The sequence below is a fragment of the Kitasatospora sp. NPDC101108 genome (genome assembly GCF_055584725.1).
Map to the genome: position 1 here is coordinate 340,432 of NZ_JBVJLM010000003.1, position 113,957 is coordinate 454,388.

The 113,957-nt window shown below is 72.6% G+C and carries 94 protein-coding genes, 4 tRNA genes, 2 pseudogenes and 1 riboswitch (2 of these 101 only partly in view); of the genes and pseudogenes, 25 read left to right on the plus strand and 75 right to left on the minus strand.

The genetic code is table 11. The annotated features are described in order from the left end of the window. The 3 genes and pseudogenes from ACZ6Z8_RS09820 to ACZ6Z8_RS09830 all read right to left on the minus strand — a co-directional run. Positions 1-744: pseudogene (locus ACZ6Z8_RS09820) on the minus strand (thioredoxin domain-containing protein); it reaches 1,322 nt to the left of the window's first position. A gap of 65 nt (positions 745-809) precedes the next feature. Next, positions 810-1,544, minus strand: a complete 735-nt coding sequence (locus ACZ6Z8_RS09825; protein ID WP_465607955.1) for a response regulator transcription factor — start codon at positions 1,542-1,544, stop codon at positions 810-812. A 64-nt stretch (positions 1,545-1,608) separates the two neighbouring features. Beyond that, a complete protein-coding gene (locus ACZ6Z8_RS09830; protein WP_465607957.1) occupies positions 1,609-2,814 on the minus strand; it encodes a sensor histidine kinase in 1,206 nt (401 codons plus the stop codon). Positions 2,815-2,960: 146 nt separating this feature from the next. Between ACZ6Z8_RS09830 and ACZ6Z8_RS09835 the strand changes: the two genes are divergently transcribed. Next, positions 2,961-3,704: an ABC transporter ATP-binding protein gene (locus ACZ6Z8_RS09835; protein WP_465608434.1), complete on the plus strand. Its 744-nt coding sequence runs from the start codon at positions 2,961-2,963 to the stop codon at positions 3,702-3,704. 145 nt (positions 3,705-3,849) lie between these two features. Next, positions 3,850-6,201: an ABC transporter permease gene (locus tag ACZ6Z8_RS09840; protein ID WP_465607959.1), complete on the plus strand. Its 2,352-nt coding sequence runs from the start codon at positions 3,850-3,852 to the stop codon at positions 6,199-6,201. A gap of 81 nt (positions 6,202-6,282) precedes the next feature. Here the strand turns inward: ACZ6Z8_RS09840 and ACZ6Z8_RS09845 are convergent, their stop codons facing one another. Then, on the minus strand, positions 6,283-6,474 hold the full coding sequence (locus tag ACZ6Z8_RS09845) for a hypothetical protein (protein ID WP_465607961.1): 192 nt from the start codon (positions 6,472-6,474) through the stop codon (positions 6,283-6,285). A 48-nt stretch (positions 6,475-6,522) separates the two neighbouring features. Further along, the gene (gene mca, locus ACZ6Z8_RS09850) at positions 6,523-7,428 is read right to left on the minus strand and encodes a mycothiol conjugate amidase Mca (protein ID WP_465607962.1); all 906 of its coding nucleotides are present in this window, start codon (positions 7,426-7,428) and stop codon (positions 6,523-6,525) included. Positions 7,429-7,670: 242 nt separating this feature from the next. On the opposite strand from mca, the gene ACZ6Z8_RS09855 reads away from it, so the two are divergent. After that, complete coding sequence (locus ACZ6Z8_RS09855) at positions 7,671-8,084, plus strand: DUF4307 domain-containing protein (protein WP_465607964.1); 414 nt, start codon at positions 7,671-7,673, stop codon at positions 8,082-8,084. A gap of 354 nt (positions 8,085-8,438) precedes the next feature. Further along, the gene (greA, locus tag ACZ6Z8_RS09860; RefSeq protein WP_030286600.1) at positions 8,439-8,939 is read left to right on the plus strand and encodes a transcription elongation factor GreA; all 501 of its coding nucleotides are present in this window, start codon (positions 8,439-8,441) and stop codon (positions 8,937-8,939) included. Positions 8,940-9,069: 130 nt separating this feature from the next. Here greA and ACZ6Z8_RS09865 read toward each other — a convergent pair whose 3' ends face one another. The 3 genes from ACZ6Z8_RS09865 to ilvA form a co-directional block, all read right to left on the minus strand. Next, positions 9,070-9,933, minus strand: a complete 864-nt coding sequence (locus ACZ6Z8_RS09865) for an ABC transporter permease (RefSeq protein ID WP_465607967.1) — start codon at positions 9,931-9,933, stop codon at positions 9,070-9,072. A 1-nt stretch (position 9,934) separates the two neighbouring features. After that, on the minus strand, positions 9,935-11,023 hold the full coding sequence (locus ACZ6Z8_RS09870) for an ATP-binding cassette domain-containing protein (protein ID WP_465607969.1): 1,089 nt from the start codon (positions 11,021-11,023) through the stop codon (positions 9,935-9,937). A 174-nt stretch (positions 11,024-11,197) separates the two neighbouring features. After that, positions 11,198-12,409: a threonine ammonia-lyase gene (ilvA, locus tag ACZ6Z8_RS09875; RefSeq protein ID WP_465607971.1), complete on the minus strand. Its 1,212-nt coding sequence runs from the start codon at positions 12,407-12,409 to the stop codon at positions 11,198-11,200. 221 nt (positions 12,410-12,630) lie between these two features. Between ilvA and ACZ6Z8_RS09880 the strand changes: the two genes are divergently transcribed. Beyond that, entirely contained in the window at positions 12,631-13,113 is a 483-nt protein-coding gene (locus ACZ6Z8_RS09880; protein ID WP_465607973.1) for a MarR family winged helix-turn-helix transcriptional regulator, read from the plus strand. A 15-nt stretch (positions 13,114-13,128) separates the two neighbouring features. On the opposite strand, the gene ACZ6Z8_RS09885 is transcribed toward ACZ6Z8_RS09880, so the two are convergent. Then, positions 13,129-14,283 carry a cystathionine gamma-synthase gene (locus ACZ6Z8_RS09885; protein WP_465607975.1) on the minus strand — a complete coding sequence of 385 codons (1,155 nt, stop codon included), beginning with the start codon at positions 14,281-14,283 and terminating at the stop codon, positions 13,129-13,131. 116 nt (positions 14,284-14,399) lie between these two features. Here ACZ6Z8_RS09885 and msrA point away from each other — a divergent pair, with 116 nt between their 5' ends. Beyond that, on the plus strand, positions 14,400-15,065 hold the full coding sequence (gene msrA / locus ACZ6Z8_RS09890) for a peptide-methionine (S)-S-oxide reductase MsrA (RefSeq protein WP_465607977.1): 666 nt from the start codon (positions 14,400-14,402) through the stop codon (positions 15,063-15,065). Between the two features lie 19 nt (positions 15,066-15,084). Here the strand turns inward: msrA and ACZ6Z8_RS09895 are convergent, their stop codons facing one another. The 5 genes from ACZ6Z8_RS09895 to ACZ6Z8_RS09915 form a co-directional block, all read right to left on the minus strand. Then, the gene (locus ACZ6Z8_RS09895) at positions 15,085-15,888 is read right to left on the minus strand and encodes a hypothetical protein (protein WP_465607979.1); all 804 of its coding nucleotides are present in this window, start codon (positions 15,886-15,888) and stop codon (positions 15,085-15,087) included. After that, positions 15,885-16,436, minus strand: a complete 552-nt coding sequence (locus tag ACZ6Z8_RS09900) for a SigE family RNA polymerase sigma factor (protein ID WP_465607981.1) — start codon at positions 16,434-16,436, stop codon at positions 15,885-15,887. Before ACZ6Z8_RS09900 ends, ACZ6Z8_RS09895 begins: the two co-directional genes overlap by 4 nt. 74 nt (positions 16,437-16,510) lie before the next feature. After that, complete coding sequence (locus ACZ6Z8_RS09905) at positions 16,511-17,785, minus strand: L,D-transpeptidase (RefSeq protein ID WP_465607983.1); 1,275 nt, start codon at positions 17,783-17,785, stop codon at positions 16,511-16,513. A gap of 189 nt (positions 17,786-17,974) precedes the next feature. Beyond that, positions 17,975-18,307, minus strand: coding sequence for a hypothetical protein (locus ACZ6Z8_RS09910; RefSeq protein WP_465607985.1), 333 nt, complete (start codon positions 18,305-18,307; stop codon positions 17,975-17,977). A 519-nt stretch (positions 18,308-18,826) separates the two neighbouring features. Then, the gene (locus tag ACZ6Z8_RS09915) at positions 18,827-20,227 is read right to left on the minus strand and encodes a cystathionine beta-synthase (RefSeq protein WP_465607987.1); all 1,401 of its coding nucleotides are present in this window, start codon (positions 20,225-20,227) and stop codon (positions 18,827-18,829) included. A gap of 215 nt (positions 20,228-20,442) precedes the next feature. On the opposite strand from ACZ6Z8_RS09915, the gene ACZ6Z8_RS09920 reads away from it, so the two are divergent. From ACZ6Z8_RS09920 to ACZ6Z8_RS09930, 3 genes are all read left to right on the plus strand, one after another. After that, positions 20,443-21,504: an SGNH/GDSL hydrolase family protein gene (locus tag ACZ6Z8_RS09920; protein WP_465607989.1), complete on the plus strand. Its 1,062-nt coding sequence runs from the start codon at positions 20,443-20,445 to the stop codon at positions 21,502-21,504. 64 nt (positions 21,505-21,568) lie between these two features. After that, the gene (locus ACZ6Z8_RS09925) at positions 21,569-22,789 is read left to right on the plus strand and encodes an acetyl-CoA C-acetyltransferase (protein WP_465607991.1); all 1,221 of its coding nucleotides are present in this window, start codon (positions 21,569-21,571) and stop codon (positions 22,787-22,789) included. A 287-nt stretch (positions 22,790-23,076) separates the two neighbouring features. After that, on the plus strand, positions 23,077-24,006 hold the full coding sequence (locus ACZ6Z8_RS09930; RefSeq protein ID WP_465607992.1) for a hypothetical protein: 930 nt from the start codon (positions 23,077-23,079) through the stop codon (positions 24,004-24,006). A gap of 115 nt (positions 24,007-24,121) precedes the next feature. Here the strand turns inward: ACZ6Z8_RS09930 and ACZ6Z8_RS09935 are convergent, their stop codons facing one another. From ACZ6Z8_RS09935 to ACZ6Z8_RS09945, 3 genes are all read right to left on the minus strand, one after another. Beyond that, on the minus strand, positions 24,122-24,490 hold the full coding sequence (locus ACZ6Z8_RS09935) for a hypothetical protein (protein ID WP_465607993.1): 369 nt from the start codon (positions 24,488-24,490) through the stop codon (positions 24,122-24,124). An 84-nt stretch (positions 24,491-24,574) separates the two neighbouring features. Beyond that, positions 24,575-25,441: a Bax inhibitor-1/YccA family protein gene (locus ACZ6Z8_RS09940; protein WP_465607995.1), complete on the minus strand. Its 867-nt coding sequence runs from the start codon at positions 25,439-25,441 to the stop codon at positions 24,575-24,577. Between the two features lie 142 nt (positions 25,442-25,583). Then, a tRNA-Leu gene (locus ACZ6Z8_RS09945) sits at positions 25,584-25,665 on the minus strand. A gap of 268 nt (positions 25,666-25,933) precedes the next feature. Between ACZ6Z8_RS09945 and ACZ6Z8_RS09950 the strand changes: the two genes are divergently transcribed. Next, positions 25,934-26,746, plus strand: a complete 813-nt coding sequence (locus ACZ6Z8_RS09950; protein ID WP_465607997.1) for an ABC transporter ATP-binding protein — start codon at positions 25,934-25,936, stop codon at positions 26,744-26,746. A 47-nt stretch (positions 26,747-26,793) separates the two neighbouring features. Continuing rightward, positions 26,794-29,349, plus strand: coding sequence for an ABC transporter permease (locus tag ACZ6Z8_RS09955; RefSeq protein ID WP_465607998.1), 2,556 nt, complete (start codon positions 26,794-26,796; stop codon positions 29,347-29,349). Positions 29,350-29,587: 238 nt separating this feature from the next. Here the strand turns inward: ACZ6Z8_RS09955 and ACZ6Z8_RS09960 are convergent, their stop codons facing one another. The 7 genes from ACZ6Z8_RS09960 to ACZ6Z8_RS09990 all read right to left on the minus strand — a co-directional run bounded on the left by ACZ6Z8_RS09960 (position 29,588) and on the right by ACZ6Z8_RS09990 (position 37,588). Continuing rightward, the gene (locus ACZ6Z8_RS09960; RefSeq protein WP_465608000.1) at positions 29,588-30,955 is read right to left on the minus strand and encodes an NAD(P)/FAD-dependent oxidoreductase; all 1,368 of its coding nucleotides are present in this window, start codon (positions 30,953-30,955) and stop codon (positions 29,588-29,590) included. Between the two features lie 428 nt (positions 30,956-31,383). After that, complete coding sequence (locus ACZ6Z8_RS09965) at positions 31,384-32,319, minus strand: Ppx/GppA phosphatase family protein (protein ID WP_465608435.1); 936 nt, start codon at positions 32,317-32,319, stop codon at positions 31,384-31,386. Between the two features lie 2 nt (positions 32,320-32,321). After that, the gene (locus ACZ6Z8_RS09970; protein WP_465608002.1) at positions 32,322-32,999 is read right to left on the minus strand and encodes a DUF501 domain-containing protein; all 678 of its coding nucleotides are present in this window, start codon (positions 32,997-32,999) and stop codon (positions 32,322-32,324) included. Further along, positions 32,971-33,450, minus strand: coding sequence for an FtsB family cell division protein (locus ACZ6Z8_RS09975; RefSeq protein ID WP_465608003.1), 480 nt, complete (start codon positions 33,448-33,450; stop codon positions 32,971-32,973). The genes ACZ6Z8_RS09970 and ACZ6Z8_RS09975 overlap by 29 nt, the downstream gene beginning before the upstream one ends. A 118-nt stretch (positions 33,451-33,568) precedes the next feature. Continuing rightward, complete coding sequence (gene eno / locus ACZ6Z8_RS09980) at positions 33,569-34,855, minus strand: phosphopyruvate hydratase (protein WP_465608004.1); 1,287 nt, start codon at positions 34,853-34,855, stop codon at positions 33,569-33,571. A 265-nt stretch (positions 34,856-35,120) separates the two neighbouring features. Further along, on the minus strand, positions 35,121-35,888 hold the full coding sequence (locus ACZ6Z8_RS09985) for a transglycosylase family protein (protein WP_465608005.1): 768 nt from the start codon (positions 35,886-35,888) through the stop codon (positions 35,121-35,123). A gap of 5 nt (positions 35,889-35,893) precedes the next feature. Continuing rightward, positions 35,894-36,061, minus strand: a riboswitch (cyclic di-AMP (ydaO/yuaA leader). A gap of 210 nt (positions 36,062-36,271) precedes the next feature. Beyond that, positions 36,272-37,588, minus strand: a complete 1,317-nt coding sequence (locus tag ACZ6Z8_RS09990) for a cytochrome P450 family protein (protein WP_465608007.1) — start codon at positions 37,586-37,588, stop codon at positions 36,272-36,274. Positions 37,589-37,898: 310 nt separating this feature from the next. On the opposite strand from ACZ6Z8_RS09990, the gene ACZ6Z8_RS09995 reads away from it, so the two are divergent. Next, positions 37,899-38,324: an SDR family NAD(P)-dependent oxidoreductase gene (locus ACZ6Z8_RS09995; RefSeq protein ID WP_465608009.1), complete on the plus strand. Its 426-nt coding sequence runs from the start codon at positions 37,899-37,901 to the stop codon at positions 38,322-38,324. 15 nt (positions 38,325-38,339) lie between these two features. Here the strand turns inward: ACZ6Z8_RS09995 and ACZ6Z8_RS10000 are convergent, their stop codons facing one another. From ACZ6Z8_RS10000 to ACZ6Z8_RS10020, 5 genes are all read right to left on the minus strand, one after another. Then, positions 38,340-39,377, minus strand: a complete 1,038-nt coding sequence (locus tag ACZ6Z8_RS10000) for a nucleoside triphosphate pyrophosphohydrolase (RefSeq protein ID WP_465608010.1) — start codon at positions 39,375-39,377, stop codon at positions 38,340-38,342. 115 nt (positions 39,378-39,492) lie between these two features. After that, a complete protein-coding gene (gene mfd, locus ACZ6Z8_RS10005) occupies positions 39,493-43,125 on the minus strand; it encodes a transcription-repair coupling factor (protein WP_465608012.1) in 3,633 nt (1,210 codons plus the stop codon). A 530-nt stretch (positions 43,126-43,655) separates the two neighbouring features. After that, on the minus strand, positions 43,656-45,086 hold the full coding sequence (locus ACZ6Z8_RS10010) for a hypothetical protein (protein ID WP_465608014.1): 1,431 nt from the start codon (positions 45,084-45,086) through the stop codon (positions 43,656-43,658). A gap of 266 nt (positions 45,087-45,352) precedes the next feature. Further along, a complete protein-coding gene (locus ACZ6Z8_RS10015) occupies positions 45,353-48,070 on the minus strand; it encodes an SUKH-4 family immunity protein (protein ID WP_465608016.1) in 2,718 nt (905 codons plus the stop codon). A 63-nt stretch (positions 48,071-48,133) separates the two neighbouring features. Then, positions 48,134-49,135: an HNH endonuclease gene (locus ACZ6Z8_RS10020; RefSeq protein ID WP_465608018.1), complete on the minus strand. Its 1,002-nt coding sequence runs from the start codon at positions 49,133-49,135 to the stop codon at positions 48,134-48,136. 533 nt (positions 49,136-49,668) lie between these two features. Here ACZ6Z8_RS10020 and ACZ6Z8_RS10025 point away from each other — a divergent pair. Continuing rightward, positions 49,669-50,130 (plus strand): YwqJ-related putative deaminase, encoded by a 462-nt coding sequence (locus ACZ6Z8_RS10025; protein ID WP_465608020.1) that lies wholly within the window; start codon positions 49,669-49,671, stop codon positions 50,128-50,130. A gap of 72 nt (positions 50,131-50,202) precedes the next feature. Next, a complete protein-coding gene (locus ACZ6Z8_RS10030) occupies positions 50,203-50,772 on the plus strand; it encodes an SUKH-3 domain-containing protein (RefSeq protein ID WP_465608437.1) in 570 nt (189 codons plus the stop codon). Positions 50,773-50,824: 52 nt separating this feature from the next. Here the strand turns inward: ACZ6Z8_RS10030 and ACZ6Z8_RS10035 are convergent, their stop codons facing one another. Further along, positions 50,825-52,105 (minus strand): sensor histidine kinase, encoded by a 1,281-nt coding sequence (locus ACZ6Z8_RS10035; RefSeq protein ID WP_465608021.1) that lies wholly within the window; start codon positions 52,103-52,105, stop codon positions 50,825-50,827. A gap of 260 nt (positions 52,106-52,365) precedes the next feature. Here ACZ6Z8_RS10035 and ppc point away from each other — a divergent pair, with 260 nt between their 5' ends. Continuing rightward, entirely contained in the window at positions 52,366-55,161 is a 2,796-nt protein-coding gene (gene ppc / locus ACZ6Z8_RS10040) for a phosphoenolpyruvate carboxylase (RefSeq protein ID WP_465608023.1), read from the plus strand. Positions 55,162-55,221: 60 nt separating this feature from the next. On the opposite strand, the gene ACZ6Z8_RS10045 is transcribed toward ppc, so the two are convergent. From ACZ6Z8_RS10045 to ACZ6Z8_RS10080, 8 genes are all read right to left on the minus strand, one after another. Next, complete coding sequence (locus tag ACZ6Z8_RS10045) at positions 55,222-56,001, minus strand: hypothetical protein (RefSeq protein ID WP_465608025.1); 780 nt, start codon at positions 55,999-56,001, stop codon at positions 55,222-55,224. Further along, the gene (locus ACZ6Z8_RS10050; RefSeq protein ID WP_465608027.1) at positions 55,991-56,512 is read right to left on the minus strand and encodes a SigE family RNA polymerase sigma factor; all 522 of its coding nucleotides are present in this window, start codon (positions 56,510-56,512) and stop codon (positions 55,991-55,993) included. The genes ACZ6Z8_RS10045 and ACZ6Z8_RS10050 overlap by 11 nt, the downstream gene beginning before the upstream one ends. 93 nt (positions 56,513-56,605) lie before the next feature. Continuing rightward, on the minus strand, positions 56,606-56,929 hold the full coding sequence (locus ACZ6Z8_RS10055) for a hypothetical protein (RefSeq protein ID WP_402811995.1): 324 nt from the start codon (positions 56,927-56,929) through the stop codon (positions 56,606-56,608). 139 nt (positions 56,930-57,068) lie between these two features. Continuing rightward, complete coding sequence (gene pth / locus ACZ6Z8_RS10060; protein ID WP_393027172.1) at positions 57,069-57,647, minus strand: aminoacyl-tRNA hydrolase; 579 nt, start codon at positions 57,645-57,647, stop codon at positions 57,069-57,071. 116 nt (positions 57,648-57,763) lie between these two features. Further along, complete coding sequence (locus ACZ6Z8_RS10065) at positions 57,764-58,351, minus strand: 50S ribosomal protein L25/general stress protein Ctc (protein WP_465608030.1); 588 nt, start codon at positions 58,349-58,351, stop codon at positions 57,764-57,766. 342 nt (positions 58,352-58,693) lie between these two features. Then, the gene (locus tag ACZ6Z8_RS10070) at positions 58,694-59,671 is read right to left on the minus strand and encodes a ribose-phosphate diphosphokinase (protein WP_465608032.1); all 978 of its coding nucleotides are present in this window, start codon (positions 59,669-59,671) and stop codon (positions 58,694-58,696) included. Positions 59,672-59,872: 201 nt separating this feature from the next. After that, positions 59,873-61,327 carry a bifunctional UDP-N-acetylglucosamine diphosphorylase/glucosamine-1-phosphate N-acetyltransferase GlmU gene (gene glmU, locus ACZ6Z8_RS10075; RefSeq protein WP_465608033.1) on the minus strand — a complete coding sequence of 485 codons (1,455 nt, stop codon included), beginning with the start codon at positions 61,325-61,327 and terminating at the stop codon, positions 59,873-59,875. Positions 61,328-61,481: 154 nt separating this feature from the next. Further along, a tRNA-Gln gene (locus ACZ6Z8_RS10080) sits at positions 61,482-61,552 on the minus strand. Between the two features lie 267 nt (positions 61,553-61,819). Between ACZ6Z8_RS10080 and ACZ6Z8_RS10085 the strand changes: the two genes are divergently transcribed. Both ACZ6Z8_RS10085 and ACZ6Z8_RS10090 read left to right on the plus strand, forming a co-directional pair. Then, entirely contained in the window at positions 61,820-62,812 is a 993-nt protein-coding gene (locus tag ACZ6Z8_RS10085; protein ID WP_465608035.1) for an acyl-CoA desaturase, read from the plus strand. A gap of 218 nt (positions 62,813-63,030) precedes the next feature. Next, entirely contained in the window at positions 63,031-63,633 is a 603-nt protein-coding gene (locus ACZ6Z8_RS10090; protein WP_465608438.1) for a TetR/AcrR family transcriptional regulator, read from the plus strand. A 125-nt stretch (positions 63,634-63,758) separates the two neighbouring features. Here the strand turns inward: ACZ6Z8_RS10090 and ACZ6Z8_RS10095 are convergent, their stop codons facing one another. Continuing rightward, positions 63,759-64,550 (minus strand): methyltransferase domain-containing protein, encoded by a 792-nt coding sequence (locus ACZ6Z8_RS10095; RefSeq protein ID WP_465608036.1) that lies wholly within the window; start codon positions 64,548-64,550, stop codon positions 63,759-63,761. Positions 64,551-64,660: 110 nt separating this feature from the next. Between ACZ6Z8_RS10095 and ACZ6Z8_RS10100 the strand changes: the two genes are divergently transcribed. Further along, entirely contained in the window at positions 64,661-65,158 is a 498-nt protein-coding gene (locus ACZ6Z8_RS10100) for a MarR family winged helix-turn-helix transcriptional regulator (RefSeq protein WP_380411794.1), read from the plus strand. Positions 65,159-65,173: 15 nt separating this feature from the next. Here ACZ6Z8_RS10100 and ACZ6Z8_RS10105 read toward each other — a convergent pair whose 3' ends face one another. The 5 genes from ACZ6Z8_RS10105 to ACZ6Z8_RS10125 all read right to left on the minus strand — a co-directional run bounded on the left by ACZ6Z8_RS10105 (position 65,174) and on the right by ACZ6Z8_RS10125 (position 69,143). Continuing rightward, entirely contained in the window at positions 65,174-66,145 is a 972-nt protein-coding gene (locus ACZ6Z8_RS10105) for a LuxR C-terminal-related transcriptional regulator (RefSeq protein WP_465608038.1), read from the minus strand. A gap of 290 nt (positions 66,146-66,435) precedes the next feature. After that, positions 66,436-67,398 (minus strand): UDP-glucose 4-epimerase GalE, encoded by a 963-nt coding sequence (galE, locus tag ACZ6Z8_RS10110; protein ID WP_465608040.1) that lies wholly within the window; start codon positions 67,396-67,398, stop codon positions 66,436-66,438. Between the two features lie 216 nt (positions 67,399-67,614). Further along, positions 67,615-68,283 (minus strand): helix-turn-helix domain-containing protein, encoded by a 669-nt coding sequence (locus tag ACZ6Z8_RS10115; RefSeq protein ID WP_465608041.1) that lies wholly within the window; start codon positions 68,281-68,283, stop codon positions 67,615-67,617. Positions 68,284-68,461: 178 nt separating this feature from the next. Continuing rightward, a tRNA-Thr gene (locus ACZ6Z8_RS10120) sits at positions 68,462-68,537 on the minus strand. 183 nt (positions 68,538-68,720) lie between these two features. Then, the gene (locus ACZ6Z8_RS10125) at positions 68,721-69,143 is read right to left on the minus strand and encodes a winged helix-turn-helix transcriptional regulator (RefSeq protein ID WP_465608043.1); all 423 of its coding nucleotides are present in this window, start codon (positions 69,141-69,143) and stop codon (positions 68,721-68,723) included. Between the two features lie 155 nt (positions 69,144-69,298). On the opposite strand from ACZ6Z8_RS10125, the gene ACZ6Z8_RS10130 reads away from it, so the two are divergent. Beyond that, positions 69,299-69,895 (plus strand): flavodoxin family protein, encoded by a 597-nt coding sequence (locus tag ACZ6Z8_RS10130; protein WP_465608045.1) that lies wholly within the window; start codon positions 69,299-69,301, stop codon positions 69,893-69,895. A 37-nt stretch (positions 69,896-69,932) separates the two neighbouring features. Here ACZ6Z8_RS10130 and ACZ6Z8_RS10135 read toward each other — a convergent pair whose 3' ends face one another. The 10 genes and pseudogenes from ACZ6Z8_RS10135 to ACZ6Z8_RS10180 form a co-directional block, all read right to left on the minus strand. Beyond that, a complete protein-coding gene (locus ACZ6Z8_RS10135) occupies positions 69,933-71,267 on the minus strand; it encodes an MFS transporter (RefSeq protein WP_465608047.1) in 1,335 nt (444 codons plus the stop codon). A gap of 206 nt (positions 71,268-71,473) precedes the next feature. Then, on the minus strand, positions 71,474-71,767 hold the full coding sequence (locus tag ACZ6Z8_RS10140) for a hypothetical protein (RefSeq protein WP_465608048.1): 294 nt from the start codon (positions 71,765-71,767) through the stop codon (positions 71,474-71,476). A 671-nt stretch (positions 71,768-72,438) separates the two neighbouring features. After that, entirely contained in the window at positions 72,439-73,779 is a 1,341-nt protein-coding gene (locus tag ACZ6Z8_RS10145; protein ID WP_465608050.1) for a S8 family serine peptidase, read from the minus strand. Between the two features lie 111 nt (positions 73,780-73,890). Next, positions 73,891-75,255 carry a S8 family serine peptidase gene (locus ACZ6Z8_RS10150; RefSeq protein WP_465608051.1) on the minus strand — a complete coding sequence of 455 codons (1,365 nt, stop codon included), beginning with the start codon at positions 75,253-75,255 and terminating at the stop codon, positions 73,891-73,893. A gap of 139 nt (positions 75,256-75,394) precedes the next feature. Beyond that, positions 75,395-76,171 (minus strand): S8 family serine peptidase, encoded by a 777-nt coding sequence (locus ACZ6Z8_RS10155; protein ID WP_465608053.1) that lies wholly within the window; start codon positions 76,169-76,171, stop codon positions 75,395-75,397. A gap of 130 nt (positions 76,172-76,301) precedes the next feature. Further along, positions 76,302-76,772, minus strand: a pseudogene (locus ACZ6Z8_RS10160) (S8 family serine peptidase); the annotation flags it as partial. A 139-nt stretch (positions 76,773-76,911) separates the two neighbouring features. After that, a complete protein-coding gene (locus ACZ6Z8_RS10165) occupies positions 76,912-78,249 on the minus strand; it encodes a S8 family serine peptidase (RefSeq protein WP_465608055.1) in 1,338 nt (445 codons plus the stop codon). 133 nt (positions 78,250-78,382) lie between these two features. After that, positions 78,383-79,747: a S8 family serine peptidase gene (locus ACZ6Z8_RS10170; protein WP_465608056.1), complete on the minus strand. Its 1,365-nt coding sequence runs from the start codon at positions 79,745-79,747 to the stop codon at positions 78,383-78,385. Between the two features lie 100 nt (positions 79,748-79,847). Then, the gene (locus ACZ6Z8_RS10175) at positions 79,848-81,494 is read right to left on the minus strand and encodes a WXG100 family type VII secretion target (RefSeq protein ID WP_465608058.1); all 1,647 of its coding nucleotides are present in this window, start codon (positions 81,492-81,494) and stop codon (positions 79,848-79,850) included. A gap of 41 nt (positions 81,495-81,535) precedes the next feature. Then, positions 81,536-82,099, minus strand: a complete 564-nt coding sequence (locus ACZ6Z8_RS10180) for a hypothetical protein (RefSeq protein ID WP_465608060.1) — start codon at positions 82,097-82,099, stop codon at positions 81,536-81,538. A gap of 319 nt (positions 82,100-82,418) precedes the next feature. Here ACZ6Z8_RS10180 and ACZ6Z8_RS10185 point away from each other — a divergent pair, with 319 nt between their 5' ends. Then, positions 82,419-84,308 (plus strand): FUSC family protein, encoded by a 1,890-nt coding sequence (locus ACZ6Z8_RS10185; protein WP_465608062.1) that lies wholly within the window; start codon positions 82,419-82,421, stop codon positions 84,306-84,308. Between the two features lie 22 nt (positions 84,309-84,330). Here ACZ6Z8_RS10185 and ACZ6Z8_RS10190 read toward each other — a convergent pair whose 3' ends face one another. The 7 genes from ACZ6Z8_RS10190 to rsmI all read right to left on the minus strand — a co-directional run bounded on the left by ACZ6Z8_RS10190 (position 84,331) and on the right by rsmI (position 92,329). Next, a complete protein-coding gene (locus tag ACZ6Z8_RS10190; protein ID WP_465608063.1) occupies positions 84,331-86,148 on the minus strand; it encodes an ABC-F family ATP-binding cassette domain-containing protein in 1,818 nt (605 codons plus the stop codon). Positions 86,149-86,268: 120 nt separating this feature from the next. Beyond that, positions 86,269-87,186 carry a 4-(cytidine 5'-diphospho)-2-C-methyl-D-erythritol kinase gene (locus ACZ6Z8_RS10195; protein ID WP_465608064.1) on the minus strand — a complete coding sequence of 306 codons (918 nt, stop codon included), beginning with the start codon at positions 87,184-87,186 and terminating at the stop codon, positions 86,269-86,271. Continuing rightward, a complete protein-coding gene (rsmA, locus tag ACZ6Z8_RS10200; RefSeq protein ID WP_465608066.1) occupies positions 87,183-88,064 on the minus strand; it encodes a 16S rRNA (adenine(1518)-N(6)/adenine(1519)-N(6))-dimethyltransferase RsmA in 882 nt (293 codons plus the stop codon). Before rsmA ends, ACZ6Z8_RS10195 begins: the two co-directional genes overlap by 4 nt. Before the next feature lie 59 nt (positions 88,065-88,123). After that, positions 88,124-89,002, minus strand: coding sequence for a TatD family hydrolase (locus tag ACZ6Z8_RS10205; protein WP_465608068.1), 879 nt, complete (start codon positions 89,000-89,002; stop codon positions 88,124-88,126). Further along, a complete protein-coding gene (gene metG / locus ACZ6Z8_RS10210) occupies positions 89,002-90,621 on the minus strand; it encodes a methionine--tRNA ligase (RefSeq protein WP_465608069.1) in 1,620 nt (539 codons plus the stop codon). The genes ACZ6Z8_RS10205 and metG overlap by 1 nt, the downstream gene beginning before the upstream one ends. A gap of 122 nt (positions 90,622-90,743) precedes the next feature. Beyond that, on the minus strand, positions 90,744-91,223 hold the full coding sequence (locus ACZ6Z8_RS10215; protein ID WP_465608070.1) for a hypothetical protein: 480 nt from the start codon (positions 91,221-91,223) through the stop codon (positions 90,744-90,746). Positions 91,224-91,459: 236 nt separating this feature from the next. Next, positions 91,460-92,329 carry a 16S rRNA (cytidine(1402)-2'-O)-methyltransferase gene (gene rsmI / locus ACZ6Z8_RS10220; RefSeq protein WP_465608071.1) on the minus strand — a complete coding sequence of 290 codons (870 nt, stop codon included), beginning with the start codon at positions 92,327-92,329 and terminating at the stop codon, positions 91,460-91,462. Positions 92,330-92,434: 105 nt separating this feature from the next. On the opposite strand from rsmI, the gene ACZ6Z8_RS10225 reads away from it, so the two are divergent. Further along, the gene (locus tag ACZ6Z8_RS10225; RefSeq protein WP_465608072.1) at positions 92,435-94,213 is read left to right on the plus strand and encodes a dolichyl-phosphate-mannose--protein mannosyltransferase; all 1,779 of its coding nucleotides are present in this window, start codon (positions 92,435-92,437) and stop codon (positions 94,211-94,213) included. A gap of 204 nt (positions 94,214-94,417) precedes the next feature. Next, the gene (locus ACZ6Z8_RS10230) at positions 94,418-96,169 is read left to right on the plus strand and encodes a penicillin-binding transpeptidase domain-containing protein (protein ID WP_465608074.1); all 1,752 of its coding nucleotides are present in this window, start codon (positions 94,418-94,420) and stop codon (positions 96,167-96,169) included. A gap of 109 nt (positions 96,170-96,278) precedes the next feature. Here the strand turns inward: ACZ6Z8_RS10230 and ACZ6Z8_RS10235 are convergent, their stop codons facing one another. From ACZ6Z8_RS10235 to ACZ6Z8_RS10260, 6 genes are all read right to left on the minus strand, one after another. Beyond that, positions 96,279-97,688 (minus strand): glycosyltransferase 87 family protein, encoded by a 1,410-nt coding sequence (locus tag ACZ6Z8_RS10235; protein WP_465608075.1) that lies wholly within the window; start codon positions 97,686-97,688, stop codon positions 96,279-96,281. 128 nt (positions 97,689-97,816) lie between these two features. After that, entirely contained in the window at positions 97,817-99,370 is a 1,554-nt protein-coding gene (locus ACZ6Z8_RS10240; RefSeq protein ID WP_465608077.1) for an amino acid permease, read from the minus strand. Between the two features lie 181 nt (positions 99,371-99,551). Next, positions 99,552-101,060: a penicillin-binding transpeptidase domain-containing protein gene (locus ACZ6Z8_RS10245; protein ID WP_465608079.1), complete on the minus strand. Its 1,509-nt coding sequence runs from the start codon at positions 101,058-101,060 to the stop codon at positions 99,552-99,554. Continuing rightward, positions 101,060-102,397 (minus strand): FtsW/RodA/SpoVE family cell cycle protein, encoded by a 1,338-nt coding sequence (locus ACZ6Z8_RS10250; RefSeq protein ID WP_465608081.1) that lies wholly within the window; start codon positions 102,395-102,397, stop codon positions 101,060-101,062. The genes ACZ6Z8_RS10245 and ACZ6Z8_RS10250 overlap by 1 nt, the downstream gene beginning before the upstream one ends. A gap of 155 nt (positions 102,398-102,552) precedes the next feature. After that, a complete protein-coding gene (locus tag ACZ6Z8_RS10255) occupies positions 102,553-103,236 on the minus strand; it encodes an ABC transporter (RefSeq protein WP_465608082.1) in 684 nt (227 codons plus the stop codon). Next, on the minus strand, positions 103,233-104,090 hold the full coding sequence (locus ACZ6Z8_RS10260; protein WP_465608083.1) for an ATP-binding cassette domain-containing protein: 858 nt from the start codon (positions 104,088-104,090) through the stop codon (positions 103,233-103,235). Before ACZ6Z8_RS10260 ends, ACZ6Z8_RS10255 begins: the two co-directional genes overlap by 4 nt. 168 nt (positions 104,091-104,258) lie before the next feature. On the opposite strand from ACZ6Z8_RS10260, the gene ACZ6Z8_RS10265 reads away from it, so the two are divergent. The 3 genes from ACZ6Z8_RS10265 (at position 104,259) to ACZ6Z8_RS10275 (ending at position 107,010) form a co-directional block, all read left to right on the plus strand. Beyond that, positions 104,259-105,593 carry a VWA domain-containing protein gene (locus ACZ6Z8_RS10265; protein WP_465608085.1) on the plus strand — a complete coding sequence of 445 codons (1,335 nt, stop codon included), beginning with the start codon at positions 104,259-104,261 and terminating at the stop codon, positions 105,591-105,593. 2 nt (positions 105,594-105,595) lie between these two features. After that, positions 105,596-106,462: a peptidase gene (locus tag ACZ6Z8_RS10270; RefSeq protein WP_465608087.1), complete on the plus strand. Its 867-nt coding sequence runs from the start codon at positions 105,596-105,598 to the stop codon at positions 106,460-106,462. Positions 106,463-106,575: 113 nt separating this feature from the next. Continuing rightward, complete coding sequence (locus tag ACZ6Z8_RS10275; protein WP_465608088.1) at positions 106,576-107,010, plus strand: universal stress protein; 435 nt, start codon at positions 106,576-106,578, stop codon at positions 107,008-107,010. Here the strand turns inward: ACZ6Z8_RS10275 and ACZ6Z8_RS10280 are convergent. The 8 genes from ACZ6Z8_RS10280 to glp all read right to left on the minus strand — a co-directional run. Further along, positions 107,000-108,619 carry a DUF2079 domain-containing protein gene (locus ACZ6Z8_RS10280; protein WP_465608090.1) on the minus strand — a complete coding sequence of 540 codons (1,620 nt, stop codon included), beginning with the start codon at positions 108,617-108,619 and terminating at the stop codon, positions 107,000-107,002. The two genes, ACZ6Z8_RS10275 and ACZ6Z8_RS10280, sit on opposite strands and share 11 nt — an antisense overlap. Before the next feature lie 26 nt (positions 108,620-108,645). Beyond that, positions 108,646-110,022, minus strand: a complete 1,377-nt coding sequence (locus ACZ6Z8_RS10285; RefSeq protein ID WP_465608092.1) for a glycosyltransferase 87 family protein — start codon at positions 110,020-110,022, stop codon at positions 108,646-108,648. A 245-nt stretch (positions 110,023-110,267) separates the two neighbouring features. Beyond that, positions 110,268-110,341 (minus strand) — tRNA-Ala (locus ACZ6Z8_RS10290). 71 nt (positions 110,342-110,412) lie between these two features. Continuing rightward, complete coding sequence (gene sepX / locus ACZ6Z8_RS10295) at positions 110,413-111,414, minus strand: divisome protein SepX/GlpR (protein WP_465608093.1); 1,002 nt, start codon at positions 111,412-111,414, stop codon at positions 110,413-110,415. 150 nt (positions 111,415-111,564) lie between these two features. Further along, the gene (locus tag ACZ6Z8_RS10300) at positions 111,565-112,149 is read right to left on the minus strand and encodes a GNAT family N-acetyltransferase (protein ID WP_465608094.1); all 585 of its coding nucleotides are present in this window, start codon (positions 112,147-112,149) and stop codon (positions 111,565-111,567) included. Between the two features lie 38 nt (positions 112,150-112,187). After that, the gene (locus ACZ6Z8_RS10305; protein WP_465608096.1) at positions 112,188-112,694 is read right to left on the minus strand and encodes a MogA/MoaB family molybdenum cofactor biosynthesis protein; all 507 of its coding nucleotides are present in this window, start codon (positions 112,692-112,694) and stop codon (positions 112,188-112,190) included. Then, positions 112,691-113,131 carry a cyclic pyranopterin monophosphate synthase MoaC gene (moaC, locus tag ACZ6Z8_RS10310; RefSeq protein WP_465608440.1) on the minus strand — a complete coding sequence of 147 codons (441 nt, stop codon included), beginning with the start codon at positions 113,129-113,131 and terminating at the stop codon, positions 112,691-112,693. The genes ACZ6Z8_RS10305 and moaC overlap by 4 nt, the downstream gene beginning before the upstream one ends. A 224-nt stretch (positions 113,132-113,355) precedes the next feature. After that, positions 113,356-113,957, minus strand: the 3' end of a protein-coding gene (glp, locus tag ACZ6Z8_RS10315; RefSeq protein WP_465608097.1) for a molybdotransferase-like divisome protein Glp. The gene runs 736 nt beyond the window's last position; 602 of the gene's 1,338 nt are visible here — the last part of the coding sequence; its start codon lies beyond the right edge, outside the window; the stop codon is at positions 113,356-113,358.

Here is a 113,957-nt window from a genome sequence, read left to right on the forward strand (position 1 = left end):
CGCCGCGGGCCATCGCCTCGCCGGTGCGGACGGCCATCTCCAGCGCCGCCTCCGAACCGGTCCGGGCGTGGTGGCGCAGCAGGAACTCGATCACCATGGCCGGCGGGAACTTGGGCGCTCCGCCGAAGCCGCCGCGGGTCTGGTCGAACTCCCGGCTGAGCGTGACCAGCGCCTGGTGCAGGTCGGCGTCGCCCGGCGGGTGGTGGGCACCGGCCGAGTAGACGGCGGCCCGTTCGGCCAGGTCGGCCCGGATTCGCCCGGCGACCTCCCCGACCTCCTGCCGCCGCTCCCGCCAGGCCGCGTCCACGCCCTCCAGCACCTGCCGGAAGGACGGCATCCCGTGCCGGGGCTGCGGCGGGAAGTAGGTGCCGAAGTAGAACGGCTCCTTCTCCGGCGTGAGGAAGACCGTCATCGGCCAGCCGCCCTGCCCGGTCGCCGCCTGCACGGCCTCCATGTACACCGCGTCGACGTCCGGCCGCTCCTCCCGGTCCACCTTGACCGCGACGAACCGCTCGTTCAGGTAGCCGGCGAGCCCGGCGTCCTCGAAGCTCTCGTGCGCCATCACATGACACCAGTGGATTATCAGAGGCCTAAGTGGCAGGACGCATAGCCCACACTCAAGAGGATGGGCACGTCCCGCCGCTTGGCTTCATTGATCGCCTCCTCTCCCCATGGCCACCAATCCACCGGATTGGAGGCGTGCTGGAGGAGATACGGCGACGTCGCGTTGGCGAGTCGGTTCATACCGGCATCGTCGCACGATCCGGGCCCTCGGCCTACGCCATCCACAACTCCGCCGGCTGGGGCCGTCAGTGCCGACGGGGATCCGGCGGGGCCGTCCGACCCGGCCAGGGCGGGGTTGATGTCGGCGGCGCGAGTCCGGCCTCGAAGGCGATGATCGCCAGGTGGACGCGGTCCCGGGCTTCGAGCTTGGCGAACAGCCTGGCGACATGTGTCTTCGCCGTCGCCGCGCTGATCACCAACCGCTCGGCTATCTCCGTGTTCGACAGTCCCTGTCCGACCAGTGCCAGCACCTCGCGCTCCCGGTCGGTGATCCCCGCGACGGGACTCGGGTCCGCGGCGGGCCCGGTGTCCGGTGCGGGGGCCGCGGGGGCGGCGGAGGTTCCGGCGAAGTCGGCGATCAGCCGTCGGGTCACGCTCGGCGCGATCAACGCGTCGCCGGCCGCCACCACCCGGATCGCGTCCAGGATCGCGTCCAGGGCCATGCTCTTGAGCAGGAATCCGCTGGCCCCGGCGCGCAGTGCGCCGTAGACGTACTCGTCGTCGTCGAAGGTCGTCAGCACCAGCACCTTGGGCGGGTCCGGCTCGGAGGTCGCCTGCCGGGTCGCCTCGATCCCGTCCATGCCCGGCATCCGGATGTCCATCACCACGACGTCCGGCCGCAGTTCACGCACCAGGCGCACCGCCTCGCGGCCGTCGCCGGCCTCGCCGACCACCTCCAGGTCGGCGGTGCTGCCGATCAGGATCCCGAGCCCGACCAGCATCAGCGGCTGGTCGTCGACCAGCAGTACCCGCACGCTCATGCGCCCGCCTCGCTACGCTCGGCGGTCGCTTCGCGAAACGCGCACCTTCGAATGATTCGCTCGCTCATGCCGGGAGCCTCGCCGTCACCCGGAATCCGCCCTCCGGACGCCGGCCCGCGCTGAACTGGCCGGACAGCAGCGACACCCTCTCGCGCATGCCGAGCAGGCCGAAGCCGCTCCCGGCGGCCGCCGCCGAGGGCCTCGGACGGCCGGGGCCGCCGGGACCGTCGTCCCCGTCGTCCACCACCTCGATCGTCACTTCTTCCGGCTCGTAACCCACCGCGACCCGGCACGACCGCGCACCGGAATGCCGCACCACGTTGGTCACCGACTCCTGGACGATCCGGAACGCCGACAGTTCGATCTCCGGCGGCAGTGGACGCCGCTCGCCCTGCCAGGCCACGTGGACCCGCACCCCGGCGTCGGCCGTGCGTTCGGCGAGCCGCGGGATATCGGCCAGGCTGCCGGCCGGCTCCAGCGGAGCGGCCCCCGGCATGGCGTCGTCCGGCTCGGCGCGGCGGAGCGCCCCGAGCATGCGCTGCAGTTCGAGCAGCGTCTGACGGCTGGTGGACTCGATGCCGGCCAGCGCCTGCCGCGTCTGCTCGGGCTTGGTGTCCACGACCCGCGCCGCCGCTCCCGACAGCACCGTGATGATCCCGATGCTGTGCGCGACGCTGTCGTGCAGTTCGCGGGCGATCCGCAGCCGCTCGGTGACGACGGCGCGGGCCGCCCTCTGCTCGTGCAGGGCTCCGAGGTATTCGCGGCGCTTGCGGTACACCCCGCCGAAGACCCACGCGACCGCGAACCCCAGGGCGAGCCCCCCGGCCCACTGGGCCGCGTCGCGGATGGACTGTGCGCGGTCGTGGATGTCGTTGACGAACGCGGCCGCGACGCCCGCAACGGAGGCGATGGCGGCAGCCGTCGGCCGCCGGGCGGCGAGGTACCCGGCCAGGGCAACGAGCAGGAAGAACATGACGGCGGGCCGGGCGCCGTAGGCGTCGCCGAGGACCGATTCGCCCAGGATCACCGCGAAGACGGTCGCCGGCAGACGGCGCACCAGCAGCACCGGAAGGGCGAGCACCACGTACAGGCCCACCATCTGGACGGGCTCCAGGTCGGGGAACCGGAACATGCGGTACTCAGGGTCCGGTTCCCCCATCGTCAAGGGGAGCATCAGCGCGTAGAAGCAGGCGGTGGCCAGCACCGCGGCCTGTGCGGTCAGCCAGGTCACGCGCTTCGATGTCGAGAGACGCTGGAGGAGCTCTTCCATGCGGAGATCGTATTCAGGGGCGTCGGCTCCGCGCGTCGCCCCGGGGATGTACGCGGGGTACATCCCCGGGCCAACGGCCTGGGGCAGAGGTGACACCCGCCGGCCGACGCGACGGGTCATGGTCCGTTCCTAGGTTCATGGCCATGATGAATGCGCCGATGATCGACGTCCGCGAGGCGACGAAGACATACGATGACGGCCCGCCCGCGCTGGCCGGGGTGACCTTGTCCGTGGCGTCCGGTGACTGTGTGGCGATCCTCGGCCATTCCGGCAGTGGGAAGTCCACGCTGCTGAACCTGATCGCCGGTCTGGACAAGCCCTCCAGCGGCAGTGTCACCGTCGACGGCACGCGCGTCGATCAGCTCGGTGAGGCCGGATCGGCGAAGTACCGCCGGGCCTCGATCGGCATGATCTTCCAGTTCTTCAATCTGCTCGACGATCTGACCGTGCTGGACAACGTCATGGTTCCGGCGCAGCTGGCCGGGATGGGCAAGGGCGAGGCGAAGCGCCGGGCCGTCGAGCTGCTCGGCTCGCTGGGCATCGATCGGCATGCCAAGGCCTATCCGCAGCGGCTGTCCGGTGGTCAGCGGCAGCGGGTGGCGGTGGCCAGGGCCCTGATGAACAAGCCGGCGCTGCTGCTGGCCGACGAGCCCACCGGCGCGCTGGACTCGAACTCGGTCGAGGACGTGCGCCGGCTGCTGCTGGACCTGAACGCCGAGGGCCAGACCATCCTGCTGGTGACCCACGACGTGCAGCTGGCCGCCACCACCGCGCACCGCACCGTCGAGTTGGTGGACGGCGCGGTCGCGCGGGACGTCCTCAACGACGGCAACGGTGCCGGCCTGGCCGCCCGCACGCCGCTGACCCGTCCGGCGGGAGCGGTCGGATGACACTGCGCAAGCCGCCGAGGCCCCGGCGCCGCTTCGAGGCCGGATCCCACACCATGGCCCACGTGCTGACGGCGGTGAGCCGGTGAGCGCGCTCGGCAAGGTCGTACGCTCCGGCGTGGGCCGGCGTCGGGTCCAGTCCCTGGTCATGGCTTTGACGACGTTCACCGCGGTGATGTCGTCGGTACTCTCCCTCGGCCTGCTGACCGCCGTGCAGGCCCCGTTCGAGCACGCCTTCAGCACCCGGAACGGAGCGCACCTGGCGGTCCAGTTCGACGGTTCGAAGGTCACGGCCGCGCAGACCACCGCCACCGCGCACACCGCCGGTGTCACCGAGGCGGCCGGGCCGTACCCGATCGCCGCCGCGCTGGACACGGCCGTCGGCACCGACTGCCCCGAGACCGATCAGGCCGGTCACAACAACCGTCCGGTCACCGTCACCACCCGGCCCGACCTGGGCAGCACCTCCGGGATGGACCAGCTGGTGCTGACCCGGGGGCGCTGGCCGACCGGCCCGGACGAGATCGCCCTCGCCGCGAACAACTACGCCGACGCCTGCCTCGGCTCTTCGGTGGTGTTCTCCTCCCTGCCGGGCAAGCCGTCGTTCAAGGTCGTCGGCTTCGGCGCCTCGGTGACCAACAGCGCGACCGGCTTCGCCACCGCCGACGGTTTCGCGCGGCTGACCGCCGCCGGCGCCAAGAACGACGAGCAGATGCTCTACCGGTTCGCCGAGGCCGGGACCGACGCCGACATCGCCGCCGACAAGCAGGCGGTGGCCGCCGCCGTGCCGGCCGGCGCCGTCGCGAACGCACAGTCGTATCTGACGGCGGAACAGCAGGTGACCGGCAACGCCAAGTCCTTCGTGCCGTTTCTGGTCGCCTTCGGGATCCTCGGGCTGGTCCTGTCGGTGCTGATCATCGCGATCGTGGTCAGCGGCGCGGTGGCCTCGGGAATCCGGCGCATCGGGATCCTGAAGTCGTTGGGCTTCACCCCCTCGCAGGTGGCCCGCGCCTACACCGCGCAGGCCGTGATCCCGGCGGCACTCGGCGTGGTGCTCGGCACGGTCGTCGGCAATCTCCTGGCTGGGCCGATCCTGGGCCAGGCCGGCAAGCAGCTCGGCGCGGCCGGTGCCACGGTTCCGTCGTGGGTCAGCGCCGTGGTGTCACTGGGCGCCCTGCTGACCGTCGGCGTCACGGCTTCGGTCCCGGCGTTGCGGGCCGGCCGGATGCCGGCGGTGCAGGCTCTGGTGGTAGGCCGCGCCCCGAAGGCCACGCGCGGTCGGGCCGCGCAGCGTCTGGCCTCCCGGCTGCCGCTGCCCCGGGCCGTGTCGCTGGGGCTGGCCCAGCCCTTCGCCCGGCCGGCCCGGGCCGTACTGGTCGGCGCGATGGTGCTGCTCGGCACGGTCAGCGTCACCTTCGCGGTGGGGTTGGGGACCGCGTTCAGCAAGTACCAGGACAGCACCTTCAGCTCGGGCTTCAACGTCGCGTCGACGCTCGTGATACCCACGGCCGACGTGGGCGCGCCGCCCGAGGCTTCCTACGGCCCCGACGACCCGCGCCACGCGCACCTGGATGCCGCCGAGGTGGCCGCCGCGCTCGCCGAGGTCCCGGGCACGAAGGCCGCGTTCGGCTGGGGCGACAGCGGCGCGACCATGGTCGGCGCGCCGATCGGCGGCGAACCGCCGGTCGTGTACACGGTCAGCGGCGACTTCTCCTGGACGAACCTGGAGCTGGTGTCCGGCCGCTGGTTCTCTGCGCCCGGCGAGGCCGTGGTCGGTGACAAGCTGGCCTCGGCCGTGGGGATCCACGTCGGTGACGACGTCACCGTGGTGCAGCGGAACAGGCAACTGTCGCTGAAGGTCGTCGGCATCAACTTCGACACCCATGGAACCGACTACACGGCCATGACGGATGCGGCCTCCTTCACCGCCGCAGGACTGACCCCGCACATCGACCAGTTCAACGTCGAGCTGGCCCCGAACGTCAACGGAACGGACTGGTCCACCTCGGCCGCCGCCGCGCTGACCCCGCTGAACGCCTCGGTCCAGCCGCACTCGGACGGGGGCAAGAACATCCTGATGATCATCATGGGCACCCTGGTGGCGGTGTTCACACTGATGTTGACCGCCGTCGCCGCGCTCGGCGTGCTGAGCACGGTCGTGCAGGACACCCGGGAGCGGGTCCACGACATGGGGATCTTCAAGGCCCTAGGGATGACACCCGGACAGGCCATCGCGATGGTCCTGACCTCGGTGACACTCACCGGCCTGGTCGCCGGACTCATCGGGGTACCGCTCGGGGTCGCGCTGGAGAGGGCGACACTGACCCCGATGAGCAACGCGATCGGCCGGCACCTGCCGCCGAGCGTGACCCACGTCTACACGCCCGGGCTGCTCCTTCCGCTGCTGGCCGCCGGGGTCGTGATCGCCCTGCTCGGGGCACTGCTGCCGGCCGGCTGGGCGGCGCGCTCCCGGACCGCCACCGCGCTGCGGACCGAGTAGGACCACAGGCCGCCCCGCATCCTCACCGCGTCCCCCGCCGTCCGGTCCCCCGCGGGCGGGGCGGGGACCGGACGGGGCGGGTCACTCCTTCGGGGCTTCCGGCTCCTCCGTGAAGTTGACCTTCTTGAACTGCCGGTTCATCGACTTGGCCAGGAACCACGTCGCCACGCCGAGGGCGGCGAAGACGACGAAGCCGAGGAGACCGGGGGTGACCTTGGCGTCGTCGACGGCGAGGTCAGCGGCGAGGTGGATGAGGTTCACGGGGGCACTCATATCTCTATGGTGGCCCGGCTCACGCCGAGCCGGGCCGTCGGGGGTGGGTCAGTCGCGTGTGTCGGCGGCCTCGGCCACCAGGGTGGGGGTGCGCAGCCCGGCGAACAGGTCGTCCTCCGGGAGGTCCACGTCAATCAGGGTACGGGCGAGCTCGTAGTCCTCGGTGGGCCACACCTCGCGCTGGACCTCCAGCGGGACGCGGAACCACGGGCCGTCCGGGTCGATCTGGGTGGCGTGGGCGATCAGCGCGCGGTCGCGGGTCTCGAACCAGTCGTCGCAGCGGACCCGGGTGGTGATCTCGCGCTCCTTGCGGCCGCTCTTCTCCCAGCCGGCGATCCACTCGCCGTAGGGCGACTCGTGACCGTGCTCGGTGAGGTACTCGTGCAGGGCCCGGATGCGGCCCATCGGGAAGCCGTGGTTGTAGTAGAGCTTGAGCGGCTGCCAGGGCTCGCCGGCCTCGGGGTAGGCGTCCGGGTCGCCCGCGGCGTCGAAGGCCAGCATGGTGATCTTGTGGGTCATGATGTGGTCCGGGTGCGGGTAGCCGCCGTTCTCGTCGTAGGTCGTGATGACCTGCGGCTTGAACTCGCGGATGAGCCGGACCAGCGGCTCGGCCGCCTCCTTGACGTCCTCCAGGGCGAAGCAGCCCTCGGGCAGCGGGGGCAGCGGGTCGCCCTCCGGCAGTCCGGAGTCGACGAAGCCCAGCCAGGCCTGCTTGACGCCGAGGATGGCCCGCGCCTCGTCCATCTCCTTGCGGCGCACCTCGTGGATGTTCTCCTCGACGTACGGGTCCCCCTGCAGCTTGGGGTTGAGAACCGACCCGCGCTCGCCCCCCGTGCAGGTGGCCACGAGCACGTCCACACCCTGCTCGACGTACATGGCCATGGTGGCCGCGCCCTTGCTGGACTCGTCGTCCGGGTGGGCGTGCACCGCCATCAGTCGCAACTGCTCAGTCAACGCCTTGCGTTCCTTCCACATCATCGGGCGTTCCGCGAAGTCGGGTCTGCCCACCGTACGAACCGCTCACTTCGGGACCGCGTCGCCGCAAGGCCGGCCTGCGTCGCCGGTCTCCGGCGAGGCCGAGCCCCGCCCCCGCCGGACCGGCCGCGGGCGTGCCCCTCCTATAGTGACGGACTGGAGGACCGTCGCATTCCCCTGCACCGCCCGCGCGGCTCCTCCCCAGGAGAGGACGGAGTCCGATGACGGCACAGAGCACCGCCACGCAGTTGCCCGAGGGACGCTACGGCCGGCGCGGCGACGGCGAGTCGGACCGCCGCCTGAAGGTGGTCGGCGCGGTCTGCGGCGTGCTCGGGCTGGGTCTGGTCGCCTGGCTCGGCGGCTCGTACCTGCTGCGCGAGTCGAAGATCAACGGCTCGGTGCCGACCTTCCAGGTGCTCTCCGACTCCGAGGTGCAGCTGCACCTGTCCGTGAGCAAGAGCGACGGTACCGCCGGCAGCTGCACGGTCCGTTCGCAGAGCGACGACCACGCGGTGGTCGGGGTGGCCGACTTCCCGGTCCCGGCGGCCGGGTCGAGCTACGACGCCACCGTCACCCTGCGCACCACCGCCCGCGGCACCACCGCCGAACTGCTGGGCTGCACCGCCGCGAAGTAGCCGGCGAGCGGGCGGGACACGCCCGGGACACGCCCGGAACGGGGACGGAAAGCGGGCGGAACACGGACCGGAAGCGGGCCCGGCACAGTCCGGGGACGCATACTCGCCCGGCAGAACGGGCATCCGTAGGAAGTCCCGCACCCGGTTCCCGTACACCGTGGCGCAACGCCACCGTCAATGCCACGACAACGGCTCTCCCGCTTGTCGGCAGGACTTGTTAGGCTCGTGGTTTCGCCCCTTCCGCACCGGATGGTACGGGAGCGGGCGTTGCTTTGTAGTTACGACCGTTATCACCGACGACCCTGCTGACGACTCACACCCTCAGCACAGCCCCAGCACCTACGAGGAGCACCCGTGACCCAGACCAGTGAGAACGTGACCTGGCTCACTCAGGCCGGCTACGACCAGCTCAAGGCCGAGCTGGATCACCTGACCGGGCCCTGGCGCATCGAGATCGCCCAGAAGATCGAGGCGGCGCGCGAGGAGGGCGACCTCAAGGAGAACGCCGGCTACCACGCGGCGAAGGAGGAGCAGGGCAAGTACGAGCTGCGCATCCGCCAGCTGACCCAGCTGCTGGAGCGCGCCAAGGTCGGTGAGGCCCCGGCCGACTCCGGCGTGGTGGCCCCGGGCATGGTCGTCACGGTCGCCTTCGACGGCGACGAGGACGACCTCATGGAGTTCCTGCTCGCCTCGCGCGAGGTGGCGGGCGCCGACGACCTGGACGTCTACTCCCCGCAGTCGCCGCTGGGCCGCGCGATCGACGGCAAGAAGATCGGCGACGAGGCCACCTACGAGCTGCCGAACGGCAAGCCGGCCATGGTGAAGATCGTCAAGGTCGTGCCGCACGCCGGCTGACCCGCCCCCCGGACACCGCCGAGGGCGGCCGCGGAGCTCCGGAAGGACTCCGCGGCCGCCCTCGGGCGTTTCCCGCAGTGACGTTTCACCCCGGCTTCACCCCAGCAGGGCGCTCACCCCAGCAGAGCGCTCATCCCACGGCCGAGCGGTACTTGCGCACCGACAGCCAGGAGAACACCGCCGTGATCGCCAGCGACCACAGCACCGACACCAGCGCCGCGTGCTGCATCGGCCAGGCGCTGTCCACCGGCCCGACCTGATTGCCGAAGAGGTCCCGGCAGGCCTGGACCGTCGCGCTGAACGGGTTCCAGTACGCGATGCCCCGCAGCCAGTCCGGCATCGAGCTGACCGGCACGAAGGCGTTGGACACGAAGGTCAGCGGGAACAGCCAGATCAGCCCGGCCGAGGTCGCCGCCTCGGGACTGCGCACCGACAGTCCGATCAGCGCGCCGATCCAGGAGAAGGCGTAGCCGAGCAGGAGCAGCAGGCCGAAGGCGCCGAGCGCGTTGAGCACCCCGTCGTGGATCCGCCAGCCGACCGCCAGCGCGACCAGCGCCAGCACGACCACGGTGAACGCGGTCTGGCACAGGTCCGCGAGGGTGCGGCCGACCAGCACCGCCGAGCGGGCCATCGGCAGCGAGCGGAAGCGGTCCACCAGGCCCTTGGTCATGTCCTCCGCGATGCCGGCCGAGGCGCCGGCGGTCGCGAAGGTGACGGTCTGGGCGAAGATGCCGGCCATCAGGAACTGGATGTACGTGTCGGAGCTGGAGTTCGCCCCGGGGATCTTGATCGCTCCGCCCATGACGTACGAGAACAGCAGCACGAACATGACCGGCTGCATGAGCCCGAACACCACGATCTCGGGAATCCTGGACATCCTGCGCAGATTGCGTTTGGCGACCACCCAGGAGTCGTGCAGGGTCGCGGACAGGCCCCGGCGGGGCGTCGGCACCGCCCCGCCGATGGCGTGCTCGGTGGCCGTGCTGGTGCTCATCTCAGCGCTCCGTTCCGGCCGTGACGGCCTGCTGCTGGTCCGGTCCCTGACCGCCGTCGCCACCGGCGCCGCCCGTGCCGCCGCCGTTCCCGCGCCCCCGGCCGGCCCGGCCGCGCCCCTTGGCGCCGGCGCCGCCGTCCTCCTCGACCGCCTCGGCGACATGGCCGGTGAGAGTGAGGAAAACGTCGTCCAGCGTCGGACGGCGCAGGCCGATGTCGTCGATCTCTATGCCCCGGCCGTCCAGTTCGCGGATCGCGTCGGCGAGCAGCCGGGCACCGCCGCTGACCGGCACGGTGATCTTCCGGGTGTTCCTCTCGACCGTCGGCTCGCCGAGCGCGTACCCGGACAGCGCCGCGACCGCGTCCGTGACCAGGCCCGGGTCGTGCACCACGACCTCGATCCGCTCGCCGCCGATCTGTGCCTTCAGCTGGTCGGCCGTGCCACGGGCGATCACCCGGCCGTGGTCGACCACCGCGATGTCGTGGGCGAGCCGGTCGGCCTCCTCCAGGTACTGGGTGGTCAGCAGCAGTGTCGTGCCCTGCTCGACCAGGGTCTCGATGACCTCCCAGAGCGCGAGCCGGTTGCGCGGGTCGAGCCCGGTGGTCGGCTCGTCCAGGAACATCACCGGTGGCCGGACGACCAGCGCGGCGGCGAGGTCGAGGCGGCGGCGCATGCCGCCGGAGTACGTCTTGGCGGTGCGGTCCTTGGCCTCGGTGAGGTTGAACCACTCCAGCAGCTCCAGCGCCCGGGCCTTCGCGTCGCGGGTGCGCATCTGGTACAGCTCGCCGACCATGGTGAGGTTCTCGAAGCCGGTCAGGTACTCGTCGACGGCCGCGTACTGGCCGGACAGCCCGATCAGACTGCGGACCCGGTCCGGGTGTTCGAGGACGTCGACCCCGGCCACCACCGCGCGGCCGGAGTCGGGGCGGAGCAGGGTGGTGAGGACGCGCACGGTGGTGGTCTTGCCGGCCCCGTTCGGGCCGAGCAGCCCGAGCACCGTGCCCTCGGGGACGTCGAGGCTGACGCCGTCCAGGGCCCGTACGTCGCCGAAGGTCTTGACCAGGTTCTCGGCTTGGATGGCTGGCGCCATGGCCTGCCTCATCTCCTCGGACGAATATGAGCGATCTGTCCCACTTTGCTCCCCGTTCGGGCGCGCGGGCGACTCGGTTCCCGATGACCGAAACAGAACGCGATGTATCGCGAGTGTGACAACTCGCGATACATCGCGTCAAGGGAATTCGGGGACGGGATTCCGAAGCGGAGCTCAGCCCGCGACCACGTACCCCGCGTCCCGCAACTCGCCCACCACCAGCGCGCAGTGCTCCGGCCCCTTGGTCTCCAGGTGCAGGTCCACCTCGACCTCGGTCAGCCCCAGCCGCGGGTCGGTCCGGACGTGCGCGACGTCCAGCACGTTGGCGTCCACCCTGGTCAGCACCCCCAGCAGGTCCGCCAGCGAGCCCGGCTTGTCCGCCAGCCGCACTCGCAGCGACAGGTAGCGCCCGGCCGCGGCCAGCCCGTGCCGCAGCACCCGCTGCATCAGCTGCGGGTCGATGTTGCCACCGGACAGCACCGCCACCACCGGGCCCTCGAAGGAGTCTGGCCGCTCCAGCAGCGCCGCGATCGGCGCCGCCCCGGCCGGCTCGACCACCAGCTTCAGCCGCTCCAGGCCGAGCAGCAGGGCCCGCGACAGGGCGTCCTCGGAGACCGTCCGGATGCCGTCCGCCAGGGTGTTGACCACCTCGAAGGGGATGTCCCCGGGGCGCCCGACCATGATCCCGTCGGCCATGGTGGCGAAGTGCTCCAGCGTCACCGGCCGCCCGGCCGCCAGCGAGGGCGGGTACGCGGCCGCGGCCGCCGCCTGCACCCCGACCACCCGGACGTCCGGCCGCAGCGGCTTGACCGCCGCCGCGATCCCGGCCAGCAGCCCGCCGCCGCCCACCCCGACCAGGACGGTGCGCACCTCGGGGCACTGCTCCAGGATCTCCAGGCCGACGGTCGCCTGCCCGGTGACCACGTCCCAGTGGTCGAAGGGGTGGATGAACACCGCGCCGGTCGCCTCCGAGTACCGCTGCGCGGCCTGCAGGGCCTCGTCCACGGTGGCGCCGTGCAGCCGCACCTCGGCGCCGTACTCACGGGTGGCCGCGACCTTGGGCAGCGGCGCCGCGACCGGCATGAACACGGTCGAGCGCACCCCCAGCAGCGAGGCCGCCAGCGCCACCCCCTGGGCGTGGTTCCCGGCGCTCGCCGCCACCACTCCGCCGGCCCGCTGCACCGGCGAGAGTCCCGCGATCCGCACGTACGCCCCGCGCAGCTTGAAGGAGCCGGTGCGCTGGAGGTTCTCGCACTTCAGGTGGACCGGCGCGCCGACCAGCCCGGACAGGTGCCGACTTCCCTCCATCGGGGTGACCCGGGCGACCCCGGCGAGCATCTTCTGGGCGCCGCGGACGTCGTCGAGGGTGATCGGCCAGTTGTGCATGATCCCAGCCTAGGGCGCCCCGTGCGGGGCGGGCCGGATCAGCGCGCGGCACCGGGATGCGCCGCAGGCCGGATCGGCGCGCGGCGCCGGGGTGGCCCCGGCCTCCGGCAGGGAGGTGCCCACCCCTCGATCCGGGGCGTCGGGCCTGTTCCCGGGCCCGCTCCGCCCGCGTACGCTGCTGGTTCTGAGCTTCTCTCACCGCATGACGATCGTGAGCCGCGATGACGACGACCTCGCCCCAGGCCACCGACCGAACCGAGCCCGTGCACACCCAACTCCAGTACCAGCTGGCGGTGTTCGCCCGCCGGATGGAACAGGTCCGGACCTCCGGCGGCGGCGTCGGCACGCTGGACCGGGCCGCCTACCTGCTGCTCGACCGCCTGGAGCGGCACGGGCCGGCGAACGTCAAGGCGCTGGCCGAGGCGCTCGGCGTGGACTCCTCGACGGTGACCCGCCAGGTCGCCCCGCTGGTCGCGGCCGGGCTGGTCGGCCGGGTGCAGGACCCGGCCGACCGCCGCGCGGTACGGCTCGCACTGACCTCCTGCGGCGCCGGCCGACTGGCCGAAGTCCGGGACGGACGGGCCGAGTTGACCCGCCGCCTGATGGCCGGCTGGCCACCCGAGGAGCAGCAGGCGTTCTGCGCCCTGCTGGCCCGCTTCAACCTCGCGATGGAGTCGTACACGGCGGACCAGCAGGGGCAGTGACAACCGCCGACGCCCTTAGCCGAGCGCCTGCTTGAGGTCGGCCAGCAGGTCGTCGACGGACTCGATGCCCACCGAGACGCGCACCAGGTCGGCCGGCACCTCCAGCGGCGAACCGGCCGCCGAGGCGTGGGTCATCCGGCCGGGGTGCTCGATCAGCGACTCCACGCCGCCCAGCGACTCGCCCAGGGTGAACAGCTGCGCGCGGTTGCAGACCTCGACGGCCGCCTCCTCGCCGCCGGCGACCCGGAACGAGACCATGCCGCCGAAGGCCTTCATCTGCTTGGCGGCGATGTCGTGGCCGGGGTGCTCGGGCAGGCCCGGGTAGAGCACCTGGCTGACCTTGGGGTGGCTGCTCAGCAGCTCGGCGACCTTCTCCGCGTTGGAGCTGTGCCGGTCCATCCGGACGCCCAGGGTCTTGATGCCGCGCAGCACCAGCCAGGCGTCGAACGGCCCGGAGACGGCGCCCATCGCGTTCTGGTGGTACGCGACCTCCTCGCCGAGGCCCGCGTCGGCCAGCACCAGCGCACCGCCGACCACGTCCGAGTGGCCGCCCATGTACTTGGTGGTGGAGTGCACGACCGCGTCCGCACCGAGCGAGATCGGCTGCTGCAGGTACGGGCTGGCGAAGGTGTTGTCGACCACCAGCAGCGCGCCGGCGCCGTGCGCGACCTCGGCGAGCCCGGCCAGGTCGGTGATGCCCAGCAGCGGGTTGGAGGGGGTCTCCACCCACACCGCGCGGGTGTTGGGGCGCAGCGCGGCCCGGACGTCGTCCAGCTCCTGGGTGTTGGCGACGGAGAACTCGACGCCCCAGCGGGTCAGCACCTTGGCGAACAGCCGGAAGGTGCCGCCGTAGGCGTCGTTGGGGATCACGATGTGGTCGCCCGGCTTGAGGATGGTGCGCAGCAGGGTGTCCTCGGCGGCCAGGCCGGAGGCGAAGGCGAGGCCGCGGGAGCCGCCCTCCAGGGCGGCGAGGCACTCCTCCAGCGCGGTGCGGGTCGGGTTGGCGCTGCGGCTGTACTCGTAGCCGCCCCGCAGGCCGCCCACCCCGTCCTGCTTGTAGGTGGACACCTGGTAGATGGGCGTGACGACGGCCCCGGTCTGGGGGTCTGCTTCCTGACCCGCGTGGATGGCGAGGGTCTCGAAGCCGTGGGGAAGCTGGTGCTCGGTCATGGCTCCGAGCCTAACGGCCGCAGGGCCGCGCGCTCGCCGGAACGGGCGGACGGAATCCGCGGGCGGTCCGGTGCGTTGAATCCTGGGCAACCCTTCCTACCCCGCTGGAGCAGGCCGTGCTGTTCAACCGCCACAAGACCTCGCTCGTCCCCGCCGACCAGGCGCTGCCCGGGCGCCAGACCCCGGGTTTCACCCTGACCGAGCCGCACACGGTGCTCGGCCACCCGCTCACCGGCCCGTACCCGGAGGGGTTGGAGGTGGCCGACTTCGGGCTGGGCTGCTTCTGGGGCGCCGAGCGCACGTTCTGGCGGCTGCCCGGCGTCTGGACGACGCTGGTCGGCTACCAGGGCGGGCACACGCCCAACCCCACGTACGAGGAGGTGTGCAGCGGGTTGACCGGGCACACCGAGGCGGTCCGGGTGGTGTTCGACCCGGCGGTGGTCTCCTACGAGCGGCTGCTGAAGACCTTCTGGGAGGCCCACGACCCGACCCAGGGCAACCGTCAGGGCAATGACGTGGGCACCCAGTACCGCTCGGCGATCTACACCCACTCCCCCGGCCAGGCCGCCGCCGCGACCGCCACCCGGGACGCCTTCCAGCCCTCGCTGACCGCGCTCGGTTACGGCCCGATCACCACCGAGATCGCCCCGGCCGGACCGTTCTACCCGGCCGAGCCGTACCACCAGCAGTACCTGTCGGACGCCAAGAACCCCAACGGGTACTGCGGTCTCGGCGGCACCGGCGCCTCCTGCCCGATCGGCGTGGCCCGCACCCAGGGCTGAGCCCCACCGCCGGGACCGGTCAGAGCCGCTGCGGCGCCCGCTCGTCGGAGCCGTCGGAGGCGGTGCCGGGGTCCTCCGCCAGCAGCTTGCCCGCGGCGTCGTACACCCCGATCGCGGGGCCGGCCGGCCGCCGGTGCGCGGCCGGGTCGCCCGTCGGCATCGGCGGCAGGACCACGTAGTAGCCGGTCCAGCCCTTCATCCCGGGGGTGGTGACGATGGTGGCGACGGTCGGCTTCCCGTCGAAGAACGCGACGATCCGGGACGGGGTCGGGCCCAGGTAGAAACTGGCCACGACGGAGTGGTCCCGGTTGCCGCTGGTCTGAGCGTAGACGCTGGGGCGGTCGTGCTCCAGATTGCCGCTGCGCACGTCCCGGCAGCCGAAGGAGGTGTGCCAGCTGCCGTCGGGCTCGCGGGACTCGTCGCAGCGCTGGTTCGCGGTGAACCAGATCCGGACGTCGTCGGTGATCAGGATCTTCTCCCCGGGGGCCACCTGCCGCACCGGCGAGAGCGGCAGCGCGGTCCGCGTCGGGCCCGGCGACCCGGTCGGGGCCGGCGTCGCGTCCGCCCCCGTCGAGGGCGCCGACGCCGCCTCCAGCCGGGCCGTGGCGTTGCCGGCCGTGGCGCCCCCCGCCGGTCGGCCGCCGCCCGCCGTCACCGCCGCCGCCCCGCAGATCAGCGCCACGGCCAGGGCGGCCGCCCCGGCCCCCGTTCTCCGCCGGGCGCGCCGCCGCCGGGCGCCGGCGATGACCGCCGCCGGCTCCGGCCCGGCCGCGTACGGGTCCTCGTTCCTGAACAGCTCTGCGAGTCGGTCCTCGAAGCTCATACCGTCACCTCGATGTGCGTCGTGGCACCCGCCGGACCGCCCGTGCGGTCGGCGAGTTCGGGGTGTGCGCGCAGCTTCGACATCGCCCGGTTGAGCGTGCTCTTCACGGTGCCCCGGGCGATTCCCAGTTCGGCCGCGACGGCGGCCTCGGTGAGGTCCCCGTAGTACCGCAGCACCACGACCGTCCGCTCCCGGCGGGTGAGGGCGGCCAGCGCCCGGTGCAGCACCGCCCGTTCGGCCTGCCGTTCGGCCAGGTCCTCGGCCAGCGGCCGCTCGGGGGTGCGGTCGGTGGGCAGTTCGTGGTTGCGCAGCCGGCGCCACCAGTCGCGGTGCTGGTTCACCACGATCCGGCGGACGTACGCGGTGGGGTCGTCGCCGGTGATCCGGTGCCAGTGCAGGTAGGCGCGTTCCAGCGCCGACTGCACGATGTCCTTGGCCCGCTCCGGATCGCCGGTCAACAGCTCGGCCAGCCGCAGCAGTTGGCGACCGCTACCGGCGACGAAAGCGCTGAACTCGGCGTCCTGTCGCTGTCTCTGCTCGCGTTTCACACCCATCTGACTCCTCGGGCGGACCGCGAGGTTCGGTCCGCCCGGGAGGTTTTTGCCGGATGTCCGGCCGCGGGTCAGACGGCGCTGCCGGCCTTCCACTCGGCCCAGCTCAGGTTCCAGCCGTTCAGGCCGTTGTCCGGGGCGACGGTCTTGTCGCCGGAGTTCACGACCTCGACCACGTCGCCGACCATCGAGGACTTGTAGAACTTGTAGCCGTCCGTGCTGCTGTCCGAGGCGCCCTTGGCGTCCTGCAGACCGACGCAGCCGTGGCTGGTGTTCTGCCCGCCGAAGATCGACGGCGAGGACCAGTAGTTGCCGTGGATGAAGGTGCCGGAGGTGGTCAGGCGCTGGGCGTGCGGCACGTCCGCGATGTCGTACTCGCTGCCCAGGTTGACGGTCTGCGAGTTCATCCGGGTCTGGGTGAACTGCTCGGAGATGACCATCTTGCCGCCCCAGGTGGTGTGTTCGGGGGCGCCGCCGGAGATCTTGTAGACGGCGCTGACCTGGCCGTCCGTGGTGACGGTGAGCTTCTTGGTGCCGAGGTCGGCGACGCTGGTCTGGGCGCGGCCGATGGTGAAGCTCACGTCCTTGGACTGGGTGCCGTAGACGCCCTTCGCGCCCTCGACGTCCTTGAGCCGCAGCTTCAGGGTGACCTTGGTGCCCTTGGCCCAGTACTCCTGGGGCCGGAAGTCGAGGCGGGTGCTGGAGAACCAGTGGCCGACGATCTCGACGCCCGGCTCGGCTATCACCGAGATCGCCGACTGGACGGCCTTCTTGTCGGTGATCGGCTTGCTGAAGTTGATCGAGACCGGCATGCCGACGCCGACCACCGAGCCGTCCTCGGGGGTGAAGTACCCCACGAAGGTGTTGGCCGGGGTCGCCGTGGTGAAGGTGGCGTTGGCGTCCGCCTCCAGCTTGTCCTTGTCGACGCCGCTGGCGGTGACGGAGTACTTGGTACCGCTGGCGGGGGCCGCCGCCGAGGTCCAGCTGGTGTTGTCCGAGGAGAGCTGGCCGGCCAGTTCCTTGCCGGTGGAGTCGGTGACCTTGACGGCGCTCAGGGTGCCGTTGCTGACCGTGACCTTGACCGGCTCGCTGAAGCTGGCGCCGGTGGTGCCGTCCGCGGGGGTGACGGTGATCACGGCGGCCGAGGTCTTCGGGGTGCCGCCGCCCGAGCCCGATCCGCCGTTGGCGCCGCCACCGCCGGAACCGGCGTTGCCGCCGCCACCGCCGCCGCTGTTGTCGTTGCAGGCCGCGAGCAGCAGGACCGGCGCACCGATCAGGCCCGCGAGCACTCCGCGTCGGCTCCAGCTGCCTCCGGCCACCCGCCCCTGACCGTCCCGTGCCGTCACGTCGCGTCTCCCTGCTGACTCATCCCGGGCAATTACGGATACAGAAACGCAATCCGGCTGCTCACGGTTCCATCACCGAAGGGTAAGCGATCGTATGAGATGACCCAACTTGCCGCTGAACATGGACAAAACACCCGGCCCGCGGCGAGCGGACCGGGCGTTCCCGGGTGGTCACGGCACGTACGGCCGTTACTCGGCGGACTCCTCCACCGTGTACTCGTCCCACTCCTCGTTCTCGGGGTCGAACTCGGTCTGCGCCGACTCCCAGGTCGCCGAGGCGAGCTCGACGCCCGGGACGTCGCCGAGCAGCGCGACGGGGTCGATGAAGTGGGCGAGCGAACCCGACGGGTCCACCTCGATGGCCTCGACGGACTGGGCCCGCTCCTCGTCGTCGAGGTACTCGTCCCCGGCGACCTGCTGCAGGGCCGCCGCCTTGAGGGCGCCCTCGTCGGTGATCTCCGCGATGAGCTCGATCTTGAGCTTCACGTAGCGCGGGGCGTCGGTCGTTTCGTTGCTGGTCATGCGTGCGAGCGTACGGGAACGCGGGCCGCCCGGCGCGCACTCGGAGCCCGTACGCACGGGAAGGGCCGGTCCTCGGAAGAGGACCGGCCCCACCGTTTTCTCCGCCTCGGCTCCCCCACCCGGGAACCGCGGAGCCGCGCCCTGCGGCGCGGTGAATCGCCGCGGGAGCCGCCGCACCCTGTCGACCGGCCGGAGCCGGACAGGGGCGGGACGACGGCGCCTCCCGCGGAGGGCCCCTCCCTCCGATGCCGGTCGGGGAGGGCGGACACGGCGGCCGGGTCAGGGCCGTCCGACGTGTCCGGAGCCGGCCGCGCCCGCCGGGGAGCCGCTCCCGGTCGGCCGTTGCCGCCTCGCTCGGCGTCTCGCCGTTGACCACCACGATGCCGGAGCGTTGTTAACCACGTGCTGCGGGCAGATGACGCCGGTGTACCACTTCGCCCGTGGACGAATCCTTCCGGACCGTCCACGGGCGGGGCGGGGTGAGGCCGCGTCAGCGGGAACCGGCGCCGTGAGCGGGCGTCAGTGCGCGGAGCGGGTGGCCAGGAAGCCCAGCAGGTCCTGACGGGTGACGATGCCCTGCGGCTTGCCCTCGACCAGCACGACCGCCGCGTCGGCCTTCTCCAGCACGGTCATCAGGTTGGTGACGGTCTCGCCCGAGCCGACCACCGGCAGCGGCTTGGACATCACCTTGTCCAAGGTGTCGGTCAGCTCGATCTCCTTGGCGAAGATGCCCTCCAGCAGCAGCTTCTCCACCACCGAGCCGATCACCTCGCCGGCCATGATGTCCGGGTGGCCGGCACCCGGGGAGACCACCGGCATCTGCGAGACGCCGTACTCGCGCAGCACCCGGACCGCCTCGGCGACCGTCTCGTTCGGGTGCATGTGGACGAACTGCGGGACGCCGCCCTGCTCCATGGACTCCTTGCGGGCCAGCAGCTCGCCGATGTGGGCCTCGTCGGTGGAGGAGGGCAGGAAGCCGTAGTCGGCCATCCAGTCGTCGTTGAAGATCTTCGACAGGTAGCCGCGGCCGCCGTCCGGCAGCAGCACCACGACGACGTCGTCCGGCCCGAGCTTGCGGGCCACCTCCAGCGCGGCCACCACGGCCATGCCGCAGGAGCCGCCGACCAGCAGGCCCTCCTCCTTGGCCAGGCGGCGGGTCATCTGGAACGAGTCCTTGTCGGAGACCGCGACGATCTCGTCCGCGACGTTGCGGTCGTAGGCGGTCGGCCAGAAGTCCTCACCGACGCCCTCGACCAGGTACGGACGGCCGGTGCCGCCCGAGTAGACCGAGCCCTCCGGGTCGGCGCCGACGACCTTGACCTTGCCGCCGGAGACCTCCTTCAGGTAGTTGCCGGTGCCGGAGATGGTGCCGCCGGTGCCGACGCCCGCCACGAAGTGGGTGATCCTGCCCTCGGTCTGCTCCCACAGCTCCGGACCGGTGGAGTGGTAGTGCGAGGCCGGGTTGTCCGGGTTGGAGTACTGGTCCGGCTTCCAGGCGTTCGGGGTCTCGCGGACCAGGCGGTCGGAGACGTTGTAGTAGGAGTCCGGGTGCTCCGGGGCGACGGCGGTCGGGCAGACGACCACCTCGGCGCCGTAGGCGCGCAGGGTGTTGATCTTGTCGGTGGACACCTTGTCGGGACAGACGAAGATGCACTTGTAGCCCTTCTGCTGGGCCACGATCGCCAGGCCGACACCGGTGTTGCCGGAGGTCGGCTCCACGATCGTGCCGCCCGGCTTGAGGGCGCCCGAGGCCTCGGCGGCCTCGATCATGCGCATCGCGATGCGGTCCTTCACCGAGCCGCCGGGGTTGAAGTACTCGACCTTCGCCAGCACGGTCGCGCTGATGCCCTCGGTGACCTTGTTCAGCTTGACCAGCGGCGTGTTGCCGACCAGGTCGATGATCGAGTTGTGGTACCGCACGGGGGTCCTCCCGGTCTATGGGGCATGCGAGTGCATTCGGTACTGCAAAGCCTAGGCCGTGGACGCGCCCCGGGGCTCCCCTCCGGCGCACCGCCCCCAATGGCCCACCCCCGCACGTGCCGCCGGTACTCCCACCCCCGGTGCGGGTAAGAGCGCTGTGCAAGGCGTTGCCGTGGCCCCGAGGGGACGGCACGAGAACGCGAAGGGGGCACCGGATGCCAGGCGCACAGGACTCACGGGCCCGGGTGGCCCGCCGGATCGCCACCGCTGCGGCCTACGGCGGCGGCGGGCTCGGCCTGCTCGGTGTGGGCGTGGTGGGCCTGCTGCTGACCGAGAGCAAGCTCGCCATCCAGGCCATCGGCGTCCTGGAGACCCTCCCGCCCAAGGCCGACGGCGTCTACGGCGAGGCCTTCACCGACCACCGGGACACCCCGCAGGCGCCGCTGGTGCTGGCCGTCCTCGGCGACTCCACCGGCGCCGGGCTCGGGGTCGCCCGGGCCCGCGAGACCCCGGGCGCCCTGCTGGCCGCCGGCCTGGCCTCGGTGGCCGAGCGCCCGGTCCGGATGGTCAACGTGGCCCGTTCCGGCGGCCGCTCCGCCGACCTCTCCGGCCAGCTGGAGCGGGCCCTGCGGCACCACCCGGACATCGCCGTGATCATGGTCGGGGCCAACGACGTGACCCGGCACAGCCCCGCCCAGCTCGCCGTCCGCCAGCTCGGCGAGGCCGTCGCCGCCCTGCGCGCGAACGGCTGCGAGGTGGTGGTCGGCACCTGCCCGGACCTCGGGACGATCAAGCCGGTGCGCCCGCCGCTGCGCTGGGTGGCCCGGCGGCTGAGCCGCCAGCTGGCCGCCGCCCAGACCATCGCGGTGGTGGAGGCGGGCGGGCGCACCGTGTCGCTGGGCTCACTGCTCGGCCCGGAGTTCGCCGCCCGCCCGGAGATGTTCGCCGCCGACCGCTACCACCCCTCCGCCCAGGGCTACGCCACCGCCGCGATGGCCGTCCTGCCCTCGGTGTGCGCCGCGCTGGGCCTGTGGCCGGAGGAGGAGCGGCCGAGCGCCGCCGTACCCGGCGAGACGGTGCTGCCGGTCGAGCTGGCCGCCGCCGCGGCGGCCGGGCGCGCGGGTACCGAGGTGGCGGCCGTGGAGACGGAGGGCGCGAGCGGGCGCTGGGCCCAGCTGCGCCACCGGCTGCGGGTCGGCCCGGAGGCGGCGCGGGTACCGGGCGGGAGGCCGGGGAACACGTCGGCCAGCTCACACGGCGAGGCCGGTGACGGTTGAGCTACCAAGCGGTAGCTTACCTCCCGGACCGCCAGGTCCGTCGTCACTCAGCGAGGAGCCCGCAATGCCCGAAGCCGTCATCGTCAGCGCCGCCCGTTCGCCGATCGGCCGGGCCTTCAAGGGCTCGCTCAAGGACGTCCGCCCGGACGACCTGACCGCCCACATCATCCAGGCCGCCCTGGCCAAGGTCCCGGAGCTCGACCCGCGCCAGATCGACGACCTGATGCTCGGCTGCGGCCTGCCCGGCGGCGAGCAGGGCCACAACCTGGCCCGCATCGTGGCCGTCCAGATGGGCATGGACTACCTGCCCGGTGCGACGATCACCCGCTACTGCTCGTCCTCGCTGCAGACGACCCGCATGGCACTGCACGCGATCAAGGCCGGCGAGGGCGACGTCTTCATCTCGGCGGGCGTCGAGACCGTCTCGCGCAGCGTCAACGGCACCTCGGACGGCCTGCCGGGCACCATGAACCCGCTCTTCGACGAGGCCCAGGCGCGCACCAAGCAGCGCGCCGAGGAGGGCGGCGGCGAGTGGCACGACCCGCGCGAGGACGGCCTGCTGCCGGACGCCTACATCGCGATGGGCCAGACCGCCGAGAACCTCGCCGCGCTCAAGGGCATCACCCGCGCCGAGCAGGACGAGTTCGGCGTCCGCTCGCAGAACCTCGCCGAGGCCGCCATCAAGGCCGGCTTCTGGCAGCGCGAGATCACCCCGGTCACGCTGCCGGACGGCACCGTGGTCAGCACCGACGACGGCCCGCGCGCCGGTGTGACCCTGGAGGGCGTCTCCGGCCTGAAGCCGGTGTTCCGCCCGGACGGCACCGTCACCGCGGGCAACTGCTGCCCGCTGAACGACGGCGCGGCCGCGCTGGTCATCATGTCCGACACCAAGGCCCGCGAGCTCGGCATCACCCCGCTCGCCCGGGTGGTCTCCACCGGCGTCAGCGGCCTGTCCCCCGAGATCATGGGCTACGGCCCGGTCGAGGCCTCCAGGCAGGCGCTCAAGCGGGCCGGCCTGACCATCGACGACATCGACCTGGTCGAGATCAACGAGGCCTTCGCGGCCCAGGTGATCCCCTCCTACCGCGACCTGGGCATCGACCTGGACAAGCTGAACGTCAACGGCGGCGCCATCGCGGTCGGCCACCCCTTCGGCATGACCGGCGCCCGGATCACCACCACGCTGATCAACTCCCTGCAGTGGCACGACAAGCAGTTCGGCCTGGAGACCATGTGCGTCGGCGGCGGCCAGGGCATGGCCATGGTCATCGAGCGCCTCAGCTGACCGACCGCACCTCCGAAGGGTCTGGACCACCCATTTGGAGTGACGCACCGTAATTGAGGGCCGGATCACACCGAGAGGTCGATCCGGCCCTCTTTTCCGTCATTTCCGGCTCGGAAATCGACACTGCGGAGCGGATCAACTCCACTGCGTAGAACGGTGTTACCTAACAATTTGGGGACAAGGGCGAAAGTCCGGGAGGAATTAGACATTCGCCACTGCGTTAACAGCCCCCCATACGGCAGTGTGGACACGTAACCCCGTTCCGCTCCTCGCTAGGAGTACGTTCCGTGAGCGCCGTCTACACCATCCTGCTGCTGATCCTGATCACCGTGTCGACCGCCGTGCTGCTCCGCCTCCGCGGGATCTCCCGCCGGCTGGACGCGCGGGCCGCGGCTCCCGCCGTGCCCGGACCGGTGGACGAGGCCGCGATACGCCGGGCCGTCGCCGAGGCGCTCGCCGCCGACCGCGAGCGGGAGATCACCGAGGCCCGGGCGTTCTGGGCCGAGCAGGAGGCCCGCGCGGCCGAGGACGCGCCACTGTTCGACTCCCCGTTCACCGGGGCCTTCACCGGCACCGAAGAGTGGCCGCTGTTCTTCCCCCGCCCCACCGGCCCGCAGGAGGCCGCCGACAACGCCGGGACGATGGACCCGGAGTTCGGCGAGGCGCTGCGCTCCGCGCTGGAGGACCTGATCGGCGAGGACGGCACCGGCCCGGCCGAGGGCGGCGCCCCGCTGCGCCCCGGCCACCCGGTCGGCGAACCCGCCAAGGACGCCCGGGCCCGCCGGGAGGCCGACCTGCTGGCCACCGGCCTGGAAGCCGGACTGCTGGACGCCGAGCCGGTCGTGGAGGACGCCCCGGTCGCCGCCCCCGACCCGCGCCGCCACCCCTCCCACCCCGACTTCGTACCGAGCCAGGCGCCCTCCCGCGAGTGGACCGACACCCGGCTCGCCGCCCTCGCCGAGGAGGCCGTCGCGCTGGTCGACGTCCGCCCGGGCCCGCTGGGCACCCTGGACGTGTACGCCTTCGCCGACGGCACCACGCTGTGCGTGGCCCCGGGCGACCGGGAGGCCGCCTACCGGCTGATCGACGCGGTCCGTGCCGGTGAGCACGTCCGACTGCTCGGCGGCTCGCGGTTCTCCGGCTCGTACTCGCTGACCTTCTCCACCGACGACGAGGCCGTCTACGTGCTCGCGGACCGGGTGGTCGCCAGCATCTGACGCCACCTCGACCAGCAGCGGGACCGAAGGCCGGCCGGGCCAAGGGGTTGTCGACCCGGCCGGCCTTCGGCATGTCCGGCGACGACCGCCCGGCGTGCTCCTGCCGGGCGCGCCCCTAGGCGCAGAGTTCGGCCGTCCCCCGCACCGCGGCCACCGCCCCGGCCAGCACCTCGCCCACCGCCACCGGCCCGTCCGGCAGCGCCACCGCGGCGCCCTCCGGCAGGGCCGTCAGCGCGGCCGCCAGGTCGTGCCCGGCGACGGCCAGCTGGTCCCCCGCCGCGAAGGCCCCGGCGTCCGGGAACTCCCGCTCCGGCCCGCCCTCCGCCGCCAGCGCGAGCGCGGCCAGCCGCCGGGCCAGCGCCAGCACGGCCGCCGCCCGCGAGGGGTGCCCGGGCACCGCGCCCAGCAGCTTGCTCTGCGGCAGCGAGCGGAAACGATCCGCCAGTTCGTCGACGGCTTCGACCAGGGGCTGTACGTCATGCATGCACAGGAGCCTAACCAAAGGCCGCCGGGCCCCGGAGCGGTGTGCTCCGGGGCCCGGCGGCAGTGGTACGGCGGGGAGTGGGCGTCAGTCGTCGCCGCGCAGGCTCGCGATGAGACGCATCATCTCGATGTAGATCCACACCAGCGAGAAGGTGAGCCCGAAGGCGGCGCGCCACGCCTCCTCCTGCCGGGCACCCCGGGCGATCGCCTCCTCGACCTCGTTGAAGTCCAGCGTCAGGTAGAACGCGCCGATGGCGACGCCGAGCAGGCCGATGCCGAAGCCCAGCGGGCCGCCCCAGGTGTTGAGGCCGCCGCCGAATGCCCAGGCGATGCAGTTGACCAGCAGCAGCCCCGAGAAGCCCAGGCCGATCGCCAGGCCGATCCGGCGGAACTTCGAGCTGACCCGGAGCCGGCCGCTCCTGTAGACGTACAGCGTCGCGCCGAAGACCACCGCCGTGCCCACGACCGCCTGGATCGCGATGCCGGACCAGATGGTGTTGAGGACGTGGGTGGTCGCGCCCAGCGCGAAGCCCTGGAACGCCGCGTAGGCCAGGACCAGCGCGGGACTGATCTTCTCCCGGAACTGGACGACCAGGCCGACGATCGCGGCGACCAGCGAGGCGCCGATCGCGAAGCCGTAGTTCTCGAACGGCAGGGTCAGCCAGGACACCGCGCCGGCCACGACCACGGTCAGGAGCGTCATGGCGGTGCGGGCGACCACGTCGTCGAGCGTCATCCGCCCGGTGGTCAGCGGGCCGGCCGACGGCCCGCCGTACATCTGGTGGAGCTGCTCGTCCGTCAGCGGGCCCGGCCCCTGGGGCTGGGCGTACTGCGTCCCCGCGTAGGGGTTGCCGTACGGGGCCCCGGCCTGACCGCTCGTTCCGAACCCCGCATAGCCGGGCTCGCGGGTGAACGACCCTTCCCGCGAGAAGACCGGGTTGCTGCTTCTCATTGCTCATTCCCTCCGTGGCGGCACTGCACCGCCCGTGCACCAGGGTAATGGCTTGGCAAAAATTGCGGGATACGCCGTGAGGAGGATCCGGTGAACGACTCCCGGCGGGGACGCCGGTGGCGCCCCCGCGGGTCGTGTGCGGTGCCCGGAGCCGGACTCGAACCGGCACGGCCTCGCGGCCAAGCAGTTTTAAGCTGCCCGTGTCTGCGTTCCACCATCCGGGCGTCCTGCGAACCACCCCTGAGAGTAGTCGCCCGGATCACCCTTTCGCATGTTCCCGGCCCGGGAAGTTGTCATGTTTCCTTGCCATCTGACGAACTGTTCGGGATTCGGCCACGAAGCACGGCGATTCCGGCCACCGCCCGGCCACCACCCCGGACCTCAGGGTTACCGTCATACCGCAGGAGGAGGGTGCCGACCCTCCCTACACCCAGCGGTGGTCGGGCCAACCGTCCGGCGGATCGACGCCGGACCATGATCACGTAATGGAGCATGGAGGTACGAATCCGCGTACCGACAAGGAGCTCCCCCGTGACCACGCCGACCGCAACCGCCGTCCGTACCGGACCGGCGGCCGCCCGCGCCACCGGTCTGAACAAGGTCTACGGGGAGGGGGAGACCCGGGTCGTCGCCCTCGACAACGTCAGCGTGACCTTCCCCCAGGGCGAGTTCACCGCCATCATGGGCCCCTCCGGCTCCGGCAAGTCCACCCTCATGCACTGCATGGCCGGCCTGGACACCGTCTCCTCCGGCTCCACCACCATCGGCGACACCGAACTCGTCGGCCTCAAGGACAAGCAGCTCACCCAGCTGCGCCGCGACCACATCGGTTTCATCTTCCAGGCCTTCAACCTGCTCCCCACGCTGACCGCCCTGGAGAACATCACCCTCCCGATGGACATCGCCGGCCGCAAGGCCGACCAGGCCTGGCTCGACCGCGTCGTCGACACCGTCGGCCTCTCCGGCCGTCTGAGCCACCGCCCCTCCCAGCTCTCCGGCGGCCAGCAGCAGCGCGTCGCCTGCGCCCGCGCCCTCGCCGGAAAGCCCGACATCATCTTCGCCGACGAACCCACCGGCAACCTCGACTCCCGCTCCGGCGCCGAGATCCTCTCCTTCCTGCGCAACTCCGTGCGCGAACTCGGCCAGACCGTCGTCATGGTCACCCACGACCCGGTCGCCGCCTCCTACGCCGACCGCGTCGTCTTCCTCGCCGACGGCCGCATCGTCGACGAACTCCACGCCCCCACCGCCGACACCGTCCTGGACCGCATGCGCCGCTTCGACGCCAAGGGCCGCACCAGCTGACACCCGGCCCGCACGCCCGACGCCTTCGAACCTCCCCAGGACACCTCATGTATCGCACCGCACTGCGCAACGTGCTGGCCCACAAGGGCCGACTGCTGATGACGGCGCTGGCCGTCATGCTCGGCACGGCGTTCGTCGCCGGCACCATGGTCTTCTCCGACACCTTCGGCAAGGCCCTGCGGGACAGCAACTCCAAGAGCTACTCGGACATCGCCGTCCAGGTCGTGGACCGCTCGGCCGGCTCCAAGGCCTCCGCCAGGGAGAAGAGCGAGGGCGACTCCGCCAGGCTCACCGACGAGACCGTCCAGCAGCTCGCCTCGCTGCCCGGCGCGGCGGGCGCCCGCGGGGTGGCCGGCGGCTTCACCGGGGTCGCGGACAAGAAGGGCAACCTGATCGGCCAGGTCTGGGCCGCCAGGGGCGCCAACTTCGCGCCGGGCCAGGACGGCAAGGACCCGCGCTACCCGATGGCCGAGGGTCAGGGCCCGAAGGACGCCAAGGAGATCGCCCTCGACCGCAGGACCGCGGACAAGGCGGGCTACAAGGTCGGCGACACCGTGCGGGTGGCCGCCAACGGACCGGTGATCGAGGCGAAGCTCACCGGCGTCTTCACCACCGACGACCCGGTGGTGAACACCGGCGGCACGCTCACCCTGTTCGACAGGGCGACCGCCCAGCAGACGCTGCTGGAGCCGGGCCGCTACAGCAGCATCGTGCTCACCGCGAAGCCCGGCACCTCCCAGGACGAGCTGCTCGCCCAGGTCGAGCCCAAGGTGACCGGCCGCCAGTTCGACGTCGAGACCGGCACCAAGCTGCAGGCGGACGAGCAGGCGCAGATCACCCAGGGCACCGACAGCATGCGCACCATGCTGCTGGTCTTCGCCTTCATCTCGCTCTTCGTCGGCATCTTCATCATCGCCAACACCTTCACCATGCTGGTCGCCCAGCGCACCAAGGAGCTCGCGCTGCTGCGGGCGATCGGCGCCAGCCGCAAGCAGGTGACCCGCTCGGTGCTGATCGAGGCGCTGGTGATCGGCACCGTCTCCGCGGCGGCCGGTCTGCTGGCGGGCGTCGGGATCGGCGCCGGGATGCAGTCCCTGATCGGCTCGCTGAACGAGAACATGCCGAACGGCTCGCTGGTGATCAAGCCGGTCACCGTCGTGGTGACCCTCGTGGTCGGCGTCCTGGTGACGGTCCTGTCCGCCCTGCTGCCGGCCGTGCGCGCCGCCCGGATCGCCCCGGTGGCGGCGATGAGCAGCGGCGACCAGCCGACCAGTCAGAAGAGCCTGGTGGTCCGCAACACCATCGGCTCGGTGCTCGCTGGCGGCGGCCTGGCGCTGATCGGCTACGGCGCCTCCACCGGCAACGACACCGGCCGGCTGCCGGTCGGCGCGGGTGCCTTCCTGGCCCTGATCGGCGTGTTCGTCCTGCTGCCGCTGCTCTCCCGCCCGGTCGTCGCCCTGCTCGGCCCGCTGCTGCGGGCGCTGGGCGGCACCCCGGGCAAGCTCGCCCAGCAGAACGCGGTGCGCAACCCGCGCCGCACCGCGGCCACCGCCGCCGCGCTCACCATCGGGCTGACCCTGGTCACCGGCCTGACCGTGCTCGGCACCTCGATCGGCGACACCATCGACCGGGCCGTCACCAAGTCGATGAAGGCCGACTACATCGTCTCGACCGCCAACGGCATGAACCTGTCCGGGCAGGTGCCCGCCCAGATCGCCAAGGCCCCCGGCGTCGCGGCCTCCTCGCCGATGGCCTCCGCCTACTGGAAGCTCGACGGCACCTCGAAGGCGATCAGCGGCCTGGACGCGGCCGCCTTCGAGCAGCTCGCCGAGATCAAGCTGACCAGCGGCTCCGCCGACGCGCTCGGCAAGGGCCAGCTGCTGGTCGACCAGGACGTGGCCACCAAGTTCAACGTCAGCACCGGCTCGACGATGACCGCCACCTTCCCGGACGGGTCCACCGGCCCGCTCACGGTCGGCGGCGTGTACGAGAAGGGCGGGATGCTCGGCCCGGTCCTGCTGGCCAACAGCGAGATCGCCAAGCACGACCCGAAGCCGTACGTCGCCGACGTGCTGGTCAAGGGCAAGGACGGCGCCACCCCGGAGCTCAAGCAGGCGCTCAAGGACGCCACCGGCGCCAACCCGGTGATCGAGGTCAAGTCCAAGCAGGACGTCCGGGACGACTTCAGCCAGGCCATCACCTTCGCGCTGAACCTGATGTACGGCCTGCTGGGCATGGCGGTCCTGATCGCCGTCCTCGGCGTGATCAACACGCTGGCCATGTCGGTCTTCGAGCGCAAGCGCGAGATCGGGATGCTGCGGGCGATCGGCCTGGACCGCCGCGGCATCAAACGGATGGTCCGGCTGGAGTCGGTGGTGATCTCGCTCTTCGGCGCCGGGATCGGCCTGCTGCTCGGCTGCTTCATCGCCTGGGCGATCAACGGGACGCTGAAGTCCAGCCTGGCCGGCCTGACCACCGTCGTGCCGTACGGCCAGCTGGCGGTGTTCCTGGGCCTGGCCGGACTGGTCGGCCTGGTGGCCGCGATCTGGCCGGCCCGCCGGGCGGCCAAGCTGGACATCCTGGAGAGCATCAAGACGGACTGACGCCCCGTCCGTCCACCCCCGCCCCCGGTCGCACGCGCGGCCGGGGGCGGTCCCGTGGAAGGCCGTCCGGGACACGGCAAGAGCCCCTGCCGGAGGGTTTCGGCAGGGGCTCTTCTACTGCTGTACTCCGCCCGGTCGCACGGCCGGCTGAGCACCACGGAGGTCGTGGTCCGGCGACACTGCCGGGCGGAGGGCCTCCGACTCATACCCCGGCGCTCCCACACCGGGGTCCAGTCGCTTACTTGCTGGCGAGCTCCTTGTCGGCGGCCGGCTTCGCGGCCTCGACGGGCTTGGTGGGCGGCGTGACCTCCTGGATCGGAAGCTGCGGGTTCTCCATCTGGGAGAGGCCCACCGCCTCGCGCTTCAGGAACATCGCGAGGGTCCAGTCGGTGAAGACCCGGACCTTGCGGTTGAAGGTCGGCACCATCGCGCCGTGGTACAGGCGGTGGAACCACCAGGCCGGACGGCCCTTCAGCTTGTACTTGCCGAAGAGGATCGCCACGCCCTTGTGCAGGCCGAGACCGGCGACCGCACCCAGGTTCTTGTGCTTGTACTCCTTCTGCGGGAAGCCCCGCATGCCGGAGATGACGTTGTCACCGAGGACGACGGCCTGGCGGCAGGCGTGCTGGGCGTTCGGCGGGCACCAGGCGCCCTCGCCGGCGGCGAGGTCCGGGACCTGGGCGTTGTCGCCGGCGGACCAGACGTAGTCGAAGCCCTGGACCTGCAGGGTCGGCGCGGTGTCGACGTGGCCGCGCGGGCCCAGCGGCAGGCCGAAGTTGGCCAGCACCGGGTTCGGCTTCACGCCGGCCGTCCACACGATGGTGGCGGCGTCCATCTCCATGCCGTTCTTCAGCATGACGTGGCCGTCGATGCAGGAGTCCATCGAGGTCTCGATGTAGACCTCGATGTTCCGCTCCTCCAGCTTCTCCTTGGTCCACAGACCGAGGTCCGGGCCCATCTCGGGGAGGATGCGGTTGGCGGCCTCGACCACGACGAAGCGCATGTCGTCGCGGCTGACCGTCTTGTACAGCTTCGCGGCGTCGCGCGCCATGTCCTCGATCTCGGCGACCGTCTCGATGCCGGCGAAGCCGCCGCCGATGACGACGAAGGTCAGGGCCTTGCGGCGGACCTCCTCGTCCGAGGTGGACTCGGCCTTGTCGAGCTGAGCCATGACGTGGTTGCGGAGGCCGATGGCCTCCTCGACCGTCTTCATGCCGATGCCGTTCTCCGCCAGACCCGGGATCGGGAAGGTGCGGGAGACGGAACCGGTGGCGACGACCAGGTACTCGAAGGGCAGCTCGTAGCTGTCGCCGGCCGCCGGCTGGATGGTCGCGACCTTGCGGGCGTGGTCGATGCCGGTGACGGACCCGGTCAGCACCTCCGCCTGCTTCAGGGTCTTGCGCAGCGGCGCGACGAGGTTGCGGGGCGCGACGTTGCCGCCGGCCGCCTCGGGGAGGAAGGGCAGGTACGTCATGTACGACCGCGGGTCCACGACCGTGACGGTCGCTTCGCCGTAGCGCATCTTCTTGAGGATGCGCATCGCGGCATACAGGCCGACGTAACCACCGCCGACAATGAGGATGCGAGGACGCTCCGTGGTGCTCATATCCGAAAGTATCCAGCACCGTCCGGAGCAGCCTTCGTGAGCCCGGTCACAAGCTCGTGGACACCCCGTGCTACACTTCGCGCCCCCAAAAACGACACCGGCGCACCGGTGCACGGCCCCCGGCAGCCCCTCATGAACGTGCGCCGGAGCACTACCCGGCTGAGCAGCAACGATCCGTACAGGGCCCGGGTTCCCGCTTGTGATTTCGATTTTCAAACCTCAGCCGAGGCCTGACCTGCGATCCAGCGGGCCTCGTCGACGGCAGGCCTTCGGTCCCACAATTCGGACGTAGCGGGCGGCAGGGTGGGGCGAATGGTCGGATCGTCATGTGAAGAAATTCACGAACTTTTCCACCCGCGCCCGGGCGCGCCCCGGCCCCGGCACCCGCAACGGGGTGCCGGGGCCGGTTCGGTAAGCCCTGCAGGGCGTCAGGAGGCCATACTCCAGGCGATGCCGTCCAGGATGTCGTGCTCGCTCACGACCAGCTCGGCGGCGCCGGTCCGGTCCATGATCTCCAGCAGCTCCAGCGCACCGGCCGCGATCACGTCCACCCGGCCCGGGTGCATCGAGGGGATCGCCGCGCGCTCGGCGTGGGTGGCGGCCAGCAGCTCGCGGGCGATCTCCGCGACCCGCTCGCGGCTGAGCCGGGAGTGGTGGATCCGCTCCGACTCGTACCCGGGCAGGTCCTGGGCGATCGCGGACACCGTGGTGACCGTCCCGGCCAGGCCGACCAGGGTGGCCGCGCCGGTCAGCGGGACGACCTCCTCGGCCTTGTCCAGCTCGGCCCGCACGTGCGCCCGGGCCTCGGCGATCTGCTCCTCGGAGGGCAGCTCGGCGCCGCCGAAGTGCCGCTCGGTCAGCCGCACGCAGCCGATGTCCACCGAGCGCGCCGCCTGCACGTCCGTCCCGCCGAGCACGAACTCGGTGGAGCCGCCGCCGAGGTCGAAGACCAGGTAGGGGGCCGGGAACTGGCCGCCGGTCAGCTCCTTGGTGGCGCCCACGAAGGACAGGTGGGCCTCCTCCTCGCCGCTCACCACCTCCGGCTCGACGCCCAGGATGTCCCGCACGCCCTTGACGTACTCGTCGCTGTTCTCGGCGTCCCGGGAGGCGCTGGTGGCGACGAAGCGGGTGCGCTCCGGGCCGACGCCGAAGCCGGTGATGATCTCCCGGTACTCCCGGCAGGCCGCGAAGGTGCGGGCCAGCGCGTCGGGGTGCAGCCGGCCGGTCCTGTCCACGTCCTGACCCAGCCGGTTGATGATCATCCGGCGGTCGAGGTCGGTGATCTCGCCGGTCTCCGGGTCGAGGTCGGCGACCAGCAGCCGGATCGAGTTGGTGCCGCAGTCGATCGCGGCCACCCGGGTCATGGTCACTCGGACTCCTGTTCCGCCGCGGAGGCCGCGGACTCCTCGGCGGCGCGCTTGGCGGCCCGCTCGGCGGCCTTCTGCTGCTTGGCCGCGATCACGGCCTCGTGGTCCTGCTCCTTGGCGCGGTTGCGGGCGACCCGCTCACCGGCGGCCTGGACCTCGGCCGGGGACACGCACGGGCCCTTGGCCCACCAGTCCTCCAGCATGCCGATGGCCTCGTCGCCGAGCGGGTTGACGCCCTCGCCGGCCGCCAGCGAGTGGCCGACCAGCACGTGCAGGCACTTCACCCGGTCCGGCATGCCGCCGGCGCTCGGGAAGCCCTCCAGCACCTCGATCGCGTCGCGCCGGGCGATGTAGTCCTCGTGCGCCTTCTGGTAGGCGGCGGCCAGTTCCGGGTCCTCGGCGAGCCGGGCGGTCTGATCCTTCATCACGCCCTCCGCCTCCAGGGTGCCGATCAGCGAGGCGGCCTTGGGGCAGGTCAGGTAGTACAGCGTCGGGAACGGCGTGCCGTCCGGCAGGCGGGGGGCCGTCTCCACGACGTCGGGGTTGCCGCAGGGGCAGCGGTGCGCCACGGCGCGCAGGCCGCGCGGCACCCGGCCGAGCTGGGCGGCGATGGCCGCGACGTCGGCGTCGGAGACGGCGGGGTGGTTCTCAGTGGTCATGGGGGGCGGGGTCTCCAACGGGGAACGGTGGGAGCGGACGGGGGGTCGCGGGGGCCAGCGCGGCGGTGTCGGCGGCGTCCACCGAGTCCCAGATGCTGGCGTACCAGGGCTTGGCGGTGTCCGGCCGGCCGGCCGCGGCGGCGGACGGGCCGCCCGGGGTGGCGGCGGCGGACGGCTGGGCGGCCGCGCCGGACGGGTCCGCCGCGATGTACGGGGTCTCGCCCGGCACCGCGTAGTGCAGCCGGGCGCGGGCCTGCGCCTTGACGTACTCCGGATCCTGCCAGCGGGCCTTGTCCCGGCGCAGCTGCTCGACCTGCTGGCGCGCGTGGTCGGCCTTCGCCCGCTGGGCGGAGATCTCGGCGCGCTGGGAGATGAACTGCCGCGTCGGGTAGGCCAGGATCGCCACCAGCGAGCAGAGCACCAGGACGAGTACGGTCGCCCGGCTCGTGAACCGAGGCCGGGCCGCCAAGCCCGGGATCCTCCAGCCAGCCATCTCCCGTATCCCCTCCTGGTCGCGACGGTGCCCCGCCGTCCACCCTACGGGGTGTGCGGCGGGGCACCGGTCAGGCGTGCGCTGGTGCGGCGGCTCAGCCCTCGTACTTGAACCGCGGGAAGGCGCCGCGGCCGGCGTACTCGGCGGCGTCGTCGAGGATCTCCTCGATGCGCAGCAGCTGGTTGTACTTGGCGACGCGCTCGGAGCGGGCCGGGGCACCGGTCTTGATCTGGCCGCAGTTGGTGGCGACGGCCAGGTCGGCGATGGTGACGTCCTCGGTCTCGCCGGAGCGGTGCGACATCATGCAGCGGTAGCCGTTGCGCTGGGCCAGCTCGACGGCGTCCAGGGTCTCGGTCAGCGAGCCGATCTGGTTCACCTTCACCAGCAGCGCGTTGGCGGTGCCGGTCTCGATGCCCTTGGCCAGGCGGGCCGGGTTGGTGACGAACAGGTCGTCGCCGACCAGCTGGACCTTGTCGCCCAGCTTGACGGTCATGGCCTTCCAGCCGTCCCAGTCCGACTCGTCCAGCGGGTCCTCGATGGAGACCAGCGGGTAGGCGGCGACCAGCTCGGCGTAGTACTCGATGAGCTCGGCGGACGACAGGGCCTTGCCCTCGAACTGGTAGGCGCCGTCCTTGAAGAACTCGGAGGCGGCGACGTCCAGGGCCAGCGCGACGTCACGGCCCGGCACGTAGCCGGCCTTCTGGATGGCCTCGGTGATGAGGTCCAGGGCCTCGCGGTTGCTGTCCAGGTTCGGCGCGAAGCCGCCCTCGTCGCCGAGGCCGGTGGACAGGCCGCGCTCCTTCAGCACGCCCTTGAGGGTGTGGTAGACCTCGACGCCCCAGCGGACGGCCTCGGAGAAGGACTCCGCGCCGATCGGGGCGATCATGAACTCCTGGATGTCGACGTTGGAGTCCGCGTGCGAGCCGCCGTTGAGGATGTTCATCATCGGGACGGGCAGGACGTGCGCGTTCGGGCCGCCCAGGTAGCGGAACAGCGGCAGGTCGCTGGCCTCGGAGGCGGCGTGCGCGACGGCCAGCGAGACGCCCAGGATGGCGTTGGCGCCGAGCGAGGACTTGTCCGGGGTGGCGTCCAGGTCGAGCATGGCCTGGTCGATCAGGCGCTGCTCGGTGGCGTCGTAGCCGACCAGCTCCGGGCCGATCTGCTCGATGACGGCCAGGACGGCCTTCTCCACGCCCTTGCCGAAGTAGCGGTTCTTGTCGCCGTCGCGCAGCTCCAGCGCCTCGAAGGCGCCGGTCGAGGCACCCGACGGAACAGCGGCACGACCCGTGCTGCCGTCGTCGAGGCCGACCTCGACCTCGACCGTGGGGTTGCCGCGGGAGTCGAGGATCTCACGGGCTACGACGACATCGATGGACGGCACGAAGCATCTCCTTGCGGAAGCAGGGTCCGGCTCGACGGTGGCGCTGTCGGCCGGAGGATTGCGGAGTCGTTACGACCAGAGCCTAACCGCCCGGGCTCCCGGGACCACGTCGACCTCGGCTCCGTCTCAGCGTGTGGCCCCACTACCCACCGGTAGTTCACCTGCTTGTCCCAGCTTGTCCCACCTGAGCGGACGAAGGCGGACGAAGGAGGGCGCGGGCGGACGAAAGGGGGCCGACCGGTCGGTCGGCCCCCTCCGCCGGGTCTCAGCCGAGGTGCAGGACCTGGCCGGGCACGATCAGGTTCGGGTCCCCGCCGACGGTGCCGCGGTTGCCGTCGTACAGCGCCTGCCAGCCGCCGGACACGCCCTGGGCGGCGGCGATGCCCGACAGGGTGTCACCGGAACGGACGGTGTAGTCGTGGCCGGTCTGCGGGGCCGGGGCCGGCTGGGCGGCGCGCGGAGCCGCGTGCTTCGGGGTGTACTGCTGGACCGGCTGGGTCTCCGGCTGCTCGGCCTTCTTCGGCGCGGCGTGCTTCGGCACGTACTGCTGGACCGGCTTCGGGGCGGCCTTGGGGGCCTGCCGCTTCGGCGTCTGCTGCTTGGGGGCGGACTGCGCCTTGGTGTCCGAGGAGGTGTCCACGGCCGCGGGGGCACCGCCCTTGCTCAGCCCGGCCTTCATGGAGCAGACCGGCCAGGCGCCCGGGCCCTGCGAGGCGAGCACCTTCTCGGCGACCGAGATCTGCTGGGCCCGGCTGGCCTGGTTGGCCTGCGGCGCGTAGGCGGTGCCGCCGTACGCCTTCCACGTGCTGGAGGTGAACTGCAGGCCGCCGTAGAAGCCGTTGCCGGTGTTGATGCTCCAGTCGCCACCGCTCTCGCACTGGGCGACGGAGTCCCAGGAGGAGGCCGGGGCGGCGGAGGCACCGGTGGCGGTGAGGAGCGGCAGCGCGAGTCCGACGCCGGCCACACCGGCGACGGCGATGGCCTTCTCGGCCTGGGTGCGACGGCGATGACGGCCAGATCCAACGAGCAGCATGAAGAAGTCCCTCTCCGCACGCCTGCGAGGTGAGCTGTCGGGTTCGGACCGGGAGGTGGCCCGGCCGCCGGCGGCGGAAACGATTCCGCTCGGGCGGCTTCACCCCAAGCCGTGGAGGGACGGCAACAAACCTGGTTCCCCCGCCCCTGCCCAGGGTCTGGTCGGTTTCCCGTGGCGCGGCGGGCAGGATTCGGCGTTCCGCGCACGGGGTCCGCAGCTGCGAACTCCAGGGAGACTAGACAGATCCTCAGACCGATCACAAGCTCATATCGTCGATATCACACCAGAATTACGGCCCGTGTCCGATCGCCTACCAACGGCAGCGCTTTGTCCGGTTTGATGGTCGTTCATGCCGCTGCGAGCGCCCGGAATGCGACGTCACGTCAGTGTGCCGGGCCCTCGGAAAGGGCGTGCGGCGAGCGGAGCTCGGGAGTGAATTCGACCGGAAGTTCACGCAGTCCACGCATGATCAGGCCACCGCGCCAGCGCAGGTTCTCCGGGCTCTCGGCCAGCCGCAGATCGGGCAGCCGGGAAAGCAGGGTGGCCAGCGCGGACCGCCCCTCCAGCCGGGCCAGCGGGGCTCCGATGCAGTAGTGGATGCCGTGCCCGAAGCCCAGGTGGGGGTTGTCGCTCCGGGCCAGGTCGAGGGTGTTCTCGTCGGAGAACCGGGCCGGGTCGCGGTCCGCCGCCGCCAGCACCACCAGCACCGGGTCGCCGACCGGGATCTCCACCCCGCCGATGGTCAGCGGCGCGGTCGCGAACCGCCAGGTCGCCAGCTCCACCGGCCCGTCGTAGCGCAGGAGTTCCTCGATCCCGGTCTCCAGCAGCGCCGTCTCACCACGCACCACCGACTCCTGCAGCAGCGCCCGCTGGTCCGGGTTGCGCAGCAACGCGTACGTCCCGTTGCCGATCAGGTTGACCGTGGTCTCGAACCCGGCGAAGAGCAGGATGAAGGCCATCGCGGCGGCCTCGTTCTCGGGCAGGTGCTCACCGTGGTCGCTCGCCCGGATCAGACCGGAGATCAGGTCGTCGCCGAGGTCGGCCCGCTTGCGGTGGATCAGTTCCAGCAGGTACGCCCGCATCCGTTTCACCGCCCGCCCCACGCCGCCACGTCGGCCGCCGCCCTGTCCCGGCTTGGTGTGTCGCACCATCATCCCGGCCCAGTCGCGGAAGTCGTCCTGGTCCTCGGCCGGCACGCCCAGCATGTCGCAGATCGCGTAGATGGGGAGCGGGAAGGCGAACTCGTGGATCAGGTCCGCCGAGCCGCGCTGCGCGAAGCCGTCGATCAGCCGGTCGGTCAGCTGCTGCACCCTCGGCTCGAACTCGGCCACCCGGCGCGGGGTGAACGCCTTCGACACCAGGCGGCGCAGCCGGGTGTGGTCCGGCGGGTCGATGTTCAGCAGGTGGGTCATCAGGTCCGCCTGCCGCTCCCCCGGGATGCCCACCCGGCCGGTGCGGTGCGCCTGCTCGCTGTGGTGCGCCGGGTTCTTCGACAGCCGGCTGTCCGCGAGCGCCTGCCGGGCGTCCGCGTACCTGGTCACCAGCCAGGCCTCCACCCCGCTCGGCAGCTCGGTGCGGTGCACCGGGGCGTGCTCGCGCAGCCAGGCGTAGGCGGGGTACGGGTCGGCGGCGAACTCCCAGGTGAAGAGCTGCGGGGCGGGCTGGGCGGCGGGCTGGGCGCCGTCGGGCTGAGCTGGCATGGGTCGACCGTAACCGCTGGACCGGACGCGCCCGGACGACCACCGGGGCCACCGCCGCGTCACCGGTGCGCGAACCGCCCGTGAGCGGCGTGCGAGCGGCGTGCGAGCGGCGTGCGACCAGCGCGCCGACTCTCCGTGAACGGGGCGTAGCCGGGTCGTGGACAGCCCTTGGAGAGCTCTTGGCCGGGCGGCAGGCGTGACCCTGGTCACCTGCGGGGTAATCCCTGTTGCGGAGGGTCAGGACGTGCCTACGATCCTCCGCAGTACGCGTGGGCGCCGGTGCGGTGTCGCCCACAGGGAGGAGCAGGCCATGCGGGTCAGCGGAGCAGTCGTCGTCATCGCGGTACTCGACGGCGGTTCGGGAGCCGACCTCGCCCGCCGGTTCGCCGCGGCCGGCGCCGCCGGGATGCTGATCGCCGACCAGCACGTCGGGATCGCCGAGGACCTCGCCGCCGAACTCGACCGGCCGGGCTGCCCGGTGGTGGGCGTCTGCGGCGACATCCGCCGGCCCAGCGACGTCGCCGCCCTGGTCGACACCGCCGAGAAGCACCTCGGTCCGATCGACCTCTTCTGCGTCGCCGGCCCGAAGGGCGAGCGGGTCGTCTCGCTCGCCGACCTGCCCGACCACCTCGACCTGGAGCGCCTCGCCGAACTGGTCGCCCTGATCGGCGAGGCCATCGGCGAACTCGTGCCGCCGCAGCGGCGCCCCGCCGGGAGCACCGCCACGGCCGCCTGAGCCGTCCGTCCCGTCCTACTCCGGCTTGAGCCCCTCGGCCGCGCGCACCGCGTCCCGGTAGCCGCGCGCGGCCGAGCGCAGGGCCGCGTCCACGTCCACCCCGGCGTCGTGCGCCCGCTGCGCCACCGCGAGCAGCAGCCGGCCCGCCGACTCCGCGGTCAGCTCGGCCGGCAGCTCGTACGGCTCGTCCGGCACCTCCGTGAAGCCGGCCCGGCGCACCCGGGACACCAGCTTCGCCGCGTACGCCAGCGCGGGCAGCCCGGCCGGCACGCCGTCCAGGACGGACTCCCGGTCCGCCTTCTCGGCCGCCTTCAGCTGCTCCCAGTTGGCCTCGACCTCGGCGGCGCCGCCGGCCTCGACGTCCCCGAACACGTGGGGGTGCCGGTACACCAGCTTGTCCACGATGTCCCCGGCCACGTCGTCGACGGTGAAGGGGTCGGTGGGGTGCTCCTCGGCGATCCGGGAGTGGAAGAACACCTGCAGCAGTACGTCGCCCAACTCCTCGCGCAGCGTGCCCCGGTCCCCCTCCTCGATCGCCTCGACCAGCTCGTAGGCCTCCTCGACCAGGTACTTCACCAGGCTCTCGTGGGTCTGCTCGGCGTCCCACGGGCAGCCGCCGGGCGAGCGCAGCCGGTCCATCACCGAGGCGAGGTCCAGCAGCCGGGCCCCCGGCAGGTCGTACGAGCCCGGCAGGACCTCGATCTCCGGAACCTCGCCGGCGTGCTCCACGGCGAGGCGGGCCAGCGCGTCCGTCAGCCCCGGGTCCCCGTCCGGGCTGCCCAGCCACACCGTCGGCCCGGCGTCGGCCGGCTGCCCGGTCAGCAGCCGGGCCAGGGCCGGCGCCGACCCGGCCGGGACCACCTCGACGGCCACCCCGGCCTGCCGCACGGCCGCCACCTGCGGGTGCCCCTCGTCGGCGACCAGCACCCGGCCCGCCGAGCGCAGCGCCTCCCAGGCCGGCCAGGTCAGCAGCCCGGGGGCCACCCGGTGGGTGGTGGTCAGCAGGATCAACTTCGCGCCCGGAGCGCTCGCCGGCACAGCATTCGTCGTCACACCTCGAACCTACCCGCCCCGCCCGCCCCCGGCCCCTGCCGATCCCGGGACGGCGGCGGTGACGGCGACGGCGACGGCCCCGGACCGGAGTCCGGGGCCGCCGCCGGACGCGGTGCTACTTCTTCGCCCCCGCCAGGTCGTCGAACATCGCCGACAGGAACTCGGTGCACCAGCCCAGCAGCTCCCGCCCGACCAGCGGCTTGCCGCCGATCCGCCCGGTGCTCGGCCGCGGCACCAGCAGCTGCTGGGCCGCCGCCTTGACCTGGCTGCGCGGGTAGAGCCGGTTCAGCCGCAGCTGCTGGGACTCGCGCAGCTCCACCGGGCCGAAGCGGACGTTCGCACCCTGAAGGGTGATGTCCGAGATCCCGCACCGCCGGGCGTACAGCCGCAGCGCGGCGACCAGCAGCAGGTTCTCCACCGGCTCGGGCAGCTTCCCGTAGCGGTCCACGAGTTCGTCCCGGACCTGCTGGATGTCCGCCTCCGAGTTGACCGCCGCGATCGAGCGGTAGGCCTGCAGCCGCAGCCGCTCGCCGGGCGCGTAGTCGTGCGGCACGTGGGCGTCGACCGGCAGCTCGATCTTCACCTCCAGCGGCTCCTCCTCCGGCTCCGCGCCGCCGTTGGCCAGCGACTCGCGGAACTCGGCCACCGCCTCGCCGACCATCCGCATGTAGAGGTCGAAGCCGACCCCCGCGATGTGCCCGGACTGCTCGCCGCCGAGCAGGTTGCCGGCGCCGCGGATCTCCAGGTCCTTCATCGCGACGTACATGCCGGCGCCCATCTCGGTGTGCTGGGCGATGGTGGCCAGGCGCTCGTGCGCCGTCTCGGTGAGCGGCTTCTCCGGCGGGTACAGCATGTACGCGTAGCCGCGCTCGCGGCCACGGCCGACCCGGCCGCGCAGCTGGTGCAGCTGGGAGAGGCCGAAGGTGTCGCCGCGCTCGACGATCAGGGTGTTGGCGTTGGAGATGTCGATGCCGGACTCCACGATCGTGGTCGACACCAGGACGTCGAACTCCTTCTCCCAGAAGTCGACGACGACCTTCTCCAGCTGGGTCTCCCCCATCTGCCCGTGCGCGGTGGCGATCCGCGCCTCGGGCACCAGGTCCTTCAGCCGGGCGGCCGCCTTGTCGATCGACTCCACCCGGTTGTGGATGTAGAACACCTGGCCCTCGCGCAGGAGTTCACGCCGGATCGCGGCCGAGATCTGCTTCTCGTCGTACGGCCCGACGAAGGTCAGCACCGGGTGGCGCTCCTCCGGCGGGGTGGTGATGGTGGACATCTCGCGGATGCCGGTGACCGCCATCTCCAGGGTGCGCGGGATCGGGGTCGCGGACATGGTGAGCACGTCCACGTTGGCGCGCAGCTTCTTCAGCTGCTCCTTGTGCTCGACGCCGAAGCGCTGCTCCTCGTCGACGATGACCAGGCCGAGGTCCTTGAACCTGGTCTCGGAGGAGAACAGCCGGTGGGTACCGATGACGACGTCCACCGAGCCCTCGAACAGGCCCTCCAGGACGGCCTTGGCCTCGCTGTCGGTCTGGAAGCGGGACAGCGCCTTCACGGTGACCGGGAAGTTGGCGTAGCGCTCGGCGAAGGTGGAGAAGTGCTGCTGCACCAGCAGGGTGGTCGGCACCAGCACCGCCACCTGCTTGCCGTCCTGCACCGCCTTGAAGGCGGCCCGGACGGCGATCTCGGTCTTGCCGTAGCCGACGTCGCCGCAGATCAGCCGGTCCATCGGGACGGACTTCTCCATGTCGGCCTTGACCTCGGCGATGGTGGTCAGCTGGTCCGGCGTCTCCGCGTACGGGAAGGCGTCCTCCAGCTCGCGCTGCCACGGGGTGTCCGGGCCGAAGGTGTGGCCGGGCGCGGCCATCCGCGCCGAGTACAGCCTGATCAGGTCGGCGGCGATCTCCTTGACCGCCTTCTTCGCCCGCTGCTTGGTCTTCGCCCAGTCCGCGCCGCCGAGCCGGTGCAGCGTCGGGGCCTCGCCGCCGACGTACTTGGTGACCTGGTCGAGCTGGTCGGTCGGCACGAACAGCCGGTCGCCGGGGTGGCCGCGCTTCGCGGGGGCGTACTCCAGCACCAGGTACTCGCGGGTGGCGCCCTGGACCGTGCGCTGCACCATCTCCACGTACCGGCCGACGCCGTGCGCCTCGTGCACCACGTAGTCGCCGGCCACCAGGGCCAGCGGGTCGATCGCGTTGCGGCGCCGGGACGGCATCCGGCGCATGTCCTTGGTGGAGGACCTCTGGCCGGACAGGTCGGTCTCGGTGACGACGGTGATCTTGAGTGCCTCGTCGACGAAGCCGTGCTCGATGGAGCCGCAGGCGACGTGGACGACGTCCCGGGTGGGCGCCTCGGCGAGGTCGGCGACCAGCCGGGCCGGGATGCCCTCGTTGCCGAGCACCTCGGCCAGGCGGGAGGCCGGGCCGTGGCCCTCCGTCACCATGACGACCCGCCAGTCGGCGGCCAGCCGCTCCTTGGCGTCGGCGATCGCCCGGGCGGTGTCGCCCCGGTAGGCCTCGACGGCGTGCATGCCGAGGGTCAGCGTGTTGGCGTCGAACTCCAGGATGGTGTCGACCGAGGACTCGCTGGTCGCGAACGGGCTGACCGACCACCAGGGCAGCCCGATCTCGGCGGCGTGCTCGCGCACCTCGGCGAGCGAGCGCAGCGAGGCGGCGGAGACGTCGATGGTCTCCAGGTCGATCGGCCGGTCACCGCCGGCCGCCGCGGCGACCCAGGAGGCCTGCAGGAACTCCTGGCTGGTGGCCACCAGGTCTGCGGCCCGGGTGCGGACCCGCTCCGGGTCGCAGACCACCGCGACCGAGCCGAGCGGCAGCACGTCGAGCAGCAGCTCCATGTCGTCCACCAGCACCGGCGCCAGCGACTCCATGCCCTCGACCGCGATGCCCTCGGCGATCTTGTCCAGGATCTCGGCCAACCCGGGCTGCGCGGCGGACAGTTCGGCGGCCCGGGCGCGCACCTCGTCGGTCAGCAGCAGCTCGCGGCAGGGCGGTGCCCACAGACCGTGCTCGGCGATCTCCAGCGAACGCTGGTCGGCGACCTTGAAGTAGCGGATCTCCTCGACGTCGTCGCCCCAGAACTCCACCCGCAGCGGGTGCTCCTCGGTCGGCGGGAAGACGTCCAGGATCCCGCCGCGGACGGCGAACTCACCGCGCTTCTCGACCAGTTCGACCCGCGCGTAGGCGGCCGCGGCGAGCCGGCGGGCCACCTCCTCCAGGTCGTGCGACTCCCCGCGCCCGACCGCCACCGGCTCCAGCTCGGCCAGCCCCTTCACCTGCGGCTGGAGCACCGAGCGGACCGGGGCGACGATCACCTGCACCGGCCCGGCCGCCGGGTCGTCGGCCCGCGGGTGCACGATCCGGCGCAGCACGGCCAGCCGGCGGCCGACGGTGTCCGAACGGGGCGACAGCCGCTCGTGCGGCAGGGTCTCCCAGGCCGGGTACTCGGCGACCGCGTCGGGGGGCAGCAGCGAGCGCAGCGAGGCGGCGAGGTCCTCGGCCTCCCGGCCGGTGGCGGTGACGGCGAGCACCGGGCGGCCCCGGTCGCCGGCGGCCTGCCCGGCCATCGCGCGGGCCAGTGCGGCGATCGCGAACGGCCGGGCGGCGGGCGGTCCGACCAGGTCCAGGTGGCGGCGGCCGCCGGCCGCGGCTCCGGTGGCGGTGGCCGCCTCGATCGCCTCGGCGAGCGCCGCGTCCCGCGCGACGACATCGAGCAGTCCGGTCAGGCTCATCTGGGGTCTCTTCTTCGTCCCGTGGCTGGTGCTGCCTCCGCGCGGCGAGAGGGCCGCCGGGGCAACGCGAACGGCCCGGCGCGCCGAGCGGCCGGGGGTGTCCAGCCTACGCCGCGGCACGGACGGGCACGCGGCGTACGAGCCCGGCGGGGCCGCACGGGCCGGGCACCGGTCCGCGCCGGGCCTGACATCCGCCACGAACTGGACATACTCCTGTCACTGCCCGTCCATGGAGATCGCGCACCATGGTGAACGTGCCCGCCGCACCCAACCGTGGGGGATGGCTGTGGCGGCACTGTCGCACCCCCGATGGGGGTCGGAGGTGCGAGGCCGGGCGACCCTGGGTGGGGGCGCCCGCCCAAGCGCCGGGAACCGTGGCGCCCTTTCCTGGAGGGCGCCACGGGTCTCGGCCTGCTCCGCTCGTCCACCCGCTCCGCGGAGCCGCTCCGGACGTCCGCACCCGTCCGGCCGACCGACACCGCCGCGCGGGGACTACCGGCGTGGTCGCCGATGCGCGCGGCGGCTGACGGCTAGCGGCGGCGGTAGGCCACCGTGTTGGGGGCCGCGTAGCCGGCGCCGTCGTCCACGATGATGATCTTCGGGATGATCCGGGTCTCCTCGGCGCCGTCCGCACCCTTCGCACCCGCCACGCCCGGCGTGCCGTCCCGCTCGGCCGCCGACAGGGGCGGCTGGGCCGGCTTCGGCGGCACCGAGGCCGGGGCGACCGGGCCGGTCACCACCTCCGTGTCCTCGGCGCCCTTGGGGGCGTTGGGGTCCTTGGGGTCGGCGGCCCTGGAGACGGCCGAGGAACCCCCGACCACCGGCTGCCGCACCGCAGTCGTCCGCTCCTGCGCCCGGGCGTCCGCCCCGCCGTCGGCCGGCTCCGCCTTCCGCAGGTCCGCCCACGGGATCTCCCCGGTGTCCGCCTCGGAGTCCACCGGCGCCGCGTCGGCCGCCTCGTCCGCCGGAGCCGCCTCCTCGGTCGGAGCCGCCTCCTCGGTCAGAGCCGCCTCGTCCGCCGGAGGCACCGCGTCGGTCGGAGCCGCCGGAGCCCCGGCGGCGGCGAGCGCCCCGGGCTCGATCTGCCCGACCGCCGCGCCCGTGAGCGAGGCCAGGGTGGCCTTGATGTGGTCCAGGTGCCGCTGCACGGTATCCAGCCGGGCGTCGAACTCGCGCTGCTCGCGCTCGCTCTCCGCGTGGATCCGCTCGGCCTCCCGGCGGGCCTTCTCGATCAACTGGTCGGCCTTGGCCTGGGCGTCCGTCTCCAGCTGCTTGATCTGGTTCAGCACGGTATCCCGGTGCTGCTCCGCCTCCTTGACCCGGCGCTCGGCGGTCGCCGAGACCTCGGCCTCCTCGGCGTCGGCCTTGGCCTCGGCCGCGGCGAAGGCCTCGTCGGCCTCGCGCCGCCTGATGGCCAGCTCGGCCTCGGCGTACTCGCTCGCCTCGGCGGCGGCCACCCGGACCTTGGCGGCGTAGGCGGTGGCGGCGTCACGGACGGCACGGCTCTCCCGGTCGGCCTCGGCGCGGATGCCCTCGGCCTCGGCACGGGTGCGCTCGTCGGTGCGGCGGGCGGCCGCGTCGGCCTCGGCGCGGGTGGTGGCGGCGTACTCCTCGGCCGCCTGGGCGAGCGCCTGCCCCTCCTCGTACACCTCGTCCCGAAGGTCCTCGGCGAAGCGCTCGGCCTTCTCCCGGACGGCGCGGGCCTCGTTCGCGGCCATCTCGGCCAGTCCGGCGGCCTGGTCGCTGAGCACCAGGTAGTCCGGCTCCGGGGCCTCCTCGGCGGCGCGGCGGATGGCCTCCAGCCGGGTCTCCATCTGCCGGATCCCGGCTCCCAGGACACTCAACCGCTCCCACGCCTCGTCGCGCTGGGCGGTCAGGGCGACGAGCGCCCGGTCGACCTGCTCGGGCGCGTAGCCGCGCCGGGCCTGGCTGAAGCCGTACTGGGGGACGGCGTCGCTCATGGGCTCTTCCCCTCGTTTCGCGGGCTGCGGAGCCCATGATCGGACGGAACCGCCGGATCCGGAACCGGTTGGGAGACCGGGGCCGGATTCGACCGTCGTGCGGACCGGAATACGTCGAGGACCGGACGAATAGACCCATCCTCTTGACCTATTTTGCGCAGATCCGGACGAAACCCCAACGAGGCACAGCTGTCGGGACATGCCGGAGGGGTCGTTCCGGACACCGGAACGACCCCTCCCCACCTGCGAGGATCCGTGACGGTCCGCTACAGCAGACCGTCCCAGAACTGCTCCAGCAGCACGGCCCACCAGGTGTCCGTGGACTGCAGGGCCGCCGGGTCGATCGCGGCGAGCTCCGCCTGGAAGTCGGTCGTCCAGCGACCGGCCTGCTCCGGCGTCAGCCCGTACCGCAGCCGCCACATCCGGCCCAGCAGGGCCAGCGCGCGGACGAACTCCGGTACACCGCTGTTGACGAAGCGCGGCGGCTGGCCGGTTCCGTCGACATCCACGGCCACCACGTTCGCGGTGCCGTACTGGACGCACAGCTGACGGCCGTAGTCGTTGCCGAGCACCAGGTAGCCGCCGAAGTCGGTGGCCGCGGGCAGGCCGCGCTCGGCGGCCAGCTCGGCCAGCGTCGGGATCGGCCGGCCCTCCTGCGCCTGGGCCCAGAAGAACGGCCCGAAGTCGCGCGGCAGCCCGGCCCACATCAGCGTCTGCGACACCGGCTCGGGCACGCCCTGGCGGGAGACGGCACGCTGCTCGTAGCGGAACAGGTTCTGCCCGAAGGCCGTCCCCAGCTCCTGGGCGAGCTGCTGGGGCGCCAGCGGGGGCAGCGGCTGGACCGACCCGGGCGCGGGCAGCGGGGCCCGGAACGGGCGGACCCGCTGGGCGCCGGAGGCCAGCTGGTGCAGCTCGTCCAGGTGGTCCAGCAGCTCGGCCATCCCGGCCTGCCGGGAGGCGTGGTCACGGCCGTACGGGGCGGTGTGGGTCAGCCGCACGTTCGGCCAGGAGGCCGCGATCATGCGGTTGCAGTAGCCGCCGGGCAGGTCGCAGGACTCCAGCTCGGTGTAGAGCTCCAGCACCTGCTCCGGGGGCACGTTCAGCCGGCGCAGGTCCTGCAGGATCTTCCACTCCGGGTGCGGGGTGCCGGGCTCGCTGCGGTGCAGCAGCTTCTGCTCGGAGCCGTCCGGGCCCCGGTAGCTGAGCGCGGCGAAGTAGCCCGGGCCGACCGCGGGCACCCCGGGCGGCACCGGCGCGCCCGGCGGCGGGCCGGTGACCGGAGTCGGCGGGACGACGCCGGGCGCGGCGCCCGCGTTCGGGTAGCCGTACCCGGCCGCGGGCGCGGCGGGGGCGGCCGGACCACCGGGCGGCGGCGGGACGGCGGGGCCGCCCGACGGCGGGGTGCCCGGGTCCGCCGGGCCGCCGAGCAGAGCCGGGTCGATCGCGCTGGCCAGCTGGGTCGCCTCGTACGCCACCCCGGCGGCTGCCGGGGCGGGCGCGCCCTGCGGGGCCGGGGCGGGGGCGGCACCGGCGCGCAGGCCCGCCGGGGGCGGGGGCGGCGGGGTCGAACCGGCCGAACGGCCACCGGGGCTGCCGACGGGCACGCCGGAGCCCGGGGTGTGCCGCAGCTCGGCGGGCGGGGGCGGCGGCGGGGCCGAGCCCGGAGTGCGGCCCAGCCCGCCCGCACCGGACGGACCGCCGCCGCCGGGCGACCCGCCGCGCAGCGCACCCGGCGGGGGCGGCGGCGGGGCCGAGGCCGGGGCGCGGCCGAGGCCGCCCTGGGCCCCGGCGGCGGGCGGGGCCGCCGGGCCGGGGGCACCCGGCAGCCCGGCCAGCCCGCCGGGTGAGGCCAGCATGGTGGGCGCCTGCTCCACCGGGGCACCGCCGGCGGGCGGGGCGGCCGGGGTACCGGGCGTGGCGAGCATGGTCGGCGCCTGCTCCACCGGGGCACCGGGCGGGGTCGCCGGAGCGCCGGGCAGGCCCATCAGGCCGGGCATCGCGTCCGGCGGCGCGAGCAGCGTCGGCGCCGGCTCGACGGCCGCGGCGGGTGCCGGGGCCGGCGGGGTGACGGGCGTCGCGGCCGGGGGCTGGGCGGTCGGGGGCTGGGCGCCGACCGGCGGGACCGGGGGCATGCCGCCGCCCGGGGGCATCAGCATGGTCGCGGCCTCCGCCCCGGCGGGGGCGGGCGCGTCGGGCAGGTCCGAACCGGAGGTGCGCAGGCCCTCGGGCATCAGGACGGTCGCCGCCTCGGCCCCGACAGGGGCGGCCGGCGGCGCGGGCGCGACCGGAGGCACCGGCGCGGCGGCCGGCGGCCGCGGGGCGACGGGCGGCTCGTCGCCGGGCGGCGGGGCCAGCATGGTCGGCGCGTCCCCGGCGGGCCGGTCGGAGACCGGCGGCTCGGTCAGCACGGCGGGCGCGGACGGCACCTGAGGCACCGGCGCGGGCGGCTCCGCGGCGGCCACCGGAGCGGCCGCCGGAACAGGTGCGGGAGCCGGAACGGGCGCGGGGGCCGGAGCTGGAGAAGGCGCAGCAGCGGCGGCAGCGGCGCCGCCCAGCTTCTCCGCCTCCGCCGCGATCGCCGCCGCCCCCGCCTCCTGCAGCCACTGCGGCGGGCTGAGCAGGAAGGAGGTGGCCTCCACCGGCCCCGGCGCGGGCTTCGCCGCCCCCGCCGGGTTGGCCGCGACCGGCCGCCCGTACACCTCCTCGTACTGCCGGACCACCTCGTTGACGGGCAGCGCGGGCCACAGCGTGCTGGCGCCCGAGTCACGGGCGATCACCAGCCGCGCCTCACCCGAGCCCGAGCCCGAGCCGGACCCGCCGTCGGCACCGGTACCGGCACCGGCCGCCGCCTCCGCGGGCGAGACCGCCCAGCAGACGAAGCCCAGGTCGAACTCCCGGACCCGCACCTCGCGCTGCTGCCCCTGCGGCACGCCGCCGTTGATCCACTCCTCGGCGAGCTCCTGCGCCTGCGCGTACGTCACCACGCCCGGTTCACCCCTGTCCCCGTCGTCCCCACTCGTTCCCTCAACGCCGTTCCCGCGGTCACGTCAGTCCACCGGGACGGCCCGGGCGAACCCGCCGTCCACCATCAGCTCCGCGACCGTCTCCAGCTCCGGCGGACTGCCGGCCAGCCGCAGCAGGAAGGCGTCGAAGTCGTCCCCGCAGGGCAGCAGCAGCCGGGCGCAGCGGTCCTCCGGCGCCTCCGGGGCGCCGGAGTCGCGGGCGTCGTCGTACAGATGGAACCAGACCGAGCCGACCCGGTCGCCGCGCACCTTGAGCGCGACGATGCCGCCCTGCGCGTAGGCGATGCCGAGGTAGTCCTTGGTGAAGTGGTCGCGCAGGCACTTGTTGGCGTACACGACGTCCTCGGTGCCGTACTCCTCGGTGAGGGTCAGGAACGGCTGGTCGAACAGCATGCCGAGCTCGGTGTCCAGCGCCACCCCGACCGGGCGGCGGCCGCCGCCCAGCTTGAGGAAGGTGCGGTAGGCGCCGGGCAGCCGGTAGCCGAGGCGCTCCTCGGCGCGCTGCACCAGGTCCTCGGGGACGCCGATCGGGTCCCCGCCGTCCTTGGCCAGCGAGAAGTGGACGGGCCGGCGCTCCTGCAGCGGGCGGGTGCCGCGGCGCGAGTGGTCGGCGGGCGAGGTGGCCAGGCCGCCGTGGTGCCGCAGCAGGGCCTTGACCTCGACCGGGACGAGCTCCATCCGGCGCCAGCCGGGGGCGGCCCGGCCGACCGCGTGGTGCCAGGTCCAGCCGGGCGGGGTGGCCACGGCGGTCTCCAGGTCGGCCCAGAGCGGGTGGCCCTGGGTGAACAGCGCGACGTTGGCCGAGACGTAGTCGGTGAGCCGCAGTTCGTCCACGCCGAAGCCCTCCGGCGGGTCGGCGACCTCGGCCGCCGCGGCGGCGTACGGGCCGAAGTCCGGGTAGCCGGACTCGTCCACCCGGACCCCGGCCGGGTGCCGCTCCGCGCGGACCGGATCCGGGAACTGCACCACCTGACCTGCGTACGCCGCGTTCGGTGCGGCGGCGACGCCGGGCCGACCTGTCGTCATCTGGGAGCCCCCACTGGCTGCTGCAAATTCTTCGGTGCGCTTGCTGGGCACCAGCCTATTGGTTCACCCGCCCGGGCGATCCCCCGCACCCGCAGCCCGTTCCAACACCTCCACGAGCCGCGGTCGCCGTGCCGTCGTGAGGTCCGGGTTCGTCGGCGGTCCGAGCGGTTCCCGGGTGTTCGACGTCATCGACCCGGCGGTCCAACGTCCGGAGCGGGCACCGGAGTCGGTCCTCCGGCGGGACCCCGCGCGGCCGGCCGCGCCCCCTCGGCTCGTTGCCGGGACCGTACCGGCCGGGGCCCGGGACGGGGGGCGGTTCCGGGCGGACACGTCATGACGAGGCCGTGCGGATCCGGCCCTGGCTGCGGCCGGGATGCGGATGGACCGCGGGCGCGATCAGCCGGGAACCGCACGGGTGTTCGCCCCGCCCGCACCCCGGTTGTGCGGTTGTCGGGGTCGAATGACAGGCTTGCCCCGGACCCCACGGGGCCCAACAGGAACCGGACCGCCAGGAACGAGGAGGAGGACGCCGCATGACCACCGGTGAGCCTGCGGGCCCGCCCGTGCTGCGCCACCACCGCGACAGCCTGCTGCCCGCCGTCGCCGCCGCGCTGTCGCTCAAGGGCGGCGAGGTGCACACCCTGGCGGGCGGCAAGGACGACCGGCGCCCGGTCCTGCACCCGCTGGTCGGCGAGTTCCTGGACACCCTGCCGGTCGAGGCCCGCGAGCGGTTCACCGGCCGCTGCCCGGAGGCCGTCCTGCTCTCCCAGTACCTGACCACGGTCGACGGCAAGCGCTCGAAGCGCGCCGCCCGCAAGCCGATGAGCCTGCACGAGGCCCGCAAGGCGCTCAAGGGCGCCCGGATGACGACCCTGCGGATCCGCGAGGAGGGCGACCCGGCGCACGGCACCCACGCCCCGCCGTGCCGCTCCTGCGTCCCGATGCTGGAGCACTTCACCGTGCTGAGCGTCGCCGTCGGGCCGCCGGCGCGCTGAGCCGTCCGCACGCCGGACGCCCGCGCCCGCAGCCCCTCGTACGCCCCCGTCCCCGAGCTCCCGGAGCACACCCTGAACCCGCCCAGCCCGCCCCCGCCCGCACCGGCCACCCTCGTCCCGGGCACCCCGCCCCCGGCCGGCACCGGACGGACCCGCCCGCGCTTCCCCGCCGACGTCGCCGCCGAGCTCAAGGCCTCCGGCTGGCACCCCGGCCGCTGGCAGATCCAGCAGGCCGAGGAGTGGGCCGACACCCTGGTCGGTTACGGCGGTCCCGGCGGCGTCCCGCACGCCGTGTTCCCGGCGGCCGTGGAGGCCTGGGCCGAGTTCGGCGGCCTCGCCTTCGACCTGTCCGGCCCGGGCCGCCAACTGGCCCGCACACCCTTCCTGATCGACCCGATGCGCGGCCTGCACCAGCCGCGCACCCTCTTCGACCTCGGCCGGGCGCTGGGCACCCGGCTCGCCCCGCTCGGCGAGGAGGCGTACGGGCAGGCGCTGCTGGCGGTCGACGAGGAGGGCCGGGTCTACAGCCTGGACCACACCGGCGAGTGGTTCCTCGGCCACGGCATCGACCAGGCGATCAGCACCCTCGTCCTGGGCACCGCCCCGGAACGGCTGCGCACCGCCGGGGAGTACGCGCCCTGAGGCCTGTCGCCGCCCCGCAGACGGGAGTTCGAGGACAGACCCCGGGGAGACCCTAGGGCAGTCCCTGACCCAGCCGGTCACCGCGGACGGCCAGCCGGGACGGCAGCACCGCCTCCACCCGGAACCCGCCGTCCGCCTCCGGCCCGGACGAGAAGGTGCCGCCCAGCGCGATCACCCGCTCCCGCATCCCGACCAGCCCGTTGCCGCCGCTGGGCAGTTTCGCCGCGCCCCGCTCCCCGCCCGGGCAGGCGTTCACCACACTCACCCGCACCCCGTTCGGCGCGTACGCCAGCAGCACCGACACCTGGGCGCCGCCCGCGTGCTTGTGGGCGTTGGTCAGCCCCTCCTGGACGACCCGGTAGGCGGTCTGCTCGGCCTCGCCGGTGAACTCCTGCCGGCTGCCGCTGACCGTCAGCGTCACCGCCATCCCGGCCGCCCGGGACTGGTCCACCAGCCGGGGCAGCCCGGTCAGCGAGTCCGGCTCCGGCTGCCGTTCGTCGTCCATCCGCAGCACGCCGAGGATCTCGCGCAGCTCGTTGAGCGCCTGCCGGCCCACCTCGCCCATCAGCTTGGCGCTCTGCGCGGCCTTCTCCGGGTCCTTGACGACTATTCGCTCCAGCGCCCCGGCGTGCACCACCATCAGCGAGACCCGGTGCGCCACCACGTCGTGCATCTCCCGGGCGATCCGGGTGCGCTCCTCCAGCCGGGCCCGGCGGGCGCGCTCCTGGGCCTGCTCGGCCAGCAGGTCCAGTTCGGTCTCCAGTCCGTGCGCCCGGTCCTTGAGCGACTCGATCAGCCGCCGCCGCGCCCCCACGTACAGGCCGGTCACCACCGGGGCGACGGTCAGCCCGACCGCCACCAGCAACGAGAACAGGATCTGGATCCACAGCGGCGGCTGCTCCACCGGGGAGTCACCCGGCACGATCAGCGTCACCGCGATCACGGCCGCCGCCTCGGCGAAGGCCAGTGCGGACAGCGCCACCACCCGTCGGCGCCGGGAGGGCCACTCCCAGGTCTCGGCCAGCGTGTACAGCGACACCACCAGCAGCACCACGCCCAGCATCCCGGGCGTCACCAGCAGCGTCGCCAGCACCGGTACGGCCGGCCAGCGCCGGCGCACCACCAGCGAACCGCCGGCCACCGTGCCGAGCACCGCGATCCCGACCGCGCCCACGAAGCTCACGTGGATCCGCGCGGACAGGAAGGCGATCGTGCCGGCCGAGCACTCGACCGCGGCGAGCAGCGCCAGCCCGATGTCGAGGAGGGCGCTGCGCCGCCGCTTCCACCACCAGAACGACCGGACCGGCACGCGCTCCCCAGGCGACTTGCTCATGCCCCAAAGACTAAGCGGCGACCCCTCCCCTTCCCCACCGGGATTGCCGGGTACGCCTCCCCGCATCCTCAAGTGGTCCAGACCACAGGTGGTTTTCGGCAGCTCTGTCCGCCATCCGGCCACCTCTCGGACAGCAACCGCCCCGACACCTATGCTGGTCGCGTCGGACAGCGCGGTCCGCACGCGTCACACCCGCCACACTGCGCGTGGACCTGTGACGATGAGCCGTTGCCGAACCCCACCACCACAGGGAGCCAGCCGTGACCGCTCCGGTCCCCACCCCGGCGGACAGTCCCACCGCCATCGCCGACAATGCCGCCCTGCGCGCGGACATCCGCCGCCTCGGCGACCTGCTCGGCGAGACGCTGGTCCGCCAGGAGGGCCCCCAGCTGCTGGGCCTGGTCGAACAGGTCCGCCTGCTCAGCCGCACCGACGGCGAGGCCACCGCCGAACTCCTCTCCGACATCGACCTGGACACCGCCGCCAAGCTGGTCCGCGCCTTCTCCACCTACTTCCACCTCGCCAACGTCACCGAGCAGGTGCACCGCGGACGGGAGTTCGCCACCCGCCGCGCCCGCGAGGGCTCGCTGCTCGCGCAGACCGCCGACCAGCTCGCCGACGCCGACCCCAAGCACCTCGAAGACACCCTGGCCCACCTCGCGGTCCGCCCGGTCTTCACCGCCCACCCCACCGAGGCCGCCCGCCGCAGCGTGCTCAACAAGCTGCGCCGGATCGGCGAACTCCTCGACCGCATCCACCGCGAGGAGCTCACCTCCGGCCTGGCCGCCGCCGACCCGGCCCGCACCAGCAGCGCCAAGCGCTCGGCCGACCGCCGCCTCGCCGAGGTCATCGACCTGCTCTGGCAGACCGACGAACTGCGCATCGCCCGGCCCGAGCCCACCGACGAGGCCCGCAACGCCGTCTACTACCTGGACGAGCTCTACCGCGAGGCCGTCCCCGAGGTCCTGGAGGAGCTGCACGAGGAGCTCGCCCGGGTCGGCCTCAGCCTGCCCGAGGGCGTGCGCCCGCTCACCTTCGGCACCTGGATCGGCGGCGACCGGGACGGCAATCCCAACGTCACCCCGCAGGTCACCTGGGACGTCCTCAACCTCCAGCACGAGTACGGCATCAAGGACGCCCTGGCCGCGATCGACGACCTGCGCAACACCCTCTCCACCTCCGAGCGGCTGGCCGGCGCCTCGGTCGAACTGCTCGCCTCGCTCAACACCGACCTGCACCGGCTCCCCGAACTCAGCCCCCGCTACAAGCGGATGAACGCCGAGGAGCCGTACCGCCTCAAGGCCACCTGCATCCGGCTCAAGCTGGAGAACACCCGCGAGCGCCTGGCCGGCGGCACCCCGCACGTCGAGGGCCGCGACTACGTCGGCACCCGCGAGCTGATCGCCGACCTGCGGCTGATCCAGGACTCGCTGCGCGCCCACCGCGGCGAGCTGATCGCCGACGGCCGCCTCGCCCGCGCCATCCGCACCATCGAGGCCTTCGGCCTCCAACTCGCCACCATGGACGTGCGCGAGCACGCCGAGGCCCACCACCACGCCCTCGGCCAGCTCTTCGACCGGCTCGGCGAGGAGGCCTGGCGCTACGCCGACATGCCCCGCGAGTACCGGCAGAAGCTGCTCGCCAAGGAGCTGCGCTCGCGCCGCCCGCTCGCCCCCACCCCGGCCCCGCTGGACGCGGCCGGCACCAAGACCCTCGGCGTCTTCAACACCATCCGCGAGGGCTTCGAGCGCTTCGGCGACGAGATCGTCGAGAGCTACATCATCTCGATGTGCCAGGGCGCCGACGACGTCTTCGCCGCCACCGTGCTGGCCCGCGAGGCCGGCCTGATCGACCTGCACTCCGGGATCGCCAAGATCGGCATCGTGCCGCTGCTGGAGACCACCGAGGAGCTCCAGCAGGCGGACCGCATCCTGGACGAGATGCTCTCCGACCCCTCCTACCGGCTGCTCGTCTCGCTGCGCGGCGACGTCCAGGAGGTCATGCTCGGCTACTCCGACTCCTCCAAGTTCGGCGGCATCACCACCTCCCAGTGGGAGATCCACCGCGCCCAGCGCCGGCTGCGCGACGTCGCCCACCGCTACGGCATCCGGCTGCGGCTGTTCCACGGCCGCGGCGGCACCGTCGGCCGCGGCGGCGGCCCCTCGCACGAGGCCATCCTGGCCCAGCCCTGGGGCACCCTGGAGGGCGAGATCAAGGTCACCGAGCAGGGCGAGGTCATCTCCGACAAGTACCTGCTCCCCTCCCTCGCCCGGGAGAACCTGGAGCTGACCATCTCCGCCACCCTCTCCGCCTCCGCGCTGCACACCGCCCCGCGCCAGGCCCCCGAGGAACTGGCCCGCTGGGACGCCGCGATGGACCGGGTCTCCGAGGCCGCCCACACCGCCTACCGCGCCCTGGTCGACCAGGAGGACCTGCCGAAGTACTTCTTCGCCTCCACCCCGGTCGACCAGCTCGCCTCGCTGCACCTGGGCTCCCGCCCGTCCCGCCGCCCCGACTCCGGCGCCGGACTGGACGGCCTGCGGGCCATCCCGTGGGTGTTCGGCTGGACCCAGTCCCGCCAGATCGTCCCCGGCTGGTACGGCGTCGGCTCCGGACTCGCCGCCGCCCGCGCGGCCGGCCTCGGCGACGTGCTGGACGAGATGCACGGCCAGTGGCACTTCTTCCGCAACTTCCTGTCCAACGTCGCCATGACGCTGGCCAAGACCGACCTGCGGATCGCCCGCCACTACGTCGAGCAGCTGGTGCCCCTCGAACTGCGGCACATCTTCGACCAGATCGTCGCCGAGCACGAGCTCACCCTGCGCGAGGTGCTGCGGCTCACCGGCGAGAGCGAACTGCTGGAGCACAACCCGGTGCTGAAGCAGACCTTCACCGTCCGCGACGCCTACCTCGACCCGATCTCCTACCTCCAGGTCGCGCTGCTGCGCCGCCAGCGCGAGGAGGTCGCGGCCGGCCGCCACGAGGACCCGCTGCGCGCCCGCGCGCTGCTGCTCACCGTCAACGGCATCGCCGCCGGCCTGCGCAACACCGGCTGACCGCCGCCCGGACACGCGTCGGGGCCGGTGCTCTCCAGGAGCACCGGCCCCGACGCCGTTTCAGGGTCCGACCGAGACCAGGTTCCCGAACTCCCGGACGATCTCCGCCCTGGCGGTCTCCGCCTGCGGGGTGTGGACGATCACCCCCTTGCCGTCCGGAGCGATCTCCACCCAGGCGATGTGCACGCCCTTCGTCGCCGCCCAGTCACCGGCCTCCGCGCGGATCTCCTTGGCGAGCGTCAGCTGCGCGGGGTACGAGGGCGCGGCGACGAACCGCAGCTTCACCGCGGGCCACTCGGCCACGACTCGCGACACGGCGGCATCCAGGCCCGTCGGGGCCGGGTTGCGCATCACGACCAGCGTGCCCGTGGCCGTCTCCAGGCAGGTCGCGAAGTAGTGGTCCCCGTACTCCTGCCGCGCCGTCCGCTCGACCGCCTGTCCCGCCGCCACCAGGTCCGCCTGCCCCTGTCGGTCCGACGCCGATGCCGAGGCCGGCCCGCTCCCGCAGCTCAGGACGCTCTTCACCCGCTCATCGGTCTCCGCCCCCCGCAAGGGCATCCCCTTCCCGGTCGGGGACGCGGTCGGCCCCACGACCGCAAGCGCCGCCGGCCCGTTGGCCGCACCGCCACCGCCACCGCCCCCGCCGCCCAGCTGCGTCAGCGCCCCCGCGCCGACCGCCAGCACCGCCACCGCCACCACTCCCCGCAGCGCCCGCTGCCGCCGGGCCCGCCGACGCCCCGCCTCGCGCAGTTCGGCCAGCGGCGGGCTGCCGCCGATCCCCGCCGCACGCGCCCCGAGCCGGATCGACAGCTCGCCCTCGAAGTCGTCCTCAGCGGCCACGTCCCACCAACTCCTTCGCCGGTTCCAGTTCCTGTCGAAGCGCCTTGATGCCGCGCGCCAGGTGGGTCTTCGCCGTGGTCACCGAACACCCCAGCTCCACCGCCACCTGGGCGACGGGCAGGTCGAGGTAGTAGCGCAGCACCACCGCCGCCCGCTGGCGTCGCGGCAGCCCGGCCAGCGCCGCCGCCAACTGACCGTCCCGCTCGGCCTCCTGGGCCGCCGGACCGTCCGGCGGGGTGGACGTCAGCACCTCGCGCCTGGTCCGGCGCCACCGTGAGACGTGGGTGCGGACCATCGTCCTGCGGACGTACCCCTCGGCCGCCCCGGGCTCCCGGATTGCCGACCGCTTCGGGTACACCCGTGCCAGGGCGTCGTGCAACAGGTCCCGGGCGTCGTGGACATCCCCGGTGATCAGGTACGCCCCCCGCAGGAGGGCCTGGTACCGCGCCGCGACGAACTCGTCGAACGGGTCGGATCCGGAACCCCTCGGGCGCATCGATTCGCGCTTCATACCCTCACGACGCACCGGCCGCCGGAAACGGATGACAGGGACGACGAAGGGCCGGCGCCCACTTCCGTGGACACCGGCCCTCACCTCACGTTCCTACTCCGCGGGCTCGCCCGCGCGCCGGCGCTTCAGCCACAGCGCCGCTCCGCCGGCCGCGACCACCAGGCCGCCGCCGACCGCCAGCAGCCCGGCGTCGGGGCCGACCGAATCGCCCAGCACCGGGCTGAACTGCGCCGCCGCGGGCTCCGGCGTGACCGCCGGATCCGGCTCGGCCACCGGATCGGCGTGCGCCACCGCACCGCTGGACAGCAGCATCCCCGCCGCCCCCAGCGCACCGGCAGTACCCATCCGTCGTCCGAGCTGCTTCAGCCGGACCACCCGGAGCCGCCGAAGTCGGCGGACCGGACGCAATCTCCGCATCGAGAACTCCCCAGGACCCGTTCGCGTACCAGGGCGACGCTATCCGATCCCGCACAGGCTTCTCACACGGATTCAGGTTTGGCGGGGCAAGCGTTGTACGACTGTTGTGTACCCGGCACATCGCGCACATGACGGACCGTCAGGAGTTGTACGTGCCCTGCGCCCGCTCCAGCCCCTCGGACAGCAGCGCCTCCACCGCGTCCGCCGAGCGGTCCACGAACCACTCCAGCTCCTTGCGCTCGGTCGAGGAGAAGTCCTTCAGCACGAAGTCCGCGACCTCCATCCGGCCCGGCGGGCGCCCGATCCCGCAGCGCACCCGGTGGTAGTCCGGGCCCAGCGACTTGGTGATCGACTTCAGCCCGTTGTGGCCGTTGTCCCCGCCGCCCAGCTTCAGCCGCAGCGCCGCGTAGTCGATGTCCAGCTCGTCGTGGACGGCGATCAGCGCCGAGGCCGGCACCTTGTAGAAGTCCCGCAGCGCCGTCACCGGCCCGCCGGAGAGGTTCATGAAGGACATCGGCTTGGCCAGCACCACCCGCCTGCCCGCCAGCCGGCCCTCGGCCACCTGCGCTCGGCTCTTGTGCGCCTTGAACTTCGCGCCCATCCGCTGCGCCAGCAGGTCCACCACCATGAAGCCGATGTTGTGCCGGTTCCTGGCGTACTGCTCCCCCGGGTTGCCCAGCCCGACCACCAGCCAGGGCCCGTCGTACTCCTCCGCCATGCCTACTCTCCTCGTCACCGTCGCGCTCGACGTCATCATCCCGGACGCACCGCTGCCCCGGCCGCTCCAGGGGAGCGACCGGGGCAGCGGTCAGAAGCTGTGCAGCGCTACGAGGCTCAGGCCTCGGCGCCCTCGGCCTCGGCGGCCTCGTCCTCGGCCGGGGCGGCCTGGGCGGCGATGACCTGCAGCACGACGGCGTCGGCGTCGACGGCCAGCGAGACGTTGTTCGGCAGGGCGATGTCCTTGGCGTGGATGGAGGCGCCGGCCTCCAGGCCCTCGACCGAGACGGTGACGGCCTCGGGCAGGTGGGTGGCCTCGGCCTCGATCGGCAGGGCCTGCAGGACGTGCTCCAGCAGGTTGCCGCCGGGGGCCAGCTCGCCCTCGGTGTGGACCGGAATCTCGACGGTGACCTTCTCGCCACGCTTGACCAGCAGCAGGTCGACGTGCTCGATGGTGCGCTTGATGGCCTCGCGCTGGACGGCCTTCGGCAGGACGTACTCGTCCTTGCCCTCGATCGGAACGACCAGCAGGGCGTTCGGGGTCTTGAGGGCCATCATCAGGTCGTGGCCAGGCAGGTTCAGGTGAACCGGGGCGTGGCCGTGGCCGTAGACGACACCGGGGACGAAGCCGGCGCGGCGGGCGCGACGGGCGGCACCCTTGCCGAACTCGGTACGGGTCTCGGCGGCAAGGCGGATCTCGGACACGACTGCACTCCTCGTGAAGACTGGCGCGGGGGTGCAGGCAACGCGAAAAACCGCCGGGACCACACCCTCAGTACGTTCGGGGGTCACTCGGCGGAAACGGCCTCTGCCGGCAGACGGAATCCGCTACCGGCAGCGCGTCGATCACGGTGTCGGTGCCGGTCGAGCAGGCACACGGCATCCCTCGCCGAGCAGTTTCACGAGTCTAACCGCACCCACCCCCTCCCGCGAAATCGGCTCCCTCCCGGGGGAACGACGGCGGCCCCGGACCGTGGGTGGTCCGGGGCCGCCTGCGCGGGGCTTCGTCAGTGCACGCCCTCGAAGGTCAGTGCACGCCCGCGAAGGTCAGTGCACGCCCTCGAAGAGGCTGGTGACCGAACCCTGCTCGAACACCTCGCGGATCGCGGCGGCGATCGACGGGGCGATGGACAGCGTGGTGATCTTGTCCAGCTGGAGCTGCGCCGGGGTGGGCAGCGTGTTGGTGAACACGAACTCGCTCACCCGCGAGTTCTTCAGCCGGTCCGCGGCCGGGCCGGAGAGCACGCCGTGGGTGGCGGCGACCACGACGTCCGCGGCACCGTTCTCGAACAGCGCGTCGGCCGCGGCGCAGATCGTGCCGGCGGTGTCGATCATGTCGTCGACCAGGACGCAGACGCGGTCCTTGACGTCACCGACGACCTCGGCCGACAGGATGGTGTTGGCCTGGGTCATGTCGCGGCGCTTGTGGATGATCGCCAGCGGGGCGTCCAGCCGGTCGCACCACTGGTCGGCGACCTTGACCCGGCCGGCGTCCGGCGAGACGACGGTCAGCTTCGAGCGGTCCACCTTCTCGCCGATGTAGTCGGCCAGCAGCGGCAGCGCGAACAGGTGGTCCACCGGGCCGTCGAAGAAGCCCTGGATCTGAGCGGTGTGCAGGTCCACGGCCATCAGGCGGTCGGCACCGGCCTGGCGCAGCAGGTCGGCGACCAGGCGGGCCGAGATCGGCTCGCGGCCCAGGTGCTTCTTGTCCTGGCGGGCGTAGCCGTAGAACGGCAGGATCGCGGTGATGCTCTTGGCGGAGGCCCGCTTCAGAGCATCGATCATGATCAGCTGCTCCATGATCCACTGGTTGATGGGAGCCGTGTGGCTCTGCATCACGAAGCAGTCCGCACCGCGGGCCGACTCCAGGAAGCGGACGTAGATCTCACCGTTGGCGAAGTCGAGGGCCTTGGTCGGGACCAGCTCGGTCCCCAGCGCCTCGGCAACCTCCCTCGCCAGTTCCGGGTGGGCACGGCCGGAGAAGAGCTTGAGCTTCTTCTCACCCGACGTCGTGATCCCGCTCACTGCACCGTCTCCTCGCGTTGCGGACGCTGAATCCCACTCCCGAGGAGGGCAGGCGCAGCCCGCACCCACGGGGGATCAGGGAATTGTCGGTACGCCTGGACACGGGCGGTAGGCCCAGTGGCGCACGTATGTCCCCAAGGTTACGCGCCCGCGCAGAAACCGTCCGCCCCGGGACCGTCCGGTCGGCCCCGGGACCGCCGGTCAGGCCTCGCCGGCGCCGTCCACCGCGGCCTTCGCGGCCTGGGCGGACGCCGTCCCGGGGCGCTTGCGCTCGACCCAGCCCTCGATGTTGCGCTGCTGCGCGCGGTTCACGCCGAGTGCGCCGGGCGGAACGTCGGTGGTGATCACCGAGCCCGCGCCGGTGTAGGCGCCGTCGCCGACGGTGACCGGCGCGATGAACATGTTGTCCGAGCCGGTGCGGCAGTGCGCGCCGATGACCGTGCGGTGCTTGTTGACCCCGTCGTAGTTCACGGTGACCGAGGCCGCGCCGACGTTGGTGCCCTCGCCGATCGTGGCGTCGCCGATGTAGGAGAGGTGCGGCACCTTGGCGCCCTCGCCCAGCTCGGAGTTCTTGATCTCGACGTAGGTGCCGACCTTCGCCTTGCGGGCCAGCTTGGCCCCCGGACGCAGGTAGGCGTAGGGGCCGGCGGCGGCCAGCTCGCCGATCTCCGCGCGGTCGGCCGTGGTGTTGCTCACACGGGCGCCGGCGCCGACCAGGGTGTCCTTCAGCGTGGAGTTCGGTCCCACCTCGCAGCCCTCGCCCAGGTGGGTGGCACCCTGCAGCTGGGTGTTCGGCAGCACGACGGCGTCCGGCTCGTACGTCACCTGGACGTCGACCCAGGTGGTGGCCGGGTCGACCACGGTGACGCCGGCGCGCATCGCCCGCTCCAGCAGGCGGTCGTTCAGCAGCCGGCGGGCCTGCGCCAGCTGGACCCGGTCGTTGATGCCCAGGATGTCCCGGTGGTCCTCGGCGACCACGGCACCGACCCGGTGACCGGCCTTGCGCAGGATCTCCAGGGTGTCGGTCAGGTACTCCTCGCCCTGCGAGTTGTCCGTGGTGAGCTCGGCCAGCGCCTCGGTGAGCAGCTTGGCGTCGAAGGCGAAGACGCCCGAGTTGATCTCGGCGATCGCGCGCTGGGTGTCGGTGGCGTCCCGCTCCTCGACGATCGCGGCGACCGTGCCGTCCTCGTCGCGCAGGATCCGGCCGTAGCCGAAGGGCTCCGGGACGACGGCGGTCAGGACGGTGACGCCGTTCTGCTGCGCCTCGTGCGACTTCGCCAGCCGGCGCAGGGTGTCCCCGGTCAGCAGCGGGGAGTCCCCGGCGGTGACGATCACCGTGCCGTCCAGCGTGACGCCGTCGGCGGCCAGCGCCTCCAGCGCGGTGCGGACCGCGTGACCGGTGCCGTTCTGCTCCTCCTGCACCACCGGGCGCACGCCCGGGTAGTGCGCCGCCAGGTGCTCCTCGACCTGCTCGCGCTGGTGCCCGACGACCACGACGAGCTGCCCCGGTGTCAGTTCCCCGGCCGCCGACACCGCGTGACCCACCAGCGAGCGCCCGCACACCTCGTGCAGCACCTTGGGCAGCTTGTTCGACTTCATCCGGGTCCCGCCACCGGCGGCGAGCACGACAACGGCGGCAAGCGAATTGGCACCCATGCGGGGAGGCTCCTCATTAGGTTCACAGAGAGGGCAGAGCAGGCCAGAACGCGGGTCCGCACATGTGCTCTGGCAGTTCGAGGATAGTGCGGGGCAGCCGACCGGAATGCCAGCGGCCCGGCCCGCGCATGCCCGCCCGCGGCCGTACTCAGTGCTCCCGGAGGAGGATTCGAACCCCCATAAGCTGGACCAAAACCAGCTGTCCTGCCCTTAGACGATCCGGGACCGGAGCGCCCGCCGCCGGAGCCCCGGCGGCGCGCTGGGCCAAGACTACGGGGTAGCGCGCCTCACATCTACCACCTGTGCCGACCGTCCGGGCCCGCCCCGTCCCGGCACGGTGGCGGTCCGGGGTTCATCCATCCAGTCGGGTGAATTCACCCGGGCGCCGCGCGGCCGTGTGTTCCCCCGGCCACGGAGCGCAACCTACGATGCCGTAAGTTACGCAAACGTAGGCTCGGCGTCCCGCACCCGGGACGCCGCGAAGGGACGCCCATGACCATCCAGGCCGGCGAGGAGCGCGCGGGGGCCGCCGCGCTTCCCGATGCCCCCTCCGATCCCTCCGCCGACGCCGCCACCCGGCTGGCCGCCACCCGCGGCGGGGAGAAGCAGGGTCTCGCCGAGCGGATCGCGCTCGCCCTGTTCATCCTGGTGCCGTTCGCCGCCCTGGTCGCCGCCGTACCGGTGGCCTGGGGGTGGGGACTCGGCTGGACGGACGCGGCGGTCACCGTCGCCATGTACTTCCTCACCTGCCACGGCATCACCATCGGCTACCACCGCTACTTCACCCACGGCGCCTTCAAGGCCTCCCGCCCGATGCGGCTGGTCCTGGCGGTCGTCGGCAGCCTGGCGGTCGAGGGCCCGCTGGTGCGCTGGGTGGCCGACCACCGCAAGCACCACCGGTTCAGCGACAAGGACGGCGACCCGCACTCGCCGTGGCGCTACGGGGAGAGCGTCCCGGCGCTGATCAAGGGCCTGTGGTGGGCGCACATGGGCTGGATGTTCGACGAGGAGCAGACCCCGCAGCTCAAGTACGCGCCCGACCTGGTCGGCGACCCGGCCATGCGGCGGATCTCCCGGCTGTTCTGGCTCTGGACCACCATCTCGCTGCTGCTGCCCGCCCTGGTCGGCGGCCTGGTGAGCCTCTCCTGGCAGGGCGCGCTGTCCGCCTTCTTCTGGGGTTCGCTGGTCCGGGTCGCGCTGCTGCACCACGTCACCTGGTCGATCAACTCGATCTGCCACGCGATCGGCCGGCGCCCGTTCCGCTCCCGGGACCGCTCCGGCAACGTCTGGTGGCTCGCGGTGCTCTCCTGCGGCGAGTCCTGGCACAACCTGCACCACGCCGACCCGACCTCGGCCCGGCACGGGGTGCTGCGCGGGCAGATCGACTCCTCGGCCCGCCTGATCCGCTGGTTCGAGCTGGCCGGCTGGGTCCGGGACGTCCGCTGGCCGGACCCGCAGCGGATCGCCGCCCGCCGCGCAGCATGAGGCGGCGCTTCCAGCATGATGTAGGGGTGAACGGGAGCAGCGCAGACAGCACAGGCGGTCACCACAGCACGCGGACGGACGCGGCGCCCGGAACGGTGCCGGCCCGTCCGCGGGCCGCCGCTGCGGCGGGCGCGGCCCCCGACGGCGGCACCGAGAGCGCCGCGGACCCGGGGCCCGGTACGGCGCCCGCCCCGCGCCGACGGGGCGGGCGGGTCCGGATGACCGGCAAGCAGCGCCGGGAGCAGCTGCTGGAGATCGGCCGTACGGTCTTCGCCGAGCGCGGCTACGACGGCACCTCGGTGGAGGAGATCGCCGAGCGCGCGGGCGTCTCCAAGCCCGTGGTGTACGAGCACTTCGGGGGCAAGGAAGGGCTCTACGCGGTGGTGGTGGACCGCGAGATGCAGCTGCTGCTGGACATGGTGACGGGGGCGCTCACCGGCGGGCACTCGCGCGAGCTGCTGGAGCAGGCGGCGTTCGCGCTGATGGACTACATCGACACCTCGACGGACGGCTTCCGGATCCTGGTCCGGGACTCGCCGGTGGCCCAGTCGACCGGCACCTTCGCCTCGCTGATCAGCGACATCGCGACCCAGGTGGAGGACATCCTCGGCCTGGAGTTCAAGTCCCGGGGCTTCGACGCCCGGCTGGCCCCGATGTACTCGCAGATGCTGGTCGGGATGGTCGCGCTGACCGGCCAGTGGTGGCTGGAGGTCCGCAAGCCGGACAAGGCGACGGTCGCGGCGCACCTGGTGAACCTGGCCTGGCACGGGCTGGAGGGTCTGGAGCGCCACCCGAAGCTGGTCGGCGACCGCAAGGTCTGAGGCCCGGCCGCTCCGCTTCTCGCCGCCCCACCGCCCGGCTTCTCGCCGCCCCACCGCCCCGCTTCTCGCCGCCCTGCCGCCCCGCCTTTCGCCGCCCCACCGCCCCGCTTTTCGCCGCCCCGCCGTTACCGCTTCACCCCGACCGCGAAGATCCGCCGGAACGGGAAGACCGTCCCGTGCGGCCCGGCCGGGTAGGCCTCGCACAGCAGCCGCCCGTACTCGGCGAGGAAGGCGGCGCGGTCGGCCGGGTCGCTGAGCCGGCCGAGCACCGGGCGCAGCGCGGTCCCCTTGACCCACTCCAGCACCGGGTCCGGTCCCGGCAGCAGGGTGCTGTAGGTGGTCTCCCAGACGTCGACGGCGCAGCCGGCCCCGGCGAGGGCGTCGAGGTACCGCTCCGGCCGGTGGACACCGGGGCGGACGGCGTCGGTGCCGAGGGTGTCGCGCCAGCGGGGGCTGCGGCGCAGTTCGGCGAGCAGGGTGTGGCTGGGGGCCTCGAAGTTGCCGGGCACCTGGAAGGCGACGACCCCGCCGGGCTTGAGGGCGTGCGCCCAGCGGGCCAGCACCGCCAGGTGCCCGTCCACCCACTGGAGGGTCGCGTTGGAGGCGATCAGGTCCGGTCCGGCCGGGGCCGGGTCGTAGTCGCGGGCGTCGGCGAGCAGGTACTCGGCGGTGGGCTCGCCCTCGGTGCGGGCGGTCTCCAGCATCGGGGCGGAGGTGTCGACTCCGGTGATCCGGGCCCGCGGCCAGCGTTCGCGCAGGACGGCGGTGGAGTTGCCGGGACCGCAGCCGATGTCGAGGACCGTCGCGGCGGGCTCGTTCGGCAGGGCGGGGACCCGGGCGAGCAGGTCGCGCAGCGGGCGGGTGCGTTCGTCGGCGAAGCGCAGGTACTGCGCCGGGTCCCAGACGGGGCTGGTCATGGCTCACCTCGCAGGTATCTCGATATCAAGATATCTCTCGTAGCCTCGCTGCCACATTTCTCGATGTCAAGAGACTTCACATCGACACATCCACCGATACACTGATCGTCATGGAGGACGAGGTCGACAGGCTGGTCGCAGCATGGCGCCGGGAGCGCCCCGACCTCGACGTGGAGCCGCTGGAGGTGCTCAGCCGGGTCAGCCGGCTCGCCCGCCACCTCGACCGCGCCCGCCGCACCGCCTTCGCCGAGCACGGCCTGGAGCCCTGGGAGTTCGACGTCCTGACCGCCCTGCGGCGGGCCGGCTCCCCGTACCAGCTCTCCCCCGGCCAGCTGCTCACCCAGACCCTGGTCACCTCCGGCACCATGACCAACCGGATCGACCGCCTCACCGGCAAGGGCCTGGTCAAGCGCCTGCCCGACCCGGACGACCGCCGCGGCGTGCTCGTCCGGCTCACCGACGACGGCCGCGACCGCGCCGACCAGGCGCTGGCCGGCCTGCTGGCGCACGAGCGCGAACTGCTCGCCCAGCTCAGCTCCGGCCAGCAGGGCGAACTCGCCGCCCTGCTGCGACTGCTGGTCGCACCGTTCGACAACATCCCGGGCTGAGTCCGGCCGGCCCCGCTACGGGGCCGAGGCGATGGACGGCGGCACCGCCGACTCCGCAGGACCGACCCCGGCCCGGCGGGCCACCGCGACGGCGGCCAGCGTGGAGTGGACCCCCAGCTTCCCCAGCACGTTCTGCATATGGGTGCGGACGGTGTGCGGCGACAGGTACAGCCGCTCCGCGACCGCCTGCCGGCCCAGGCCCGCGACCATGCAGCGCAGGATCTGCTTCTCCCGCGGCGTCAGGGTCTCGACCAGCCGCTCGCTCTCGGTGCGGTCCCGCCGGGCGGTGGTGAGCTCGCGGATCACCCCGGTGAGCAGCGCGGGCGGCAGGTGCGTCTCGTCCCGCAGCACCCCCCGGACCACCGCGAGCAGCCGGGCCAGCGAACTCTCCTTCGCCACCCAGCCGGTGGCGCCCGCGTGCAGCGCCCGGGCGGCGCGGTGCGGGTCGTCGGCGGTGGCCAGCACCACGGCGCGCAGCCCGGGGTGGGCCCGGCGGAGCCGGCCGAGCAGGGCGATGCCGTCCGGCGGAGGGGCGGCGGGCCTGAGCTGGTCGGCGCGGGCCTGGTCGGCGCGGAGCTGCTCGATGCGCGCCTGCTCGGTGCGTGCCTGCTCCGTGCGCAGCTGTTCTGCGCGCAGCTGCGGCTGCTCCGCCGGGCGGGCGAGGGCCGCCGGGACCGCGGGCGGTGCGGCGGCCGGGCGGCGCGGCGGGGGTACGGCCGGGGGCGGACGGCGCCGGGCCTCCTCGGCAGGTTCCCCGCCGGTCCTGGCCCGGCCGCCCGGCCCGGTGGCCGCGGCCCCCAGGTCGGCGTCGATCAGCGCCACGTCGTACGCCCGCCCCTCGGCGGCGGCCCGCTCCAGCGCCCGCTCGGCGGCGGCCGCGCTGCCGGCCGCGCCCACCTCCACGTCGGGCTCGGCGGCCAGCGCCGCGGCCAGCGCCTCGGCGAAGATCCGGTGGTCGTCGACCACCAGGACCCGGATCCGCCCCATCGTCACTACCCCCTGCTCAGAGCGCCCGAGCCCGGGAGCGGGGACCGGTCCGGCGCCCGCGTTCCGGACCCTCCGCTCCGCCCGCCCACCGGTGGCCGGTGCGGCCGGAAGGACGCCGGCCCCCACCGGTACCGCACTCAGCGTACGGGCCGGGAAACGCCCCCGTGGCGGTTCGGTGAAGTTTCGTCAGGAGTGGCGTGAGCGGCCCGGCCGGCCAGCCGGACGGCTCACACGAGCTGTCCAACTGACCGGCCGGTACGGAGGGTTGGCCCTCGCGGGGCCGACCGCCGTCAGCTGCCGTTCTTCTCCAGGGTGAACTTCCAGGCATCGGCGACGATGTCGTCCAGGTTCGGGCGGCGCGGCGTCCAGCCCAGCGCCTCGTGGGCGCGCTCGGCGGAGGCCACCAGCACGGCCGGGTCACCGGCCCGGCGACCGGCGACCTGCACCGGGATCTCCCGGCCGGTGACGCGCTTGACCGACTCGATCACCTCGCGCACCGAGAAGCCGCTGCCGTTGCCCAGGTTGCAGATCAGGTGCTCGCCCGGCTTGGCGGCGTCCAGCGCCAGCAGGTGGGCGTCGGCCAGGTCCGCGACGTGGATGTAGTCGCGGATGCAGGTGCCGTCCGGGGTCGGGTAGTCGTCGCCGTACACCGCGATGTGCGGGCGCTGACCGAGCGCGGCCTGGAAGACCAGCGGGATCAGGTGCGACTCGGGGTCGTGGCGCTCGCCGTAGGCACCGTACGCGCCGGCCACGTTGAAGTAGCGCAGCGAGACGGCGGCCAGGCCGTGCGCGACGGCCTCGCTGGTGATCATGTGGTCCATGGCGAGCTTGCTGGCGCCGTAGGTGTTGGTCGGCGAGGTCCGGGCGGTCTCGGCGATCGGCACGACCTCCGGCTCGCCGTACACGGCGGCGGTGGAGGAGAACACCAGCTTGCGCACACCCGCCGCACGCATCGCGGTGATCAGCTCCAGCGAACCGGCCACGTTGTTGCGCCAGTACTTCTCCGGGTCCACGACCGACTCGCCGACCTGCGAGGAGGCGGCGAAGTGCAGCACGCCGTCGAAGGAGCCGTCCAGCACCTCACCGGCCTCCTGGATCCGGCCCTCGACGAACTCGGCACCCGCCGGAACGCCCTCGCGGAAACCGGTCGAGAGGTCGTCCAGGACGGTCACCTGGTGCCCCGCCTCCAGCAGGTGGGCGGCCACCACGCTGCCGACGTAGCCGGCGCCACCCGTGACCAGGTACTTACTCATGATGAGACCTCCAGCGGGCGATGGTCCGCCCGGTCGGCGGCGCCATCGACGGAATGCGAACGACTGGGGTCAATTGTCCCTGCCCGGCACAGTGCTCCCGACCACCGGGGTGTCCGCTCCCGCGCATTCTCACCCAGTCCTCGGTCAGCCTCCACAGACGCCCTCGCCCGCCTCCGACGGCCTCCTCCGACGGCCTCCTCCGACGGCCGTCTCCGCTCAGCCGCCGGCCATCCGCTCCAGCAGGCCGGTCCGCGCGGCCACCGCGGCCGCCTCCAGCCGGGTGCGCGCGCCCAGCTTCATCAGCACGCGCTGGACGTGGGTACGGGCGGTGCTCGCGGCGATCCGCATCCCGGCGGCGATCGCCGCGGTGTCCTCGCCGTCCGCGATCCGGGCCAGCACCTGCACCTCACGGCGGGTCAGCAGCCGCAGCAGCCGCACCGCCTCGTCGTCCGGTTCGGCCACCGGGCGCAGCAGTTGGTCGAAGGCCCCGCGCAGGACGTCCACCGCCACCGCGGCCTCGCCCGCCCGGGCCCGTCCGATCGCCCGCTCGACCACCTCGATCCGCTCGTCGCTCGGCACGTACCCCGCTGCTCCGGCCGCGAACGCGCAGGCCACACCGCGGAGTTCACCGACCGGCCCGAGCACGATCACGGCCACCTCCGGTCGCTCCCGGCAGATCCGGCGCAGCCCGTCGAAGGCGCCCGGCTCCCCCGGCGCGGACACCCCCAGCAGACACACCTCGGGCCGCCGCCCGGCGACCAGGTCGGCGGCGACACCGGCCGGGGAGCCGACCGCGAGCACCCGGTGGCCGCGCAGTTGGAGCGCGGTGGCCAGCGCCTCGGCCAGCAGCCGGTGGTCGTCGACCACCACGAGTCGAACACCCAAGACGCCCTCCCGGTCGGTGCCCGGCTCGCGCCCGCGCCCCCTCGGGCGGGCGGCCGATGACGCACCATCACAGCGCATTCCGTACCCGACCCGCTAGGCCACCGCGTGTCGCCGGGACCGGGGCGCGCCCGGGCCCGGGAACGCGAAAGACCCCCGCCGTGAGGCGAGGGTCTTTCAGTGGAGCCCCCATGCGGAATCGAACCGCAGACCTTCTCCTTACCATGGAGACGCTCTACCGACTGAGCTATAGGGGCTTGCCGGGTTTGTTTTCCCGGGCCGGTCGAACAAGGAAGACATTACACGGCCGTCGACCCGAAAGGGAAATCGGCCCCGGTCCGGCCCCCGGGCCGCCTGATCCGCGCTGCCCGCCCGGCCGGTCCGGGTCGGTCCGGGTCGGCCCGGTCGGCCCGGTCGGTCCGGTCGGTCCGGTCGGCCCGCTAGCGGGACCCTTCGGGATGCGCCGCGTCGAACTCCTCGCGGGCCGCGAGCATCTGCCGGGCGCGTCGCTCCGTCCACTGGCCGAGCGGGGTGACCAGCTCGGCCAGCTCCCGGCCGAGCGGCCGCAGGTCGTAGACCACCCGCGGCGGCGTCTCCGGGAAGACGGTGCGGAGCACCAGGCCGCTGCGTTCCAGGTTGCGCAGCGACTGGGTGAGCATCTTGCGGCTGACCCCGCCGACCCCGCGCTGGAGCTCGGAGAAGCGCTGGGGCCCGCAGGCGGAGAGGCTCATCAGGATCAGCAGCGACCACTTGTCGGCGAGTTCGGCGAACATCTCGCGGCTGGGGCAGAGCTGGGCGAAGACGTCGAGCTCCTGCTCCCCCTGCGGTCCGGTCCCGGTGCGGGCGCTTTCCTCCGTCGTCATGCCGTCCAGGGTAGTCCCGCGGTCTCCGATCCGAACCTGGTCTCCGGTTCACCCTTGGTCTCCGATGGAGACCTGGTCTATATTGGAGACCGTTCGACGGGGTCGCAGCCCGCCCGGACCCGCATCCGTTCCTCCGCCGCACAGGAGTGCCCCGCATGACCGCCATCCGCCCGACCGTCGCCCTCGCCTACCACTCCGGCTACGGCCACACCGCCGTGATCGCGGAGGCCGTCGCCCGCGGCGCCGCCGCCGCCGGGGCCGAGGTCGTCTCTATCGCCGTCGACACCATCACCGAGGAGCAGTGGGCCCAGCTGGACGCCGCCGACGCCATCGTCTTCGGCTCCCCCACCTACATGGGCACCGCCTCCGGCGCCTTCCACGTCTTCGCCGAGGCCACCAGCAAGCGCTGGTTCACCGACGCCTGGAAGGACAAGGTCGCCGCCGGCTTCACCAACTCCGCCTCCAAGAGCGGCGACAAGGCCAGCACCCTCGGCTTCTTCCAGACCCTCGCCGCCCAGCACGGCATGAACTGGGTCAACCTCGGCCTCAAGCCGGGCTGGAACGCCACCACCGCCAGCGAGAACGACCTCAACCGCCTCGGCTTCTTCAGCGGCGCCGCCGCCTCCTCACCGTCCGACGCCGGCGCCGAGGCCGTCCACAAGGCCGACATCGCCACCGCCGAGCACCTGGGCGAGCGCGTCGCCCGGCACACCGCGGTCGTGCTGGCCGGCCGCGCCGCCCTGGCCGGCTGACCGCCCCGGCCGGCTGACCGCCCCGCCCCACGTACGGCTACGCCGCCGGGTCCGCCCCCAGAACGGGCGCCCGGCGGCGTCCGCCGTCCACCGCCGACAGCTCCGCACCGGTGGTGTCCGGCAGCGCCCACAGACAGCCCAGGGCCAGCACCCCCAGAACCGCCAGGTACCAGCCGGCCGGCTGCGCCGTCCCGTACGCCGCCGTCAACCTGGTCGCCACCAGCGGCGTCGTCGCCCCACCGACCACCCCGCCCAGGTTGTACGTCAACGCGGCCCCCGTGTAGCGCACCCGGGTCGGGAACAGCTCCGGCAGGAACGCCGCCAACGGGCCCAGCAGACCGCCCAGCACCACCATCGCCCCGGCCAGCGCCAGGAACATCAGCGGCCGGCGCACCGTCTCCAGCAGCGGGAACAGCACCAGCGACCACCCGGCCGCCAGGGCCGTCGCCCACCGCAACGTCCGCCGCCGGCCCCAGCGGTCACTGAGCGAGGCGCTCCACCACACCGTCACGGCGCCACCCACCGCCCCGGCCAGCAGCATCGCCAGCACCACCGTGCTCGCCACCCCGAGGCCGGACGTCGCGTACGCCAGCGCGTAGGTGGTGGTCAGGTAGAACAGCGCGTACCCGACCGTGATCGCCCCGCCGCCCGCCAGCACCGGCCGCCAGTGCTCGCGCAGCACCTCCACCACCGGCGGACGGTCCCGCGGCACGTCCGCCCGGAACAGCGGCGACTCCGCCAGCCGCAACCGCACGAACAGCCCCACCGCCACCAGCGCCAGCGAGGCCAGGAACGGCACCCGCCAGCCCCACTCCCGGAACGACCCCTCGTCCAGCGCCAGTTGGAGCGCCAGGAACCCGCCGTTCGCCAGCACGAACCCGGCCGACGGCCCCAACTGCAGGAACCCCCCGTACCGCCCGCGCCGCCCGGCCGGCGCGTTCTCCGCGATCAGCAGCGCCGCCCCGCCCCACTCCCCGCCCAACCCGACGCCCTGGCACACCCGCAGCACCACCAGCAGCACCGGCGACCACCACCCCCACACCGCGAAGCCCGGCAACAACCCCACCGCCGCCGTCGCCAACCCCATCAGCAGCAACGACACCACCAGCATCGCCTTCCGGCCCACCCGGTCCCCGAAGTGCCCGAACACCACCGCCCCCAACGGCCGGGCCAGGAACGCCACCGCGTACACCGAGAACGCCGCCAACAGCGCCCCCACCGTGCCCAGTCCGGGAAAGAACACCGGCCCGAACACCAACGCGGCCGCCGTCCCGTACAGGAAGAAGTCGTAGAACTCGATCGCCGTCCCGATCAACGCCGCAGCCGCCGCCCGCCGCAACTGCCCAACCCGCCAAGCACCCTCCGCATCCATACCACCCACCCTCACCACCACCCGGTCCCCCCACCAGCCCCCACCCGAGTGACCCCAGCGCACACCCCCAACCCCCGCGCCCCAACCCCCGCGTCGCGCGCCGGTCCACCAACGACCTGGGCATGCGTTCTCAGTGAAGACATTCCCGAGCCCGGCCAGCGCCCCGCTGGCCGGGCTCCGCGATTCTTCGAGGCCGGAGGCCGAGTTCAGCCCCCGTAGCGCGACGCGTACGCGTCGTCGTACAGGGAGGGCGGGAAGTCAGAGCGTGTCACCCAGACCGAGATGCCGTCCAGGACAATGGCCCATGAGCCCGCGGCTCGCTCCGTGTCGCCATTGTTCATAGCCACTCTGGTTCGCGCCAGGTTCTTGTCCAGGAGCTGAGACCATGCATCGAACACCGCGACAACATCGGCCCCGCACGACACAAGCTCGGAGCGCTTGCGCCGCTGACAGCCGATGACGAATGCCCGTGCATCACCGTACTGCTCCTCGGTCGGCATTCTTCCAGCAGCGGTCAACTTCCACTCCCGTCGTTTACGGTGGGAGCCACGCTCTCCCGCAGGTCTTCAATGGGGATGGTCACACTCACCCTACTACCAGGATTGATACGCAAGTCTATCAGGCCCGGAATCTCAGTCAGCAGGCGCACTGGCATCGGCACGGCGCCCGGCCAGTTTTGCGGAATGTGTTCGAGTGATGTGCAGCCGTCAATTACTCTCCTGTCGCCTTCCCCGGGAACGGTGGCCGGCCCCTTCCAGGGTGAGCCGGTATAGACAAACAGATCCGCCGCCAGAAGTTCCGCCGCAAATCGCTTCTCACTGTAATATCCGGTGTCAGCTGGAGCTTGTTCTCCAGCTCGTTAGCAGGCGGAGTCAATCCGAGCGCCATCGGTGAAGGCATGTAGTTTGGATTATGTACGAATTCCACCACATCGCCAGCATGATCGATCCGCCAGGCCCCTATGATTCCCTGGGGAGGCACCTCCCCGTTCGGGCCGAAGCCAGGGTGGGGCATGTATGGCGTCCAGATGCCACTGATCAGCGCGGAGCGAACCACCCGCGACCGCCGGCCCGGCCGCGCTCCCCACCACGCACACACTCGCGACCCTGCAGCCACAAGCCGCCGGCCCACACCCAGTGGCTCCCCACTCGATCCCCCTGCAACAACTGAACTACTTCGCGTACGGGTTGTCCTCCGGCGGCACGGGCGGCGGCTGGTACGCCGGCGGAGCCACCAGCTGCACGGCAGCCGCAGGCTGGGCAACAGCCTTCCTCCGCCTCAACACGGCGAACACCACCCCGCTTACAACCGCCAGCCCAGCCACCACTCCACCCACGACGGGCAGTGCGCCGCTCGACCCGGACGACGCATCAGCCTTCGGGAGCGCAGTCGGCACACCCACCGCCACCTCGGACGGGCTGTCGCCCGGACTCGACGACGACGCAGGAGCTGGCGAAGTCGCCGATGCAGATGGACTCGCCGTGGGCGCAGGCGCGACCGGAATCGGCGACACATCCGCCGGACCGGGATCCCCCGGATCCGTCAACGCGACCCGGGGGCGCACGGATCCGTAGCCGCCGAGATTGTTGCGAACGGACCCATCATGCGGTTTGCCCGCCGTATTGATGAGAACCCTCAAGACCTGGTTCGCTGACCAGTCCTTGTGCACCGACCAAACCAGCGCTGCCGATGCAGAAACCAATGCAGCAGCATCAGACGTGCCATGACTCTTGCAATAGCCCGTAGGGGAGGTACAGCCGGCAATCATGTCCAGGCCGGGCGCGGCGAGTGCAACCTGCGGGCCCTGTTCAGACTCAGACGTAACGGATGCGTCGTGATCGAGCGCCGCTACGCCCACGACGCCAGGAAGGGCTCCCGGATATTCAACTGGATTCCCCTTCTGTGCTTCATTCCCAACGCTAGAAACTATCAGGACACCCTTCGCCCTAGCTGCAGCGATGATGCTGTTCAGCTTAGCCACGTCCTCCGGCACGGTAGTTCCCGCTTCCATGCCCTGGGAGATATTGATGACCTTTGCGCCCTGCTCGACTGCGTAGTTTATGGCCTGTCCGATCTGCCCCAGGAAGTCCGAGGAGACCAGCGCGCCGACAGAGCCGTTGTTAATCTTCAGCGGAAGAATCTTGACGCCGGGGGCCAGGCCCTGGGCGCCTGTTCCTCCCATGCCCTTTCCAGTTCCAGCGATAAGGCTGGCCATGGCTGTGCCGTGTCCATCGCCGAAGGACCCCACGCCTCCAGGGCCACCACTGAAGTCCTTACCTGGAAGGAACTGACCCTCCAAGTCCGGATGATCAAGCTTGAAGCCGCCATCGATCACCGCAACGGTGATGCCCTGTCCCTTGGACGTCTTCCACATCTCCGGGGCGTGCATGGCTTCCAGGTGCCACTGCTGCTGACGGATGGTGTCCTCAGCAATGGCCGGTGCTGCAACCGGGCCAACTACGACTCCCGCAGCCAGTAGCGCCACAGCAGCAGCCCGCCACGTCCGCCCCATCACAACTCCTCGTCAGCCTCCCCGCAGGCCGGGAAAGCGTGCTCCGAACAGGTCTGCCCGGCCACTGGGTAAGCCCAATGGACGGGCAGATGTTGTCGTACGACCGACCGCCTACCTCACGTACGGATTGTCCTCCGGCGGCACCGGAGGCTCGTGCGACGGCAAAGACGGCGGGATCGGCGGAATACCGGCCTCAGGCTGCACAGCCGACTTCCGCCGTCGCAGCACGGCGAACGCCACCCCGGCGACCAGCACCAACCCGGCCACCACTCCGCCCACGATCGGCAGGGTGCTGCTGCTCGGTCCGGACGACGCATCAACCTTCGGCTGCGACGTCGGCGCACCCACCGCCACATCGCTCGGGCTCGCGGCGGAAGTCGGCATCGACGATTCGGCAGGCGAACTCGCTGCAGGCGACGGGGTGGTAGACGGTGCAGCCTGGGTGATCGGGATTGGCGACACATCCGCCGGACCAGGATCGCCGGGGTTCGTCAGCGCAATTCGAGGCCGGACTGCACCGTAACCGGTGGCATCGGTGCGATTCGATCCATCGGTCGGCTTTCCAGCTGTGTTGATGAGCACCCGCAGGATCTGATTGCCCGTCCACTCCGGGTGCACCGACCACACCAGTGCGGCCGAGGCTGAAACCAAGGCCGTCGCGTCCGACGTGCCATGTCCCTTGCAATAACCGGTCGAGCCGGTACAGGACGCGATCGTGTCCATACCGGGCGCGACGAGCGTGACCTGTGGCCCGCGCTCCGACTCGGCGGTAACCGCCCCGTTCCGATCGGAGGCGCCGACCCCAACCACGTTGGGAAGAGCCCCCGGGTACTCGACCGGATTCCCCGATTGGGCCTCATTCCCAACACTGGCGACCACAAGGGATCCCTTGGCCCTCGCCCAGGCCAAAATCTTGTTCAGCTTTTCGACATCTTCGGAATTGACCAGGATCGCATTCGTCCCCTGCGAGATGCTGATGACCTTGGCGCCCTGCTCGACCGCATACGTGATGGCCTGCCCAATCTGCCCGATAAATTCGGACTCAAGCACCGACCCCTCGTCGCCGTTGGCAATCTTCAGCGGAAGGATCTTGGCACCAGGGGCTAGGCCGTAGGCGCCTTTTCCGCCATTGGCTTTGCCGGTCCCGGCAATGAGGCTCGCCATCTGCGTGCCGTGCCCCTTCACATAGGACCCGACTCCCCCGGGACTTCCGCTGAAGTCCTTGCCCGGAAGGAACTGCCCCACCAGGTCCGGGTGATCCAATTTGAACCCGCTGTCGATCACCGCGACGGTGATGTTCGCTCCCGTTGAGATCTTCCACATCTCCGGGGCGCGCATCGCATCCAAATGCCACTGATCCTCACGGATCGATTCGCCTGCGAATGCCGGTGCCGCGACCGGGCCACCGATGATTCCTGCCGTCAGAAGCGCCGAGACAGCAGCCCGCCAACACCGTCGCACGTTCGTCCGCCCCATCACAACTCCTCGCCAATCCCTCCGCCAACAGCGAAGCGTGCCCCGAACAGGTCTGCTCGGTCACTGGGTGAGCCCAGTGGCCAGGCAGACGATGCCGCGCGAAGTACCGCAGGCCCGCGGCATCAGATCCGACGGCCGGCTACCGCGCGCACGGGTTGTCCTCCGGCGGCACCGACGGCTGGTGCGACGGCGGAGGCGGCAGAGTCGCCGCGCCCACCGGCTGCTGCGGAGGCACCAGCGGCACAGCCGCCTTCCGCCGCCTCACCACGGCGAACACCACCCCGGCCACCACCAACAGCCCGGCCACCACGCCACCCACGATCAGTAGTGCGCTGCTCGACCCCGACGACGACTCAGCCTTCGACTGGGCAGGCGGCGCACCCACCGCCACATCGCTTGGGCTTCCAAGAAAGCCCGATGTCGACGAAGTGGGAGCGGACGAACTCGCCGACGCAGACGGACTCGCCGTCGCCACCGGAGTTGCCGTCGGAACCGGAGACACATCCGCCGGGCCAGGATCCCCCGGATCCGTCAACGCAACCCGGGGGCGCACGGAGCCGTAGCCGCCGAGATCGTTACGAACAGACCCGTCATGCGGCTTTCCCGCAGTGTTGATAAGAACCCGCAAGAGCTGATTCGCAGTCCACTCCTTGTGAACCGACCACACCAACGCAGCCGACGCAGAAACCAGAGCCGCCGCATCGGATGTGCCGTGGCTCTTGCAATATCCGGTATCAGCAGCACAGGCTGCGACAATATCCATGCCCGGCGCGGTGAGAACCACCTGCGGCCCCTGCTCGGATTCCGCGGTCACTACAGCATCGTGATCGAGAGCTCCGACACCAACGACGTTTGGCAGGCCTCCCGGATAGGAGACAGGGTTTCCTGACTGCGCCTGATTTCCTACGCTTGCCACGACCAGCGCCCCCCTTGGCCCTCGCCTGCGCGAGGATGCCAGTCAGCTTTACCACATCATCCGAAGTGAACCTGACCGCATCCATGCCTTGCGAGATATTGATGACCTTTGCACCGTGATCGACCGCGTAATTCACCGCCTGGCCAATCTGGTCAAGGAAGTCGCTTGGGGAGACCCCAGAGACTGAACCATTATTGATCTTGAGTGGAAGAAGCTTGGCGCCAGGCGCCAGGCCGTAAGCTCCCGTCCCTCCGACACTTTCGCCAGTCCCGGCTATCAGGCTCGACATTTCCGTACCGTGCCCGTCACCGTAGGACCCTACGCCACCGGAGCCACCGCTGAAATCTTTGCCCGGCAGGAACTGCCCCACCAGGTCTGGATGGTCCAACTTGAAGCCACCATCGATCACCGCAACAGTGATCCCTTGCCCCTTGGAGATTTTCCACACCTCCGACGCATGCATGGCGTCCAGGTGCCACTGCTTCTCTCGAATCGATCCGTCCGCAGCCGCTGATCCTGCAATCGGGCCGACTACGACTCCCGCCGCCAGAACCGCCGCGATTGCAGCCCGCCAACGCATTCGCACGTTCGTCCACCCCATCACAACTCCTCGTCGTTTCCCCCTGCGACCAGGGACGCGTGCCGGAATAGGTCTGTCCGGCCACTGGGCGAACCCAGTGGCCGGACAGACGATGCCGCGCGAAGTACCGCAGGCCCGCGGCGTCAGATCCGACGACCGGCTACCGCGCGTACGGGTTGTCCTCGGGCTGCACCGACGGCGGAGGCGGCACGGCCACCCCCCCCGGCGGCACAGCCGACTTCCGCCGCCGCACCACGGCGAACACCACCCCCGCCACCACCAACAGCCCGGCCACCACGCCACCCACGATCGGCAGCGCACTGCCCGACCCGGACGACGCCTCAGCCTTCGGCTGCCCAGACGGCGCGCCCACCGCCACATCGCTCGGGCTCGCGGAGGAAGTCGGCATCGATGATTCGGCAGGCGAACTTGCTGCAGGCGACGGGGTGGTAGACGGTGCAGCCTGGGCGATCGGGATTGGCGACACATCTGCTGGGCCAGGATCGCCGGGGTTCGTCAAGGCAATTCGAGGCCGGGCTGCACCGTAACCGGTGGCATCGGTGCGATTCGATCCATCGGTCGGCTTTCCAGCCGTGTTGATGAGCACCCGCAGGATCTGATTTCCCGTCCACTCCGGGTGAACCGACCAGACGAGCGCCGCCGAAGCGGACACCAGAGCAGAGGAGTCCGAGGTGCCGTGGCCCTTGCAGTAGCCGGTGGGCGAGGTGCAAGCGCCAACCGTATCCATGCCCGGGGCGACAAGAACCACCTGCGGCCCACGCTCGGACTCCGCCGTTACTGCTCCACTCCGATCGGACGCCCCAACACCAACCACGCCCGGCATTGCGGCCGGATACTCGACCGGATTGCCCTTCTGCGCTTCGTTTCCAACGCTCGCAAACACGAGGACACCCTTCGCCCTTGCAGCTGCGATGACATTGTTCAGCTTCGCCACCTCTTCCGGCAGGGGAATTACCGCGTTCATTCCCTGCGAGATATTGATGACCTTGGCCCCCTGATCGACCGCATAGGTGATGGCCTCGCCGATCTGGCCAAGGAAGTCAGAGGAAACCAGCGCTCCGACGGAGCCGTTATTGATCTTCAATGGAAGAATCTTCACGCCGGGAGCCAGACCTTGGGCTCCCGTTCCCCCCATGCCCTTTCCGGTCCCTGCGATGAGGCTGGCCATCTGCGTACCATGGCCATCGCCATAGGAGCCCACTCCACCGGGGCTTCCGCTGAAGTCCTTGCCCGGAAGGAACTGCCCCACCAAGTCCGGGTGTTCCAGATTGAATCCGCCGTCGATCACCGCGACAGTGACACCCTGCCCATTGGAGATCTTCCACATCTCCGACGCATGCATGGCATCCAGCTGCCACTGCTGCTGCCGAATGGTGTCCTCGGCAACCGCTGGTGCTGCGACAGGGCCAACCACGACGCCCGCCGCCAGAAGCGCCGCAGCAGCCCGCCAACGCACGCGTGCGCTCGTCCGCCCCATCACAACTCCTCGCCAATCTCTCCGTCAGCCCGGAAAAGCTGCCCCGAATACGGCTGCCCGGCCCCTGGGTGCACCCAGTGGCCGGGCAGCCGTTGCCGCGCCGCGTACCCGCTCGTCCAGCTCTGGCGGCCAACTACCTCGCGTACGGGTTGTCCTCCGGCGGCACCGACGGCTGGTGCGACGGCGGAGGCGGCAGAGTCACTGCGCCCATCGGCTGCTGCGGAGCCACGGGCGGCACGGTCGCATTCCGCCGCCTCAATACCGCGAACACAACCCCAGCCACCACCAACAGCCCGGCCACCACGCCAGCCACGACCGGCAGCGCACTGCCCGACCCGGACGACCCCTCAGCCTTCGGCTGCACAGTAGGTGCGCCAGATGCCACTCCAGCCGAGCTCGGCGCCGTCGACGCGGGCACGGACGCACTCGCCGAAGGCGAGGGGGCCGCAGAAGGCGTAGCCGCATCAGCCGGAAGCGGCGACACATCCGCAGGACCGGGATCACCCGGATCCGTCAACGCGATCCGAGGTCGAACCGCGCCCCACCCTGCGCTGTCCGTACGGCTGGTCCCGCCGTTGGCCCTGCCCGCGGTGTTGATGAGCACCCGCAGGACCTGGTTCGCCGACCAGTCCTTGTGCACCGACCACACCAACGCCGCCGAGGCGGAGACCAGAGCAGTCGCATCCGACGTGCCATGGCTCTTGCAATACCCAGTATCGGAAGTGCAGGCCCCCAACATGTCCTCACCGGGAGCTACAAGCGCAACCTGCGGCCCCGTCTCGGACTCCGCCGTCACAGTCCCGGTCCGGTCGACAGCCCCGACCCCGACAACATTCGGCAACGCACCCGGGTACTCGACAAGATTGCCCTTCTGCGCAGAATTCCCCACGCTGGAGACCACCAGAACGCCCTTGGATCGCGCAGAAGCGAGAATCCCGTCCAGCTTCGCTACGTCACCCGGCACAGTGGTGACCGCCGCAATACCTTGCGAGATGTTGATGATCTTCGCGCCTTGGCTGACGGCGTAGTCCACTGCCTGCCCGATCTGATCCAAAAAATCTTCCGAGACACTGACGCCGACAGTTCCATTATTGATCTTCAGGGGCAAGATCTTGGCACCGGGTGCCAATCCCATGGCACCCGTCCCTCCGACACCCCTGCCAGTGCCGGCGATCAAACTGGACATCCCCGTACCGTGTCCATCGCCGAACGACCCGACGCCGCCAGGACTTCCACTGAAGTCCTTGCCGGGCAGGAACTGCCCAACGAGGTCAGGATGGTCCAGCTTGAAGCCTCCGTCGATCACCGCAACAGTGATCCCCTGCCCAGTGGAAATCTTCCACATGTCGGGAGCCTTCATGGCATCCAGATGCCACTGCCGCGCGCGCACCGTATCGTCTGCGACGGCCGGTGCAGCGACTGGTCCAACCGTGACCCCCGCCGCCAGGATTAGTGCGGCAGCCGCCCGCCAGGGCATCCCCGCGCTCGTCCGCCCCATCACAACTCCTCGTCGTATTCTCAGCATCCCGGGGAACACAGCCCCGAACAGCTCTGCCCGGTCACTGGGCGGGCCCAGTGACCGGGCAGTCGCTGCCGTCCTACTCAATCACGTCCGGATTGCTGTCCGGCGTACCGCTGGTCCAGGTCTCCTCGTCCTCGTGGAGGTAGTCCGCACGGTTGCGACGGTCGCGTTCCTTCCGGTTGCCGTGACCGCCCGCGCCCGGGGCCATCATGCCGTTCTGTCCGGACCGGGCACCGCCCTCGGCGGCTCCCGCCGCAGCCGCACGGTTGCGCAGGCCCGTACCGCCCGGGGTGAACTCCCCCCCGGCCGCAGGGCCCTTGCGACCGCCGACCGTTCCACCCCGAGTGGAGGTCAGGCCCCGACCGCGCGAGCCATCGACACCGCCGCCGACACCGTGGCCGCCGCCCATACCCGGGTGCATGCCACCCATGCCGCCGCCCGGAGTCGTTCCTCCGACCCGACCCCCACCAATCGCGCCCTCACGGCCGAAGACCGCTCCGTTCGGGAGACCGGGGGTAGCGGCCTTGCCGGGAACCGAGCCACCGCTGAACGGGCCGGTGCGGAGGGGAACCGAGCCGCCACCCTTACCGGGAATGCTGCCGATGCCCCTGGTCGGGACGGAACCGCCGCCGGTCCCGCCCGGGAAGCCAGAGACCGGGCCGCTGCCAGGCAGGCCGGGCAGGCCTCCCCGGCCATCAGGACCGCCAGGGTAGGCGGGAGTTCCGCCCGGACCGCTCGGCAGGACCGGGCTGCTCCCGGGGCCGACCGGGGTGGTCTGGTCCGGCAGGGTCGGGAGGCTGTCGAGGCCGGTGCCCGGACGGGTGACCGGGTCCGACGGGTGGGACGGCGGGGTCGGGGTGCCCGGATCCTGCGGCGGGGGCGGCAGTTGGCCGTCACCGCGCGGGGGAACCGGCCCGGTGTGGCCGGGGTAGATCGACTCCTGCCAGTTCGCCCCGGGGTCACGGGGCTTCATGGTGGCACCGCCGTAGCTACCCCCCGACGACGGGTAGCTCCCTCCGGTGCTGCCACCGCTCACACGTGGGCTACGGCGGTTACCGTACCCGCCGGCGCCGCCCGCACTGCCGTCGGATGCCGAGGAGGACTCGTCCCGGCCGGTACCTTCTCCCGGCGTCCCCGGCAGCGTCACGTCAGTGGGAATCCCGTTCAGCGTCGTCGTCGCCGCGCTGTACGCCTGGGCCAGGTTCCCTACCTGCTTCGCGGCCTCCTGCTGCTCCTTCTGGATCGTCGCCTTGTAGCCCTCGTACTCGGTCTTGGTGATCCAAGCGTCTCCGAGCTTCGTTTTCATGTAGCTGTCGACGCTGCCCCCGACCGCTGAGACCTTCGCCTCCGCGTCCGGGGGCACCGTCTGCCTCTCGTAAGCGGCGACCTTGTCCATCGCCGTCTGGGGAAGCGGGGGCATCGCGACCTTGGCCGTACTGAGCGCTTCACCAGCCTGGGTCATCGCACCGCCGGCGGTCGTGGAGTGTTCCCCGATGATCGCCGCAGACTTGTAGAGGTTCCCGACCCAGGTCTTGAAGTTCTCAGCGGCCTGCCCTTCCCAGCTGACCTGGCCGAGGTGGGCCTGGAGAGCCGTGCTGAGTTCCGTCAGAACCCGACCGGCGTCCTGGAGCTTGCCGGCTCGCTTCAGCAGCACGTCAGGTTGGGTGCCGTCGACCAGCGCCTGGAGCTGAGCGTGCTGCATGTCGTTGTATTCGTCTGCCATGACCTGTTCCCCGTCTCCCCGTGAGCCTTTCCGCGCTGCCGTCAGAGCTTCGTCTTGGCCTGCGGCGCCGATCCGCTCGGCCCCGTGGCGCCCGCGCTCGCCGCCACCGCGTTCTGGGCGGCCGCCGCGTTCTCGTCACTGGTCCCGTAGGAACCCGCCGACTCGACAACGGCTTTCTGCATCGCCTGGATCTGCGCCTTGAACTCCTTGTGGAGCCTGACGAGCTGCGCATGGACCTTGCTGTAGGCGGAGTGCAGGGCCACTGCCTCCGAGAACGCCCCGGGGTTCTGCCCGCTGACGAAGTTCGCCTGAGTCAGCTTCTGCGCTTCGAGCTTGTACGGGGCGGCCTCCGAGCCCTCCATGGCGGCGAGCAAAGCCTCGACCTTGTTGGCGAACGCAGTGAGCGTCTGAATCTCGATCTGGACGTTTTGCTTGCCGAAGGCAGTCACCAGGGCGTTGGCGTCGCCATACGTCTGGCCCATGCTCACCAGCGGCCCGAAACCACCCCACCCACCGTTCAGCACATAGGGGGTCGAGCCGACTGACACCCCTGGGTCCGTGCCCGTCGGCGTCTTTCCCGAGCGCGGGTCACCATCGTCTGCCATAGCAATCCACTCCTCCCCCGTACGGCCGGACGCCCGGGCGACTCCCGGGCCCCTTCCGGCCGCAACACACCGTCAACTTCTTCTGGTCTTACCGTCTTGGTCGGCTCGACCGCCCGCCCTGAGGGCGGTCCTCCGCCTCAGCCATCGTAGCCACTGCCCCTGTCGGAACGGCAGGGACCTTGCCCTGCCCGGGCTCGATCGGTACGAACTTGACACGTACAACCCGCCTCCGGCTGCTGGATAGAATGGCCCGGTACGCCCCATCTGCCGCGCAACGTCGCACAGCAGCGACCCGAGGCCGCGGAACGGACGTGACGGCATGCCTGCGCACGAGCAGATCCCGACTCCCTGGTGGGCCCGTGCCGTGCGGCCGGAGCGGCCGCCGGTGCCGGTGGTGTTGATGGTGCGGGCGGCGGTCGGGTTGGCGGTGCCGCTGAGCCTCGGGCTGCTGTCGCACCGGCTGGATCTGGGGGTGTTCGCCGGGCTGGGGGCGATGCACGCGACGATGAACGACCGGGACGAGCCGACGCTGTTGCGGGCGGGCCGGATCGGGTCGGCGGTGGCGGCTTCGGCGTTGGGGATGCTGGTCGGTACGGCGTTGCAGCACGCGCACGTGGGTGCGGCCGGGCTCGGTGCGGGGCTGACGCTGACGGCGTTCGTGTCGGGTGCGTCGAGTGCGACCGGCCCGCGCGGGTCGGCGGCGGGGATGCTGCTGTTGGTGTCGGCCGCGTTGGGCAGTGGGATGCCGTTGCCGTCGCCGTGGTGGGCGGCGGCGCCGATGATGCTGGTGGGTGCCGCTCTGGTCGTGCTGTTGGGCCTGCCGGCCACCGCTCACCGCCGGCCCGCCGCCGATCCGCGCAACCGGGCGTTGGCCGCCGTGTACGAGGCGCTCGGCCGCACCCTCGCCGATCTGGGCACCGCGCGGGGTGCGGAGTCCCGCCGGGTGTTGACGGCCCGGCTGAACCGGTTGCAGGACCTGCTGCCGAACCACGGCCGGGCGGAGCGCGCCGGCCTGCGCCCGATGTACGAGGCGGCCCTGGCCGCGACGGAGGCGGCGACGGGCCTGCTGTGGGCCTGGCGGCCGGTGCCGCCGGAGGTGGCCGCGGTGCCGGGGCGGCTGGCGGAGGCGGTGCGGCGGGGCGGCGGCGAGGTGGGGGTGCCGGACTGGCGGCCGGACACCCCGGCCCGGCAGGCGCTGGACGAGGCGTTGCGGGCCGCCGCCGAGGCCGTGGCGGGCCGCCCGGCGCGGATCGGCACCGCTGCGGCGCCCCCGCCGGATCCGTGGCGGCTGCGGGCCGGGCTGCTGTCGGGACCGTCGGTCCGGTACGGCCTGCGGGTGGCGCTGTGCATCGCGGCGGGTTCGGTGGTGACGGCCAACTTCCCGCTGAGCAAGAGCTACTGGGTGCCGATGACGATCGCCTTCGTGCTGAAGCCGGATCTCGGTTCGGTGTTCCTGCGCGCGGTGAGCCGCGCGGTCGGCACGGTGCTCGGCGTGGTGGTGACGGCGGCGCTGCTGTCGCTGACCACCGAGGAGTGGGCGCTGACGGCGATGGCGGCGCTGTGCGTCGCGCTGCTGCCGTACGCCACGGCGGCGCACTACGGGCTGAACACCGTGGTGATGACGCCGATGGCGCTGGTGCTGCTGCAGCTCGGCGGGCAGAGCAGCGCGGCCGAGTTCTGGCCCCGGGTGCTGGACAGCGTGCTGGCGAGCGCGGTGGTGCTGCTCTTCGGCTACCTGCTGTGGCCGGAGCGTCCCCGCCACCGGATCGAGCCCCGGCTGGTCACCGCGACGACCGCGCTGCGCGCCTACCTGGACGCGGTGACCGACCACCGGAGGACGGGCGAGGTGTGGCTGCGGCGTACGGCCTACCGGTCGTTGGCGGACGCCCGGCAGGAGGTGCGGCAGGGCTTGGCCGAACCCCCGCCGACCGGTCGGCTGGCCGAGCAGTGGCTGCCGGCCACGGCCGCGCTGGAGCGGCTCGGCGGCGCGGTGGCGGCGTTCGCCGCGCAGGTCCGGTACGGCGGCCGGGTGCCGGATCCGGCCGAGACGGAGCGGGTCCGCCGGGCGCTGGACGAACTGACCGCGGCGGCCCGGGAGCACCGGCCGCCGACCAGGCCCGCGGCCCGGCCGAGTGCGCCGCACGACCCGGCGCTCAGTGCGCTGGGCCGTGCGGCGGACGAACTCGAACTGCTGCTCAGGAGGCGGTAGTCCGGACGCGGAGGGCGGCGGTTCAGACCTGCTCGGCCAGCTCCAGCCAGCTCATCTCCAGCTCCTCCTTCTCCTCCCGGACGGCGCGCAGCTGCCCGTCCAGTTCGGCGACCTTGGAGAAGTCGGCGGCGTGCTCGGCGAGTTGGGCGTGCAGCTTGGACTCCTTCTCGTCCAGCTTGGCGATCTGCCGCTCCAGCTTCTGCATCTCCTTCTTCGCGGCGCGCAGGTCCCCGCCGGACAGGGTCTCGCCGGCGGGGGCCGCCGAGGCGGCCGGCGCGGCAGCCGCAGGAGTCGCAGCGGCGGCGGCCATCCGCGCCCGCCGCTCCAGGTACTCGTCCACGCCGCCCGGCAGCATCCGCATCTTCCGGTCGCCGAGCAGCGCGTGGACGACGTCCGTGGTCCGCTCGATGAAGAACCGGTCGTGGCTGATGACGACCATCGAGCCGGGCCAGCCGTCGAGCAGGTCCTCCAGCTGGTTGAGGGTCTCGATGTCCAGGTCGTTGGTCGGCTCGTCGAGGAACAGCACGTTGGGCTCGTCCATCAGCAGCCGCAGCAGCTGGAGCCGCCGCCGCTCGCCGCCGGACAGGTCGCCGAGCGGCGTCCACTGCTTGTCCTTGCCGAAGCCGAACTGCTCGCACAGCTGCCCGGCGCTCATCTCCCGGCCCTTGCCGAGGTCGACCCGCGAGCGCACCTGCTCGACGGCCTGCAGCACCCGGGTCTCCGGGTCCAGTTCGGCGATCTCCTGCGACAGGTAGGCCAGCCGTACGGTCTTGCCGACCTTGATCACGCCGGAGGCCGGCTGCACGTCGCCCTCGGAGGCGTACGCGTCCCGCATGGCGCGCAGCAGCGAGGTCTTGCCGGCGCCGTTGACGCCGAGCAGGCCGATCCGGTCGCCGGGGCCGAGCTGCCAGGTGAGGTTCTCCAGCAGCAGCTTGGGGCCGGCCTTGACGGTGACGTTCTCCAGGTCGAAGACGGTCTTCCCGAGCCGGGCGTTGGCGAACTTCATCAGCTCGCTCTTGTCCCGGGGCTCCGGCACGTCCGCGATCAGGGCGTTGGCCGCCTCGATCCGGTAACGCGGCTTGGAGGTGCGGGCGGGGGCGCCGCGGCGCAGCCAGGCGAGCTCCTTGCGGGCCAGGTTCTGGCGCTTCTGCTCCTCGACGGCCTCGATCCGGGAGCGCTCGGCGCGGGCGAAGACGTAGTCGGAGTAGCCGCCCTCGTACTCGTGCACCTCGCCGTGCTGGACGTCCCACATCCGGGTGCAGACCTGGTCGAGGAACCAGCGGTCGTGGGTGACGCAGACCAGTGCGGAGCGGCGCTTCTGCAGGTGCTGGGCGAGCCAGTTGATGCCCTCGACGTCGAGGTGGTTGGTGGGCTCGTCGAGGATGATCAGCTCCGGGGAGCCGAGCAGCAGCTTGGCGAGGGCGATGCGGCGGCGCTCGCCGCCGGAGAGCGGGCCGATGACGGTGTCCAGGCCGTCGGCGAAGCCGGGCAGGTCGAGGCCGCCGAAGAGGCCTTCGATGATGTCGCGGATCCGGGCGTCGCCGAGCCACTCGTGGTCGGCGCGGTCGGCGATGACCTCGTGCCGGATGGTGGCCTCGGGGTCGAGCGAGTCGTGCTGGGTGAGGACGGCCGGTTCGAGGCCCCCGCTCCAGGTGATCCGGCCGCCGTCGGGCTCCTCCAGCTTGGCGAGCATCCGGATCAGGGTGGTCTTGCCGTCGCCGTTGCGGCCGACGACGCCGATCCGGTCGCCCTCGCTCACGCCCAGGCTCACCGCGTCCAGCAGGGTGCGGGTGCCGTAGACCTTCGTGACGGACTCGATGGTGGCGAGGTTGACGGCCACGTGTGCTGCGCTCCTGGGTTCGGCGGTCGCGGGGCGGCCCGCCCTCGGCGGTGGGCGCCTCCTCTCGGGGGCTCCCCGATCACCCCAGCCTAATGGGCCCGGCCGAGAGCCCCGGACGCGTCAGGAAACCACCGCGGCCCCGGGCACCGGCCCGTACGTGGCGTGCGCGGCCCGGCAGGTGCCGGAGGCCAGCAGGGCGGCGGCGACGGCGGTGGCCGCCTCGGCGTCCTTGGCCAGGAAGGCGCAGGTCGGCCCGGAGCCGGAGACCAGGGCGCCGAGCGCACCGGCCTCGGTGCCGGCTCGCAGGGTGTCGGCCAGCGAGGGGCGCAGCGAGAGCGCCGCGGACTGGAGGTCGTTGGCGAGCGCGGCGGCCAGGGCGACGGCGTCGCCCTCGGCGAGGGCGGCGAGCAGGGCCGGGTCGGCGTCGGGGGTGCGGACGTCGGTGTCGCTGGAGCCGGTACCGGCCTCCTCGCGCAGCCGGTCGCACTCGCGGAAGACGGCGGGGGTGGACAGGCCGCCGTCGGCGACCGCGAAGACCCAGTGGAAGGTGCCGGAGACGGCGAGCGGCTCCAGGATCTCGCCCCGGCCGCGGCCCAGCGCGACGCCGCCGAGCAGGGCGAACGGCACGTCGGAGCCCAGTTCGGCGGCGAGTTCCAACAGCGTCTCGAAGGGCGTGTCGAGCTTCCACAGCGCGTCGCAGGCGACCAGCGCGGCGGCGCAGTCGGCGCTGCCGCCGGCCATGCCGCCGGCCACCGGGATGGCCTTGGCGATGTGCAGGTGGACGCCCGGGTCGGCGATCCCGTGGTGGGCGGCGAGCAGCCGGGCGGCGCGGGCGGCGAGGTTGCTGTCGTCGAGCGGGACGGCGTCGGCGTCGGGCCCGGAGCAGGTGAGCGTGACGCCCTCGCCCGGGGTCGCCGTGACCTCGTCACCCAGCGCGACGGCGAAGAAGACGTTGGCCAGGTCGTGGAACCCGTCGGCGCGCAGTCCGCCGACCCCGAGCTGGACGTTGACCTTGGCCGGTACCCGTACGGTGATCACTCGCTGTCCTCAGCAGGCTTGTGCTCGGCGATCGCGGCGAACTGTTCCACCGTCAGCATCTCGCCGCGCAGCTTGTGGTCGATGCCGGCGGCCGCGAGCGCCTGCTCGGCCCTGGCGGCGGAGCCGGCCCAGCCGGCCAGCGCGGCGCGCAGGGTCTTGCGGCGCTGGGCGAACGCGGCGTCGACCACCGCGAACACCTCCGTGCGGCTGGCGGTCGTCCTCGGCGGCTCGCGGCGGACCAGCGAGACCAGTCCGGAGTCCACGTTGGGGGCGGGCCAGAAGACGTTGCGCCCGATCGCGCCGGCCCGCTTCACCTCGGCGTACCAGTTGGCCTTGACCGACGGGACGCCGTACACCTTGTTGCCGGGCTTGGCGGCGAGCCGGTCGGCGACCTCGCTCTGCACCATCACCAGGGTCCGCTCGATGCTGGGGAAGGTCGCCAGCATGTGCAGCAGGACGGGCACGGCCACGTTGTACGGCAGGTTGGCGACCAGCGCGGTGGGCGCCGGGCCGGGCAGCTCGGTGACCTCCATGGCGTCGCTGAACACCAGGTCGAAGGCGTCCGCCTTGCCGGGCATCCGGGCCGCGACGGTGTCCGGCAGGTGCTGGGCGAGCACCGGGTCGATCTCGACCGCCGTGACGTGCCGCGCCACCTCCAGCAGCGCCAGCGTCAGCGAGCCGAGCCCGGGCCCGACCTCCACCACCGCGTCCTGCTCCGTCACCTCGGCGGCCCGGACGATCCGCCGCACGGTGTTGCCGTCGATGACGAAGTTCTGCCCGCGCTGCTTGGTCGGCTTCACGCCGAACGCGGCCGCCAGCTCCCGGATGTCGGCGGCGCCCAGGAGGTGGCTGTCAGGGGTGGGGTCGGTGGTGCTCACGCGCCAAGGATACGGGCGTACGGGCCGGCGCCCGGACGCACCGATGCCGCGCAGGCGCCTCAGTACCCGAAGGCCCGGGCGGTGTTCTCCGCGACGGCCGCCGACAGCTCGTCCTCGTGCAGGCCCAGGGTGGCGGCCATCGAGCGGACCGTGACCGGGATCAGGTACGGCGCGTTCGGCCGTCCCCGGTAGGGGTGCGGGGTGAGGAAGGGGGCGTCGGTCTCGACCAGGATCCGGTCGAGCGGGGTGGCCAGCAGGGCGTCGCGCAGCGGCTGGTTGGCCTTGAAGGTGACCGGCCCGGCGAAGGACAGGTACCAGCCGTGCTCGGCGCAGACCTTGGCCATCTCGGCGTCGCCCGAGTAGCAGTGGAAGACCGTCCGCTCCGGGGCGCCCTCCGCCAGCAGGACGGCGATGACGTCCTCGTGGGCGTCGCGGTCGTGGATGACCAGGGCCTTGCCGTGCCGCTTGGCCATCTCGATGTGGCGGCGGAACGACTCCTTCTGGATCTCCACGCCCTCCGGCCCGGTCCGGAAGTAGTCCAGGCCGGTCTCGCCGACGGCGAGCACCTGGGGCAGGGCGGCCAGCGCGTCTATCTCGGCGAGCGCCTCGTCCAGCGCCGCCTGTCCGCCGGCGGGCCGCTGCTGCCCGGACCAGCCGTCCGGGTCGCCGAGGAAGATCCGCGGCGCCTCGTTGGGGTGCAGGGCGACGGCCGCGTGCACCTGCTCGTACGAGGCCGCCAGTTCGGCGGCCCAGCGCGAGCCGGGCACGTCGCAGCCCACCTGGACCACCGTGGTGACCCCGACCGAGGCGGCCCGGGCGAGCCCCTCGGCCGGGGTGCCGGCCTGCATGTCGAGGTGGGTGTGCGAGTCGGCCACCGCCACAGCCAGGGGTTCCGGCAGCGGCGGCGGGGTCGACCGGTCGTCGTCCTTGGCGGGCATCAGGAGGCCGGCTTCTCTTCGAGGCGCGGGAACAGGATCTCGCCCTTGGTGACGGTGGCACCGGCGGGCAGCCGGCCCCAGTCACCGGCGGTGGCGACGGGCTGGGCGGCGAGCGCGCCGAGGCCCTCGGCGGCGCCCAGCGAGGCCCACAGCTTCTCGGCGGTGGACGGCATCACCGGGTTGAGCAGCACCGCGGTGCCGCGCAGCGACTCGGCGGCGGTGTAGAGGATGGTGGCCAGGCGGGCCTGCCCCTCGGCCGACTCGTCCTTGGCGACCTTCCACGGCTCCTGCTCGGTGAGGTAGCCGTTGACCTGCTTGACGAACTCGAAGACCGCCGCGAGGCCGCCGGCGAAGTCCAGTTCCTCGCCGATCTTCCGGTCGGCGACCTCGACGGCCGTGCGCAGCCCGTCCGTGACGGCCTGCTCGGCCTCGCCGTGCGCGGCCGAGGCGGGCAGCGCGCCGCCGAAGTACTTGCCGACCATCGCGGCGACCCGGGAGGCCAGGTTGCCGAAGTCGTTGGCGAGCTCGGAGGTGTAGCGGGCGGTGAAGTCCTCCCAGGAGAACGAGCCGTCCGTGCCGAACGGGATCGCCCGCAGGAAGTAGTAGCGGTAGGCGTCCACGCCGAAGTGCGAGGTGAGGTCGGTGGGCGCGATGCCGGTCAGGTTCGACTTGGACATCTTCTCGCCGCCGACCATCAGCCAGCCGTTGGCGACGACCCGCTTGGGCAGCGGCAGGCCCGCGGCCATCAGCATGGCCGGCCAGATCACCGCGTGGAAGCGCAGGATGTCCTTGCCGACCAGGTGCACGGAGGCCGGCCACAGCTCGGCGAAGCGCTCCGGGTCGCTGCCGTAGCCGGCCGCGGTGATGTAGTTCTGCAGCGCGTCCACCCAGACGTAGAGGACGTGCTTCTCGTCCCAGGGCAGCGGGACGCCCCAGTTGAAGGTGGAGCGGGAGATCGAGAGGTCCTTGAGGTCCTGCTCGACGAAGCGCAGCACCTCGTTGCGGGCCGAGGCCGGCTGGATGAAGTCGGGGTTGGCCGCGTAGAACTCCAGCAGCCGCTCGGCGTAGGCGGAGAGCCGGAAGAAGTAGTTCTCCTCCTCCAGCCACTCGACCGGCTTCTTGTGGACGGAGCAGAGCTTCTCGTCCTCGGTGGCGCCGTCCAGCAGCTCGGAGGGGAGCTTGAACTCCTCGCAGCCGACGCAGTACGGGCCGGAGTAGCCGCCCTTGTAGATCTCGCCCTTGTCGTACAGGTCCTGGACGAACTCCTGCACCCGGGCGGTGTGCCGCTCCTCGGTGGTGCGGATGAAGTCGTCGTTGGCGATCTCCAGGTGCTGCCAGAGCGGCTTCCAGGCCTCCTCGACCAGCTTGTCGCACCACTCCTGCGGGCTGACGCCGTTGGCCTCGGCGGTCCGCATGATCTTCTGGCCGTGCTCGTCGGTGCCGGTCAGGTACCACACCTTCTCGCCGCGCTGGCGGTGCCAGCGGGTGAGGACGTCGCCCGCCACGGTGGTGTACGCGTGGCCCAGGTGGGGACGGTCGTTGACGTAGTAGATCGGAGTGGAAACGTAGTACGCCGGGGCGTTCGCCCCGGTGGTGCTGTGGTCTGCAGTGGCCGCCATGGTCGGAAAGCTTAGTCGGGCCCGAACGCACCCCTCGACCGCGTTCCGGCCCGGTGGTGCGGCGGGGCCGCCCGCCGCACTGCTCGCGGCGGGCGGCCCCGGGTCCGCTCCCGGTCCGGCGGTCAGCCCAGCAGCCGCGCCCAGAACCGGGCCCAGCGCCCGCGCGGCTTCCCGGGCCCGGGCACCGCCGACGTCGCGGGCGTCGCGGGCACCGCGGGCGTCGCGGGCGTCGCGGGCGTCGCGGGCGCTCCGGCCGGCTCGGCGTGCGCCGGGTAGCCGGGGGCGTGCTGCCAGGGCTGGTCGGCGGAGGCCACCCGGCCCTCGCGCATGATCCGGACGGTGTGGCCACCGCATCCCGGGCAGGTCGGCTTGAGCAGCGGGGACGGCACCCGGACACCGTTGGCGTGGTACTCGAACACGATGTGGCCGTCCCTGGCCACGTGGTGCTCGATGTCGTACGCCTGCTCCCAGCCGTACCCGCAGCGCAGGCAGGCGAAGGAGTAGGCCTCCCGCACGGTCTCGACGGGAGTGTGCGCCCGCCCCGCCAGGCCGGGGACGTTCAGCGCGTTGCCACTGCGGGGGCTACCGATCGTGTCGCTCATAGCCAACTCCCACTTGCCCGTCGGGCGCTCGCCCGGCTGGGTCTTCCCATTCCAGGAAATGCCCGGACCACCCCGGCCGACGCCCTTCTTGTGAAAGCTTGGAGGCGGGTTGGCAAGCCCTATACGAAGGGCCTCCCAGAGCCCGTCCAGCAGGACCGAAACTTCAGCTCAGCGGGTGTTTACCGGGGCCTTCTCTCCACGGTACGACTCCCCGTCCGCCCCGCAACCCCCGGAATTCACCCCTTTTTCAGGGCCTCCTCCGAGGCCTCCTTCTTGGCCGCGACCACCGCGTCGAAGACCTCCCGCTTGGGCAGGGACAGTTCGACCGCGACCGCCGCGATGGCCTCCTTTCGCCGCTCCCCGGCCTCCTCCCGGACGGCCACCAGCCGGGCCAGCTCGGCCGGGGTCAGCTCCCGGGGCGCGGCCGGCGGGGCGCCCGCGACCACGACGGTGATCTCGCCCTTGACGCCCTCCGCCGCCCAGGCCGCCAGCTCGCCGATCGGCCCGCGCTTGACCTCCTCGTAGGTCTTGGTGAGTTCGCGGCACACCGCGGCCGGGCGCTCCGGTCCGAAGGCCTCGGCCATCGCGGCGAGCGCCTCGGCGATCCGGTGCGGCGCCTCGAAGAAGACCATGGTGCGCGGCTCGGCCGCGACCGAGGCCAGCTGCCGGGCCCGGTCGCCGGTCTTGCGGGGGAGGAAGCCCTCGAAGGTGAAGCGGTCGACCGGCAGTCCGGACAGCGCCAGCGCGGTGAGCACCGCGGACGGCCCGGGCACGGCGGTGACCTTGACGTCCGCCGCCACGGCCGCCGCCACCAGCCGGTAGCCGGGGTCGGAGACGGAGGGCATCCCGGCGTCGGTGACCAGCAGCACCCGGGAGCCCGCGAGCAGCGCCTCGACCAGTTCGGGGGTGCGGCCGACCTCGTTGCCCTCGAAGTAGGAGACGACCCGCCCGGCCGGGGTCACCCCGAGCGCCTGGGTGAGCCGGCGGAGCCGCCGGGTGTCCTCGGCCGCGATCACGTCCGCCGTGGCCAGCTCGGTGAGCAGCCGGGGCGGGGCGTCCGAGACGTCGCCGATGGGGGTGCCTGCGAGAACGAGTACTCCTGTCACGGCCCCCATCCTTGCAGTTCCCGGGCGCCGGGGCTTTTGGTGACGATTCGGGCAGCTCCCGAGGGACCGCTCACACGTACGAGGAGCGCCCCTACGATGTGGCGGATGAACGGCGACACGGCGGCGCAGGCGCCCACTGGTACGGACCACTCCGCGCAGGGCGGTGCCGGCCTGCCGTCCCCCCGCTCACCCGGATCACCCCTGGGCTGGCGGGAGCGCCTGGCCGGACACGGCTACCGCGCCCACCCGACCGGCACGCTCACCGAGCGCCTGGTCCCGCCGATGCCGGACGGCCCCGGGGTGACGTCGCCCGACGTCCCGCAGTCCCCGGTGCTGCTGCGCCTGGGGATCACGCTGCCGCAGGGCCTCTGGTACTTCCTGTGCCGCTGGTCCGGCTGGCTGGGCCCGGTCGCGGTGGCGGTCTTCGCCGGGCTGCTGCGGTTCACCGACCTCGGGCAGCCGCACGCGATCATCTTCGACGAGACGTACTACGCCAAGGACGCCTACGCGCTCTGGCACGGCGGCTACGAGATCAACTGGCCGGAGGACGCCAACACCACGATCATGACGCCGGGCGCGGCCGTCCCGTACCGCGCGACGGCGTCGTACGTGGTGCACCCGCCGGTCGGCAAGTGGATCATCGGCGCGGGCGAGCAGCTGTTCGGCATGAACCCCTTCGGCTGGCGGTTCGCGGTGGCCCTGCTCGGCACCCTGTCGGTGCTGATGCTGGCCCGGATCGCCCGCCGGATGTTCCGCTCCACCCTGCTGGGCTGCGTGGCCGGCCTGCTGCTCTCGGTGGACGGCCTGCACCTGGTGCTCAGCCGGACGGCGCTGCTCGACCTGGTGGTGATGTTCTGGACGCTCGCCGCCTTCGGCTTCCTGCTGCTGGACCGGGACCGCACCCGGGCCCGGCTGGCGGCGCGCCTGGGCGGGGTGGCGGACCCGGCGTCGGCCCAGCGGATCAACCTGGGCTGGCGCCCGTACCGGATCGCGGCCGGCGTCTGCGTCGGCCTGACCTGCGCCACCAAGTGGAGCGGCCTGTACGTCGCGGCGGCCTTCGGCGTGCTGACCGTGCTGTGGGACGTCGGCGCCCGCCGGCTGGCCGGGGCCCCGCGCCCGTACCCGGCGGTGCTGGCCCGGGACGTCGTGCCGGCCTTCGTGTCGGTCGTCGTGGTCCCGGTGGCCGTCTACCTGGCCTCCTGGTGGGGCTGGTTCGCCAGCAGCAACGTGCCCGGCCGGGGCGGCTGGGGCCGGGACTGGGCGGTCGGCCGCTCCACCGACTACCCGTGGATACCGGAGGGCCTGCGCGCCCTGTGGCACTACCACTCGACGGTCTACGAGTTCCACACCCACCTGACCGACCCCCACACCTACCAGTCCAACCCGTGGTCCTGGCTGGTGCTGGGCCGTCCGGTGTCCTTCTACTACGAGTCCCCCAAGTACGGCCAGGCCGGCTGCACCGCGGCCGACTGCGCCCGCGAGGTGCTGGGCATCGGCACCCCGCTGCTGTGGTGGACGGCCGTGCTGGCGCTGGTCTACTGCCTGTGGCGCTGGGCGTTCCGGCGGGACTGGCGGGCGGGCGCCCTGCTGTGCGGCCTGGCCGCGGGCTACCTGCCGTGGTTCCTGTACCAGCAGCGGACGATCTTCCTCTTCTACGCGGTGGTCTTCGTCCCGTTCCTGGTGCTCGCCGTGACGATGCTGGTCGGTGCGCTGATCGGTCCGGCCGGCGCCTCCCGGGACCGCCGGATCATCGGTTCCGCCACGGCCGGGCTGCTGGTGCTGCTGATCATGTGGAATTTCCTGTACTTCTATCCGCTCTTCACCGGGCAGACGATCCCGCTGGAGGACTGGCGCAGCCGGATGTGGTTCAACAGCTGGATCTGAGCGGGCGGCCCGGGGAGCCATGGAGGCGGCCGACACACCGTTCCCCCGGAAAGTCCGTACCCGGTCCACGACACGTACCAGATCCGTCACAAGTCCCCGGCGTTTCGCCGGCGTCCTCGTCGGCGCTGCCTAGGGTGGAGCGAACACCGCGTTTCCGGCCCGGCCGGTTGCGCCCGGCCGCGAGACCCCTGGGGGATTTGCACCATGCGCAGTGGCGCGAAGATCGGCATCATCACCGGCGTGTCCGTCGTCGTCCTCGCGGGCGGCGCCTACGGGGCGTACAGCCTGATGGGCGGCTCGGACTCCGGGTCCGGCGACAAACCCCGCACGGTGGTCGCCGATCCGCCCTCGGCCGACCAGGCGGCGAGCGGTGCGAAGGACTTCCTGGCCGCCTGGTCCTCCGGCGACATCGCGAAGGCGGCCTCGCTCACGGACGACCCGGCGGCCGCCACCACCGCACTGACCGCCTTCAAGACCCAGGTGAAGCCCAGCGCGCTGACCCTCACCCCCGCCGGTCCGGCCACCCCGCAGGCCTTCGCCTCGGCCACCGGCACGCCCTCCCCGGCCAAGCCCACCGGCGCCGCCTCGGCGAGCCCGTCGGCGACCGGCACCGCCGGCGCGAGCGACTCGCCGTCCGCCGCCCCCGGGCCGACCGGCGTGCTGATGGGCTTCAAGGCCCGCGCCGAGTTCGAGGGCACCAGCCGGGTCTGGGACTACAACGGCTTCCTGAACGTCGTGAAGATGAGCGACAACACCCCGGCCGTGCACTGGGCGCCGTCGGTCATCCACCCGCACCTGTCCGGCAACGAGACGATCGCCACCCAGCAGGTCTTCGCCCCGCCGTCCACCCTGGTGGACCGCAACGGCAAGGCGCTGCAGGGCGCCTCGCTCACCCCGGCGCTGATGGCCAGCCTCCAGGACAACGCCCGCAAGCTGCTGCCGCCGGACCCGAACAAGGACCAGGACGCGGGCAGCGCGGTGGTGATCACCGACCCGGCCGGCAAGACCGCCGCGGACAAGCTGTTCACCATCGTCGAGCCCAAGCCCGGCAAGCCGTTCAAGGTGACCATCGACAACACCCTCCAGGCCGCCGCCGAGAAGGCGATGACCGACCTGGGCGGCAAGCAGGGCTCCATCGTCGCGATCGAGCCGAGCACCGGCCAGGTGCTGGCCTTCGCCAACGCCCCGGCCACCGGTCAGAACCGGGCCTTCACCGGCCTGCTCGCCCCCGGCTCGACGATGAAGATCGTCACCTCGACGGCCCTGCTGGAGGCCGGGTTCAACCCGGACTCCCCGGTGGCCTGCCCGGAGAAGAGCAGCAACCCGGTGGCGATCCCGAACGACTTCCCCGGCGCCTTCCCGGACTACACGCTCCAGAAGGACTTCATGGTGTCCTGCAACACCGCCTTCATCAACCAGGGCCTGACCAGCCTCAAGCCCGAGACGCTCGCCGGCACCGCCAAGGACCTGTACGGCATCGGGCAGGAGTGGAAGACCGGTCTGCCGAACGCCGACGGCAGGATCCCGGCGACCCCGGGCAGCAAGGACGAGCAGGCCATGAACTACATCGGCCAGGGCAAGGTCCAGATGAACCCGCTGGCCATGGCCTCGATCACGGCGACCGTCCAGAGCGGCTCGTTCAAGCAGCCGATCCTGGTCGCCGGCCTGCCGCAGCAGCAGGCGGCCCGGCAGATCTCGCCGGACGTCGCCGCCAAGCTGCGCGCGATGATGAACGCCACCGCCGTCGGCGGCACGGCCAGCCAGGTGATGGCCGGGATCACCGACAACGCGGGCGCCAAGACCGGCTCCGCCGAGGTCCAGGGCGCGTCCACCACCAACAGCTGGTTCACCGCCTTCCGCGGCAACCTCGCGGTCGCCGCCGAGGTCCAGGGCGGCGGCCACGGCGTGGACGCGGCCGGCCCGGCCGTCGCCTCGCTGCTCAAGGCCGGCCACTAGGGCCGGTCACGCACCGGAGCCCGCCCCGCCGTCACCGGCGCGGCGGGCTCCGTCGCGTCACGGCCCGTCGGCGGAGCTGCTCGGCGTCACGGCACGGCGGCGGACCGGCTCAGCGCCGCGGCACGGCGGGCGCCGGCACGTCCGGCAGCGGGCACGGCGGCACCGGACGGCGGCTGCTCCAGCGCCGGGCCGCCAGCCGGGGCCAGATCACCAGCACGGCCGGCAGCGCCAGATACCCGAACCGCCCCGCCGGGGCAAGCGTGAAGGCGATCGCCAGGCCGGCGGCCAGCAGGTCGGCGGCGGCTATCGCGGAGACCGGCGGCCGGGCCAGCAGCCAGATCGCCACCCCGACCAGGGCCGTGGTCATCAGCGCCAGCGAGACGGAGTGCCCGGTCGGCCCGAAGCCGGCCAGCACCTTGCCGGGCAGCGGGCTGCCGGCCGGGGTGCGGATCGCGGTCATCCCGAGCGGGAAGCGCACCACCTGGTCGCGCAGCGCCTGCGGCTGGGTCAGCACGGACGGCAGCAGCACCGCCGCGCTCACCCCGACGCCGATCAGCGCGGTGCGGGCGGCGGGCCGGCGGCCGTACAGCCGCCACAGCAGCAGGACGGCCACCGGTAGCGCGGGCCAGGCGGTCCACTTGAGGCTGCAGGCGAGGGCGAGCACCAGCCCGGCGCTGACCGTGCGGTCCCGCTCGGCGAGCGCCATGGCCAGGCAGCAGACGCCGATCAGCGGCAGGTCCACCCCGCCGACGACGAGGGCGAGCGCTATCAGCGGCGAGGCGGTGAGGACGGCCAGCGGCAGCAGCGGTGCCCCCTGGCGGGACGGCCGCAGCAGCCGCCAGGCGCCCAGCAGGCAGACGACGAAGGTGAGGGCGAACCAGATCCGGGCGTCCCCGGCGACCCGGGCGAAGGCGGTGGAGTTGCCGAGCAGCTGGCGCGGCAGCCCGAACAGGGACATCGCCGGCAGGTACGGGTTGTAGTCGGTGACCACCACCGGGTGCGGGAGGTAGACGTCGCCGGTGGTGAGCAGCAGGTGGGCCGAGCGTTCGACCACCATCACCTCGGACTGGTGCCGGCCGGTCACGGCGAGTAGTCCGAGCGGGGCGAGCACGGCTCCGAGCAGGGCGACCACGGCGGCGGCCTCGGCCGCGTAGCGGCGCGGCAGGGTGAGGCACAGGAGCCCGGCCACGACGTAGGCGGGGGCCGCGACGAGGCCCCAGAGCCGCTGGTTGGCCAGGTCGGAGACGAGCGGGAAGGCGGCGGCCCAGCCGGCCGCGATCAGGCACCCGAGCAGCTGGGCCCAGCGCAGCGAGGCGAGCCGGGCGGGATTCCACCGATCGGGCGTGGGCGGAAAGGTGTTCTCGCCACGCTGCTGGGGGAACGGCCGGCTGGAGAAGCTCCTCGGCGGCCGTCCCGGTCTGGACGGCAGTTCGGCGCTGATGGACTGGGCCGGCGTTCTGGCGCGGCCGGTGAAGCGGCCGCGCGGGCGGGAGAAGCCGGGCGTGCGGGTGCTCACCATGGTGGAAGGTTATGGGTGCGGGACGGGCCCTGTCGCCATCACGTCCGGCTGGTTTCTGGGGTTTACGCGCGTAGGGCCGCCCGGTGTCGTACCTGGCGGCGGCCCTTCACGATTGGGTAACGGCACGGTCAGCCGACGTTGGTGTCGGCCGGGAGCTGCTCCTCGGCCCGCTCCAGCCGGGAGTGCTTGATGCTGTAGCCGAAGTAGACGACCACGGCGACGGCGAGCGCGATCGCCCCGGCCCGGAAGGTGTCGGCGTGCAGGCCGGTGATCAGGTAGATGCAGAAGCCGACGCTGACCAGCGGGACCACCGGGTAGCCGGGGACCTTGAAGCCGCGCGGCAGGTCGGGCTGGGTGCGGCGCAGGATGATCACGCCGACCGAGACCACCGAGAAGGCGATCAGGGTGCCCAGGCTGGTGATGTCGGCCAGGACGTCCAGCGGGATGAACGCGGCCAGCGCGCCCACGCCGAGGCCGACCACCAGGGTGTTCCAGACCGGGGTGCCGGTACGCGGGGAGAGCTGGGCGAAGCGCTTGGGCAGCATGCCGTCGCGGCCCATCGAGTACAGGATGCGGGTCTGGCCGTAGATCACCACGAGGGTGATGCTGAAGATCGAGATGATCGCGCCGAGCGCGAAGACGATCGCGGGCCAGCTCTGGCCGGTGATGTCCTGGAGGATCTGGGCGAGCCCGGCCTCCTGGCCGTCGAACTTGTCCCAGGGCTGGGCGCCGATGCCGGCCAGGGCGACCAGGATGTAGAGCAGGGTCACCACGACCAGCGAGATGATGATCGCCAGCGGCAGGGTGCGGCGCGGGTTCTTGACCTCCTCACCGGCGGTGGACACGGCGTCCAGGCCGATGAAGGAGAAGAAGATGCTGGAGGCGGCCATCTGCACGCCGCCGATGCCCAGCGGCATGAACGGGGTCAGGTTGCCGGAGTGGAAGCCGGTGAGGGCGACGCCGATGAACAGCATCAGGATGAGGATCTTGATCCCGACCATGGCCGCGTTGACCTTCACCGACTCGCTGACGCCGCGGACCAGCAGGAAGCAGACCATGGCCACCAGCAGCAGCGCCGGCAGGTTGAACCAGTGGCCGCCGCCGGGGGCGCCGGAGAGCTGCTCGGGGATCCTGAACCCGAAGGTCAGGTCGAAGAACTTGTTCAGGTACTCGGCCCAGCTCACCGCGATCGCGGAGGCGGAGACGCCGTACTCCATCAGCAGGCAGATGCCGACGCCGAAGGCGACGCCCTCGCCGAGGGTGGCGTACGCGTAGGAGTACGAGGAGCCCGAGACCGGGATCGCCGAGGCCATCTCCGCGTAGCAGAGCGCGGTGAGTCCGGCGGTGACCGCGGCGATCACGAAGGACAGGATGACGGCCGGCCCGGCCTGCGGCACCGCGCTGTTGAGCACGAAGAAGATGCCGGTGCCGATGGTGGCGCCGATGCCGATCGCGGACAGCTGCCAGAGGCCGATCGAGCGGCGCAGGTGGATGCCGGAGCGTCCGCCCTCCTCAGGTGCACCGGCCGGAAGGCCGTGGCCCTCACTCTCCGCGATCAGGGTCGAGACGGGCTTGCGTCGCAACAGACGCGCACCGAGGGTGTTGCTGGCCAAAACTGCGGTCCTTCTAGGCGGGGGAGGGTGTCCTAGCGGCAGGTCGCCCGAGGCACTGGGAGGTGTCATGGGGGGACCAACCGAACAAACATGGGACAGTACCCCGCGAAGACACCAGTGTCGCAAACAAACAATACCGATCGGCGCATTGTACGAATCGGCGCATCAGCCACAACAAACCGGACACTTCGCACCCGTTGCATCTCCGGCCGTTCCGCTCATCCGTCCAGTTCAAGGCACCCGACCGGCCTCAGCGGCCGAGCACCGCCCGCATGACCGCGCGGGCGATCGGGGCGGCCAGCGCGCCACCCGTGACGTCCGTTGCGTCACTGTCCGCCACCACCACGGCCACCGCGACCGGCGGCACCGCGTCCGAACCGGCCGGCTCGGCCCAGGCGATGAACCAGGCGTACGGCGTCCCGCTGTTGTCCACCCCGTGCTGGGCGGTGCCGGTCTTCCCGCCGACCACCGCCCCGGCGATCCGGGCGTTCCCGCCGGTGCCGTTCTCCACCACGTCGGTCATCAGTTTCCGCACCTGCGCGGCCACCGCCGGGGTGACCGCCCGCCGGTAGACCTGGGGCTTCATCAGCTCCACCTCGGTGCCGTCGCTCCGGGTCAGCTTGTCCACCAGCTGTGGACGCATCACCGTCCCGCCGTTGGCGATCCCGGCCGCGACCATCGCCATCACCAGCGGGGTGGCCGCGGTGTCGAACTGCCCGATCGAGGAGAGCGCCAGCTGGGACGGGTCCATCGAGGTGTCCACGGTGGACCGGGCCGGGCGCACCGGCACATCGAGCCGCGGGTCGTTGAAGCCGAAGCCCTCGGCCGTCTCCACCACCCTGGACAGCCCGGTCCGCACCCCGAGGTAGCCCAGCACGCTGTTGCAGCTGGCGGTCATCGCGGCGTCCAGCGACAGCCCCGGCCGGTCGCAGTCCGCGCTGTCGTTGACCAGCGGCGTGGTCGTCCCGGGCAGCACGTACGGGAAGGGCGCGTCGGTCGGCGCGCCCGGGTCGGTGACCACCCCGGCGGTCAGCGCCGCGGCGGCGGTGACCACCTTGAAGGTCGAGCCCGGCGGGTAGGTCTGGCGCAGCGCCCGGTTGAGCATCGGCTGGTCGGTGTCGGCCTGCAGCCGGTTCCAGGCCGTCCGGTCGCCGCCCGAGGAGCCGGCGAAGCCGCCCGGGTCGTAGGAGGGGGTGCTGGCCAGCGCCAGGATCCGGCCGGTGGCCGGCTCGATCGCCGCCACCGCGCCCTTCTGGCCGCCGAGCCCGCTCATCGCGGCCTGCTGGGCCGCCGGGTCGATCGTGGTGTGGACGTCCCCGCCGGGGTTCTGCCGACGGGTGATCGCGTCCCACAGCGACCAGCCGGTCATCCGGCCGTCGGTGCCGGTCAGCAGGCCGTCCTCGGTGCCCTCCAGCTGGCTGTTGCCGTACGCCTGGGAGGCGAAGCCGGTGACGGCGGCGTACGTCGGGCCGTCGGTGTAGGTGCGCTCGTACGCGTACCGGCCGCCGGTGGGCCGCGAGCCGGTCACCGGCCGGGCGCCGACCAGGATGTCGCCGCGCGGCCGGGCGTAGCGCTCGACGGTGAGCCGCTGGTTGGCCTGGTTGCGGTCGAGGTCCCCGGACTCGAACACCTGCACCCGGGTGGCCTGCACGCACAGCGCCGCGACCAGCAGCAGGCAGAACGTGCCCGCCCGACGCCCGGTGACCGAGATCCCGGGCAGCCCCTGCGGCCCGTTGCCCCGCCCTCGGGTCGCGGCCATCAGCCCACCTCCGGCGCGGGCGCCGGCCGCCGGGCGTCGTGGCTCATCCGCACCAGCAGCGCGACGACGATCCAGTTGGTGACCACCGACGAGCCGCCCTGGGCGATGAACGGCATGGTCATCCCGGTCAGCGGGATCAGCGCGAGCACCCCGCCCGCCACCACGAACACCTGGAGGCCGACGATCGCGGCCAGCCCGATCGCCAGCAGCCGCCCGAACGGGTCGCGCAGCGCGATGCCGGTCCGGAAGCCGCGCGAGACCAGCACCGCGTACAGCAGGAACACCGCGACCAGCCCGGTCAGGCCGAGCTCCTCGCCGATGGTCGCGAGGATGAAGTCCGACTTGGCGGCGAAGCCGATCAGCACCGAGTGCCCGTTGCCCAGCCCGGTGCCCAGCAGCCCGCCCCAGGCGAAGGCGAACAGCGACTGGGCGATCTGGTTGGCGCCCCTGCCCGCCGCGATCGAGCCCAGCGGGTCCAGCCAGTCCACCACCCGGCTGTGCACGTGCGGCGAGAGCCGGCCCACCGCCACCGCGCCGACCGCCGCCAGGCCCAGCCCGATCGCGATCCAGCCGGTGCGCGCGGTGGCCACGTAGAGCATCACCACGAACAGGCCGAAGTACAGCAGGGCCGTCCCGAGGTCGGTCTCCAGCACCAGCACCCCGACGAAGGCCGCCCAGATCATCAACACCGGCCCCAGCACCCGCCCGCGCGGCAGCTGCCAGCGCCAGACCCGGCGGCCGGTGAGCGCCAGCGCGTCCCGGTGCACCGCCAGGTAGGCGGCGAAGAAGACGGCCAGCAGGATCTTGGCGAACTCCCCGGGCTGGAAGGACAGCGGCCCGACGACGATCCAGATCCGCGAGCCGTACACCGGCGGGAAGAGGACCGGCACCACCAGCAGGACCAGCGCCACCAGCGCCCCGACGTACGCGTAGCGCCGCAGCCGGCGGTGGTCGCGCACCAGCAGCAGCACGGCGATGAACAGCGCCACCCCCAGGCCCGACCAGAGCAGCTGCGCGGAGGCCGCCTCGCGGCCCGGGGTGGCCCGGTCGAGGCGGTGGATCACCACCACCCCGATCCCGTTGAGCAGCACCGCGATCGGCAGCAGCAGCGGGTCCGCGTACCGGGCCCGCCACCGCACCGTGCCGTGCGCCGCCAGGGCGAGCACGCCGAGCGCGGCCCCGTACCGGGCGGCGTCGGCCGGCACCTCGCCGTCGAGGTTCACGCCCACCTCGACGTAGCCGAACACCGCGGTCAGGACGGCGGCCAGCACCAGCACCAGCTCGGTGGTGCGCCGGCTCGGCACCGGCCGGTTCGGCCGGGCGGCGGATCTCGTCACGGCGGAGGGTGTCGCCACGGACCGTCCTGGGGGAGGCGGGGAGTCGAAGCAGCGGACCGGGCCCGGGCACCGGCGCCTGGTTCGTCACCCTAACGAGCGCCATCCACAGGTATGTGCTCTTCGCTGCGGTGTGTCCGCGATTGCGGCCACCGCCCTCACTCCGGCCGCCGTCCGGCCAGCGCCGCCAGCCCGGCCGCGGCCGCCGTGAACAGGGCGACGGCCAGCAGCGTCTCGCCCCAGGGCACGGCCACCCGCCCGGTCCGGGCCGCCGTCACCACCCCGCGCACCGCCGCGTTGGCCGGCGAGACCGGCACCACCAGAGCCGCCGCGGCCAGGCCCAGCGCCGCCAGGATGCCGTACGGCGCGCGGACCGGCACCGGGCGGTTGCCCAGCGCCCCCGCCAGCGCGCCCAGCAGCACGCACGCCACCGAGGTGGCCAGCCCGGCCAGCAGCGCCGGGCCGACCCCCGGGGCCCGCTGCGCCCCCGGATCGGCCACCGCCCCGCTGGTCCCCCACAGCACCGCCACCTCGCCCACCGCCAGCAGCAGCCCCGCCGTCAGCGCCGCCAGCAGCGCGCCCAGGTGCACCCGCGCCGGGCCCGCCACCGCTACCAGGCAGGCCCGCGAGGCCGGCGGCTCGGCGGTCAGCGCGCTGCGCACGTACCAGGCGCTCACCGGCACCAGCAGCCCCGCGCCGTAGCCGAGCCCGCCCAGCAGCGGATCCCCCGGCGTCACCCCGATCACCAACAGCAGCGCGAACGCCAGGAACGGCGGCAGCCAGGCGTGCGAGCGCACCAGCAGCTCCAGGTGGTACCGGGTCAGCGCCCCGACCTGCCTCACCGCCGCTCCTCCCGTCGACGCACCGCCAGCACCCGTACGCCCGGCCGGCCGAGCAGCAGCCCGCGCAGCAGCGCGTCCGAGTGCTCGGCCGCCACCGTCAGCCGCACCGCCGTCCCGCCCAGCGCGGCGGACTCCGGCGCGCCGGGCAGCCGATCCGGCAGCGGGGCACCGTCCGGGACGTCCACCTCGATCTCCATCACGGGCCCGCCCCCGTCCACCGCCCGCGGCGGCTCCTCCTCCACCGGGCGCAGCCCGCCGTCCGCCCCGACCCGGTAGGCGGCGCTGGTCCGCCCGGCCAGCCGGGCCGGGTCGTGGTCCACGAACAGCACCGCGGCGCCCGCCACCGCCCGCTCGGCCGCCGCCTCGTCCAGCACCGCCCTGGCCCGGGGGTCCAGCCCGGTCCAGGCCTCGTCCAGCAGCAGCACCCGGGCCTCGGCGATCAGCGCCTGCACCACCGCGACCTTCTGGCAGGTGCCCTTGGACAACCGGCTCAGCGGGGTGCCCGCCCGGTCCGCGATGCCGAACCGGTCCAGCCACTCCCCGGCCCGCCGCCGCGCCACCGCCTCCGACAGCCCGTGCACCCGGCCCACCCGCAGCAGGTACGAGGCGGCGTCGAAGGGCAGCGCCGGCGGGAAGCGCTCCGGCACGTACGCGGCGGCCCCGGACCGCACCACCCGGCCGGTGCTCGGCCGCTCGATCCCGGCCACCAGCCGCAGCAGGGTCGACTTGCCGCTCCCGTTCGGCCCGGCGATCCGCACCAACTCCCCCGGCCCTACGGCCAGCCGGACATCGCGCAGGATCCACCGGCCGCCCCGCCCGTACCGCTTGCCGACCGCGGTCAGCTCCGTCCGCACGCCGCCTCCCTCCGAACCGTACGAAGGCTATCCGCCGCGGGTAAGGACCGCGTGAGCACGGCGGACGGCAATCGCCCTCCCGCGCGCCGGAGTTCACGACGGAGCGGGCGGGTGCACCGTCCGGTCCCGTTTGGCCCTGACGAACTGATGATCCCTAGGATCGGCCGGGTGAATACCGGACGACGACCGAAGACCAGGCTCGGCAGCCTGCTGGCCGCCCTGGCGATAACGGGCGCCTCGCTGCTCCTCGGCCTGCCCGCCCATGCCGACGAACCCTCAGCCGGCGCCTCCCCCGCGACCCAGGAGGCCCCCAAGGTCGACCTGATCCTGGACGTCAGCGGCTCCATGAACATCACCGACATCCAGGGCAAGAGCCGCATCTCGGTGGCCCAGCAGTCCCTGGGCGAGGTGATCGACGCCCTGCCCGCGGAGACCGAGTTCGGCATCCGTACCCTCGGCGCCACCTACCCCGGCAACGACAAGAACCTCGGCTGCCAGGACACCAAGCAGCTCTTCCCGGTCGGCAGGACCAACAAGGTCGAGGCCAAGACCGCGGTCGCCACCCTGCGCCCCACCGGCTGGACCCCGATCGGCCTGGCCCTGCGCGGCGCCGCCCAGGACCTCGGCAAGGGCGACGCCACCCGCCGGATCGTGCTGATCACCGACGGCGAGGACACCTGCACCCCGCCCGACCCGTGCGACGTGGCCCGCGAGCTCGCCTCCCAGGGCATCCACCTGGTGGTCGACACCCTCGGCCTGGCCCACGACGACAAGACCCGCCAGCAGCTGCTCTGCATCGCCAACGCGACCGGCGGCACCTACACCGACGTCCGCACCCCGCAGCAGCTCACCGACAAGGTCAAGCAGCTGGTCGACCGCTCCAACGACACCTACACCGTCAACCCGGTCAAGACCACCGGCACCGACAAGTGCGAGAGCGCCCCGGTGCTCACCCCCGGCGTCTACAGCGACCGGGAGAAGTTCTCCGAGCACCGCGTCTACAAGGTCCCGGTCAAGGCCGGCCAGGAGCTGCGCGCCTCGGTCAGCGTGGGCCTCGACCGCGCGGTGGCCCGGGACTACGGCGTGCTGCTCCAGGCCACCAGCGCCACCGGCCAGGAACTGGTCCGCGGCACCGACGCCGGCAGCGCCCGCACCGACGTGATCTCCACCGGTCTGCGCTGGTCCACCAACGACTCCAAGGGCTACGTCACCGCGAGCCCGACCGCCTCGGCCAAGGACAAGGGCAAGGACAAGCCGGACACCACCGTCTGCCTGGTCGTCAGCAACTCGCTGGCCCCCCAGGCCGGCGTCCAGGCCGACCCCGGCATGCCGCTGGAGCTGACCGTGGACCTCGCGTCCGCCTCGCCCGCCCCCGAGGGCGCCGCGATGGGCCTCGGCCGCGGCTGGATCCTGCTGCTCACCCTCACCCTGGCCGGCCTGGTCCTCGGTCTGGTGGCCGGCTGGATCGCACGCTGGCGCATCGCCGTCTGGCGGGAGAACTGATCATGCGTACGACGATCCGCGGCGCCCTCGCCGCCCTCGCCCTGCTGCCCGCCCTCGCGCTGGGCGCCCCGGCCGCCTCCGCCGCCTCGCCGTCCCCGACGGCGACCGCGAGCGGCACCCCGGCGCCGGCCACCAAGGCCGGCACCTCCTTCCTGACCGCGGTCAACCTCTCCCCCGGCCAGGACGCCGACGTCGCCGTCTCCACCGGCGACTACCTGTACTGGGCGTTCGGCGCCTCCGAGGGCCAGACCCCGACGGTCGGCCTGACCGTCAACCTGGCCCCCGCCGCCGACCGGCACGGGCCGCAGACCTGGGCCGTCGAGGTCTTCGACGGGCTGCGGCGCCGCCAGGCCTGCACCGCCGGCACCCAGAACGCCACCGGCGACCAGAGCGCCACCAGCCTGACGCTGAACTGCACCCTGCGCGAGATCCGCACCTGGGCCGAGCCGTGGTCCGGCGACCCGCTGCCCGGCACGTACTACGTCCGGCTGTCGGTCACCGACGCCCCGCAGCCCGACCTCGGCCTGGCCGCCACCGCCCAGCTGCACGTCGCCGCCAAGGGCAACGCCGACAACGCCCAGCCCGAGGGCGGCACGCTCAAGGCCCCGCTGGTCCCGCCGGTCGGCGGCGGTGCGAGCACCGCCAAGGCCGCGGCCCCGGTCGCGGAGGAGGAGCACTGGTACACCGGCTGGTTCTCCGGCTGGAACAGCCGCTGGTACTGGACCATCGGCGGCGGCTTCCTGGCCGCCCTGGCCGGTGTCCTCGGCTACCACCTGACCCGGCACCCGCGTGGCCACCGGCCCGGCCGCTACGGCGCCGTCCCGTCCCAGGGCTCGCACCAGCACGGCTCCTACTCCGAGCGCCCGTAACGGACCCGCTCCCGCCGCGGGCGGGAGTTCGACGACGGACCCTGGGGCCGGCCGGACACCTTCCGGCCGGCCTCCGGCGTGTCCGGACGCGCCCGCGTGCCTACGCTCGAACCGTGCAACCGCGCGGCCGGATCGTGGTCGGCGTGGACGGCTCCGCGCCCGCCCGCGCCGCCGTCCGCTGGGCGGCCCGCCTGGCCGGCCTCACCGGCGGCCCGCTGGAGGCGGTGGCCGTCTGGGACTTCCCCTGCCTGTTCGGCGAGCACGGCCTCGTCCCGCCCGCCCTGGACGGCTTCGAGAGCGAGCGCCGCGCCGCGGAGATCCTCGCCGAGACGGCCGCCGCGTGCGCCGTCCCGCTCCGCCGCCTGCTCCGGGCCGGTCCGCCCGGCCCCGCGCTGGTCGCCGCCGCGACCGGCGCCGCCCTGCTGGTCCTCGGCAACCGCGGCCACGCCACCCCGCCGGACGTCCCGCTGGGCACCGTCGCCCAGTACTGCCTGCACCACGCTCCCTGCCCGGTGGTGATCGTCCGCAACGAGCGGATCAGCCCTTGAACAGGTTGTGGCCCACGTCGGACGGCACCTCGTCCTGGACCGGCTTGCTGCCCGGCCCCGGCACGTGCTCACCGGGCACCGGCCCGGTGCTCTCCCGGTGCAGCAGCACCACGCCGTCCTCGGCCCAGAGCCGCCGGTAGCCGTGCGCCAGCAGCAGTTCGATCCGGTCGGCCTGCTCCTTGTCCGTCTTGAACGGGAAGGACCGCTTGTCGGACCGGGTCAGCACGTACTCGCGTCCGCGCGGCGTCCCGTCCACCAGCACCACGTCGGTCCGGGCGGTCAGCCTCGGCGCGATCTGGTTGTCCGCCTCCACCGAGGCGCCGTCCGGGATCAGCTTCGCCGCCCGGACCAGCGCGGCCTCGCTCGCCCTGGGCTCCCAGGAGGACGGCACCGCCAGCTGCAGCAGCCCGATCGGCACCGCCGCGACCAGCGCCACCCCGACCGTGCCCAGGCCCAGCAGCCGGGCCCGCCGGCGGGTCCGCGCGGGCCGTTCGACGGCGCTCATCCGCCCCAGCACCTCGACGGTGGCGGTCAGCAGGACCGGCCAGAGCATCGAGTCGTAGTGCCGGGCGATCGACCAGTGGTTGGGGTTGCTGGAGAGGATCCGCTCGGCCAGCAGCGGCAGCAGGCACAGCACGGTGGCCGAGCGCAGCGGCAGCAGGAACAGGGCGCCGAACAGCCAGAGCAGCAGCAGCGGCTTCAGCGGCTGGTCGAAGGCGGTCTGCACCAGCAGGAACGGGTCGTGCAGCAGGTTCCGCAGCGCGTCGCCGCCGTCGTCGCCGAGCGCCTTGTAGTTCCAGTAGTAGCCCGGCTCGCCGCCCATCGCCGGGATCAGCCACGTGATCGCCACCGCCGAGGCGATCGGGCCGCCCAGCAGCAGGCCGATCCCGGTGAAGCGCCCGGCCCGGTCCCCGCTGCGGCGGGTGCGCAGCAGCAGCACCAGCCCGTACGCGCCGACCAGCAGACCCAGGTCCTCCTTGGTGCAGCACAGCAGCACCGCGGCGAGCACCACCGTGCCGTAGCGGCGGGCCTGGCCGCGCTCCAGCATCAGCAGGGTCAGCGGGACGGCGAAGGCGACCTCGTGGAAGCCGACCCGGGAGGCGACCAGCAGCGGCCAGCCGAGCGCGTAGACCAGCCCGGCCAGGTCGGCGGCCCGGCGGGCGGTGCGCGGCTCGGCGGCGGCGAAGGCGTGCGCGGCGATCCGCCGGATCAGCGGCACCCCGAGCGCGAACAGCAGCGCCTGGCCGATGATCAGCGAGCGCGGGTCGTCCCAGATCCAGTACAGCGGGGCGAGCAGCGCCAGCACCGGGGAGAAGTGGTCGCCCAGCAGCGAGAACCCGGGCGGGAACTCGTGGTGGTAGTACTTCAGCGTGGAGACCGGCAGGTGGAAGTGGGAGTAGCCGCGCACGCCCTGGTCGAAGATGCCGAGGTCGAAGCCGCCGAGCGAGACGGAGGCCCAGCCCTGCATGCCGATGGCGCACATCACCGCGAAGCACAGCCCGCCGAGCAGCACGGTGCGCCGGGCGGGCGTGCCCAGGACGGCCGCGGCCCCGCGGGCGGCGGGCGCGGCGGCCAGGGGCGGCGACGGGGTCGCGGTCTGGGTGGTCACGTCGGCTCCGGTCCGTCTCTGGTCCATCAGGTCCGGTTGGTCAGGGCGGGGTCACGGGCGGGGTCGTGATCGGGATCGCGGTCGAGGTCACGGTCGAGGTCACGGTCGAGGTCGAGGTCCGGGTCGAGCTTGGCGCCGAGCAGTGCCCAGGCACCGGCCGCGGCGTCGACCTCCTGCCGCCGGGCGCGGTACAGCCGCAGGCCGATGACGACCAGGACGGCGATGCCCAGCGGCGGGTAGACCGAGCCGGGCAGCTGCCAGTACCAGGCGATCCCGCGACCCCAGCGGTGCGGCACGGTCCACATCACGTGGGAGAGGAAGACCACCAGCGTCGCGCCCAGCAGCACCCTGCGCCCGGCGCTCCTGGCCTCCGCGGCCAGCAGGGCGATCAGCGGCACGCACCAGACCCAGTGGTGGGTCCAGCTGATCGGGGAGACCAGCAGCGCGGTGAGGGCGGTGCAGACGCCGCCCCAGGCGTCGGCCCGGCGCAGCACCCGGGCGGAGCGCCCGGCGAGCACGGCCACCCCGAGCCCGAGCGCGGCGACCAGCCCGGTGGCGATCAGCCCGACCGTGCCGGGGTCGTCGGCGTCGAGCAGCCGGCAGACGGCGCCGCGCAGCGACTGGTTGTCCACCAGCACGGTGACGCCGACCCGGCTCGGGTCCCACAGGTACTTGGTCCAGAACCCGTACGAGCCGTCCGGCAGGGCGATCCAGCCGATCAGGCCGGCCGCCAGGAAGGTGCCGATGGACACCAGGGCGGCCCGGATCCGGCCGGTGAGGATCAGGTAGACGGTGAACAGGCCCGGGGTGATCTTGATCGCGGTGGCCAGGCCGATGCCCACGCCCTTGAACCGGCCGCGGTCCGGCCGGGTCAGGTCCCACAGCACCAGGCAGAGGACGGCGAGGTTGACCTGGCCGTACTGGAAGGTGGTGTACACCGGCTCCAGCCAGACGCCGAGGCCGGTCGCGAGGATCGTGGCGGCCGGGCGGTGCCGCCGGGCGGGCCAGCCGGCCAGCTTGAGCGACAGGTGCACGGCCAGGCCGAGCAGCGCGTAGTTGCCGAGCATCACCAGGACGCGCAGCGGGCTCACGCCGAACCAGGTGCTCGGTACGAACAGCAGCGCGGCGAACGGCGGGTAGGTGGCCGGCAGGTCCCAGCCGGGCAGCCGCATCGCGTACAGGTCGTCGCCGTTGACGACGGCCCGGCCCTCGGCCCGGTAGACGAGCATGTCGACCATGTTCGCCCCGTGCAGGTGCCGCTGGACGACGAAGGCCGCCAGGGACACCACGGCGACGCAGACCGCCGCGACGGTCCAGGAATTCGGTCTTCCGCTCGCCGGGCCGCCGCCCGGCCCCGCCGGGTCCGCCTGCCGCGTCCACCGTGTCAGACCGAACTCGCGCACCGCGATGGCACCCCGTTGAGATAGACCAGATCGTTCCCTCGTCAGCGTCTGGGCCCACCCACCATAACCGACCCCTCCGGGACTCCCCTGAGTCCCAAAGGGCGTCAGATTCCGCCTGGTGAAGGCGGCGTGAGCTCCGTCACGGGGACGGGCGCCCGCCCTCCCGGGTGCCGCAAAACGCGAAATCCCGCCGGGAGTTGACTCCCGGCGGGATTTCGTGGACCGGTTCGAACCGATCCGTTGGGTGGAGCTGAGGGGATTCGAACCCCTGACCCCCTCGATGCGAACGAGGTGCGCTACCGGACTGCGCCACAGCCCCAACGAGAAGAAACTCTAGCACCTCTCGGAGGGGGTCCGTGACCACCCCCCGGTCGGGGGTGGTCACGGCGGTCATTCGTTGGCCGCGCGCGGACGGGACTCCGGGGCGGGGGCCTCGGCGTACTGGTCGAAGAGCGGGGTGCTGCGGGACTCGGCGGGGCGCCCGGCGGTCCAGGTGCCGGGGGCCGACAGGTCGAGGCCGCGGGACACCCGGGGGGCGACCGGCGCGGTGACGTAGGTCGGCAGCGGGACCGGCACCGGCTCCCAGGAGTCCGGGCCGGCCGCACCACGCTCGCGCATGCCGTCGACCCACTCCTCGTGCTCGGTCGCCTCGGCCACCGCGGAGGCGGAGGCCACCGTGGCCTCCCCGGCGTCGGCGGCCAGCCGCAGGTGCGGACGGCCGTCGGACCGCTGCCCGGCGGGCGGGGCCGGGGCCGGCTCCGCCTCGACGGGCGCCTCGACCGTCGGCCGGTCGTCCGTCGGGGCCCCGGCGCGCTGCCGCTCGCGCTGGCGCAGCCGCTCGGCCGCCTGGGCGGCCCGGGCGCGGTCGAGCTTCACCTCGTACCGCTGGCGCTCCAGCTTGCGCAGGTGGCCGATGTACAGGGTGAGGAGGAGTGCCGGGACGGCCGGGACCCAGAGGAAGGCGAGGCCGGCCACCGCGGCGACCACCGCGCCGAGGGCGAAGGCCAGGAAGAGGGCGGTGACCATCCGGCGCCGGCGGGCCAGCAGCCGCGCCCGGCGCTCGCCACTGACCGCCCGCAGGGGGGCCGGTCGTTCGGCCGGCCGCTCCGCCGGGGGTTCGGGCTCCCGCGCGGCGGGGTCGCCGGAGGCGGCCTCGTCCCGTTCGGGAGGACCGTCGTTGCTCTGCTCGCCGTCGTCACGCGGTTCGTCGCCCAGGGCCCGGGCTGCCCGCCGCTCCAGCGCCGAACGCCCGGCCAGCAGGCGGATGGCGGTGCTGAAGCGTTCCGTCGGGCGCGCCTCGTTGAGTTCGTCCTGCCTGCGGAGCCACATCGGCACCAGATAGGCGGCCCAGGCCCCTACGATGACGGCGTAGATAAGGCCGCTACTGCTCACGATTCACACCGTACGGGCGCCGGGGAAGGCCTGGCAGCAATTTGGCGCGGCGTGTCGTGTGATCAAGCTGATTCTCCGACTATTTTGCCGGTGTTTGTGACGGTCCGTTACCGGGCCGATGCCATATCGATATTTCTTTCGAACATATATTCAATTACGCGGTTCCCGGCCGGAACTGAGCGCCCGCCAGCGCTCCAGCATGCCCTCCGGGACCTCCTCGGCGGTCAGGGCGTAGACCAAGTGGTCCCGCCAGTCGCCGTCGATGTGGAGATAGCGCGGGCGGATTCCCTCCGAGCGGAAGCCGAGCTTTTCCACCACCCGTCGGCTGGGGGCGTTCTCCGGGCGGATGCAGACCTCGATCCGGTGCAGCCCGAGGGTGTGGAAGCAGTAGTTCACCGAAAGCGCCACGGCCGTCGGCATGATGCCCCGGCCGGCCACGGCCTCGTCGATCCAGTAGCCGATGTTGGCCGAGCACATCGAGCCCCAGGTGATCCCGCCGACGGTCAACTGGCCGACCAGCTGGCCCTTGTAGATCACCACGAAGGGCAGCATCCGGCCGGCCGAGGCCTCGCCGCGCAGGAAGCGGACCATCTGCCGGTACGTCGGGCGGGGGCCGACGGCCTGGCCCGCCGGACCGGGCGGCACGGTGGCCTCCCAGCGGCGCAGCCAGTCCCGGTTGCGGCGGCTCACCTCCTGCCACTCGCGCTGGTCGCGCGCCCGGATCGGGCGCAGCACGACCTCCCCCTCCTGGAGCTCTACCGGCCAGCCGGCGTTCAGTGCGCTCTCCCGGAAGCTGGTGCGTCGGGCCGGGGGTGGTCCCCGCCGCCGACCTGGTCGACGGCGTGGGCGAGCAGCGGCTCCAGGACGGCCAGGCCGTCCCTGACGCCGCCGGTCGATCCCGGCAGGTTGACGATCAGGGTACGTCCGGCGAGCCCGGAGAGCCCGCGGGAGAGCGCCGCGGTGGGCACCCCCTTGTCGCGGCCGTGGGCGCGGATCGCCTCGGCGATGCCGGGGAGCTGCCGGTCGATGACCCGGGCGGTCATCTCGGGGGTGAGGTCCATCGGCGAGATGCCGGTGCCGCCGGTGGTCAGCACCACGTCGTACCCGGCGGCGACCGCCTCGCGCAGCACGGCCTCGACCGGCTCGCCGTCCGGGACGACCCGGGGGCCGTCCACGGTGAAGCCCATCGCGGTCAGCCCGGCCACCAGCAGCGGGCCGCCCCTGTCCTCGTACACCCCGGCCGAGGCCCGGTTGGAGACCGTCACGGCGAGCGCCTTCACGCGCCCACCTCCGGCGCGAACCAGTCGCCGCTCTTGCCGCCGGTCTTGCTGAGCACCCGGACGGACTCGATGGCGGCGCCCTTGTCCACCGCCTTGACCATGTCGATCACGGTCAGCGCGGCGACCGTCACCGAGGTCAGCGCCTCCATCTCGACGCCGGTGCGGTCGGCGGTCCTCACGGTGGCGGTGATCTCGACCGCGTCGTCCGCGACGGCGAGGTCGACCTCGACTCCGGAGACCGCGATCGGGTGGCAGAGCGGGATCAGGTCCGGGGTCCGCTTGGCGGCCATGATCCCGGCGATCCGGGCCACCGCGAGGGCGTCCCCCTTGGGCACGCCCTCGCCGCGCAGCAGCTCCACGACCCGCGGCGAGACCCGGACCCGGCCGGCGGCGACGGCGGTGCGCGCGGTGGTGGCCTTCCCGGACACGTCGACCATCCGGGCGGCGCCCTGCTCGTCGACGTGGGTGAGTCGGTCGCCGGGGTTCGGTGTCGTCACGGGTACTCCAGGGGCGCGCAGGTCGAATACCGCGCTACGGTACCGCTCGCCGCCCCGCCCGCTCGCCTCCGGGCGCTCCTGACCCGGCACCGACGGCCGGCGCTCCCTCCGGCTCGGGGCGTAACCCGCACGCCGGGTGCGGCAGCCACTCCCCTCCAGGACCGTCAGGAGTCCAGCAGCACCACGTCGACCTCGCTGCCGGCCGGCAGCTCGGTGGTGTCCTCGGGGACGGTGATCAGGCAGTTCGCCCGGGCCAGTGCGCCGACCAGGTGCGAGTCGGCGCCACCCACCGGCTCCACCGTGCCGTCGGCCGCCGAGTAGCGGCCGCGCAGGAACTGCCGGCGGCCGGCCGGGGAGCGCAGCGCGGACGGGCAGAGCGCGCGCACCACCGGGCGGTGGACGTCGGCCGCGCCCAGCATGGTGCGGATGACCGGGCGGACGAAGAGCTCGAAGGAGATGTAGGCGCTCACCGGGTTGCCCGGCAGGGCGAGCAGCGGCACCCCGGCCGCGCCGCCGATCCGGCCGAAGCCCTGGGGCTTGCCGGGCTGCATCCGGAGCTTGCGGAAGTCGACGCCCCCGTAGGACTCGAAGACCTCCTTGACCACGTCGTACGCGCCGACGCTGACCCCGCCGCTGGTGACGATCAGGTCGGCCCGGCCGAGCTGGTCCTCCAGGACGGCGCGCAGCAGGTCCGCGTCGTCGGGGACGCCGCCGACCCGGTAGGCGATGGCGCCGGCCTCCTGGGCGGCCGCGGTGAGGGTGAAGC

What these genes read in the sequence shown, in the direction of transcription:
- ACZ6Z8_RS09910 (WP_465607985.1), bottom strand. Translation starts at nt 18,307, where the DNA reads ATGACCAGCAACGAAACGACCGACGCCCCGCGCTACGTGAAGCTCAAG.
- ACZ6Z8_RS09920 (WP_465607989.1), top strand. Translation starts at nt 20,443, where the DNA reads ATGCCAGGCGCACAGGACTCACGGGCCCGGGTGGCCCGCCGGATCGCC.
- moaC (WP_465608440.1), bottom strand. Translation starts at nt 113,131, where the DNA reads ATGGTCGACGTGTCCGGGAAGGCCACCACCGCGCGCACCGCCGTCGCC.
- ACZ6Z8_RS10010 (WP_465608014.1), bottom strand. Translation starts at nt 45,086, where the DNA reads ATGAGCGACGCCGTCCCCCAGTACGGCTTCAGCCAGGCCCGGCGCGGC.
- ACZ6Z8_RS10140 (WP_465608048.1), bottom strand. Translation starts at nt 71,767, where the DNA reads ATGCCGACCGAGGAGCAGTACGGTGATGCACGGGCATTCGTCATCGGC.
- ACZ6Z8_RS10170 (WP_465608056.1), bottom strand. Translation starts at nt 79,747, where the DNA reads ATGGGGCGGACGAGCGCGGGGATGCCCTGGCGGGCGGCTGCCGCACTA.
- ACZ6Z8_RS09835 (WP_465608434.1), top strand. Translation starts at nt 2,961, where the DNA reads ATGAATGCGCCGATGATCGACGTCCGCGAGGCGACGAAGACATACGAT.
- ACZ6Z8_RS10180 (WP_465608060.1), bottom strand. Translation starts at nt 82,099, where the DNA reads ATGGCAGACGATGGTGACCCGCGCTCGGGAAAGACGCCGACGGGCACG.
- ACZ6Z8_RS09870 (WP_465607969.1), bottom strand. Translation starts at nt 11,023, where the DNA reads ATGGCGCCAGCCATCCAAGCCGAGAACCTGGTCAAGACCTTCGGCGAC.
- ACZ6Z8_RS09895 (WP_465607979.1), bottom strand. Translation starts at nt 15,888, where the DNA reads ATGAGCTTCGAGGACCGACTCGCAGAGCTGTTCAGGAACGAGGACCCG.
- galE (WP_465608040.1), bottom strand. Translation starts at nt 67,398, where the DNA reads ATGAGTAAGTACCTGGTCACGGGTGGCGCCGGCTACGTCGGCAGCGTG.
- ACZ6Z8_RS10090 (WP_465608438.1), top strand. Translation starts at nt 63,031, where the DNA reads ATGACCGGCAAGCAGCGCCGGGAGCAGCTGCTGGAGATCGGCCGTACG.
- ACZ6Z8_RS09865 (WP_465607967.1), bottom strand. Translation starts at nt 9,933, where the DNA reads ATGAGCACCAGCACGGCCACCGAGCACGCCATCGGCGGGGCGGTGCCG.
- ACZ6Z8_RS10235 (WP_465608075.1), bottom strand. Translation starts at nt 97,688, where the DNA reads ATGGTGAGCACCCGCACGCCCGGCTTCTCCCGCCCGCGCGGCCGCTTC.
- ACZ6Z8_RS10125 (WP_465608043.1), bottom strand. Translation starts at nt 69,143, where the DNA reads ATGACGACGGAGGAAAGCGCCCGCACCGGGACCGGACCGCAGGGGGAG.
- ACZ6Z8_RS09990 (WP_465608007.1), bottom strand. Translation starts at nt 37,588, where the DNA reads ATGCCAGCTCAGCCCGACGGCGCCCAGCCCGCCGCCCAGCCCGCCCCG.
- ACZ6Z8_RS09825 (WP_465607955.1), bottom strand. Translation starts at nt 1,544, where the DNA reads ATGAGCGTGCGGGTACTGCTGGTCGACGACCAGCCGCTGATGCTGGTC.
- ACZ6Z8_RS09935 (WP_465607993.1), bottom strand. Translation starts at nt 24,490, where the DNA reads ATGCATGACGTACAGCCCCTGGTCGAAGCCGTCGACGAACTGGCGGAT.
- ACZ6Z8_RS10165 (WP_465608055.1), bottom strand. Translation starts at nt 78,249, where the DNA reads ATGGGGCGGACGAGCGCACGCGTGCGTTGGCGGGCTGCTGCGGCGCTT.
- ACZ6Z8_RS10105 (WP_465608038.1), bottom strand. Translation starts at nt 66,145, where the DNA reads ATGGGGCGGATCCGGGTCCTGGTGGTCGACGACCACCGGATCTTCGCC.
- ACZ6Z8_RS09940 (WP_465607995.1), bottom strand. Translation starts at nt 25,441, where the DNA reads ATGAGAAGCAGCAACCCGGTCTTCTCGCGGGAAGGGTCGTTCACCCGC.
- ACZ6Z8_RS10270 (WP_465608087.1), top strand. Translation starts at nt 105,596, where the DNA reads ATGCGTACGACGATCCGCGGCGCCCTCGCCGCCCTCGCCCTGCTGCCC.
- ACZ6Z8_RS10215 (WP_465608070.1), bottom strand. Translation starts at nt 91,223, where the DNA reads ATGAGCGACACGATCGGTAGCCCCCGCAGTGGCAACGCGCTGAACGTC.
- ACZ6Z8_RS10035 (WP_465608021.1), bottom strand. Translation starts at nt 52,105, where the DNA reads ATGAGCAAGTCGCCTGGGGAGCGCGTGCCGGTCCGGTCGTTCTGGTGG.
- ACZ6Z8_RS10245 (WP_465608079.1), bottom strand. Translation starts at nt 101,060, where the DNA reads ATGGCCGCGACCCGAGGGCGGGGCAACGGGCCGCAGGGGCTGCCCGGG.
- ACZ6Z8_RS09840 (WP_465607959.1), top strand. Translation starts at nt 3,850, where the DNA reads ATGGCTTTGACGACGTTCACCGCGGTGATGTCGTCGGTACTCTCCCTC.
- ACZ6Z8_RS10100 (WP_380411794.1), top strand. Translation starts at nt 64,661, where the DNA reads ATGGAGGACGAGGTCGACAGGCTGGTCGCAGCATGGCGCCGGGAGCGC.
- ACZ6Z8_RS09830 (WP_465607957.1), bottom strand. Translation starts at nt 2,814, where the DNA reads ATGGAAGAGCTCCTCCAGCGTCTCTCGACATCGAAGCGCGTGACCTGG.
- ACZ6Z8_RS09950 (WP_465607997.1), top strand. Translation starts at nt 25,934, where the DNA reads ATGGAGGTACGAATCCGCGTACCGACAAGGAGCTCCCCCGTGACCACG.
- ilvA (WP_465607971.1), bottom strand. Translation starts at nt 12,409, where the DNA reads ATGCACAACTGGCCGATCACCCTCGACGACGTCCGCGGCGCCCAGAAG.
- ACZ6Z8_RS09925 (WP_465607991.1), top strand. Translation starts at nt 21,569, where the DNA reads ATGCCCGAAGCCGTCATCGTCAGCGCCGCCCGTTCGCCGATCGGCCGG.
- ACZ6Z8_RS10050 (WP_465608027.1), bottom strand. Translation starts at nt 56,512, where the DNA reads ATGAAGCGCGAATCGATGCGCCCGAGGGGTTCCGGATCCGACCCGTTC.
- metG (WP_465608069.1), bottom strand. Translation starts at nt 90,621, where the DNA reads ATGGCGGCCACTGCAGACCACAGCACCACCGGGGCGAACGCCCCGGCG.
- ACZ6Z8_RS10020 (WP_465608018.1), bottom strand. Translation starts at nt 49,135, where the DNA reads ATGACGACAGGTCGGCCCGGCGTCGCCGCCGCACCGAACGCGGCGTAC.
- ACZ6Z8_RS09855 (WP_465607964.1), top strand. Translation starts at nt 7,671, where the DNA reads ATGACGGCACAGAGCACCGCCACGCAGTTGCCCGAGGGACGCTACGGC.
- ACZ6Z8_RS09960 (WP_465608000.1), bottom strand. Translation starts at nt 30,955, where the DNA reads ATGAGCACCACGGAGCGTCCTCGCATCCTCATTGTCGGCGGTGGTTAC.
- ACZ6Z8_RS09885 (WP_465607975.1), bottom strand. Translation starts at nt 14,283, where the DNA reads ATGACCGAGCACCAGCTTCCCCACGGCTTCGAGACCCTCGCCATCCAC.
- ACZ6Z8_RS10095 (WP_465608036.1), bottom strand. Translation starts at nt 64,550, where the DNA reads ATGACCAGCCCCGTCTGGGACCCGGCGCAGTACCTGCGCTTCGCCGAC.
- ACZ6Z8_RS09985 (WP_465608005.1), bottom strand. Translation starts at nt 35,888, where the DNA reads ATGCTGCTCGTTGGATCTGGCCGTCATCGCCGTCGCACCCAGGCCGAG.
- ACZ6Z8_RS09880 (WP_465607973.1), top strand. Translation starts at nt 12,631, where the DNA reads ATGACGACGACCTCGCCCCAGGCCACCGACCGAACCGAGCCCGTGCAC.
- ACZ6Z8_RS10145 (WP_465608050.1), bottom strand. Translation starts at nt 73,779, where the DNA reads ATGGGGCGGACGTGGCGGGCTGCTGCTGTGGCGCTACTGGCTGCGGGA.
- ACZ6Z8_RS10135 (WP_465608047.1), bottom strand. Translation starts at nt 71,267, where the DNA reads ATGGATGCGGAGGGTGCTTGGCGGGTTGGGCAGTTGCGGCGGGCGGCG.
- ACZ6Z8_RS09845 (WP_465607961.1), bottom strand. Translation starts at nt 6,474, where the DNA reads ATGAGTGCCCCCGTGAACCTCATCCACCTCGCCGCTGACCTCGCCGTC.
- ACZ6Z8_RS09965 (WP_465608435.1), bottom strand. Translation starts at nt 32,319, where the DNA reads ATGACCCGGGTGGCCGCGATCGACTGCGGCACCAACTCGATCCGGCTG.
- ACZ6Z8_RS10185 (WP_465608062.1), top strand. Translation starts at nt 82,419, where the DNA reads ATGCCTGCGCACGAGCAGATCCCGACTCCCTGGTGGGCCCGTGCCGTG.
- mfd (WP_465608012.1), bottom strand. Translation starts at nt 43,125, where the DNA reads ATGAGCCTGACCGGACTGCTCGATGTCGTCGCGCGGGACGCGGCGCTC.
- ACZ6Z8_RS10055 (WP_402811995.1), bottom strand. Translation starts at nt 56,929, where the DNA reads ATGCGGAGATTGCGTCCGGTCCGCCGACTTCGGCGGCTCCGGGTGGTC.
- pth (WP_393027172.1), bottom strand. Translation starts at nt 57,647, where the DNA reads ATGGCGGAGGAGTACGACGGGCCCTGGCTGGTGGTCGGGCTGGGCAAC.
- ACZ6Z8_RS10085 (WP_465608035.1), top strand. Translation starts at nt 61,820, where the DNA reads ATGACCATCCAGGCCGGCGAGGAGCGCGCGGGGGCCGCCGCGCTTCCC.
- ACZ6Z8_RS10025 (WP_465608020.1), top strand. Translation starts at nt 49,669, where the DNA reads ATGACCACCGGTGAGCCTGCGGGCCCGCCCGTGCTGCGCCACCACCGC.
- ACZ6Z8_RS10225 (WP_465608072.1), top strand. Translation starts at nt 92,435, where the DNA reads ATGAACGGCGACACGGCGGCGCAGGCGCCCACTGGTACGGACCACTCC.
- ACZ6Z8_RS10240 (WP_465608077.1), bottom strand. Translation starts at nt 99,370, where the DNA reads ATGACACCTCCCAGTGCCTCGGGCGACCTGCCGCTAGGACACCCTCCC.
- ACZ6Z8_RS10130 (WP_465608045.1), top strand. Translation starts at nt 69,299, where the DNA reads ATGACCGCCATCCGCCCGACCGTCGCCCTCGCCTACCACTCCGGCTAC.
- ACZ6Z8_RS10150 (WP_465608051.1), bottom strand. Translation starts at nt 75,255, where the DNA reads ATGGGGCGGACGAACGTGCGACGGTGTTGGCGGGCTGCTGTCTCGGCG.
- ACZ6Z8_RS10230 (WP_465608074.1), top strand. Translation starts at nt 94,418, where the DNA reads ATGCGCAGTGGCGCGAAGATCGGCATCATCACCGGCGTGTCCGTCGTC.
- ACZ6Z8_RS10205 (WP_465608068.1), bottom strand. Translation starts at nt 89,002, where the DNA reads ATGCCCGCCAAGGACGACGACCGGTCGACCCCGCCGCCGCTGCCGGAA.
- ACZ6Z8_RS10175 (WP_465608058.1), bottom strand. Translation starts at nt 81,494, where the DNA reads ATGGCAGACGAATACAACGACATGCAGCACGCTCAGCTCCAGGCGCTG.
- ACZ6Z8_RS09955 (WP_465607998.1), top strand. Translation starts at nt 26,794, where the DNA reads ATGTATCGCACCGCACTGCGCAACGTGCTGGCCCACAAGGGCCGACTG.
- ACZ6Z8_RS09995 (WP_465608009.1), top strand. Translation starts at nt 37,899, where the DNA reads ATGCGGGTCAGCGGAGCAGTCGTCGTCATCGCGGTACTCGACGGCGGT.
- glmU (WP_465608033.1), bottom strand. Translation starts at nt 61,327, where the DNA reads ATGGGTGCCAATTCGCTTGCCGCCGTTGTCGTGCTCGCCGCCGGTGGC.